Source organism: Pseudomonas sp. T1.Ur, assembly GCF_023516725.1.
Taxonomy (GTDB): domain Bacteria; phylum Pseudomonadota; class Gammaproteobacteria; order Pseudomonadales; family Pseudomonadaceae; genus Aquipseudomonas; species Aquipseudomonas alvandae.
In genome coordinates this window covers 5,767,333-5,881,476 of record NZ_JAMGSN010000001.1, presented here as the reverse complement: position 1 = coordinate 5,881,476, position 114,144 = coordinate 5,767,333, and the positions used below count along the sequence as shown (strand labels likewise).

The window sequence follows — 114,144 nt, the reverse complement described above, 5'->3', positions numbered from 1 at the left end:
CCTGGAACACACCTGGATGACCAGGGACACGCCAGGCACAACATGATCGAGTGGCACAATTCCAATGATACGTGCGGGCCAGATTATGCCCGCACGACAACCGCTTCAAGGTACGCAGGAGATAAAGTTCATACAAGTGTTTAATCCAGCACCCTGACCAACTGCGACGTCTGGTCGCTGAAAGGGCGGACCAGGGCATCCCAGGCCAGGCGCAACAGTTGGTAGGCCATCGAAATGGCCAGGGCAAGAAAAAACAGCAGGCTCCACTCGGGCAGGCTCAGATCGAATAACGTCCAAGTGACACTTGTGCAGTCGATAGCGCCCTCGAGCACATGGCTCATCGCATGCCACCACGAATCCGCTCCCTTCAAGCGGGCAACGCAGTCAGGCAAATACTCAACCGAAGCGCCCTGCACCAAGACCTGACGCCACGCCAGCATCAAGCCTGCGGACGCGAATACCACCCCTGCGGTGGCGTAGACAACGCTGCCCTTTCGGCCCGGTCCGTGCACGCAGGCCCCAAGGCAATTCACCAGGAAGATCATCAGGCATAACCGCTGCAAAATGCACAAGCTGCACGGTGTCAGGCCGACCGCGTATTCGAGGTAACTGGCGATGCCCAGAGCCAAGGCTGCGGCAATGGAAGCCATGAGAAACAAGAAGCGTGAGCTGGCCAAAGACATGGCGGTTCCGTAGCAGAAGAGACAAGCTGTTACGGTAGAGGAAAGCCGTCGGGCCTTTCAAGGCAGGCCCGTGCGGACACTTCACCAAAGGTGTAGGGAATTCCCGACAGACACAACGAGACTTGGCGCAGTTAGCTGTAGGACTTTACCGAAGGCATCACAATACCGTCGCTACAGCGGCTAGATTGCTGCTTAAACGACCTGCGCCGGAACTGGCAGGGGTGCTGCAAGCAAACGCTCGTCCAACAACCCCAACCCCTCCTGGAAGAGCTGGTTGCTACGCTCCGCATCCCCCAGCTGCGCCAGCAACCGCGCAAGCTCGGCGCAAGCCTCGGGGTTGCGCTGGGCCCGCAAGCTGCTTTCCAGGTAATCCCGTGCCTTGCCCCATAAACTGTTTTGCAGACACAGGCGCCCCAACGTCAACAGCAGGCTTGGGTCCGTCGGATGCTCCTTGAGCCAGCCCTCTGCCGCCTGCAATTGACGGGTTGGATCCGCACCGCGAACCAAGCCGTACAAGCGTGCCAGGTGACTGTCGTACTGGCGCTTGAGGGCGGTGCGCAACACGTCTTCCGCTTCTACTTGGGCGCCCAGCTGCCGGAGCTGTTCGGCATAAGCCAACACCAGTGCCGGCTCCTGCCGTTGTGCGGAACTCAATTGTTGCCAGGCGCGGTTGAGGGACTGCAAGCCGACGCTGCCATCGGCTTCGCGGTGTGCCGCCAGGGTGAGGTTTTCGCCCCAGGCACGACGCTCCAGCTCGGCCAGTTCGGCGGCGGGCAGGACCTTGTCCTTGCGCAACCCAGGCAATAGCCTGATCACCGCCGACCAGTCACCCCGCTGTTGGTGCAAGCGCTGCAACTGGCGCAAGACCTGCACGTTATGCGGATGGCGTTCATGCATGGCTTGCAGCGTATCCAAGGCACCGTCGGTGTCGCCCCGGTCCGTCTGCAACTGAGCGTGCGTCAGCGCGATGGCCAGTTCCGCCTGGGGCTGACGCTCCAGGGCTCGCTCCAGCAAACTGTCGCTTTGCTCATAAAGACCTTGTTCGTTGGCCGCACGGGCGGCACCGAGGTAATACAACAAGGGTTGGCGCTCGGCTTCGGCCGCACGATGCAGGTGCCGCTGGGCACTGGCCCAGCGACCTTCAGCCAGGTCCAACTGGCCGTGTTCGATGGCGACTTGCACGCGACGACTGCGGTTGCGGCGCGACCACGGATTGACCACGCCAGTGGACGTGGTGACCAGCCCGATCAAGGCGCTCACACCTCGCCATGCCAGCCAGAGCACAGCCAGCAATGCGAGGGTGACCCAGAGACCGGCTTCGTAACGAAAGTTCTTGTACGCCACGAGCACGTAACCCGAATGCTCGGCAATCGCCACGCCCAGCACGGCGGCGACAGCGATGACCACGAACAGAATCACGTAGAGGCGTTTCATGGCGTGGTCTCCTCCCCGCCCGCCTTGGGCATCGGCTTGACGGAATCTTCGGCATTCACGTTGCGACGTTCGAGGTAGGCCTGGACCGCACTCAACGTCCCGGTCAGGTCCGGCGTGACCACGGTCACCGGCGACTTGCTCAGCTCGACGACGCGCTCGAGCATGATCCTGCTTTGCGGGTTGTCCTGGTTGAAGTTGTTCTTGAGCACATCCCGCGCCTCGGCCAACGCCTGGGTGTAGACCGGCGCCTGGCCGTTGAGCGCGGCCCATTGCGCCTGCTCCAGCGCCAGGCTCAAGGCCAGGCGCACCTGCATCAGGCTCTGCCCGGCCAGGAGTGGGCGAACGTTTTCATCGGCGTTGAAATCGATGCGGATGTAGCGGGAGATCTGATCCCACCACTGCGCCCAACGGCTGGCACCATCGCCATCGGCGGTCAGGCCCAACAGGGATTCACCGCGATCCTTGTACTCGGGCGCCACTTCTGAGAGCTGCAGTACCTGGTCACGCAAGGCACCCAACTGGAGAAACAGGCCGGTGCGATCCGGCTGTTCGGTGCTGCGCAGCGCGGCGAGAGTCTTGGCCAGTTGCTCGCGTGCGGCGAACGATCCCGGATCGTTTTGCTCGCGCAGGATTTCATCCGCGCCCTGCACCAATGCCTGGGCGCTGCTGATGTCTTGCAGAGCGGACAGGCGCAGGCTGGCCAGGCGCAACAGGTGTTCGGCTTCGGCCAGGCGCCAATCCTTGCGGCTGGCACCGAGCACGGTTTCCAGGCGCTGGTTCAAGCGCTGCTGATCGCCCTGCAACTGCGCGACCTGGCGGCGCCGCTCTTCCAGTTCTTCCGCCGGGGGCAACTGCTCCAAGCGCTCACTCAGGCGTTGCTCATTGAGCTTGAGGCTCTGGGCCTGGTCATTGAGCGTCTGGACCTGGGCGGACTGCTGCTGGGTGTTGGCTTGCAAGTGGCGCACTTGCCACACGCCCCAGCCACCCACCGCCACGCCGGCGGCCCCCAACAACAGCGCGACAATCGCCAGTCCGTTTCCGCGACGCGGCGCTATCGGCGCCTTGGCGTCGAGCGGAGCATCGAGCGCTGGCTGATCTTGATCTTTTGGCAAGGCTGTTTCGCTCACGTGTCCATCCTTTGCATTAGAAAACGGCACGGATTGTTCCCGTAACGCCGCCAGCAAAGCCGCGGCACTGGCGCCACGGCAATCCACAACTGTCCGAGCCCCGGCGGCACGCGCCATCTCGGCGACCCTGGGGCTTGGCACGAACAACGGTAGCCGCGCCAGGGCGGGCCACGCTTCACCGGCCAAGCGGTGCAGATGCTCGAAGCTCTGCCCACTGCTGACCACCAGGGCGTTCAAGCGTTCCGCTTCGACCTTCGCCGGCAAAGCGTCCTGGCCATATTGCGGCAGGCCGCGCCGGTACAGCTCCAGGTAATCGACACTAGCACCTTGCTCGCGCAAACGCTCTGCCAGCAAACCGCGCCCGCCTTCACCGCGCACGATCAAGACGCGTGGGTCAGGTCGGTCGATAGCCTGGCGCAACGCCGCAAGCTCAAGCAAGGCCTCGCTGTCGTCGCCATTATCGGGATAAGACACGCCAAGGCCGGCGTCGGCAAGAATCTGGCCGGTCGCGGCCCCCACGCTGAACCATGGTTGGTCCGGGGGTTGCGGCCAATATTGGCGCAGCAGTTCCACGCACAACCGTGCAGCGGGTTTGCTGACCACGATCACGGCACAATATTGATCCAAGGCCTGGAGGGTCGCCTGCCCGGCCACTGAAAGGGGGATCGGCTCGATATCCAGCAACGGCAGGCTGCTGCTGTAGACACCGGCATCCGCCAGGACAGCCGCCAGCGCGCGCGACTCGTCCGAGGGACGGGTAAGCAGCAGGCGCCAACCTGTCACGCGGGGCCTGCCTCGCCGTAGACTTTTTTGAGGATGTCGTCAGCGCCTTGGCTCAGCAGGTCTTCGGCGACCCGCACACCCAGCGCCTCGGCATCGCGCCGCGGCGCCCGGGCTTCAGCGCTGAGCAGCGTGCCGCCGTTCGGATCGCCGACCAGGCCACGCAACCAGACTTGCTCGCCTTCGAGCACGGCATAGCAGGCAATCGGCACCTGGCACCCGCCATTCAGATGTTTGTTGAGGGCACGTTCGGCGAACACCCGGATGGCGGTGTCTTCGTGGTGCAGTGGCGCCAGCAGGGCATGGATTGCGTCGTCGGCGCTGCGGCACTCGATCCCTACCGCCCCCTGCCCGCCAGCCGGCAAGCTGTCATCGACACTGATGGCCGAGGCGATGCGGTCTTCGAACCCCAAGCGGATCAAACCAGCGGCGGCGAGGATGATCGCGTCGTACTCGCCGGCATCGAGCTTCGCCAGGCGGGTGTTGACGTTGCCGCGCAGGAAACGGATCTGAAGATCGGGACGACGGGTCAGCAGCTGTGCCTGGCGACGCAGGCTGGAAGTGCCGACCACACTCCCGGCGGGCAGCGCATCAAGGCTGACATAGGAATTGGAGACGAACGCATCGCGCGGGTCTTCCCGTTCGCAGATACAGAAAAGACCCAGGCCCAGGGGGAAATCCATGGGTACGTCCTTCATCGAATGCACGGCGATATCGGCTTCGTTGTCCAGCAAGGCCGTTTCCAGCTCCTTGACGAACAAGCCCTTGCCCCCGATCTTCGACAGTGGCGAATCCAGCAGCTTGTCCCCGCGGCTGACCATCGGCACCAGCGTCACGATCAAACCGGGATGGGCCGCTTCGAGGCGGGCTTTGACGTATTCGGCCTGCCAGAGGGCCAAGGCGCTTTTACGGGTGGCGATGCGGATCTCGCGAGGGGACATGGATCAATCCGTACTTAAAAGATACGGCAGATAATAACAGCTCAGCCAAATCCGCTTTGATTTGAATCACGACGCCGGGGCCTCCCTGGCCGCCAATCCTGGAAACAGAACCCATCGAGGCGTCGTGCTAAAGCTGCTGCATCATCTTGCGCACACCCGCGACATGCCGGCGGCTGACAATCAGCGCATCGCCGTTAAGCCCCTTGAGGTACAACTGGAAATGCCCATGGGGTGTGCGCTGCAACCGCTCGATGCGTTCGCGCGCCACCAACGCGTTGCGGTGAATGCGCACGAACCGTTCGCCGAACTCGTCCTCGAGGGCCTTGAGTGGCTCGTCCAGCAGCACTTCGCCGCTTTCGTGGCGCAACGTCACGTATTTATGATCCGCAATGAAATAGACCACTTGGTTCAACGGGATGAGTTCGATCCCCTTGCGCGTCCGCGCACTGATATGGCTGCGAGGACCGCTGCCACTTTCGGCGGCCGGACGGGTAAGCGCCGCCAGTTGCGTGCGGTTCGGCCGCTCTGCCTTGCGCAGTGCCTCCTCCAGAGCCTCGACGGAAACAGGCTTGATCAGGTAGCCCACGGCACCAGCCTGCAACACTTCGGGGGGAAAGTCGTCCCGAGTGGTGCAGAACACCACCGCGGGCGGGGACTCGCGCTCGCACAGCTTCGCCGCGACCTGCAAGCCGTCCAGGCCAGGCATGCGAATGTCGAGCAGCACGATATCCGGCTTGTGGCTGTCAATAAGGGCCAATGCCTCTTCGCCATTGGTGGCGCTCGGCTCCAGGACACTGTAACCCTCGAGTTCACCGAGCAATCGGCTCAGGCGCTCGCGGGCCAGTGGTTCGTCGTCAACGATCAGGACATTCATATTGCGCTGGATTCCTGCGTGAGTCTCGCACAAGGATAGCGTAGACAGGGGAAGTGACATCCGTCACCGCGATCCACGCTAAGACTCGTCCGAGGGCCAAAAAGTGCCGCGAGGCGGTTGCCTATCTTTACCAGCGCTTGCCGACCGATGCTCGAGGCCTGTTGTCGCACAGCGTCGCCACAGGGTTTGTTAACACTCGATTTGACCAATATGCACACCCCCTTACTTGGTGCATCCGATGCGTCCAGGTGAAAAAGCAAAGCCTTACCGTCCACTGTAGACGGTTGCCGCGACGATATTGCTCAATCGAAAAATATCGTTGTGCGAAAAACCCTTTGGATCCGTTGGCGTTCGCTGCGAAAAACCTCGCGACCACTGCCAGCGCCAGCCCCGGCAACCCTGCTATCATCCGCCACAGCCTTCAACCGCTACTTTTTTCCAGCCGATCACGAGCGAATTCATGAGCACTGACAAGACCAATCAGTCCTGGGGCGGCCGCTTCAGTGAACCCGTCGACGCCTTCGTCGCCCGCTTCACCGCCTCCGTCAACTTCGACCAGCGCCTGTATCGCCACGACATCATGGGCTCCATCGCCCACGCCACCATGCTGGCCAAGGTCGGCGTGCTGACCGATGCCGAGCGCGACAGCATCATTGATGGCCTGAAGACCATCCAGGGCGAGATCGAGGCCGGCCAGTTCGACTGGCGTGTCGATCTGGAAGACGTGCACATGAACATCGAGGCGCGCCTGACCGACCGCATTGGCGTGACCGGCAAGAAGCTGCACACCGGCCGCAGCCGCAACGACCAGGTCGCCACCGACATCCGCCTGTGGCTGCGCGATGAAATCGACCTGATCCTGGCCGAGATCACCCGCCTGCAAAAAGGCCTGCTGGAACAAGCCGAGCGCGAGGCCGAGAGCATCATGCCCGGCTTCACGCACCTGCAAACCGCGCAACCTGTAACGTTTGGGCATCACATGCTGGCCTGGTTCGAGATGCTCAGCCGCGACTACGAGCGCCTGGTCGATTGCCGCAAGCGCACCAACCGCATGCCCCTGGGCAGCGCCGCGCTGGCCGGCACCACCTACCCGATCGACCGTGAGTACACCGCGCAACTGCTGGGCTTCGATGCCGTGGGCGGGAACTCGCTGGATAACGTCTCGGACCGCGATTTCGCCATCGAATTCTGCGCTGCCGCGAGCATTGCCATGATGCACCTGTCGCGCTTCTCCGAAGAGCTGGTGCTGTGGACCAGTGCGCAATTCCAATTCATCGATTTGCCGGATCGCTTCTGCACCGGCAGCTCGATCATGCCGCAAAAGAAAAACCCTGACGTACCGGAATTGGTACGAGGCAAGAGCGGCCGGGTATTCGGCGCGCTGATGGGCCTGTTGACCCTGATGAAAGGCCAGCCGCTGGCCTACAACAAGGACAACCAGGAAGACAAGGAACCGCTGTTCGACGCGGCCGACACCTTGCGCGATTCGCTGCGGGCTTTCGCCGACATGATCCCGGCCATCAGGCCCAAGCATGCGGTCATGCGCGAAGCGGCCCTGCGCGGTTTCTCCACCGCCACCGACCTGGCGGACTACCTGGTGCGCCGTGGCCTGCCATTTCGCGACTGCCATGAAATCGTTGGCCATGCCGTGAAGTACGGCGTCGACACCGGCAAGGACCTGGCGGAAATGAGCCTGGACGAACTGCGCCAGTTCAGCGACCAGATCGAGCAGGACGTGTTTGCCGTGCTGACCCTCGAAGGCTCGGTCAATGCCCGCGACCACATCGGCGGCACCGCGCCGGCGCAGGTCAAGGCAGCCGTGGTGCGTGGCCAGGCGCTGCTTGCCAGCCGCTAACAGCTCAAAGCCAAAAGCATCGCGAGCAAGCTCGCTCCCACAGTAGATCTTCGGTAGACGCATAATTGCGAACATTGGAGATCCAACTGTGGGAGCGAGCTTGCTCGCGATAGCGCCCTTCAGAGCAGCAAACGTATCACTTCTTGGCAGCGATCCTAGCCAGGAACGCCGGCATCTCTGCCTCCCTGTCCGCCGCTATCCGCTGCACGTGCGGGTTCTGTCCCATCAGCTCCATCAAGGCCTTCGCCTTTGGCATATCGGCCAGCAGGTCGATATCGAAGACTTTCTTGCCCACCTGCAAGACCAGCGACAGGCTGTAGTAGAAGTACAAGTCGGCAACGCTCAGGGTTTCCCCCGCCACGTACGGCGAGAATTTTCCGTGCCGGCCGAGGGAAGCGAACCCCAGCAGCAATTCACCCTTGGCCTTCTCCTTGACCGCATCCGGCACCGGCATGCCGAAAAAAGCCTCGGCGTAGCAGGCACGTCCAGGCAGCTCGATGTACAGCTCGATCTCACGGCACAAGGCCAATACCTGGGCGCGCTCGAACGGATCGGCGGGCAACAAGGCCTTGCCTGGCTGGGTTTGCTCGAGGTATTCGAGGATCACGCTGGTTTCGTTGATAAATCCCTGCTCGGTCTTCAGCACCGGCACTTTGCCGCGAGGGCTGATGGCCAGCGCTTCGGGAGTCTGGGCCCCCACGAACGGGACCTCTTCAAAGTGCAGCCCCTTCTCCAGCAGCGCCAGCTTGACCATGTTGTAATAATTGCTGACACAAAAACCATAAAGCTTAAGCATTCCATAGCCTCCAGGCCGTACGGGGTTGGCAGCCTTGGGTTATAGCCCGCCGACGCATTTCGCGCCAGGCGCATCACACCGGTGAATGCAGGTAAACTGGCGCCCTTTCCCCAAGGAGCCTGCCATGAGCGAGCCGACTGACATCGACAATGACGAAGAAGAATTCGTCGAGAACACGCTGATCCAGGCCATCGAGAACCAGATCGAAAGCGACAACCCGCCAGCGGCCAAGGCCACGTTCAACAAGCTGACCCTGGTGGGTTATGAACGCGAAGAAATCCTTAACCTGATGGCCCACGTGCTGGCGGTGGAAATCGACGCGATCCTGGAAGAAGACCGCCCGTTCGATACCGAGTGGTACGAAGCCGCGTTGCGCGCGCTCCCCGAGTTGCCGCCGGAAAAGAACTGAACCGACAGGCGCGGCGGCCCTGTGGCGAGGGAGCTTGCTCCCGCTGGACTCTGTAGGAGCTGGCGAAGGCTCGGGCCGCGTTCGGACGATCTTTTTGCTTTTGATCTTTCGCGTGGAACTCAAGTGTCTTGGGAAAGATCGCAGCCTCGCTTCGCTCGGCAGCTCCTACGGCCGAGCGGGAGCAAGCTCCCTCGCCACGCAGAAGCGCTCCAAACGAAAAAGCATGACACTGACACTGGACAGCTCGGCCAAGTGCGCTCACCTTAGTGACGCTGTCGTCCAAATTCCTAGAAAGTCTGGAGTCCTTATGTCGCTTACCCCTGAGCTGGTTGCCGAACTGGAAATCCTTGCACTCTTCAACCTGGACAGTTCCCAGGAAGGCCTGAAAATTCATCAGACCGCTGCCCCCAAAGCTATCGCCGCTGCCCAACGGCTGTTTGAAAAAGACTTGATAGACCAACCCGATGGCGGCTACCTGACCAGCCTGGGGCGTGATGCCGCGCAAAATGTGCAAACTGTCCTGACAATACTCCGCGCCGAAGAAACCGCCTGATCTCTCCCCGCCCACGGAAATCCCCTTCATCGGGATTTCCGCAGGCGTACAGGCTTCTTGCGTAAAAATCCTGATTTCCAAATCATTTCCAGCTCAAGAATTCCAAGAGACGGGCGCTAACCTGCCATCACCTGTGTTGTTCCCCACGTTCGACGCCGCGAGCCGGTTTGAGCTGACATGACCCGCAATCACGAAATACGCCCCGATCTGGACGAGGGAATCGACCGCAAGGTCCTGAGCCAGTTGCGCGCGCGTTTTCTCAAGCTCAACTCCGTACGCATGGAGCGTGCCCTGGAAGGTCTGTCGACCCGCCAGCAAGGCGTGTTGACGCTGCTTCCACTGTTTTTTCATGTCAATCATCCGCTGCTGCCCGGCTACGTCTCGGGGAGCACGCCCGCCGGATTATCGAATTACGAACCCGACGCCAACGTCCTCGCCGAAGCCCAACGCCTGACCCGGTCGTTTTCCTACAAGCCGCGCCATGGCAGCAACCCACCACGGCCGATCCTTGGCCTGTTCCTGATGGGCAGCCTTGGCACCCTGGCCCAGGCCGACCAGAGCGATATGGACGTGTGGGTGTGCCACGGGCCGGACCTGAGCGACGATGAGCTGGCCGAGCTGCGCAAGAAATGCCAGTTGCTGGAAATCTGGGCTGCGACCCAGGGCGCCGAAGCGCACTTTTTCCTCATCGACCCGGCGCGATTCGTCCGGGGCGAACGGGACAATCAGCTCAGTTCCGATGACTGCGGCACCACACAACACTATCTGCTGCTGGACGAGTTCTACCGCACCGCGATCTGGCTGGCCGGGCGTACGCCGATCTGGTGGCTGGTGCCGGTCTACGAAGAAGAAAACTATGAGCAATACACCCATACGCTGATATCCAAGCGTTTCATTCGTGCAGACGAAACCCTGGACTTGGGACACCTGGCCTACATCCCGCCGGGAGAATTCATCGGCGCCGGGCTCTGGCAGTTGTTCAAGGGCATCGAGTCGCCCTACAAGTCCGTGCTCAAGCTCCTGCTCACCGAGGTCTATGCCAGCGAACACCCAACGGTGCGCTGCCTGAGCCTGCGCTTCAAGCAGGCCGTATTTGCCAACCGCCTGGACCTGGACGAACTGGACCCGTACATGGTGGTTTATCGCCGGATCGAGGAATACCTCAACGTCCGTGGCGAACCCGAGCGCCTTGAGCTGATCCGGCGTGCGCTGTACCTCAAGGTCAATCGCAAGCTCACTGGCCCGGTTCGCAGCAGCGGCTGGCAGCGCAACCTGCTGGAACGCCTGGCCCGTGAGTGGGGCTGGGATCAACGCCAACTCGCCCTGCTGGACAGCCGCAGCCAATGGAAGGTGCGCCAGGTCAGCAATGAGCGACGCGCATTGGTCGGCGAGCTGACCTACAGCTATCGCTTCCTGACCCAGTTCGCCCGCACCGAAAAAACCGTCAGCCTGATCAACAAGCGCGACCTGAATGTCCTGGGCCGGCGACTCTACGCCGCGTTCGAGCGCAAGGCCGACAAGGTCGAATTCATCAATCCAGGCATCGCCCCGGACCTGGCCGAAGATACCCTGACACTGGTCCAGTCACCGAACAAGAAAGAACCGGGACAGAACCAGTGGGGCTTGTACAACGGCAGCCTGAACGCTCTGGAATGGGAAAACTTCGCCCCCATCAAGCGCAGCCGCGAATTGCTTGAATTGCTCACCTGGTGCCATCGCAACGGCGTGATCGACAGCAGCACGCGCCTGGCGCTGCACCCCGGCGAAAGCGACCTGAGCGAGTTTGAACTGTTCAACCTGCTGGGCAGCCTGCAACAGGCCATCGCCCTGCCCCTGGCCACAGTCGACGAAGAGCAGTTGCTGCATGCCAGCGTCCCCAGTGAAGTGCTGATCCTGGTGAACGTCGGCGTCGACCCGCTCAAGCACCATCGCGACCTGAACATCCTGATGACCACCGAGCGCACCGATTCCCTGAGCTATGCCGGGGTGCGGGAGAACCTGGTGCTGACCCTCGACCAGGTCACGCTCAATAGCTGGAATGAAGTGCTGGTCACCCGCTTCGACGGCGAGCATGCGTTGCTCGACTGTTTGCGCGATTACCTCAACGATCTGCCGGCGACACGGCACCAGCCACGCTTGCAGGTCCGCTGTTTCTGCCACAACCGCGCGCAGTTCATCGCGCGACGGGTCGAGGAAGTTATCGAGACGGCCCAAACGTTGCTGCTGAGCAGACTCAACTATCGCTACCTGCTTCAGGTCCAGCAGCACTACCACGTGCTGGAATTGGTGCCGGGCCAGGTCAACCACGTGGCGCTCGGCAGCCTGTCGGCGCTGATGGATTATCTGGGCGAAGAATTGACGGCCTATAGCCCGCTGCACTTGGACGCGATGGCGCTGGAAGATCACGACGTAGCGCTGATCCTGCCCATGGGCCAGCCCGAGTGCATCCAGGTGTTCTACCGGGTTTATGAAGAAGAAGCCGAGCTGTACGTGCTCGACGAGTTCAATGCGTTGTGGCAGCAACGTTTGCCATTCCACGATGAACAAAGCCTGCTGGTGCCGCTGCAGCGATTCCTGCAATCGGTGCTTTACCGCCGCGATGCCTTGTTGCCGATGGACGGGGCGCAGCCCCTGCCCTTGGAAATCCTCTATTACCAACTCTTGCCTTCTGGCAGCGGACGGGCCCGGCGTGTCGAATCACGGCAATCGCCGCAAACGCCGGTCAACAAGTCGTTCTATGACGTACAGGCGATCATCGGCAAAGCCGCGCACGGCCAGGTGCACGTCACCCTCTATTGCGATCAGCGCGAATTTTCGGAGCTGGAACATGGCGACCAATTGTTCCGCGTGGTCGCCAGGGAAATTGTCGGCCAGCGCCGCGAGGCCGAGCGCTATCGCTGCTACATCACCGACCTGGACCTCTCGGGCCTGGTGGGTGACAGCGCTTGCTCAAGCAATTTGTTCCTGCGCTACAAGGCGGACCTGGAACGCGCGCTGAACGAGGCGCTGAACCAGGTCTGAGACGGGGTCAGAACGCGCAGTCGCCGCCATTGACCGGCTGCGACTCGACTTCCAGCAAGGTCAGTTTCAGCGTCTTGCCGCCTGGGGCCGGCCAGTCGATGTGCTGCCCGACCTTCAAGCCCAGCAAGGCGCTGCCCACCGGCGCGAGGATCGAAATCCTGCCCTCATCCGCATTGGCGTCCTGTGGATACACCAACGTCAGGTGATAATCCTTGCCGCTGCTTTCCTCGCGGCAGTGCACCCGCGAATTCATGGTCACGACATCGGCAGGCACTTCATCGTGTCCCACCAGGGTTTCGGCGCGATCCAGTTCGGTTTGCAAGGCGACCACGCCTGGCAGCGTTTCATCCAGGCTGTCGATCAAGCGCTCCAGACGCTGTACGTCCAGGCGAGTCAGGGTGATGGAAGGTGCGGTCATGGTCCAGGCAGACTCCTTTCTTCTGCGCGAAAAAAGCAAAACCCCGCCACATAAAGACGGGGTTTTCACGCGCCTCGATGAGATGAGGCGTTGCTGGACACTACCAGTAGGAGCTGACGAGTGCAACGAGGCCGCGATCTTGCCCGTAGGAGCTGACGAGCGCAGCGAGGCTGCGATCTTGCCCGTAGGAGCTGACGAGTGCAACGAGGCTGCGATCTTGCCCGTAGGAGCTGACGAGCGCAGCGAGGCTGCGATCTTTATCCGGGCAGCTGAATCTAAAACGAAAGCCCAAGATCAAAAGATCGCAGCCTGCGGCAGCTCCTACGGGGATCGGCGCTTGAGCGCCTCGGCACAAATCACCCGCCGACGCTCATCGTCGGCCGAGCGCCACTCGCGAATATCCTCCACATGCCGGAAACAGCCGAGGCAGACCTTGTGCTCATCGAGCTTGCACACGCTGGTGCACGGCGACGGCACGGCCGGGCTGACGTTGCTGTAGAGCGGCTTGGGCGGCCGCGCCGGGACGGTCTGGCTCACGCGGTCACAGCCCTTCGAAATCGAATTCCACACCGGCTTGCTGCTTGACGATGCGTTCAAGCATCTCGCCCAATTGCTCTTCACTCTTGTCGCACATCCAGCGCTCGCTTTCCTCGTCGTAGTCGAAGTGGAAGCCGCCGGACACCGCCGCCAGCCACAACTGTCGCAACGGCTCCTGGCGGCTGAAAATCAGCTGGGTACCGTTTTCGAACTTGACGGTCAGCACGCCGGCGGACATTTCAAGGTCGATGTCCAGGTCGCTTTCTTCGAAGATATCCTCCAGCGTTTGCTGGGTCGCATCGACCAGATCGTGGAAACGGGCTTCGGACAAACTCATTGCGGCAACCTCAAAAATGTCTGATCGGGCTCAAGCGCCGCAAGATACGGACGCGCCCGGCTGAATGCAAAGGATAACGACCAAGGGCCCGTGGGTGCTGAACATTGTTCACCAAATGGGCGCCGCTGGAGCCCAAGGCCCGCCGGACGGGCGCCCCGTTGCATAGGCAAGCTGTCGGGTGGCCGGTATACTCCGGCGCAATTAACGCATTTTCAAGGATTTCGCCATGAAGCGCCTGATCTCTTCCCTTGCTGCGCTCGTCGCGGTTGCCTGCCTTGTGACAGCCTGTGGTCAAAAAGGTCCGCTGTACCTGCCTGATGACAGCAAGTCCCCTGAAGAGCAGGCCAAGTCGTCGCAATCCAAATCCCACACGCACGACACCCAGACCACCTACTAAGGGAACGCCATGGACGCTTTTAACTACCGTGGCGGGGAGCTGTTCGCGGAAGGGGTCGCCCTGTCTGCGATCGCCGAACGTTTCGGCACGCCGACCTACGTCTATTCCCGTGCCCACATCGAAGCCCAGTACCGGACGTTCGCCGATGCCCTCGACGGCATGCCGCACCTGGTGTGCTTCGCTGTAAAAGCCAACTCGAACCTGGGCGTGCTCAACGTCCTGGCACGCCTGGGCGCCGGCTTCGACATCGTGTCCGGTGGCGAGCTGGAGCGTGTGCTGGCCGCTGGCGGCAGCGCTGACAAGATCGTGTTCTCCGGCGTCGGCAAGACCCGCGAAGACATGCGTCGCGCCCTGGAAGTCGGCGTGCACTGCTTCAACATCGAATCCACCGATGAGCTGGAACGCCTGCAAGTCGTCGCCGCCGAGCTGGGCGTTCGCGCGCCGGTTTCCCTGCGCGTGAACCCGGACGTCGACGCCGGCACCCATCCGTACATTTCCACCGGCCTGAAGGAAAACAAGTTCGGCATCGCCATTGCCGACGCCGAGGACGTGTACGTGCGCGCCGCCCAACTGCCAAACCTGGAAGTGCTGGGCGTCGATTGCCACATCGGCTCGCAACTGACCACCCTCGAACCCTTCATCGATGCCCTCGACCGCCTGCTGGCACTGGTCGATCGCCTCGGCGACTGCGGCATCTACCTGCGTCATATCGACCTGGGGGGTGGTGTCGGCGTGCGCTATCGCGATGAAGAGCCGCCGTTGGTGGCCGACTACATCAAGACCGTGCGCGAACGCCTCGACGGCCGCGACCTGGCGTTGATGTTCGAGCCGGGCCGCTACATCGTCGCCAACGCCGGCGTGCTGCTGACCCAGGTCGAGTACCTCAAGCACACCGAACACAAGGATTTCGCCATCGTCGATGCGGCCATGAACGACCTGATCCGTCCGGCGCTGTACCAGGCCTGGATGGACGTCACCGCCGTGCGCCCACGTGACAGCGAAGCCCGCAGCTACGACATCGTCGGACCGATCTGCGAAACCGGCGACTTTCTCGCCAAGGGTCGTGAGCTGGCGCTGGAAGAAGGCGATCTGCTGGCCGTGCATTCGGCGGGCGCCTACGGGTTTGTCATGAGCTCCAACTACAACACCCGTGGCCGCTGCGCCGAGGTGCTGGTGGACGGTGATCAGGCATTCGAAGTACGCCGCCGCGAGACGGTAGCCGAGCTGTTTGCCGGCGAAAGCCTGCTGCCGGAGTAATACCATGCTGCTGCGTTTTACCAAGATGCACGGCCTGGGCAATGACTTCATGGTCCTCGACCTGGTCAGCCAGCACGCGCACATTCTGCCCAAGCACGCCAAGCAATGGGGTGATCGGCACACCGGTATCGGTTTCGACCAGTTGCTGATCGTCGAGGCGCCCAACAACCCGGACGTGGATTTCCGCTACCGGATCTTCAACGCCGACGGTTCTGAAGTGGAACAGTGCGGCAACGGCGCGCGCTGCTTTGCCCGGTTCGTGCTGGACAAGCGCCTGACCGCCAAGCGGCAGATTCGCGTCGAGACCAAGAGCGGCATCATCGAACTCGATGTGCGCAGCGACGGCCAGATCGGCGTCAACATGGGTGCTCCACGCCTGGTACCGGCGGACATTCCGTTCCAGGCGCCGGCCCAGGCCCTGAACTACACCGTTGATGTCGACGGCACGCCAGTGGAACTGGCAGCGGTGTCCATGGGCAATCCCCATGCGGTGCTGCGCGTGGACGACATCAACAGCGCCCCCGTGCATGCGCTGGGGCCGAAGATCGAAAACCATCCGCGCTTTCCGGCACGGGTAAACGTGGGTTTCCTGCAGGTCATCGACCGCCACCGCGCCCAACTGCGCGTCTGGGAACGCGGCGCCGGGGAAACCCAGGCCTGCGGCACCGGCGCCTGTGCCGCGGCCGTCGCTGCGATCAGCCAGGGGTGGATGGATTCGCCCCTGTTGATCGACCTGCCCGGCGGGCGCCTGTCCATCGAGTGGGCAGGCCCTGGCGAACCGGTCATGATGACCGGCCCGGCAGTACGCGTATACGAAGGACAAGTTCGTCTTTGAGTGAGCCAAACCCATGACCGACAAGCCAAAGGTTCCAGCCCAACAGCCCGACGAAACCCCGAGTCCTTCAGACGCTGCGGCCGTGGCCGCGTACCTGGAGGCGCATCCGGACTTCTTCGTCGAGCATGAAGACCTGCTTGCCACGATGCGGATCCCCCACCGGCGCGGCGATACCGTGTCGCTGGTCGAGCACCAGATGAAGATCCTGCGTGAGCGCAACATCGAAATGCGCCATCGCCTCTCCCACCTGATGGACGTCGCCCGGGACAACGATCGGCTCTTCGACAAGACCCGGCGGCTGATTCTTGCACTGATGGATGCCAGCACCCTGGAAGACGTGGTGATGAGCGTCGAGGACAGCCTGCGCCAGGATTTCCAGGTGCCCTTCGTCAGCCTGATCCTGTTTGGCGACAACGCCATGCCGGTGGGCCGCTGGGTCACCCACGCCGACGCGCAGACAGCCATCGGCGGCCTGCTCACGGAGAACAAAAGCGTCAGCGGCAGCCTGCGCGAGCACGAGCTGGACTTCCTGTTCGGTGAGGAGCAACGCAAGCAGATCGGTTCCACCGCTGTCGTGGCCATCGCTCACCAGGGCGTCCACGGCGTCTTGGCCATCGCCAGCCGCGATCCGCAGCACTACAAGAGTTCGGTGGGCACGCTGTTCCTGAGCTACATCGCCGAAGTCACCGGTCGGGTGCTGCCACGGGTCGCCGGTTCGCTGCGCTCGGTACGCTGATGATGGAACGGCAGCTGGACGCTTACTGCGAACACCTGCGCAGTGAGCGCCAGGTGTCGCCTCACACCTTGTCGGCCTACCGCCGTGACCTGGAAAAAGTGCTCGGCTGGTGCCAGAAGCAGGACATCGACACCTGGTCGAGCCTCGACATCCAGCGCCTGCGCAGCCTCGTCGCCCGCCTGCACCAGCAGGGGCAATCCTCCCGCAGCCTGGCGCGACTGTTGTCGGCGGTGCGGGGCCTGTACCACTACCTGAACCGCGAAGGCCTGTGCGATCACGACCCGGCCACTGGCCTGGCACCGCCCAAAGGCGAACGCCGCCTGCCAAAGACCCTCGACACCGACCGCGCCCTGCAATTGCTGGACGGCGCCGTCGAGGATGACTTCATGGCGCGACGGGACCAGGCAATCCTCGAACTCTTCTATTCCTCCGGCTTGCGGCTTTCCGAGCTGACGGGGCTGAACCTGGACCAACTGGACTTGGCCGACGGCATGGTCCAGGTGCTCGGCAAGGGCAGCAAGACCCGCCTGCTACCCATCGGCCGCAAAGCCCGCGAAGCCTTGGAATTGTGGTTGCCGCTGCGAGCACTGGCCAATCCGGTCGATGACGCGGTGTTCATCAGCCAGCAGGGCCGACGCCTGGGCCCGCGGACCATCCAGCTGCGGGTCAAGGCCGCCGGCGAACGTGAGCTGGGGCAGAACCTGCACCCGCACATGCTCAGGCATTCCTTCGCCAGCCATCTGCTGGAATCCTCCCAGGACCTGCGCGCCGTCCAGGAGCTGCTCGGCCACTCGGACATCAAGACCACCCAGATCTACACCCACCTGGATTTCCAGCACCTGGCGACGGTCTATGACAGTGCCCACCCCAGGGCCAAACGCATCAAGGGCGACGAATCATGACCATCGAGCTCATCACTTTCGACCTGGACGACACGCTGTGGGACACCGCGCCGGTGATCGCCAGCGCCGAAGCCGTCCTACGCCAATGGCTGACCGACAACGCGCCCGACCTGGGCGATTTCCCGGTGGAGCGCCTGTGGGCGATCCGCGCGCAAGTGCTCAGCGAAGAACCCAACCTCAAGCACCGCATCAGTGCACTGCGCCGGCGCGTGCTGTTCCGGGCGCTGCAAGACGCCGGTTATGACCAGTGGCGAGCCTCGGAGTTGGCAGACCAGGGATTCGAGGCATTCCTGCATGCCCGGCATCAACTGGAAGTCTTTCCCGACGTCGAGCCGACCCTGGAAATCCTTGCCAATCAGTTCGCCCTTGGCGTCGTCACCAACGGCAATGCCGATGTGCGTCGCCTCGGGCTGGCCGACTACTTCAAGTTTGCCTTGTGCGCCGAAGACATCGGCATCGCCAAGCCTGACGCCCGGCTGTTCCACGAAGCCTTGCAGCGCGGTGGTGCAACGGCGCAGACCGCCGTGCATATCGGCGATCACCCGGGCGACGACATCGCCGGCGCCCAACAGGCCGGCCTGCGCGCGGTGTGGTTCAACCCGACGGGCAAGACCTGGGACGCCGATCACGCCCCCGACGCAGAGATCCGCAGCCTGACCGAACTGCCGGGGTTGTTGGCCGCGTGGCATAGCCAGCACTGAGCCCACTCCATCCCCAGGCCAATCCATGGCGAGGAGCTTGCTCCCGCTCGGCCGGTCCGACGCTTCGGGCGCAGCAGCCGCTAACCGGACCACACGATCCGCCTGCAGAAACGCCAGGGGCCCGCTTCGCAGGCCAGCGGGAGCAAGCTCCCTCGCCACGGGTTTCCGGGTTATGCCCTGGGCTTTTATCCGACCCATGAAAAAGCCCGCAGCGACGGCGGGCTTTTTCAGCAAGCAAGGGCAGATACTCAGATAGGGCGGCTGCCGTACTTGTTGTCAGGCTTCTTGGGCGGATCAGCGACCACGTTGGCCTCCACTTCCTGCACCTTTCCGCCCCGGGCCAGGAATTCCTCCATGGCCTTGGCGAGCGCATCACGCTCCTTGTTCTTGGCCTCTACGCTCGGCAACTCGTCGACCGATACCGCTGCCTTGGCCTTGCCTTTGGCAGTCGGGACCGGAACATCGGCACCGTCGTCGTCAGCGACGTCTTCAGCCGCCGCTTCCAGGCCTTCTTCGGCCTCGTCTTCATCACCTACTTCGAGGTCGTCGTTTTCCAGATCATCGTCGCTCATGTTCTACCTCATGACTTGCGAAAAGCAGATTAGTTATAGCCCAGCTTCGCCATCTGTCGAAGGCTGCCAGAAAAAATTCAACATCCGCCGGCAATCAGCGGTCATGCCCCTTCACCGTGCAAGGTGGCGAGGACTTTACGAGCACCGCCATGATCACGGTGTTCGCCCAAATAGACACCTTGCCAGGTACCCAATGCCAACCGCCCCGCCGTTACCGGAAGGCTGAGCTGACACCCCAGCACACTGGCCTTGAAGTGCGCCGGGAGGTCGTCCAGGCCTTCGTCGTTGTGCTCATAGTCGGCGGTTCCTTGTGGGATCAGCCGATTGAAAAATCGTTCGAAGTCTCGACGTACCGCCGGATCGGCGTTCTCGTTGATGGTCAACGAGGCCGAGGTGTGCTGCAGCCACAGATGCAACAGACCGACACGACACGCCTTGAGTTCAGGCAGGCCGGCAAGCAACTCGTCTGTCACCAGATGAAAGCCCCGGGGCCTTGCCCGCAGGGTTATCAACGTCTGTTGCCACATACAGATCTCCGCACGTTCGGCGCGCATTCTAGCGCGCTCTGGGAAAAAACAAAGGGCCTAATATTCTTGCCCCCATGTAAGCCTTTGGCGGTAGAAAAACCCATGTCGCATACACAACAAAAGGCGTCGGAAAAACCAGCACGCCCTGTGAGCAATGACAAATTCCAGACAAAAAAATGCCCGGCGAACCGGGCATTTTTTTTATGCGCTGCTTACAGGTTGTAACCGCGCTCGTTGTGCTGGGCCAGGTCCAGGCCCACGGCTTCTTCTTCCTCGGAGACACGCAGGCCCATGACGGCGTCCAGTACCTTGAGGATGATGAAGGTGACGATCGCGGTGTAGACCACGGTGAACGCCACGCCCTTGAATTGAACCCACACTTGCGCGCCGATATCGGTCACGGTGCCGAAGCCACCCAGGGCCGGTGCGGCGAACACGCCGGTCAGGATCGCGCCGAGGATACCGCCGATGCCATGCACGCCGAAGGCGTCCAGGGAGTCGTCATAGCCGAGTTTGCGCTTGAGGGTGGTGGCGCAGAAGAAGCACACCACGCCGGCCGCCAGGCCGATAACCAGGGCACCCATCGGGCCCACGGTGCCAGCAGCGGGAGTGATGGCGACCAGGCCGGCCACGACACCCGAGGCGATGCCCAGTGCGCTTGGCTTGCCGTGGGTGATCCACTCGGCAAACATCCAGCCCAGCGCCGCCGCGGCGGTAGCGATCTGGGTGACCAGCATCGCCATGCCGGCGGTGCCGTTGGCGGCAACGGCGGAACCGGCGTTAAAGCCGAACCAGCCGACCCACAGCATGGCCGCGCCCATCAGGGTATAACCCAGGTTATGCGGCGCCATTGGCGTGGTCGGGAAGCCCTTGCGCTTGCCCAACACCAGGCACGCCACCAGGCCGGCGATACCGGCGTTGATGTGCACCACGGTGCCGCCAGCGAAGTCCAGCACGCCCCAGTCCCACAGCAGGCCGCCGTTACCGGACCAGACCATGTGCGCAATCGGCGCATACACCAGGGTGAACCACACGCCCATGAAGATCAGCATGGCGGAGAACTTCATCCGCTCGGCAAACGCGCCGACGATCAGGGCCGGGGTGATGATGGCGAAGGTCATCTGGAAGGTGATGAACACCGCTTCAGGGAACAGCGCCGCCGGGCCGGTCAGGCTGGCTGGCGTGACCCCCGCCAGGAACGCCTTGCCGAAACCACCAATGAAGGAATTGAAGTTGACGACGCCCTGCTCCATGCCGGTGGTGTCGAACGCGATGCTGTAGCCATAGATGACCCACAGGACGCTGATCAGACCGGTAATGGCAAAGCACTGCATCATCACGGAAAGAAGGTTTTTCGACCGGACCATGCCACCGTAGAACAGGGCGAGGCCGGGAATGGTCATGAACAGTACAAGAATCGTGGCCGTCAGCATCCAGGCGGTGTCGCCGGAGTTCAGGACGGGGGCTGCCGCTTCTTCTGCCATGGCCAGGCCAGGCATTGCGAAGGACAACAGGGCTCCTAGCCCTGCGAATTTACGCAGAGTCATATTGTTTTCTCCTGGGGCGTTGGGTTTGGCGGCTTAGATGGCGTCGGTATCGGTTTCGCCGGTACGGATGCGGATAGCCTGTTCCAGATTGACCACAAAGATCTTCCCGTCACCGATCTTGCCGGTGTTGGCGGCCTTGGTGATTGCCTCGATCACCCGGTCAAGATCCTTGTCGTCAATGGCGACATCGATCTTCACCTTGGGCAGGAAATCGACCACGTATTCCGCGCCGCGATACAGCTCGGTGTGACCTTTCTGCCGACCGAAGCCTTTGACCTCAGTAACGGTAATGCCCTGCACGCCGATCTCGGACAACGACTCGCGCACGTCGTCCAACTTGAACGGCTTGATGATGGCAGTGACTAGCTTCATGAAACTTTCTCCCGAATTGGTGGACTTGCCCCAGGAAAACAAACCCGACTCAAGTCTAAGCGCAGTGCCTGGCTTTGTAACGCGTCGTCGGCCCAAGTTGCCCGACAGGTGCCAGTTAACCGATCCTGACGAAACTCCCCGTTTCGCCTGCTGCACTGCATTCGTCACAGCGACTGCATCAGTGCATGGGTCATCAGCCTCTAAGCAGAAACCTTGCCATCTGTGCCCAACCCTCCTGATTTCAATCCCTTACCCGCTGCATGAGCCGGTGTCACGCCACCCAGCGCAACGATACGCACAACAACGGTGCGACAGCGCCCGGCCCCGTGCGCGAAAAGCGTGCATCCCTGCCTGGCGAATTGACTATAGACACTGCGTGATACACTGCCCGCCATTGTTTTCCAGGACACCCTGCCATGCTTGCGCCCAAAGACCTCCTCGACGCCCTGAGCGGCCATGCCTCCCGTTTGTTGAGTGGCGACACGCCGCTGCCCAAAAGCGAAATCGAAAGCCAGTTCAAGGCCCTGCTGCAAAGCGGCTTCAGCAAGCTGGACCTGGTCAGCCGGGAGGAATTCGACAGCCAGATGGTCGTGCTGGCGCGTACACGGGCCAGGTTGGAAAGCCTCGAGGCAAAAGTGGCCGAGCTGGAAGAGCGACTGGCTTCGACGTCGCCGTAAGCGACCTCAGCCTTGGGCAACCTTTCGCGATTGCCCGGGGACCGGCGTGATCGGCAACTCCAGGATGAAAAGCGCCCCCTTGCCCTCCCCCGCGCTGCGCACCGTCAGGTCGCCGCCCATCTCATGGGCGGCCAGGATGCAGCTGTGCAGGCCAAAACCATGACCGTCGGCACGCGTGGTGAAGCCATGCTCGAACACCCGGGCAAGGTTGCCCTCGGTAATGCCTTCGCCGTTGTCCTCCACCTCGATTCGCACACGGGCGTCGTCAACCGCCTTCAGGCGTAACGTGATGTGCGGCGACCGATCCGTGACCGGGACAAGCGCCTGCTTGGCGTTGTTTATCAGGTTGACCAGGATCTGCAGGACCTTGTGCTTGTCCAGCGGCATCATCGGCACATCGTCAAGTTCCTGGACCAGCGTCACCTTGTGCCGCACCAGGGACACCCCGCTGATGCGCACCACATCCTCCACCAACTCACGCAGCATGCCCGGTTCCAGGACACTGGAATTACCGGCGTAGGACTGCTGGGTCGCGACGATTTCCTTGATGTGGTCGATTCTGCGGGTCAACTGCGCCAACTCGGCGATCATGGCCTGCTGTTCGATGGCCAGTGCCTCGGCCAACTTGCCGAGATAGTCCGGCAGCGCGCGGCCTTTCGGGTCACTGCTGATGAAATCGCCCAAGTCATCGGGATGCTCCTTCATCAACTGGACGACCTTGGCGACGCCCGGCCCCTTGGAAGAATGGACCTTGTCATACAGGACCTGGGCGGAGACATTGACACTGTTGAGCACGTTACCGACGTTGTGCAGCACGTTGGTCGCGATTTCCGCCATGCCCGCGCGGCGCGCCGTCGTGACCAGTTCGGCCTGCGCCTCGCGCAGCTCGTCGTTGACCCTGGCCAATTGCTGCGGGCTGGGAATCTTCAAGGCAGCGGGCACCAGCCTGATCAACAGGATCGCGGTAATCACCGAGGCGATGGCGGTGATCACCTTCACCAGCGCCGACAACCAGTAGTAAGGCTGCCAAATGGTCAGGATTTCCATGACATGGCTGGTTCCGCAGGCCAGGATGAACACACCGAAAGCCGCCAGCATCCAATCGAAAGGGACGTCCTTGCGCTTGTTGATGAAGTAGATGAGCGTAAAGGGAATGGAGATATAGCTCAGGGTGATCAAGCCATCGGCGATCACGTTGGTCCACAACAGATCCGGCCGCCACATGTAGCAATGCCCGTGGGGCATGAAGCGCTTGTCGGTCAACAACGCCAACAGGTCGTCCATGGGTCACATCCTCTCTGTGCGTTGATCCCGCCCGGTGCCGATCAGACAAAATCCAGCTTAGCAGAGGCCTCGCCCGGGCCACGCTCATCCTGGGATGGCGCCGGCGCCTCGGTAATATCCTGCGAAGATTTCCCCTTCGAATGGCCGCTCATGTGCTGGTTTCCCCGACTAGTCTTCAGGAGCCGCAGGACGCGGCACCCTATTCGTCTCAAGGACCGCTTCATGTCGCTCGCCATTGTCCACAGCCGCGCCCAGGTGGGGGTGGAGGCTCCCGCCGTTACCGTTGAAGTTCATCTGGCCAATGGCTTGCCGTCGCTGACGATGGTCGGTCTGCCGGAGGCAGCAGTGAAGGAAAGCAAGGACCGGGTGCGCAGCGCGATCATCAATTCGGGGCTCAATTTTCCGGCACGACGCATCACCCTTAACCTGGCACCGGCGGACCTGCCCAAGGACGGCGGGCGGTTCGACCTGGCGATTGCCCTCGGCATCCTGTCCGCCAGCGTGCAGGTGCCAACGCTGATGCTGGACGACGTGGAATGCCTCGGCGAGCTGGCTTTATCCGGCGCCGTGCGGCCGGTACGCGGCGTTTTGCCGGCGGCATTGGCGGCACGCGCGGCCGGGCGGATGCTGGTGGTGCCGCGAGCGAATGCCGAGGAAGCCTGCCTGGCATCGGGGCTCAAAGTGATCGCCGTGGATCATCTGCTCGAAGCGGTGGCGCATTTCAACGGCCACACGCCTGTCGAGCCCTTTGCCTCCAACGGGCTGCTCTCGGCCAGCAGGCCGTACCCCGATCTCAGCGAAGTCCAAGGGCAGGCAGGTGCCAAGCGTGCGCTACTGATCGCGGCAGCGGGCGCTCATAACCTGTTGTTCAGCGGCCCACCGGGCACCGGCAAGACCCTGCTGGCGAGCCGTTTGCCAGGGCTGTTGCCGCCACTGGCCGAAAGCGAGGCCCTGGAGGTCGCAGCCATCCAGTCGGTGGCCAGTTGCGTGCCGCTGAGCCATTGGCCGCAACGTCCGTTTCGCCAGCCACACCACTCGGCCTCAGGCCCGGCGCTGGTGGGAGGCGGATCCAAGCCTCAACCGGGGGAAATCACCCTCGCCCACCATGGTGTCCTGTTCCTGGATGAGCTGCCGGAGTTCGACCGCAAGGTGCTGGAAGTGCTGAGGGAACCGCTGGAGTCCGGTCACATCGTGATCTCCCGGGCCCGGGACCGCGTGCGCTTTCCGGCGCGCTTCCAGTTGGTGGCGGCGATGAATCCCTGCCCCTGTGGATACCTCGGCGAGCCCAGCGGCCGTTGCGCCTGCACGCCCGACATGGTGCAGCGCTACCGCAATAAACTGTCCGGCCCCTTGCTTGATCGCATCGACCTGCACCTGACCGTTGCACGGGAGGCCACGGCGCTGAATCCGAAAGGCGAACCCGGTGGCGACACGGCCACCGCGGCCGAGCGGGTGGCCGAAGCCCGGGAGCGCCAGCAAATACGCCAGGGTTGTGCCAACGCGTTCCTGGACCTGCCAGGCTTGCGCCAGCATTGCAAACTGTCCACCGCCGACGAAGCCTGGCTGGAGACTGCCTGCGAACGACTGACCCTGTCGCTGCGGGCCGCCCACCGTCTGCTCAAGGTCGCCCGGACCCTGGCCGACCTGGAGCATGTGCAGCGGATCAGCCGGGAACACCTGGCCGAAGCGCTGCAGTATCGACCGACCACGGCCTGAAACAGCTTAGGGTTTGCTCAGGTCCACCAACGGCGTATCCCGCACTTCGGTTTTGCGATCGCCTTGGATGTCGTCGATACGCTTGAGGGCCTTGTCCACCGCCGCCTTGTCCGCCAGGAGGCTGTAGTGGATCTGGAACTGCTTGCGCTCTTTCGGCGCGATGGTCGGCACCAGGCCCAGCGGGCGCTGGTAGTGGCGGTTGTAGGAAAAGCTGGTGCCCGGCTCAAGCCCGGTCACGTAGCCCTGGCCTTGGGTATCGGTGTTTTTCCACAGGGAAAATACCGGGAGCGTGGCCGTGTTGAAGCCCACCGAGACGCCAAGGCTGCCGGCCTTGTTGTGCAGCACCGTCAACGTGTCGCCCTTGGCATCGCCGTAAGGCACGACGTTGTAGACGGTTTCGTCGTAATCCTTGGTTGGGGCTCGATAGGTCGTCCAATCCTTCAGGTCGCCCTTGGCCTTGTCATTGAATGGCGAGACTTGCTTGACCGGCGCTGCGAAACGCGCGCCCTGTTCCAGGAAGGGGGTGCTGAAATTGCTGTGGTAGAGCGCCTGGTATTCCTTCGGGTAGTCGCCGTTGTTGGTCAGCGTGTCGTTGAGGGCGAAAGTCACGCTGCCAGGCTCGGTGACCAATTCGGTCTGGACCGAGAAATCGACTTTCTTGAACGCCTGCTCCTTCAACTCGCCTCGCAGGGTGATGGCGTAGGGCGGTTTTTCATCGATGTGCAGGGTGACCTTGTTGGCTGGGATATTGGCAGCGCGACCATGCAGGGTCAGCAGCTCGCCGTTGTCCATGCCCGGGTGGCCAACCCATTCGTAGCCACAGCGCGTGACGAGTTCATTGAAACCTTCCAGCCAGCCCAGGCCGCCGCGGCCGTTGAGTTCGATGAAAGCTGGATTGACCACTTCCTTGACCGGCGAATCCCAACCCATGCGCACATTGCCGACAGAAGCCTGCAGCACGTTCATGCCTCGGGTCGGAACGACCGAGAGCTTCAGGGAGCCGTTGTCGATGTCGACGATGCTGACGCCTTCCTGCCGACCGCCGTGCAGGGTGCGCATCGTCACGGAGAACGGCTTGCCGGTTTTCACGCCTAGCTGTTCGCTGGTGATTTTCCAGGGTTGGGCCGCCTTATCGGTATCCAATAGGACGTAATCCCAAGCCAGGGCATGGGAGGCAGCGCCCAGGGCGCCAAGGGTAACGAGGAGTTTGAGCGGAGTCATGGACGTGACCTTTTATTGGAGTTGTGCGGTTTTTATAGACTTGAAGAAACGTTTCAGCAAGCTTAAAAACAGCAATTCTCTGTAAAAGAACAAGCATGAGGTTCAAGTAGGGGTGAGCCAGAACATGTGGCGAGGGCGCTTGCTCCCGCTGGCCTGCACTGTAGGAGCTGCCGAGCGAAGCGAGGCTGCGATCTTTCCAGGGCCCGTAGTCAAGATCAAAGATCGTCCGAACGCGGCCCGAGCCTTCGGCAGCGCCTACCACCAGCCAGCGGAGCAAGCTTCCTCGCCACGGGGCTCGGGTCAGCTCGCCCGTGACGGGACGCTTCAGCGGAACCGATCAACCTCTTTGCGCAGGTCCTGCGCCAGTTTTTCCAGTTCCTTGGCAGTGATCGCCAGGTTCGAGACCACTTCCCTTTGTTCGGTGTTGGCCATGGCAATGCTTTGCAGGTTGCTGCTGAGCAGGGTCGCGGTGCTGCTCTGTTCTTGGGTGGCGGTGGTGATTGCCGCGAATTGCTGGCCGGCGGAGCGGCTTTGCTCATCGATACGCGCCAGGGCCGAGGCGACATTGGCGTTGCGCGACAGACCTTCCTGCATCAACAGGTTGCCTTGTTCCATGGTGCTGATGGCGTTGCCGGTTTCCTGCTGGATGCTCTGGATCATCCCGGAAATTTCATCGGTCGCCTGCCGAGTACGGGAGGCCAGGCTGCGCACTTCATCGGCCACCACGGCGAAACCACGGCCCTGCTCACCCGCGCGGGCGGCTTCGATGGCGGCGTTCAGGGCCAACAGGTTGGTCTGCTCGGCGATGGAGGTGATGACGCCAACGATGCCGCCGATTTCCTGGGAACGCTGGCCCAGGGTGTTGATGACCGTGGCCGTGCTGTTCAGCGCGCCGGCGATCTGTTCCAGGGACGATGAGGCCTCGTCCATCGACGTGCGGCCGATCTTGGTTTGCTGGGCGTTTTCCTGGGCCAGGCGCTGGGTATTGCCCATGTTGTCGGCAATGTTCAGGGACGTGGCGCTGAACTCTTCAACGGCGCCTGCCATGCTGGTGATTTCACCGGACTGCTGCTCCATTCCCTCATAAGCGCCGCTGGACAAGCCCGACAACGCTTGGGCACGGCTGTTGACCTCCTGCGACGCTTTGCGGATGTGCTCGACCATGGTCGACAAGGCCTGGCTCATCTGGTTGAAGGCACGGGCCAGTTGGCCGATTTCATCATGGCTCGACACGTTCAGGCGCACGCTCAAGTCGCCGGCTCCCAGCGCTTCGGCCTGGCGCACCAGATCCCCGAGCGGCGCCAGTTTGCTGCGCAACAACCACATCGCCGAGCCGACCGCCAACAACATCGCCAGCAAGCTGCCAATTGCCAGTTGCGTACCGACGCTCCAGGTCACGGCGCGAATCTCGGCTTTCGGCATGCTCGCCACGACCGCCCACGGCCCACCTTCAAACGGCACGGCAACGCTGTAGAAATCTTCTGCGGTGTCTTCCCAGAACGCGCCTTTGCCTGGTTTCTTGACCAAATGGGTGATGGTCGCGGTGGCCTTGTCCAGCGCCTGCACGCCCGCTGGCGGCACCAGCCATTTGCTTTGCTCGTCCAGCAACGCCAGGGAACCGGTCTGGCCGATACGGAAGCGCTTGAGGTTTTCGAACTGGGCGTTTTGCGCGTCGGTGTAGTCGAAGCCTACGTACAACACGGCAATGATCTTGCCGCTGCTGTCGCGCACGGGCGTGTATTGCGACATGTAGTAGCGTCCGAACAGCAAGGCACGGCCGATGTAGCTCTGGCCCGCCATGACCGGGCCATAAGCCGGGCCGGCGCGGTCAAGCACGGTGCCGATCGCGCGCGTGCCGTCCTGCTTGGTCAACGACGTGCTGACGCGGATGAAGTCGTCGCCGCTGCGCACGAACACCGTGGCCACCCCGGCGGTCATCGTCTTGAAGTCGTCCACTTCCTTGAAGTTGTTGTTCAACACTTCGCCGCCCAGGCTCAAGCCCGGCGTCTGCACGCCCGCCACCGTCACGGGTTGGTCCGCATGTACGCTCAAGCCCGCGCTGAAGCGCTTTTCGAACAGACCGGCCAACCGCTGCGTGCTCTCGCGCAAGGTGCCGTGGAATGTATTGAGCTGGTCGGCCATCAGGCGCGCTTCGCTGGCCAGATGCTCTTCACGGGTCGAAAGGTTGGCGGCGTCCAGCGAACGCAAGGCGAAGACGGTACTGCCGGAAATCACGACCGCCAATATCACGGCTAGGGCAAGGCCAAGCTGTGAGGCGATCCGGGCACGGGGTTGAGACATGACGGCTCCTGGCCGAGAGACCGGATCGTCCTGATCACGTCGCACGCTCGGCATCTTATTCGTTAAGGTATGAATTGGCCCTTTCTGAACGAAGGTTCTATGTCCACGGATTCGGCAGCAAACCCTAATACTTGAGCGATCCGGAAGGATAAATGCCAAACAACCGGCGCCAAGGCTTCAACGATTCAGCCCAGGCGCTCCACGTCGGGTAGCTGCATGGCCTTGACCTCGCCCTGGAGAAAATCGCTGAGCCGACGCAAGCGTTCACCGCCCGACCGGGTTTTCGGCCAGACCAGATAGTAGTGCTCGCCGCTGGCGACCGCCGTCGGCCATGGCAGGCTCAAGCGCCCCTGGGCGACGTCTTCGGCCACCATCAACAGGTCGCCCATGGACACGCCATAACCACGGGCCGCCGCGATCATGCCCAGTTCCAACGTGTCGAAGACCTGGCCGCCCTTGAGCGAGACCTTGTCGGCCAGGCCCATGCGCTGCAACCAATTGCGCCAGTCCCGGCGATCTGGCGTGGGGTGCAGCAGTTCCGCGCTGGCCAGGCGCGCCACGTCCCAAGGCTGATCGTTCAAGAGGTTCGGTGCGCCCACCGGGATCAATTCCTCGGGGAACAACAAACTGGCCTCCCAATCCCCAGGGAAGTGCCCGTTACCCAGCAGTACCGCGCAATCGAAGGGTTCGGTGTTGAAATCCACCGAGTCGATGTCCATCCAGGCACTGGTCAATTGCACCTCGTTGCCAGGCTGCAGATGCCGGAAACGACTCAACCGTGCCAGCAGCCAGCGCATGGTCAGGGTCGATGGCGCCTTCATGCGCAAGATGCCGTCATCACCGTGCAACGTATGACAAGCCCGCTCAAGGGCCATGAAGCCTTCCCGCACGCCCGGCAGCAGCAGGCGCGCCGCTTCGGTCAACTGCAGGTTGCGGCCGCTGCGCTGGAACAGCCGGCAGGCAAAATGATCTTCGAGCGTGCGGATGTGTCGGCTCACCGCACTCTGGGTAATCGACAGCTCTTCGGCGGCCCGGGTAAACGAGCTGTATCGCGCCGCCGCTTCGAATGCCCGCAATGCATAAAGAGGAGGAAGACGACGAGACATCGGGAAAGCTCCTATAGCGATGTACGAAACCCTATCAGAAGATCGCTCCAGCATGAGTTTTAATCATGCCAGCAATCGTATTTATCCTTTTGTGCAAACCACGGCGAGCGCCGAGAATCAACGCTTTACTGCCTTGTTGAACATGGAGCGTGATGATCATGCAGCATCCAGCGCGTACCGAACTCTGGGCCATCCTGCGGCTGGCGGGGCCGTTGATAGCTTCGCAGTTGGCGCACATGCTGATGGTCCTCACCGACACCGTGATGATGGCACGCCTGAGCCCTGAAGCCCTCGCCGGCGGGGGACTCGGGGCCGCGACTTATTCATTCGTCTCGATTTTCTGCATCGGCGTGATCGCGGCGGTGGGCACCCTGGTCGCGATCCGCCAGGGCGCGGGCGACATCGAAGGCGCCACCCGGCTGACCCAGGCCGGTTTGTGGTTGGCCTGGCTGATGGCACTGATGGCGGGCCTGCTGCTATGGAACCTCAAGCCGGTGCTGCTGATGTTCGGCCAGACCGAAACCAATGTGTTGTCCGCCGGACAGTTCCTGCTGGCGCTGCCGTTCGCCCTGCCCGGCTACCTCAGTTTCATGGCCCTGCGCGGTTTCACCAGCGCAATCGGCCGGGCCACGCCGGTCATGGTGATCAGCCTCGGTGGCACGGTGGCCAACTTCCTGCTCAACTACGCGCTCATTACTGGCATGTTCGGCTTGCCGAAACTCGGCTTGATGGGGATCGGCCTGGTGACGGCAATCGTTGCCAACAGCATGGCCCTGGCGCTGGCGTGGCACATCCATCGGCACCCGGCCTACCGGGCGTATCCGTTGCTCGCTGGCCTGTCACGGCCTAATCGCCAGTACCTCAAGGAATTGTGGCGCCTCGGCCTGCCCATTGGCGGTACCTACGCGGTGGAAGTCGGGCTGTTCGCGTTCGCCGCCCTCTGCATGGGCACCATGGGCAGCACGCCACTGGCGGCCCATCAGATCGCACTGCAAATCGTCTCGGTGGCATTCATGGTGCCGGCGGGCATGTCGTACGCCATCACCATGCGCATCGGCCAGCACTACGGCGCCGGCCAGCTGCCAATGGCGCGACTGGCCGGGCGAGTCGGGATTGGCTTCGGCGCGGCGGCGATGCTGGCGTTCGCCATGGTGTTCTGGTTGCTGCCTCACCAACTGATCGGTTTGTTCCTGGACCACAACGACCCGGCGTTCCGCGAAGTGATCGACCTGGCGGTGAGCCTGCTGGCCGTGGCCGCCTGGTTCGAACTGTTCGACGGCACGCAAACCATTGCCATGGGTTGCATCCGCGGACTGAAAGACGCCAAGACTACGTTCCTGGTGGGCCTGGGTTGCTATTGGCTGATTGGCGCGCCAGCCGCGTGGTGGATGGCGTTCCATTTGCACTGGGGGCCGACTGGCGTCTGGTGGGGCCTGGCCTTGGGGCTGGCCTGCGCGGCGGTGAGCCTGACGCTGGCGTTCGAATGGAAGATGAAGCGGATGATTCGCCGGGAACCGGGGCAGCCCGGTTTCGAAGCCATCCCGGCCAAATGAAACTCATCCCCCTGTGGGAGCGAGCTTGCTCGCGATGGCGGTGATTCAGTCACATCGATTTTGACTGACACACCGCTATCGCGAGCAAGCTCGCTCCCACAAGGGAAAGGAGTCAGACCACGATTTCGTGCGTGGACTGCTGATCACCCTCGAACATCAGATACTCAACCAACTCCACCAGCGGCAACGGCTTGCTGATCAGGAACCCCTGCACCTGATCGCAACCGAAGCCACGCAGCAGGTCCAGTTGTTCAGCGGTTTCCACACCTTCGGCGACCACTTCCAGGTTGAGGTTATGGGCCAGGTTGATCATCGCATGCACCAGCTTGCGGTTCTCTTCGCGCTGCTCCATGCCGCCGACGAAGCTCTTGTCGATCTTGAGCAAGGCGATCGGCAGGCTGTTGAGGTGCACGAACGATGAGAACCCGGTGCCGAAGTCGTCGAGGGAAAACCGTACCCCCAGGCGCCCCAGCGCATCCATGGTCTGCTTGACCAGTTCGCTGCGGCGCATGACGGCGGTTTCGGTGAGTTCGAACTCCAGCCACTGGGCCTCGACGCCCCGCTCGGCAATCAATCGACTCAGGGTCGGCAGCAGCTGGCTGTCCTGGAACTGCCGGAATGACAGGTTGATCGCCATGTGCAGCGGCGCCAGCCCGCGTTCGCGCAGATCCTGCATGTCCCGCAGGGCCCTGGAGATCACCCAGTAGCCCAACGGCACGATGAGGCCGCTTTGCTCGGCCAGCGGCACGAACTCACTCGGTGGCAGCAGGCCACGCTCGCCGTGACGCCAGCGCACCAGCGCTTCGAGGCCGACGATATGGCCGCCATCGAGATTCAGCCGGGGCTGATAGTGCAACTCCAGTTCATCGCGGCGCAGCGCCCGGCGCAGTTCGCTTTCCAGGTCGGCGAGGCTGCGGGCATTGCGATTGATGCGTTCATTGAAGATATGAAACGTGCAGCCTTGTGTGCTCTTGGCTTGCTGCATGGCGATGTGGGCGTGCCACATCAAGGGATCGGCACCGGCCTGGGCTCGAGCATGGGCGATACCCAGGCTGCACCCGATCAATAGGCTTTCGCCATCCACCCAGTAGGGTTCGGCCATGGCCTCGGTGATGCGTTCGGCCATCCATTCCGCGCGCTGGGGTGCACGGCGGGTATCGATCAGCAGGGCGAACTCGTCGCTGCCCAGCCGCGCCAGTTGATCACCGGCCTCAAGCGAGCCCTTGAGCCGCGAGACCACTTGCAGGATCAGCCGGTCGCCGGCCTGGTGGCCGAGGGCATCGTTGGCGTGACGAAAATTATCGAGGTCCAGGTGACCGAGCGCCAGGCCACGTCCTTCGTTTTCAGCCAGGCGCGCCGCCAGCAGGGTCTGGAAACCCTGACGGTTGGCGATGCCGGTCAACGGGTCCTGTTCGGCGAGTCGTTGCAGGGTATTTTCCAGCACCCCCCGCTCGCGCACATGGCGCAGGCAACGGCGCAACGTCGCCTCGTCAAGGACATCACGCACCAACCAGTCGCTGACACCATCCGGGGAAGTCGAAGGCTCATGCTCCAGCAAAAGGACCGTCGGCAGACGACAGCGACCGGGCGCCGGCTGCAGGGACGCAACAGTCAGCAGGACCGCGTTGCGGTTGTCTTCGAACAGGCTGCTGACCGATTCCCAGCTTGGAGCGCTGATCAACACGACCGAGGCGCCCATGGGCGCCAGGCACTCGCGCAATATCGCAGACCACTCAGGCGTTTCGGCCAACAACAGCAAACGCAAGGGTTCGACAGGCGTAGACAAGCTGACTCCCTAGACTCTGCAAGGTGGTAGGCGCGGGGCATTATGACTCGCCGAAGGGCAATCACCAATGCCAACGGTTCTCAAACACCCGCTTTTGAGCGTTTATTCATCCAAAAACGAACGTTAGACCTAAATTCTGTCCGCATCCTGAGGGAAAGTGACAAAAGCGGCAAATGGAGATGATGGGCAGCGTCACAAGTCGGACAGGGCAGCACAATTCTCAGAGCCTGTTAAAATGCCGGCCCATTTCGCAAACGACTCCCTGACTCTGTCATGTCCCGACTCAATCCCCGGCAGCAAGAAGCCGTGAACTATGTCGGCGGCCCTCTTTTGGTGCTCGCCGGTGCAGGCTCCGGCAAGACCAGCGTGATCACCCGCAAGATCGCGCATTTGATCCAGAACTGCGGCATCCGCGCCCAGTACATCGTCGCCATGACCTTCACCAACAAGGCCGCCCGGGAAATGAAGGAGCGGGTCGGTGGCCTGTTGCGCGCCGGCGAAGGCCGCGGCCTGACCGTCTGCACCTTCCACAACCTGGGCCTGAACATCATCCGCAAGGAACATGCGCGGCTGGGCTACAAGCCGGGCTTCTCGATTTTCGACGAGACCGACGTCAAGGCGCTGATGACGGACATCATGCAGAAGGAGTACTCGGGCGACGACGGCGTCGACGAGATCAAGAACATGATCGGCGCCTGGAAAAACGACCTGGTCCTGCCGCCCGAAGCCCTGGAAAACGCCCGCAACCCCAAGGAGCAGACTGCCGCCATCGTCTACGCCCATTACCAGCGCACGCTCAAGGCGTTCAACGCGGTGGACTTCGACGACCTGATCCTGCTGCCGGTCAAGCTGTTCCAGGACCACGCCGACATTCTCGAAAAATGGCAGAACAAGGTCCGCTACCTGCTGGTGGACGAATACCAGGACACCAACGCCAGCCAGTATCTGCTGGTGAAGTTGCTGATCGGCAAACGCAACCAGTTCACCGTGGTGGGCGACGACGACCAGTCGATCTATGCCTGGCGCGGCGCGCGGCCGGAAAACCTGATGTTGCTCAAGGAAGACTACCCGTCGCTCAAAGTGGTGATGCTGGAGCAGAACTACCGCTCCACCAGCCGCATCCTGCGCTGCGCCAACGTGCTGATTTCCAACAACCCCCACGAGTTCGAAAAGCAACTGTGGAGCGAGATGGGCCACGGCGACGAAATCCGCGTGATCCGTTGCCGCAACGAAGACGCCGAAGCCGAGCGCGTGGCCATGGAAATCCTCAGCCTGCACCTGCGCACCGACCGGCCGTACAGCGATTTTGCGATCCTGTACCGCGGCAACTACCAGGCCAAGCTGATCGAACTGAAACTGCAGCATCACCAGGTTCCCTATCGCCTGTCGGGGGGCAACAGCTTTTTCGGCCGCCAGGAAGTGAAGGACCTGATGGCCTACTTCCGCCTGATCGTGAACCCGGACGACGACAACGCCTTCCTGCGGGTGATCAACGTGCCGCGCCGGGAAATCGGCTCGACCACCCTGGAGAAACTCGGCAACTACGCCACCGAGCGCAAGATCTCGATGTACGCCGCCACGGACGAAATCGGCCTGGGCGAGCACTTGGACAGCCGCTTCACCGACCGCCTGGCACGTTTCAAGCGTTTCATGGACAAGGTCCGCGAACAGTGCGCCGGGGAAGATCCGATTGCGGCGCTGCGCAGCATGGTCATGGACATCGACTACGAGAATTGGCTGCGCACCAACAGCTCCAGCGACAAGGCCGCCGACTACCGCATGAGCAACGTCTGGTTCCTGATCGAGGCGTTGAAGAACACCTTGGAAAAAGACGAAGACGGTGACATGACCGTCGAGGACGCCATCGGCAAGCTCGTGCTGCGGGACATGCTTGAACGCCAGCAGGAAGAGGAAGAAGGCGCCGAAGGGGTGCAGATGATGACGCTGCACGCCTCCAAGGGCCTGGAGTTTCCCTATGTGTTCATCATGGGGATGGAAGAAGAAATCCTGCCCCACCGCTCCAGCATCGAGGCCGACACCATTGAAGAAGAACGGCGACTGGCCTACGTTGGCATCACCCGGGCGCGCCAGACGCTAGCCTTCACCTTCGCCGCCAAGCGCAAGCAGTACGGCGAAGTGATCGACTGCGCCCCGAGCCGCTTTCTCGATGAGCTGCCGCCGGACGACCTGGCCTGGGAAGGCAACGACGACACGCCGACGGAAGTCAAAGCCGTTCGCGGCAACAATGCCCTGGCGGATATACGCGCGATGTTGAAGCGCTAGACTATTTTTTCTCAACGACTTCAGGCGCTGAACGCGTCATCAGAGGAGGCTTCATGGAAGCCCTGCACCAGAAAATCCGCGAGCTAGGCATCGTGCTGTCCGACCAGGTCCTGAAGGTCGATGCGTTTCTCAACCACCAGATCGACCCGCAGTTGATGAAGCTGATCGGCGACGAATTCGCCGCGCTGTTCATGGATTCGGGCATCACCAAAATCGTCACCATCGAAGCCTCGGGCATTGCCCCGGCGATCATGACCGGGCTGAACCTTGGCGTGCCGGTGATCTTCGCCCGCAAGCAACAGTCCCTGACCCTGACGGAAAACCTGCTGTCGGCCACCGTGTATTCGTTCACCAAGAAGACCGAAAACACCGTCGCCATCAGCCCGCGCCACCTGACCAGCAGCGACCGCGTGCTGATCATCGATGACTTCCTGGCCAACGGCAAAGCCTCCCAGGCGCTGATTTCCATCATCAAGCAGGCGGGTGCCACTGTTGCCGGGCTGGGGATCGTGATCGAGAAATCATTTCAGGGCGGCCGCGCGGAATTGGATGCCCAGGGCTATCGCGTCGAATCGTTGGCTCGGGTGAAGTCGCTGGCGGGCGGGGTTGTGACCTTTATCGATTGATCCCTGTGTCCCCTGTGGGAGCGAGCTTGCTCGCGATAGCAGTCTGTCAGACACCTTTAGGTAACAGATACACCGCCATCGCGAGCAAGCTCGCTCCCACAGGGGTTTCAGGTTGGTTGTTGTTGCGCAGTCGCCTTGAGCCCCGCCAGCAACAGCCGCTGATACAACTCTTCCTTCAGCCCCTCGGGATCCGTCAACTGCATTCGCTCCAGATGCCCGGCATATTCCCAGGGCTCCGGCGCATCCAGGGCGGCCTTGCCCAGGTCGAGAATCTCGGTGAGCTTGAATTTGCTCTTCAGCCAGTTCAGCGCCCGCAACAAGTCCCGCTCGATCCCGTCGAAATCACAGCCCAGCGGGTATTCCGGAAAAAGGTTGGGATGCCGCGCCTGGATCGCCTGCAAACGTTCCGAGGTGTTGTCGGCGAACCGTGGATCAAGTCGAAAATCCTTCGGCAACTTGCCGGCATTCTGCGCCTGCTCGATCAGCCCGGGCTGGAAGCGTGAATCGCTGATGTTCAGCAACGCCTCGATCACCGCGGCGTCGGTCTTGCCCCGCAGGTCGGCGATGCCGTACTCGGTCACCACGATGTCTCGCAGGTGCCGGGGAATCGTGCAATGGCCGTATTCCCAGACGATATTCGAACTGACCACCCCGCCCGATTCCCGCCAGCTGCGCAACAGCAGGATCGAGCGCGCCCCTTCCAGCGCATGCCCCTGGGCGACGAAGTTGTACTGCCCACCCACACCGCTGAGCACCCGCCCATCTTCCAACTGGTCCGCCACTCCGGCGCCCATCAGGGTCATGGTGAAGACCGTGTTGATGAAGCGTGCATCGAGGCGCTGCAAGCGCTTGAGCTGCTCCTGACCGTACAGCTCGTTGATGTAGCTGATGCGGGTCATGTTGAATTCGAGTAGACGGCTCTGCGGCAACTCCCTCAGGCGTTCGTAAAAACTGCGCGGACCGAGGAAAAACCCACCATGGATGCAAATGCCGTCGGGCTGCGCCGCCTCGTCGAGGGTTCCGGCAATGGCCCGTTCCTGGGTCGGTTCGTCGGGATAGACCTTGCGCCGGATAATCCCGGCCTCCGCCAACACCAGCAAACCGTTGACGAACATTTCACTGCAACCGTACAGCCCTTTGGCAAACGGCTCGACGCCGCCCTCGCGCTCGATCAACTGCGCCCACTGGCTGAGGTTCACGTCCGCCAGCAGGGCCTGGTAACCGGCGTTATCGGCCTGGCGCGCCAACAGCGCCGCCGTCAACGCATCGCCCATGGAGCCGATGCCGATCTGCAGCGTCCCGCCATCGCGTACCAGGGTGCTGGCGTGCAGGCCGATCAGGTGGTCCTGGAAACCCACCGGCATGTTCGGCGTGGAAAACAACGTGTGGCTGTCCTTCTCGTCGATCAGCAGGTCGAAGCCATCGATGCCGATTTCCGCATCCCCGGGCATGTAGGGCAAGTCGCTATGGACCTGGCCCACCATGAGGATGGTTTCCCCCGCCTCCCGCCGCTTGGCGATCATCGGCAACAGGTCCAGGGTGATGTCCGGGTTGCAGCTCAGGCTCAAGCGATCCGGATGTTCCGGGTCGCTCGCCACCAGTTGCGCGATCAGGTTCAACCCTGCCCCGTTGATGTCCCGGGCCGCGTGGCTGTAGTTGCTGCTGACATAGTCCTGCTGGGCCGACGCGCTGTGCAGAAGGCTGCCAGGCTGCATGAAGAATTGCTGGACGCGGATATTGGCCGGCAGGCTGTCGCGCTGCAGATCGGCGAGGTAATCGAGTTCTGGATAATCACCGAAGACCCGTTCGACAAAGGGCTCGAGAAAGCGCTTCTGCAACCCGTCGCCCAGGTTCGGCCGACCCAGGCTCAGTGCTGTGTAAAGGGTCAGCTGGCGCTCGGGCATTTGCGCAATGCGCTGGTAAAGCGCGTTGGCGAACAGGTTGGGCTTGCCCAGCCCCAGGGGCATGCCGAGGTGGATATGCGCGGGCAGACGCTCGAGTACGTCATCCACCGCCTGTTCGATTGAACACAACTGCACCATCCGAACCTCCGGGACATTCCATGAATGTGGGTTGGACCGAGCTTGCCGGGTCTTGGTTGCGATGACCAGTCCGGAAAAAATCCCAGGCACAAAAAAGCCGCTCGTAAGCGGCTTTTTTTCGGAAGATGAACGCGTATTACAGGCCGGACATCTCTTTGATGGCGCCTTTGAGTTCATCATCGGTGCAATCGGCGCAGGTGCCTTTAGGCGGCATGGAATTGATCCCGGTAATGGCCTTCGCCAGGATGCCGTCAAGGCCGCCCTGGTGGTCGGCGCGTTCTTTCCAGGCAGCCTTGTCGCCGATTTTCGGAGCGCCCAGCAGGCCGGTACCGTGGCAAGCATTGCAATGTTTGGCGATAACGTCTTTTGGCGCCTTGGCACCGCCAGCGCCACCCGCCGCGGCAGCCACTTCCATGCCCTTGCATTCCTTGCCCTGGACGCAAACCTGGCCGACGGGTTCAAGGCGCTTGGCGATATCATCGGTCGGCGCCGCTTGAGCGCTCGCAGCCCACAGGGCCAATACGGTTGCTGGTGCAGCCAGCATTTTCATAATTAGGTTCACGCGTACACCCTCAATGGTGGCTAGTCACGCCTGCGGCCACGGTTTGCAGGCGGGCGCAAGTATAGCGGTAAGCCTGTCACTCCGAAACAACCCCAAAGTCGCAAGGGTCTTGTTTGTCATGACAGCCCGACCTTCGAGCGCCTTTGCCCTGCGGGTTCGGCGCCTCTTCGTCTAGAAATTGGCCGGTGTGGCTGCGCTGATCAGTCGCGCCGGCACGTCGAACGGATTACGGAAACGATGGGGCTTGGTACTTTCGAAATAGTAGCTGTCGCCCGCCTCCAGCACGAAGGTTTCGGCGCCGACCACCAATTCCAGCCGCCCTTCCACCAGGATTCCGGTCTCTTCGCCTTCGTGGGTAAGCATCTCGTCACCGGTATCGGCGCCGGGCGGATAGATTTCGTTCAGAAAGGCAATCGCCCGGCTCGGATGCGCCCTGCCCACCAGCTTCATGGTCACGGCGCCATCGGAGATGTCGATCAGTTCGTTGGCTTTGTAGACGATCTGGGTCGGTTTCTCCTGGAGGATTTCTTCGGAGAAAAACTCGACCATGGACATGGGAATCCCGCCAAGGACCTTGCGCAGCGAGCTGATCGAGGGGCTCACACTGTTCTTCTCGATCATCGAAATGGTGCTGTTGGTGACGCCCGCGCGCTTGGCGAGTTCACGCTGGGAAAGGCCTTTGAGTTTACGAATGGATTGCAGTCGTTCACCGACGTCCAATGCTGGAGCCTCCAGGGAATCAGGTTATGTGTAAAGTGAGCGTTATCATGGCGACAGCGTTCAGTATTTACAACACCTTGGCCCGAATCCTGTGCGGTGAAGCGACTTTCGGTAGGTCACGCTGGGTGTCAGCCCTCGGAATAGAGCCTTGGCACCCGTCGCAGATTGCAGAAAATCTGGTAGGGAATCATGTCGGCAGCCTTCGCAACGTCACTGGCGAAGACATTCTTGCCCCACAGCTCCACGGTTGAGCCAAGCCCGGCTTGGGGAATATGGGTCAAGTCCACGGCCAGCATGTCCATCGATACCCGCCCGACCAGTTGGCTACGCTGCCCATCCACCAGCACCGGCGTGCCGTTGGGCGCCTGGCGCGGGTAGCCGTCGGCGTACCCCATGGCGACCACGCCGACCCGGGTCGGTTGCGCCGTGACAAAGCGCGCGCCATAGCCCACGGGCTCGCCGGCGGGAAGCTCACGCACGCTGATGATTTTCGATTCCAGCGTCATGACCGGTTGCAGGCGCGAGGCAACGGCATTGGCTTCTTCGAAAGGGGTCGCGCCGTACAGCATGATGCCGGGCCGCACCCAGTCGCTGGGAATCTGCGGCCAGCCCAGCACCGCTGGCGAGTTGCGCAGGCTGACCTCTGCCATCAGGCCCTGGCGGGTCTGCTCGAACACCGCTAATTGTTGCAGGCTGCTGGGGTCATGCAATTCATCGGCGCGGGCGAAGTGGCTCATCAACACGATCTTCGCCACGTTGCCGCTGGCCAGCAGGCGACGATACGCCGGCTGGAAATCGTCCGGGTGCAGTCCGACCCGATGCATGCCCGAATCGAGCTTGAGCCAGACCGTGATCGGCTTGCCCAGCGTCGCGCGCTCGATCGCTTCGAGCTGCCACAACGCATGCACCACGCACCAGAAGTCGTGCTCGACGATCAGCGCAAGCTCATCCACCTCGAAGAAACCTTCCAGCAGCAGGATCGGCCCGCGAATCCCACCGGCCCGCAGCTCCAGGGCCTCTTCGATGCACGCCACCGCGAAGCCGTCCGCCGTTTCCTGCAAGGCCTCGGCGCAGCGCACCGCGCCATGCCCATAAGCATCGGCCTTGATCACCGCCAGGGCCTTGGCCCCCGTGACTTCACGGGCTAGCTGGTAGTTGTGACGCAGGGCTTGGAGGTCGATCAAGGCACGGGCAGGACGCATGGCGGCAGGCTTCTAGGCGGTCATGGTTAAAAAAACCGGCGCGGGTTGACGGCATCAGCCGACAACAGCGCCGGGGGAGGGAGAGTCTTGACAGTGATCAGGGCAGCGCCGCGACGACGGACAGCTCCACCAGGATCTGCGGTTCGCACAATTTGGCCTCCACCGTGGCGCGGGCCGGGGCGACGCCCTTGGGCAGCCATTTGTCCCACACCGCGTTCATGCCGGCGAAGTGCGCGTCGATGTCCTTCAGGTAAATCGTCACCGACAGCAGGCGGCTCTTGTCGGTCCCGGCCAGGTCAAGCAGACGCTCGATATTGGCCAGTGTCTCGCGAGTCTGCTGTTCGATACCGGCATTCATGTCGTCGCCGACCTGCCCTGCCAGGTAAACGGTGCCGTTGTGCACGACAACCTGACTCATGCGGTCATTGGTGAGCTGGCGCTGGATTGCCATGTTTCGCGGACTCCTGGGGTTTGCTGCCATAACGGGAAATATCGAGGCCTTCGGCGCTGATCTGTGGCTTTTTCTTCGCCATCAGGTCCGCGAGAAGGCGACCGGAACCACAGGCCATGGTCCAACCGAGGGTGCCGTGGCCGGTGTTCAGGAACAGGTTCTTGAACGGTGTCGCCCCAACGATCGGCGTGCCGTCCGGAGTGGTCGGGCGCAGGCCGGTCCAGAAACTGGCCTGGGCCAAATCGCCGCCCTGAGGATAAAGGTCGTTGACGATCATCTCCAGGGTTTCGCGCCGGCGCGGGTTGAGCGAGAGGTCAAAACCGGCGATTTCCGCCATGCCGCCAACGCGGATACGGTTGTCGAACCGGGTGATGGCGACCTTGTAGGTTTCGTCCAGGATGGTCGAAGTCGGTGCCATCGCCGGATTGGTGATCGGCACGGTCAGCGAGTAACCCTTGAGCGGATACACCGGCGCGCGGATTCCCAGCGGCTTGAGCAGTTGCGGCGAGTAACTGCCAAGCGCCAGGACATAACGGTCGGCGGTTTCCAGCTTGCCATCGATCCACACGCCGTTGATGCGATCGCCGGCGAAATCCAGGCGCTCGATGTTCTGGTCGAAGCGAAATTGCACGCCGAGCTTCACGGCCATTTCCGCCAGCCGGGTGGTGAACATCTGGCAATCGCCGGTCTGGTCATTTGGCAGGCGCAGCGCACCGGCAAGGATGTCGGTGACATTGGCCAGGGCCGGTTCAACGCGGGCGATGCCTTCGCGATCGAGGACTTCGAACGGTACGCCGGATTCCTTCAGAACAGCGATGTCCTTGGCCGCGCCATCGAGCTGGGCCTGGGTGCGGAACAGTTGGGTAGTGCCGAGGCTGCGGCCTTCGTAGGCGATGCCGGTTTCGGCGCGCAACTCGTCGAGGCAATCACGGCTGTACTCGGACAGGCGGACCATGCGCTCCTTGTTGATGGCATAGCGGCTGGCGGTGCAATTGCGCAGCATCTGCGCCATCCACAAGTATTGGTCGATGTCGGCGGTGGCCTTGATCGCCAGCGGTGCGTGACGTTGCAGCAGCCATTTGATCGCCTTGAGCGGCACACCCGGCGCGGCCCACGGCGAGGCGTAACCCGGCGATACCTGGCCGGCGTTGGCGAAACTGGTTTCCATGGCAGGCGCCGGCTGGCGATCGACCACCACCACTTCAAACCCGGCACGCGCCAGATAATAAGCACTGACGGTACCGATGACGCCGCTACCCAAGACCAGAACGCGCATGTTGAAACCCTCATCGCGGATAACCGCTGACGTTTGTTGTACAAACCTTAGATGCGCGCAGTGTAAAAAAGATCAGCCAGTGCTTTTCACTATATAAATGCCTATATTTGGCGAGAATTCTCGGCAAAAACCCTTTTCACGGAGGCGCATCACCTGTGCGGACCAACACTCAGACCAAACGCGAGCTGGACAAGATCGACCGCAACATCCTGCGCATCCTTCAGGCCGACGGGCGAATCTCCTTCACCGAACTGGGCGAAAAGGTCGGTCTCTCCACCACGCCGTGCACGGAGCGGGTGCGACGGCTGGAGCGCGAAGGCATCATCATGGGCTACAACGCCCGGCTCAATCCGCAACACTTGAAGGGTAGCCTGCTGGTGTTCGTCGAGATCAGCCTGGACTACAAATCCGGCGACACCTTCGAAGAGTTCCGACGCGCGGTGCTGAAACTGCCTCATGTGCTCGAATGTCACCTCGTGTCGGGGGACTTCGACTATCTGGTGAAGGCACGGATCTCCGAGATGGCCTCATACCGCAAACTGCTGGGCGACATCCTGCTCAAGCTGCCCCACGTGCGTGAGTCCAAGAGCTACATCGTGATGGAAGAAGTGAAGGAAAGCCTGAACCTGCCGATTCCGGATTGAGTCTGGCTCCAGGCCGCTATCGCGAGCAAGCTCGCTCCCACACAGGTAGGTGGCGAACGCTTTCTTGCGAACAACGGAGATCCCTTGCTCGCGAAGGCGGCGACCCGGTATCCCTGGCAGTTAAACCAACACCTGCCGAGTGCTGGCCATGTACTCATGGATCTGCTTCTCGACGCGCGGATGGATCAACTCCACCGGTCGCCGGCCATTGGGGCACGGTAAGGTCGCCGTGGTGCCGAACAGCCGGCAGATCAGCGGTCGCTCGTCATACACGGTGCAACCGTTCGGCCCCAGGTGCACGCAATCGAGTGCTTCCATCGCCGCGTCCTGCTCGGCGCGGGTCTTGCGCGGCAGGCGAGCCATTTCCTCGGGCGAGGTGGTCACCGGACCGCAGCAGTCGTGGCAGCCCGGAACGCACTCAAACGTCGGAATCTGCTGACGCAACGTGCGGATTTTTTGACTGTTGCAGCTCATCGAGGCGATTACCGGATCGGGACAGGCCCGGATTCTGCCTTAAAAGCCGCAGGTCAGACAGCACCAGCCGACCAGTGTTGCCGACAGAGGAAAGCACGGCTTATGCTCCGTAAAATTTCTCAAACACAAAAATCAGGATTACGCACATGAACGCCCGTGTTCAGCAACCTGTCCCCAGCCACGCGCACGCCGCCTCTTATTACGCCGCCAGCAGCCTGCCGCAGCCGGACCATCCGGCGCTGCAAGGCGAGTTGGTCGCGGACGTCTGCGTGGTGGGCGGCGGGTTCTCCGGGTTGAACACAGCCATCGAACTGGCCGAGCGCGGCATGAGCGTGGTCCTGCTCGAAGCACACAAAATCGGCTGGGGCGCCAGCGGACGCAACGGCGGCCAGCTGATTCGCGGCGTTGGCCACGGTCTCGATCAGTTCGCTCCTGTCGTCGGCACCGAGGGCGTCCGTCAGATGAAACTGATGGGGCTCGAGGCGGTGGAAATCGTCCGACAGCGGGTCGAGCGTTTTCAGATTGCTTGCGACCTGACCTGGGGTTATTGCGACCTCGCCAACAAACCCGGCGACCTCGAGGGCTTTGCCGAAGACGCCGAAGAGCTCCGCAGCCTGGGCTATCGCTACGAGACCCGGTTGCTGCAGGCCGATGAGATGCATAGCGTGGTGGGCTCGGACCGCTACGTTGGCGGCCTGATCGACATGGGGTCGGGACATCTGCATCCGCTCAACCTGGCGCTGGGAGAAGCGGCAGCGGCGCAGCAACGGGGGGTCCGACTGTTCGAGGGATCGGCTGTTACCCGCATTGACTATGGGCCGCAGGTGAAAATCCACACCTCTCAAGGTTCGGTCCGCGCCAAGACCCTGGTGCTGGGTTGCAATGCCTACCTCAACGGCCTCAACCAGGAGCTGAGTGGAAAGGTATTGCCCGCCGGCAGCTACATCATCGCCACCGAGCCACTGAGCGAAGCCCAGGCTCAAGCCCTGTTGCCACAGAACATGGCCGTCTGTGACCAGCGAGTGGCACTGGATTACTACCGACTTTCGGCAGATCGGCGCTTGTTGTTCGGCGGGGCTTGTCATTATTCAGGACGTGATCCGCAGGACATCGGCGCTTACATGCGTCCGAAAATGCTCAAGGTGTTCCCGCAACTGGCGGACGTGAAGATCGATTATCAGTGGGGCGGGATGATTGGCATCGGCGCCAATCGCTTACCGCAGATTGGCAGGCTGAAAGACCAGCCGAACGTGTATTACGCCCAGGCCTATTCCGGTCATGGCGTGAACGCCACGCACCTGGCGGGCAAACTGTTGGCCGAGGCGATCAGTGGGCAGCAGGGCGGCGGTTTCGACCTGTTTGCCCGGGTACCGCACATGACCTTCCCGGGCGGCAAGCATTTGCGCTCGCCATTGCTGGCGCTGGGGATGTTGTGGCATCGGTTGAAAGAACTGGTTTGATCCTTTGTAGGCGCTGCCGGAGGCTGCGATCTTTTGATTTTGAGCTTTCGCTTGCGACTCAATTGTCTGGGACAAGATCGCAGCCTCGTTGCACTCGGCAGCTCCTACATGGCTCCTACATAGCTCTTACATGGCTTCTACATGGCTCTTACATAGCTCCTACACAACGCCTACAGCCCAGCGGGAGCAAGCGCCCTTGCCACAGTTATTATCGATTCAAAGCCGCCAGAACGGCTTCAGGCCTTCCGCCCGTGCCTGCTCCCGGCTCAGTCCGATGTCCCGCAACTGTTCGGTCGACAAATCCAGCAAGGCTTTGCGTGTATGCAAACGACGCCAGAACAGGCCCCAGCGACTCAGGTCGGCTGGAGCGTTGCGCAAATCCCCGCTACGCAGCCCCTTCTCCTGCCCCGCCGCCAATTCCTGACTGTGTAACGTCAGCCGCACATCGCTCAAGCCGTTCATTTTGATCGCTCCTGTTTACTTGGGTAGCCAGAGGTTTCATGATGCGCGGACGGCAAAAAGCGATACAGATCCAACCAATATCTTTTACATGCATACAGATAGGCTATTTTCCCGGCTGAATTGAAGTTTTGCAGCTCATCTGTATCGGTCGCTGCTTTCACCTGATCAGGACTACGCCATGACGCTCTACGTGAACCTCGCCGAGTTGCTCGGGACCCGCATCGAACAAGGCTTCTACCGCCCCGGCGACCGGCTGCCCTCGGTGCGAGCCCTGAGTACGGAACATGGCGTCAGCCTGAGCACCGTCCAGCAGGCTTACCGCGTGTTGGAAGACAACGGGCTGGCCACGCCGAAACCCAAGTCAGGTTATTTCGTCCCGGTCAGCCGTGAGCTGCCGGACCTGCCGGCAATCGGCCGTCCAGCCCAGCGCCCGGTGGACATTTCCCAGTGGGACCAAGTGCTGGAGCTGATACGCGCAATACCTCGCAAGGATGTGGTACAGCTGGGCCGTGGCATGCCGGATATCCATTCACCCACCATGAAACCGTTACTGCGCAGCCTGGCGCAGATCAGCCGGCGACAAGACATGCCCGGCCTGTATTACGACAACATCTACGGCAACCTCCAGTTGCGCGAACAGATCGCCCGGTTATCCCTGGATTCCGGCTGCCAACTGACAGCCAACGACCTGATCGTCACCACTGGCTGCCACGAAGCACTGTCGGTCAGTATTCGCGCAACCTGCGAACAGGGCGATATTGTCGCGGTGGATTCACCCAGCTTTCACGGCGCCATGCAAACGCTGAAGGGCCTGGGCATGAAAGCCCTCGAGATTCCCACCGACCCGCTCACGGGGATCAGCCTGGAGGCATTGGAGCTGGCATTGGAACAATGGCCAATCAAGGCCATACAGTTGACGCCCAGCTGCAACAACCCGCTGGGCTACATCATGCCGGAGGCCAACAAGCGCGCCTTGCTGACCTTGGCCCAGCGTTTCGATGTGGCCATTATCGAGGACGATGTGTACGGGGAATTGGCCTACACCTACCCGCGACCACGTACGATCAAATCCTTCGATGAAGACGGCCGCGTCCTGCTCTGCAGTTCTTTTTCCAAGACGCTGGCCCCGGGCCTGCGGGTCGGCTGGATTGCGCCCGGTCGGTACCTTGAGCGCGCGCTGCACATGAAGTACATCAGCACCGGATCTACCGCGCCGCAGCCCCAGATCGCCATCGCGGAATTCCTCAAGAACGGGCACTTCGAACCCCATCTGCGGCGCATGCGCACGCAATACCAGCGCAATCGCGACGTGATGATGGATTGGGTAAGCCGGTACTTTCCCCAAGGCACCCGCGCCAGTCGCCCCCGTGGCAGCTTCATGCTCTGGGTCGAGTTACCCGAGGGCTTCGACACGCTGAAGCTCAACCGCGTGCTGCATGACCAAGGCGTACAGATCGCCGTCGGCAGCATCTTTTCGGCGTCAGGCAAATATCGCAACTGCCTGCGCATGAACTACGCGGCCAAGCCCACTGCACAGATCGAAGACGCCGTGCGCAAGGTTGGTGCCGCAGCATTCACGTTGTTGAACGAAACCCGGCGCGACGCCGTCTGAACATCTAAGCCGGGAAGCAGCATCCGACAGCCGATCCACGCAAACAATCGGAATAAGCCTACGTGAGATCCAGACCGATCCTGCATGCGCTACTGTTATTCGCCTCGCTGTTGAGCGGCTGCGCCAGTCTTGACGTTACCCGCGAACCTTCCCAGGCATTACCGGCCTCCAACTCATCGTTCGGCCGCTCAGTGGCACAACAGGCCGCGCCTCATGAGGGCCGCTCGGGTTTTCGCCTGCTGTCGGACAGCACCGAGGCCTTCACTGCCCGGGCCGAATTGATCCGCAACGCCCAAGGCAGCCTGGATTTGCAGTACTACATCGTCCACGACGGCATCAGCACGCGAATGCTCGTGGATGAATTGCTCAAGGCTGCCGACCGGGGCGTGCGCGTGCGCATCCTGCTGGATGACACCACCAGTGACGGCCAGGACCAGATCATCGCGACGCTCGCCGCGCACCCAAACATCCAGATCCGCCTGTTCAACCCTTTGCATCTTGGCCGAGCGACCGGCGTGACCCGCACCCTTGGACGCCTGTTCGACCTGTCATTGCAGCATCGCAGGATGCACAACAAGTTGTGGCTGGCGGACAACAGCATGGCGATTGTCGGAGGTCGCAACCTGGGGGATGAGTACTTCGATGCCGAACCCAACCTTAACTTCACCGACATCGACCTGCTCGGCGTCGGTCCGGTGGCTGAACAATTGGGGCACAGCTTCGATCAGTACTGGAACAGCGCGTTGAGCAAGCCCATCGAGCAATTCATGTCCCATCGGCCTACCGCCAAGGACTTGGCCAACAGCCGATTACGCCTGCAGGAGTCCCTGGAGCAGACGCACAAGGAAAACCACGCGCTGTACCAACAGTTGACCGCCTACAAGACCCAACCGCGCCTGGACACCTGGCGCAGCCAACTGACCTGGGCCTGGAACCAGGCATTGTGGGACGCGCCGAGCAAGGTCCTGGCGAAAGATGAGCCGGACCCGCAATTGTTACTGACCACCCAACTGGGCCCGGAGCTGGCCGGGGTCAGCAAAGAACTGATCATGATCTCCGCCTATTTCGTGCCAGGCCAGCCGGGCCTGGTGTACCTGACCAGCCGCGCCGATGCCGGCGTGGCGGTGAGCCTGCTGACCAACTCCCTGGAAGCCACCGACGTGCCCGCCGTACATGGCGGCTATGCGCCGTATCGCAACGCCCTGTTGCAGCACGGCGTGCGCCTGTTCGAGCTGCGTCGACAACCGGGCGACAACGGCAGCAGCCCGCATCTGTTCTACAGTAAATCCTACGGCGAATCGGACTCCAGCCTGCACAGCAAGGCGATCATTTTTGACCAGCGGAAATCATTCATCGGCTCGTTCAATTTCGACCCGCGCTCAGTGCTGTGGAATACCGAAGTCGGCGTCCTGGTGGACAGCCCGGAACTCGCCGGCCAGGTCCGCGAGCTGGCGTTGCAGGGCATGGCGCCAACCCTGAGCTATCAGGCCCGCCTCGATGAGACCGGGAAGCTGATATGGACCACCGAAGACAATGGCAAGCTGCACGACCTGGACCGTGAACCGGGCAGTTGGTGGCGCCGGTTCAATGCCTGGTTCGCCACGACGATCGGATTGGAGAGGATGCTGTAGGGAGCGACTGCTTTTCTGGTAGCCCGCCCTTGTGGCGAGGGAGCTTGCTCCTGCTGGACCGGTCCGACGCCTCGGGCGAAGCGGTCCCGGCTTTTGAGGTTGCTGCGCAACCGAACGGGAGCAAGCGCCCTCGCCACAGGTCGCTTCTATCTTTCAGGCAGTCTGCGTCGCCCCGAACGCGCCTTGGCGCAACAATAGAATCACCAATCCGAACGCCCCCGCCGCCATGAACAATGGCAACGCATGCCCGCTGACCCACTGGCTGCCAGCGCCCGCGATCAGCGGACCGACCAGGCAACCAATCCCCCACAGCTGGGCGATATGGGCATTGGCCCGTACCAGCGCATCGTCGCGATAACGCTCGCCGATCAGGATCAGCGACAACGTGAACAGCCCTCCGGCGCTGGCACCAAACAGCACCCACAGCGGCCAAATGAGGGGTGTATCGATCAACAGCGGCACCGCCAGGCTGGAGAACATCAAGGCGACCGCGCAGCCGGTAAACAACGACCGGCGCGACAGGCGATCGGCCAAGGCGCCAATGGGCAGTTGCAGCAGGGCATCGCCGACCACCACCGTGCTGACCATCGCCAGCGCAACATCGGCACTGAATCCCTGGCGCAAGCAATAGACCGGCAGCAACGTCAGGATCATCGCTTCGAAGGCGGCAAACAAGGACACGGCCCAGCCGATCGCCGGCAGGCCCCGGCAAAAGCCCCACAAATCCTTGAGCGTGACACTGTTGGCTTCGCTGCTGGGCGCGCCACTGCGACCGAGCAGCAACAACGGCGCGACCAGCAGCAGGCCGACGCCCACCCAGAAGCCGTAGTCATGATCGGTTCCCAGCGCCCCCAGCAGCAACGGCCCGGACAACTGGCTCAAGGCATAGCTGCTGCCATACAGCGCCACCAACCGCCCGCGCCATCGCTCGATGACCAACTGATTGATCCAGCTCTCGCCCAGAATGAATACCAGGGTCAGGACCACACCAATCACCAGCCGCAGCACCAACCAGACCGGATAGCTCGGCATCAAGGCCAACAACCCGATGGACAGCGCTCCGCCCCACAGGCACAAGCGCATCAGCGCCGCCGTGCCGAAGCGCGCCGCCAGCCGGCTCGACACCTTGGCCCCTACCAGCACACCAACCGCCGGCATGGCCGCCATCACGCCAATAGCAAACGAGCCATAACCCCAGCCTTCCAGGCGCAGCGACACCAGGGGCATGGTTACGCCCAGGGCCAGGCCGACACTCAGGACAGAAGCCAACACGGCGAAATAAGTCGCCCAACGCATTTCCACGCTCCTGTGGATAACGATCGATTCCAGAGGCCACCACAAAACAAATGTGGGAGCGAACCTGCTCGCGAAAGCGGAGCAACATTCAACAGAGTCGTCGACTGTCATACCGCAATCGCGAGCAGGCTCGCTCCCACAGGGATTACCGCTGTATCAGGCCTCGAATAAATCCACGGCCTTCATGATTACAGCTTGATCCAGGTCGCCTTCAGCTCGGTGTACTTGTCGAACGCATGCAGCGACTTGTCGCGACCGTTACCCGACTGCTTGAAGCCACCGAACGGCGCGGTCATGTCGCCACCGTCATATTGATTGACCCACACGCTGCCGGCGCGCAGTGCCTTGGCGGTCAGGTGAGCCTTGGAGATGTCCTTGGTCCACACCGCCGCCGCCAGGCCATAAGGCGTATCGTTGGCGATCTGGATGGCCTCTTCGGCGCTGTCGAAGGCAATGACCGACAACACTGGGCCGAAAATCTCTTCCTGGGCGATTTTCATCGCGTTGCTCACGCCGTCGAAAATCGTCGGCTCGACATAGGTGCCACCGGTTTCCTCGAGGATCCGCTTACCGCCCGCCACCAGCTTGGCGCCATCGCTGTGACCGGCCTCGATGTAGGACAGCACGGTATTCATCTGCTGGGTATCGACCAGGGCCCCGACGTTGGTGGCCGGGTCCAGCGGATTGCCGGGTTTCCAGCCCTTGAGCGCCTCGACCACCAGTGGCAGGAACGTGTCCTTGATGGAGCGCTCCACCAGCAGCCGCGAACCGGCGGTGCAGACTTCGCCCTGGTTGAAGGCAATGGCGCTGGCGGCGGATTCGGCGGCGGCCTGCAGGTCCGGCGCATCGGCGAAGACGATGTTCGGGCTCTTGCCGCCGGCCTCCAGCCAGACGCGCTTCATGTTGGATTCGCCGGAGTAGACCATCAATTGCTTGGCGATCTTGGTGGAGCCGGTGAACACCAGCGTATCGACATCCATGTGCAAGGCCAGGGCCTTGCCAACGGTGTGACCGTAACCCGGAAGGACGTTCAGCACGCCTTTCGGAATACCGGCCTCAATGGCCAGGGCAGCGATGCGGATCGCAGTCAGTGGGGATTTCTCGGAGGGCTTGAGCACCACCGAGTTACCGGTGGAAAGCGCCGGGCCGAGCTTCCAGCAAGCCATCATCAACGGGAAATTCCACGGCACGATCGCGCCCACGACACCGACCGGTTCGCGGGTCACCAGGCCCAACTGATCGTGGGGCGTAGCAGCCACTTCGTCGTAGATCTTGTCGATGGCTTCACCGCTCCAGCTCAGCGCCTGGGCCGCGCCAGGAACGTCGATGTTCAGCGAGTCGCTGATCGGCTTGCCCATGTCCAGGGTTTCCAGCAGGGCCAGCTCTTCGGCGTTCTGCTTGAGCAGGCCAGCGAAACGAATCATGGTGGCCTTGCGCTTGCTCGGTGCCAGGCGCGACCAGACGCCGGAATTGAAAGTCGCACGGGCGTTTTCGACGGCACGCTGGGCATCAGCCACGTCGCAGCTGGCTATCTTGCCCAGCAGGCGGCCATCGACCGGGCTCACGCAATCAAAGGTTTCGCCGGACACCGCATCGGTGTATTCACCGTTGATGAAGGCGCGGCCTTCAATCTTCAGGTCGCGGGCGCGCTGTTCCCAGTCGGCACGAGTCAGGGTGGTCATGCGAGTGTCCTCCTCTTATTGGGTAGGAACGCCGCGTCCTGCGCAGCGTTCAAGAATTCCTGCCGTGCCAGCCGGTTTACGGTGCTGTTTTCGGCACGGGGCATCCGCCACCCTAAACCAGCCGCTGGTAATGTTTCAATATATTTGACACAACCCAGGCAAACGGCCTTGCGATGTTCATTTTAATAAACATAGACTCGAGGCCTTCCAAGCCATCACCGGAGATCACCCGCATGAGCATCCAGGACATCGTCGATTTCGGCCAGGCCAACACCGTCGCCGATCGTTATCGCCCGGACCCGGCCAAAGTGCTGAAGGGCGATCCCGAACAAGCGGTGTTCAACCACTACAGCAGCCCGTGCGGGCAGATGAACGCCGGCGTCTGGGAAGGTGCTGTCGGCCAGTGGACGGTCAACTATACCGAGCACGAATACTGCGAAATCGTCCAAGGCGTCTCCGTACTGCGGGACAACGAGGGCAATGCCAAGACGCTTCGGGCAGGGGATCGCTTCGTGATCCCGGCCGGGTTCAAGGGCACCTGGGAAGTGCTGGAACCGTGCCGCAAGATCTATGTGGTGTTTGAGCAGAAGGCTTGAGGATTTTGTGTTGCCTGGACTGGCCCCATCGCGAGCAAGCTCGCTCCCACACTGGACTGTGTGACGCCTGAGACTCCTGTGGGAGCGAGCTTGCTCGCGATGAGGTCCTGACAGACAGAAAAAAGGCAACAAAAAAGGCCCGTATCTCGCGATACGGGCCTTTTTTGTAAAGAGGGAAAAATCAATTACTTGATTTTGCCTTCCTTGTAGATCACGTGCTTGCGAACAACCGGATCATATTTCTTGATCTCGATTTTGTCCGGGGTAGTACGCTTGTTCTTGTCGGTAGTGTAGAAGTGACCAGTACCGGCGCTCGAGATCAAACGAATCAATTCACGCATGATTAGCTCCCTTAAACCTTGCCATCGCGACGAAGTTCGGCCAGCACGACACTGATGCCACGCTTGTCGATGATGCGCATGCCCTTGGCAGATACGCGCAGACGTACGAAACGTTTCTCTTCTTCAACCCAGAAGCGGTGATGCTGCAGGTTCGGCAGGAAACGACGACGGGTTTTGTTGTTTGCGTGGGAAATGTTATTCCCAGTCACCGGACCCTTACCGGTAACTTGACAGACTCTAGACATGCCTCAGCCCTCTAAAACCACATGCCCAACCCGGCATGGGTTGGCCGCTTAATCTCTCAGTCATTTGGCGCCAGGCGCCGCGTTTCTTTAAGGGTCTTACCGGCTACACCTACAGTGAAGGAACCGGGCCCCTAGAAAAGAGCGCTGCTTTATACCAGAAAGACCCAGGCACAACAACAGCCGTTGTGATTTGTCTTCCTGGGGAATCTTCGACCCACCGCCCCGGACGGCGGGGGCAGAGGCTGGCGCGACCCCTTACCGCTCGTCGCTGCACGCAGGTAATTTTCCACTGGCGCCCGATGGAAGCCCGAATTCGTCGGCGCAGAGTGCCGGAAAATGCAAAAAGGGGATAGTCATTTACCGGCGAGCCCACTAGGGTAGGCCTTTTCCAGACTGCACTCGCAGATGGGCCTCCGACCTGCACAGGAAATCAATCATGCGCCTCGCTGCCCTACCCTTGTTGCTCGCCCCTCTGCTGATCAGCCCGCTGGCCCAGGCCGCCGCCCTGAGCGTGTGTACCGAGGCCAGCCCGGAGGGGTTCGATGTCGTTCAATACAACTCGCTGACCACCACCAATGCTTCCGCCGACGTGCTGATGAACCGCCTGGTGGATTTCGACACGGCCAGCGGCAAAGTGGTGCCGAGCCTGGCCAGCAGTTGGGACGTCTCGCCCGACGGCCTGACCTATGTCTTCAAGCTGCGGCCACAGGTCAAGTTCCACCACACCGACTATTTCACGCCGCGCCGCGACCTGACGGCCGAAGACGTCAAGTTCAGCTTCGATCGGATGCTCGATCCGGCCAACCCTTGGCATAAGGTTGCGCAAAGCGGCTTCCCTCACGCCCAGTCCATGCAGTTGCCCGCACTGATTACCAAGATCGACGCACTGGACCCGTTGACGGTGCGATTCACGCTGGACCACGCCGACTCGACCTTCCTGGCCACGCTGAGCATGGGTTTTGCCTCGATCTATTCAGCCGAATATGCCGACCAGTTGATGAACGCCGGCAAGCCGGAACAACTGAACAGCCAACCCATCGGCACCGGCCCGTTCATTTTCAACCGCTTTCAGAAAGACGCCTCGATTCGCTATAAGGCCAACAACGAATATTTCGGCGGCAAGCCTCAGGTAGACCCCCTTATTTTCGCCATCACCCCGGACGCCAACGTCCGATTGCAGAAATTGCGGCGCAATGAATGCCAGATCGCACTGTCGCCCAAGCCCCTGGACGTACAGGCCGCCAAGCAAGAGCCCACGCTGAAAGTGGAACAGACTGACGCCTTCATGACCGCCTTCCTGGCGATCAACAGCCAGCATCCGCCCTTGGACAAGCCTGAAGTCCGCCAGGCAATCAATCTCGCCTTTGACAAGCCCAGCTACCTCAAGACCGTTTTCGAAGGCACCGCCGAAGCGGCCAACGGCCCATACCCACCAAACACCTGGAGCTACGCTAAAAACCTGCCCGGCTATGCCCATGATCCGGCCAAGGCTCGGGACTTGCTGGCCAAGGCCGGTTTGAAGGAAGGCTTCAAGACCACTATCTGGACTCGCCCATCCGGTAGCCTGCTCAACCCCAATCCGAGCCTGGGGGCACAGTTGCTGCAATCGGACCTGGCAGAGATCGGCATCCAGGCGGAAATCCGCGTGATCGAATGGGGCGAGCTCATCCGCCGCGCCAAGGCCGGCGAACATGACTTGCTGTTCATGGGCTGGGCCGGTGACAACGGCGATCCGGACAATTTCCTCACCCCGCAATTTTCCTGCGCGGCGGTCAAGTCCGGGACCAACTTTGCCCGTTATTGCAACCCGGACCTGGACAAGCTGATCAGCGCCGGCAAGACCACCGGCGAGCAAGGTGTACGCACCAAGCTCTACGAACAGGCCCAGGCGCAGATCCAACAGCAGGCCCTTTGGCTGCCCCTGGCGCACCCCACCGCCTTCGCACTGACCCGCAAGGATGTGCAGGGGTATGCGGTGAGCCCGTTTGGGCGCCAGGATTATTCGAACGTCAGCTTCAAGCCGTAAGCTTCAAGCTTCAAGCGCAAGTCAAGAGCAGACCGCATACAGCCCTGGCTTGCCGCTTGGAGCTGATAGCTTGCCGCTGCTTCACATCCACCCATACTCCGCCATGGACAGTGGCTCCCCATCGCCGATGATGAAATGATCGAGCACCCGCACATCGATCAGCTCAAGCGCTTCCTGAAGCCGCTCGGTGAGCGCTCGATCGGCTTGGCTGGGCTCGGTGTTGCCGGAGGGATGGTTGTGGCACAGGATCACGGCAGCGGCGTTGTGGGCCAATGCCCTCTTGACCACTTGCCGGGGATGGACACTGGCGCTATTGATCGAGCCGCGAAACAGCGCCTCGAAGGTCAGCACCTGGTGCTTGGAATTGAGAAACAGGCAACCAAACACCTCGTGGGGTTCGTGGCGCAGCATTGATTTCAGATAGTCACGAACCGCGAACGGGCTTTCCAGCGTGGTCTTCTCCCGTGCCCGTTCAGCCAGATGCCGACGACTCATTTCCTGAGCAGCCTGAAGCTGGGCAAACTTTGCCGGTCCGAGCCCCATATGGTTACTGAAGGTGATCTGATCCGCTTCAAGCAGCGCGCGCAGGCTGCCAAATTGGATCAAGAGTTGTCGCGCCAGGTCCACCGCGCTTCTGCCCGCCACACCCGTGCGTAAAAATATTGCCAGCAACTCGGCGTCCGAAAGGCTCCCCGCTCCCGACGCCAATAACCTTTCCCGCGGCCGCTCGGCCACGGGCCAATCCCGAATACTCATGGCATCTCCCTGATAGTGGGCGCCGCTGTTCCGTAGCGGACGCTGTGATATCTTAGCCCATCTTTTTTGCAGGCGATTTGCACCCAGGCAGGCTCATGCCGAGGGTTTCGCCCTGCACTGACCACTGAAATCGAAAGGCAGGCCTATGCAGCGGCTGTATCGGAAACGCATCGTTCTGGGCGTCGGCGGCGGCATTGCTGCCTACAAGAGCGCCGAGCTGGTTCGCAGGCTTATCGACCAGGGCGCGGAAGTGCGGGTCGTCATGACCCGTGGCGGCAGCGAGTTCATCACGCCGCTGACCATGCAGGCCCTGTCCGGTCACCCGGTCCACCTGGATCTGCTCGACCCGGCGGCCGAAGCCGCCATGGGTCATATCGAACTGGCCAAGTGGGCCGACCTGGTGCTGATCGCCCCGGCGACGGCCGACCTGATCGCTCGCCTCGCCCAAGGCATTGCCAATGACCTGTTGACCACCCTGGTGCTCGCCACCGACGCCGTGGTCGCCGTGGCACCGGCCATGAACCAGGCCATGTGGCGAGACCCGGCCACCCAGGCCAACCTGCAACTGCTTGAAAGCCGCGACCTGAAAGTCTTCGGCCCGGCTTCCGGCAGCCAGGCCTGCGGCGATGTCGGCATGGGCCGCATGCTGGAGGCCACCGACCTGGCCCAGTGCGCCGCCGACTGCTTCAAACGCGAGGCCCTGACGGGCAAGCACGTGCTGATCACCGCGGGGCCGACCCAGGAAAACATCGACCCGGTGCGCTATATAACCAACCACAGCTCCGGAAAGATGGGCTTCGCCCTGGCCGAAGCCGCCGTGGAGGCCGGCGCCCGGGTGACGCTGATCACCGGTCCCGTGCACCTGCCAACGCCGGACCGCGTGACCCGTATCGACGTGGTCAGCGCCCGGGACATGCTTGCAGCCTGCGAAGCCGCCATCCCGTGCGACCTGTTCATCGCCTCGGCGGCAGTGGCGGACTACCGGCCTGAAGTCGTCGCCCCGCAAAAATTGAAGAAAGACCCTACAAGTGGCGACGGCCTGCTCCTGCAAATGGTGCGCAACCCTGACATCCTGGCCACCATCGCCACCCGCCCCGACCGTCCATTTAGCGTGGGCTTCGCCGCCGAAACCGAACACCTGCTCGATTACGCCGCGCGCAAGCTCAAGGACAAGAATCTGGACCTGATCGTCGCCAATGACGTCGCCAACCCGAGCATCGGCTTCAACAGCGAAGAAAACGCCTGCAGCGTGATCGACCGCCAGTTGCACGCCACGCTTTTCGCCCAGACCAGCAAGGGCAAGATCGCCCGCCAACTGATCACTTTCATCGCCGAACGGCTGAACCAGGTTTAATTTCAATGCACGCTCTACAAGCCAAGATCCTCGACCCTCGCATTGGCAACGAATTCCCGCTGCCGCAGTACGCTACCCCCGGCTCCGCGGGCCTCGACCTGCGGGCCATGCTCAAGCAGGACACGGTGCTGGAACCAGGCCAGACCCTGCTGATTCCGACCGGCCTGTCGGTTTACATCGGTGACCCGGGCCTTGCCGCACTGATCCTGCCACGTTCGGGCCTGGGCCATAAACATGGCATCGTACTGGGCAACCTCGTGGGCCTGATCGACTCCGATTACCAAGGCGAGCTGATGGTGTCGTGCTGGAACCGCGGCCAGACCGCGTTCAACATCGCCGTGGGCGAGCGCATTGCCCAATTGGTGCTGGTGCCGGTGGTCCAGGCTCACTTCGAACTGGTCCAGGAGTTCGACGAAAGCCAGCGTGGCGCAGGTGGTTTCGGCCATTCCGGCAGTCATTGATCCACGTTTCCAGCCGGGCGCCCTGCCCGGCTGCTTTATTAAGCTTCTGTTTCAGGACGAAAAATGCGCAACGGCTGGCGACGAGGTTTCCCATCCGGAATCAACGTTTTAGACGGTTCGGACCGGGGTAACGCTGTCTCATGGCACTTTCCCACCGCGAACTCTCTGCCAAAAACGTCGTCATACCCTTCAGCTTGAGCCTGCCGACACCCAATGTCGGCCTGTCCAGTCACCTTCCTGATAGAGCGCCCCGCCCATGAACACCCCAGCCGCAATCGCCCCGATCTTTCCTGACAGCATCTTCCGCGCCTACGACATCCGTGGCGTCGTGCCGGAAACCCTGACGGCTGAAACCGCCTACTGGATAGGCCGCGCCATCGGCTCCCAGAGCCTGGCCCAGGGCGAACCGAACGTGAACGTCGGCCGCGACGGCCGTTTGTCCGGCCCGGAGCTGGTCGAGCAATTGATCAAGGGCATTGCCGACAGTGGCTGCCACGTCAGTGATGTCGGCCTGGTGCCAACACCGGCGCTGTACTACGCCGCAAACGTGCTGGCCGGCAAATCCGGCGTGATGCTCACCGGCAGCCACAACCCGTCGAACTACAACGGCTTCAAGATCGTCATCGCCGGCGACACCCTCGCCAACGAGCAGATCCAGGCACTGCACACCCGCCTCAAGACCAATGACTTGAGCAGCGGCCAAGGCAGCGTGACCAAGGTCGACATCCTGCCGCGCTACAACGACGAGATCGTCAAGGACGTGAAACTCGCCCGCCGCCTGAAAGTGGTAGTCGATTGCGGCAACGGCGCGGCTGGCGTGATCGCCCCGCAACTGATCGAAGCCCTGAACTGCGAAGTGATCCCGCTGTTCTGCGACGTTGACGGCAACTTCCCGAACCACCACCCGGACCCGGGCAAGCTGGAAAACCTGCAAGACCTGATCGCCAAGGTCAAGGAAACCAAGGCAGACCTGGGCCTGGCCTTCGACGGCGATGGCGACCGCGTGGGCGTGGTGACCGAGACCGGCAGCGTCGTGTTCCCGGACCGCCTGCTGATGCTGTTCGCCAAAGACGTGGTGGCACGCAACCCCGACGCCGAAATCATCTTCGACGTGAAGTGCACCCGTCGCCTGGTGCCCCTGATCAAGGAATACGGCGGTCGTCCGCTCATGTGGAAAACCGGTCATTCCCTGATCAAAAAGAAAATGAAACAAAGCGGTGCCCTGCTGGCCGGCGAAATGAGCGGCCACATCTTCTTCAAGGAACGCTGGTTCGGTTTTGATGACGGCATCTACAGCGCAGCGCGCCTGCTGGAGATCCTCAGCAAGGAGAAATCCACCGCGGAAGAGCTGTTCGCGACCTTCCCGAACGATATTTCTACGCCAGAAATCAATATCCATGTGACCGAAGAGAGCAAATTCAGCATCATTGATGCACTGCACGACGCCCAGTGGGGCGAAGGCGCCGAATTGACCACCATCGATGGTGTTCGGGTCGACTATCCACACGGCTGGGGCCTGGTTCGCGCGTCCAACACCACACCGGTGCTGGTACTGCGTTTCGAGGCCGACAACGAAGCCGAACTGCAGCGCATCAAGGACGTGTTCCACGCCCAACTCAAACGTGTTGCACCTGATCTCCAACTACCGTTTTGATTTTTTGAAGCACTACCGGAGCCCTGAATGACCCTCGAACGCGAAGCCGCCGCCAACACCGCCAAGGTCCTGTCCGAAGCGTTGCCTTATATCCGACGCTACGTCGGCAAGACCCTGGTGATCAAATACGGCGGCAACGCGATGGAAAGCGAGGAGCTCAAGACCGGCTTCGCCCGCGATATCGTGCTGATGAAGGCCGTGGGCATCAACCCGGTGGTTGTGCATGGTGGTGGCCCGCAGATCGGTGACCTGCTCAAGCGCCTGTCGATCGAGAGCCACTTTATCGATGGCATGCGCGTCACCGACGCGCAGACCATGGACGTGGTGGAAATGGTCCTCGGCGGCCAGGTCAACAAGGACATCGTCAACCTGATCAACCGCCACGGCGGCAGCGCCATCGGCCTGACCGGCAAGGACGCCGAGCTGATTCGGGCGAAGAAGCTCACCGTTACCCGCCAGACCCCGGAAATGACCCAGCCGGAAATCATCGACATTGGCCAGGTGGGCGAAGTGGTCGGCATCAACACCGACCTGCTGAACCTGCTGGTCAAGGGCGACTTCATCCCGGTCATCGCGCCAATCGGCGTGGGTGCCAACGGTGAGTCATACAACATCAACGCCGATTTGGTGGCGGGCAAGGTTGCCGAGGCACTGAAAGCTGAAAAGCTGATGCTGCTGACCAACATCGCCGGCCTGATGGACAAGTCGGGCAAGGTCCTGACCGGACTGTCGACCCAGCAGGTCGATGACCTGATCGCCGACGGCACCATCTACGGCGGCATGCTGCCGAAGATTCGTTGCGCGCTGGAAGCGGTCCAGGGCGGCGTCGGCAGCTCGCTGATCATCGATGGTCGTGTGCCGAATGCGATTCTGCTGGAGATCTTCACCGACACCGGCGTGGGAACGTTGATCAGCAATCGCAAGCGTCCTTAAGCGATACCGATAAAAAAAGACCCCGCTCAGCCAGACTGAGCGGGGTCTTTTTTTGCCTTCCTCCCTGTGGGAGCGAGCTTGCTCGCGATGGCAATTTATCATTCAACATCAATGCTGGCTGACACACCGCTATCGCGAGCAAGCTCGTTCCCACAGGGGGATTGCGCAGGTCTCTCAGACGCCGAACTGCGCCCGATAGGCCTCAACCGCCGGCAAATGCTGCTTGAGCTGCGGATCGTCGGCCAAGAACTCCAGCACCTGGTTCAGCGAGACAATGCTGATCACCGGGATGCCAAAGTCGCGCTCCACTTCCTGGATGGCCGACAGCTCACCGTTGCCGCGCTCCTGGCGGTTCAGGGCAATCAGCACGCCGGCGGCCTTGGCGCCTTCTTGCGAAGCGATGATCTGCATCACTTCGCGGATGGCGGTGCCGGCGGTGATGACGTCATCGATGATCAGCACGTCGCCGGTCAGCGGCGCGCCGACCAGGCTGCCGCCCTCGCCGTGGGCCTTGGCTTCCTTGCGGTTGAAGCACCAAGGCAGGTCGCGGCCATGATGCTCGGCCAGGGCGACGGCGGTGGTGGCGGCCAGGGGGATGCCTTTGTAGGCGGGGCCGAACAAGACGTCGAACGGAATGCCGCTCTCGACGATGGCCGCGGCATAGAACCGGCCCAACTGCGCCAGCGCGGTACCGCTGTTGAACAGGCCGGCATTGAAGAAGTACGGGCTGGTGCGCCCGGACTTGAGGGTGAACTCACCGAAGCGCAAAACGCCGCGATCGATGGCAAAGCGAATGAAATCGCGCTGATACGCCTGCATGAAAAAAAGCCTCAAATACCGCGGATTTAGCTAAATAGGTACACGGCGTGTATCATACACGCACGTGATTTTTGGGGCCATTTATGCGGATCATCAGTGTGAACGTCAATGGTATTCAGGCTGCAGTCGAGCGTGGTTTGCTCAGTTGGCTGCAAGCACAGAATGCCGACGTCATCTGCCTGCAGGACACCCGCGCCTCCGCCTTTGAACTGGACGATGCAGCCTTCCAACTGGATGGTTACTTCCTTTATGCCTGCGATGCCGAAGTCCCCGCCCAGGGTGGCGTGGCTTTGTACTCGCGGCTGCAACCGAAGGCTGTCATCAACGGTCTCGGTTTCGAGACGGCGGACCGCTACGGGCGCTACCTGCAAGCCGATTTCGACAAGGTCAGCATCGCGACCTTACTGCTCCCATCGGGGCAGAACGGCGATGAAGATTTGAATCAGAAATTCAAGTTGATGGACGACTTCGCCCGTTACCTGGATAAACAGCGGCGCAAACGTCGCGAGTACATTTATTGTGGCTCGCTGTACGTGGCGCAGCAGAAGCTGGATATCAAGAACTGGCGCGACAGCCAACAGTCTCCTGGTTTCCTGGCGCCGGAACGTGCCTGGATGGACGAGATCATTGGCAACATGGGTTATGTCGACGCCCTGCGTGAAGTCAGCCGTGAAGGCGACCAGTACAGCTGGTGGCCGGACAACGAGCAAGCCGAGATGCTCAACCTCGGTTGGCGTTTCGATTACCAGTTGTTGACGCCTGGGCTGCGCCGTTTCGTACGCAGCGCTCGCCTGCCGCGCCAGCCACGGTTCTCGCAGCATGCGCCGCTGATCGTGGATTACGATTGGACGCTGACCATATAAGCGTATCGACGACGGCCTCAAGCCGGTCGACCCAAAAATGCCCGTATCGCAAGATACGGGCATTTTTCATGGAGCACGCTACCGCCCGGAACATCACGTCACGGCGAAAAACGGCAGGGCCAGGTACAACTTGATGACGATGACGTTAATGATATCGATGAAGAACGCGCCCACCATCGGCACCACCAGGAACGCTATCTGCGAAGGTCCGTAGCGCTGCGTCACAGCTTGCATGTTGGCGATGGCCGTCGGCGTGGCGCCAAGCCCAAAACCGCAATGTCCCGCCGCCAATACCGCGGCATCGTAGTGACTGCCCATGATCCTGAAGGTCACGAAAATCGCAAACAGTGCCATGACCAATGTCTGCGCCGCCAGGATGATGAAGATCGGCAAGGCCAATGAGGCCAGGTCCCACAATTTGAGTGACATCAAGGCGATCGCCAGGAACAACGACAAGCTGACGTTGCCAAGCACGGATACTTCTCGCTCGAATACTTGATACAAGCCAAGTGCCGAAAGTCCGTTGCGCAGGATCACTCCCACGAACAAGACGCAAACGAACGTCGGCAATTCGAACACAGTGCCGTGGAGCTGCCCATTCAAGAGCGTGCCGGCCAACAGGCTGACCGCGATCAAAGCAAGTGTCTCGATAAACGAAAACGGTGTGATCGAGCGCTCTTTGTTCGGCTGTTCAAAGCCCTTGGGCACCCGGGGCTTTTCCGGTTCAAGGCTGCCGGGTGACTGAACACGCTTGATGAGCAGGCGCGCAACCGGACCGCCAATCAAACCACCCAACACCAGGCCAAACGTCGCAGAAGCCATCGCAAGCTCAGAGGCGGAAGCCAGACCGTATTTCTCACTGAACACCGCCCCCCACGCCGCGCCCGTGCCGTGCCCCCCTGCCAAGGTGATCGAGCCGGTCAGCAACCCCATCAACGGATCGAGCCCCAGGGCCTTTGCAAGCCCGATGCCCATGGCATTCTGGACCACCAGCAGGCCGACCACCGCAAACAGGAAAACTCCCACCACGCGCCCACCTTTTTTCAGGCTGGCGAAATCCGCACTCAGGCCAATCGTGGCAAAAAAGGCCAGCATCAACGGTGTTTGCAGCGACGTATCAAATCGGACTTCAACTTCAAGCCCCCGCAAAGCCAGGAGCGCCAGAGCAACTACCAGTCCGCCCGCTACCGGTTCAGGGATATTGTAGGCGCGCAGAAAACCAACGCGCGTAACAAGTCCGCGTCCCAGCAAAAGTACTAGAGAGGCAGCGACAAGCGTTCCATAGAAATCGAGCTGAAACATAATTACTTATTCTTTTTTCAAGTATTTTCAAGGACGAGCTTTTTACCTGGACACGCCGCTTGAACAGGTTGAATCCTCAACACTGATTGTCTTTTAATTCAATGACCTTCAATGGTCTGAATATATCGAAATATTTCTGAAGGAATATAACTTGGGCCAACTCTATCAATCGTAGAGTCTTATTGCCAAGCACAGAGACCGCGCTGAAACTGTGCAGTTGTGACTAAAAATGTAAGACCAATAAACAAGCGCAACAACTTTGCGCACAAAGGGCATCGTACATAAAGAGAATCACTTAAGACGTCAAAAAAAATGCCCCGATAAGGCGGGGCATTTTTGAGCAGCGTGGAAGGTTATTTAACCAACCGCCAAGTAAACGGATACCGATACGGCTGCCCTTCATTGGCCTTCACGCCAGCGATGATGGTCAGCACCAACGCACCGATGGCCACCAGGCCAAACAGGAAGAAACCGATCACCACGATCATCAGCAGCAAGCTGATAGCCGCGGCGATCGCCACAGTGATTTGGAAGTTCAGCGCTTCCTTGCCCTGGGCATCGATGAACGGGTCGGATTCACGCTTGATCTGCCAGATGATCAGCGGGCCGATCAGCGAACCGAACGGAATGAAAATCCCCACCAGTGCAGACAGGTGACAAAACATCGCCCATTGCCGGACTTCTTTGCTCGGCTGGGGCAACAGGACTTGCTCATCACTCATGACATTCTCCTTGTCTGAAGCGCACAACGATCAGTCGGCCAGGGCGGCCTTTTGCAATTCGAAGATTTCGTTCATGCCTTTCTTCGCCAGCTCCAGCATAGCGTTCAACTCTTCCGGCTGGAACGGTGCACCTTCGGCAGTACCCTGGACTTCGATGAAGCCGCCAGCGCTGGTCATCACCACGTTCAGATCGGTCTCGGCGGCGGAATCTTCCAGGTAGTCCAGGTCCAGCACGGGCTCGCCCTGGTACATGCCCACCGACACGGCGGCGATCATTTGCTTGAGCGGGTCGCCGCCCTTCAGGCCGCCGCGCTTCTTGATCACTTTCAAGGCATCGACCAGCGCAACCATTGCACCGGTGATGGACGCGGTGCGAGTGCCGCCGTCAGCCTGGATCACATCGCAGTCGACATACAGCGTGACGTCGCCCAGCTTGGACATGTCCAGCGCGGCGCGCAGCGAACGGCCGATCAGGCGCTGGATTTCCAGGGTCCGGCCGCCCTGCTTGCCACGGCTGGCCTCACGCTGGTTCCGTTCGCCCGTGGCGCGCGGCAGCATGCCGTACTCGGCGGTCAACCAGCCTTGGCCCTGCCCCTTGAGGAAACGAGGCACGCCGTTTTCGACGCTGACGGTGCAAATGACCTTGGTATCACCGAATTCGACCAGTACAGATCCCTCGGCGTGTTTGGTGTAGTTGCGGGTAATGCGGATCGAGCGAAGCTGATCGGCAGCGCGACCACTTGGACGTTTCATAGGGAACACCTGTACAGAGGACGGAAAACTGCTGGGCATTATAGAGCCGTGGACCGCCATAGGGCAGATCTAAAAAGCCGACGCGACGGGTGAACACGCTGGAGGCCCCGGCCGACGGGCTGCAGCGCTTTGTAACCGGAGCTGTTTGGGCGCTTGCGTCCCACTGCGCTACAATCCTGCGCCTTTGCTGCCCTGCGGCATTTATCCACAAGTCCCAGGCACCACGATCACCGTTGTGGCTGCCTGCATTGCGAGGAACCTCCATGGTGCACAGCATGACCGCCTTCGCCCGCGTCGAGAAGGCCGGCGTCCAAGGCACGCTGAGCTGGGAACTGCGTTCGGTCAATAGCCGCTACCTGGAGCCGCACCTGCGCCTGCCCGAGTCCTTCCGCGACCTCGAAGGCGGCGTGCGCGAAGCGCTGCGCCAGGGCCTGTCCCGGGGCAAGCTGGAATGCACCCTGCGCTTTACCGAAGAAAGCAGCGGCAAGACGCTGCAGATCGACCGTGAGCGCGCGGCGCAACTGGTCGCCGCCGCGGAAACCGTCGCCAGCCTGATCAAGAATCCCGCCGCCCTGAATCCATTGGAGGTCCTGGCGTGGCCTGGCGTACTGGTAGGCGACGCAAGCGATCCCCAGGCACTGAACGCCGAGGCGCTGGCGCTGTTCAATCAAGGCCTCAAAGAACTCAAGGCCGGTCGCGAGCGCGAAGGCGCAGAGCTGGCCCGGCTGATCAACGAGCGCCTGAGCTCCATTGAAGAGGACGTCGTCACACTGCGCGAGCTGGTCCCGCAGATGCTCGCCACCCAGCGCCAGAAAGTCCTTGATCGCTTCGCCGACATGAAGGCAGAGCTGGACCCGCAGCGCCTCGAACAGGAAATGGTCATGCTCGCGCAAAAGAGCGACGTGGCCGAAGAACTGGATCGCCTGAGCACCCACATCATCGAAGTCCGCCGGGTGCTCAAGTCCGGCGGTGCGGCCGGTCGCCGCCTCGACTTCCTGATGCAAGAGCTCAACCGCGAAGCCAATACACTGGGCTCCAAGGCCTTCGACCCGCGCAGCACCCAAGCGGCGGTCAACCTCAAGGTGTTGATCGAACAAATGCGCGAACAAGTGCAGAACATTGAGTAAGGCTAACCCGACATGACCCACAGCACCGGCACCCTCTACATCATTTCCGCGCCCTCGGGCGCCGGCAAGACCAGCCTGGTCAAGGCCTTGATCGACGCCGAGCCGCAGATCCGCGTCTCGGTCTCCCACACCACCCGCGCGATGCGTCCGGGCGAAGTCAACGGGGTGAACTACCACTTCGTCGATCGTGAGGAGTTCGTGAAGATGGCCGAGCACGGCGACTTCCTCGAGCGCGCCGAAGTCTTCGGCAACCTCTACGGCACATCGCAAAGCTATTTGCAGCAGACCCTCGACGAAGGTCACGACCTGATCCTGGAAATCGACTGGCAGGGCGCCGAGCAAGTTCGCAAGCTGATGCCCCATGCCCGTTCGATCTTCATCCTGCCGCCGAGCCAGCAGGCCTTGCGCCAGCGCCTGACCAACCGCGGCCAGGACAGCGATGAGATCATCGAAGGCCGGATGCGCGAAGCGGTCAGCGAAATGAGCCACTACGTCGACTACGATTACCTGATCATCAACGACGATTTCGCCCATGCACTGGACGACTTGAAGGCGATTTTCCGCGCCAGCCAGCTCCAGCAAAAACGCCAACAGCAACGTTTCGGTAAATTATTGGCCGAACTGCTGGGCTGATCAGCCCTTCCCAAAACCGCTGCGACGGCTTTACATTGGTACTCGCAGCGCGCCGAGGGGTTTGATCAAAAAATCAGCGCTTCCCTAAACGCTGGTGTTTTTTTAAACTGTCGAGTCCGCTCGCCCAACCGGGCAGCGCGCATATTGCATTCGCTCCGAGGAATACCATGGCCCGCGTAACCGTTGAAGACTGCCTAGAACACGTGGAAAACCGCTTTGAGCTGGTCATGCTCTCTACCAAGCGTGCCCGTCAACTGGCCACCGGCGGCAAAGAGCCATTGGTCCAGTGGGAAAACGACAAGCCTACCGTGGTAGCGCTGCGTGAAATCGCCGAAGGCCTGATGAGCTACGAGTTCATCGCCAACGCTGAAATCGTTGAAGACGAACCGCTGTTCGCGGCGTTCGAGGACGAGTCCAACGAGGCGGTCTAAGCCTATGCCTGGTCGACGTAGCACGGCGCGGGGTCACAGCAGACGGCAGGAGTCACTATCATGCCGAGCATAGACGCCCTCGCCGATCGCTTATCGGCCTACCTCGGCACGGACCAGGTCAACCTGGTCCGCCGAGCCTATTTCTACGCCGAACAAGCCCACGACGGCCAGCGCCGCCGCAGTGGCGAGGCGTACGTCACGCATCCGCTTGCGGTGGCGAATATTCTTGCCGACATGCACATGGACCATCAGAGCCTGATGGCGGCCATGCTGCACGACGTGATCGAAGACACCGGCATTGCCAAGGAAGCGCTGCAAGCGCAGTTCGGCGAAACCGTGGCCGAACTGGTCGACGGGGTCAGCAAGCTGACCCAGATGAACTTCGAGACCAAGGCCGAGGCCCAGGCCGAGAACTTCCAGAAAATGGCCATGGCCATGGCCCGCGACATCCGCGTGATCCTGGTCAAGCTCGCCGACCGCCTGCACAACATGCGTACCCTGGAGGTCCTGTCCGGCGAGAAACGCCGGCGCATTGCCAAGGAAACCCTGGAAATCTACGCGCCCATCGCCAATCGCCTGGGCATGCACGCGATTCGTATCGAGTTCGAGGACCTGGGCTTCAAGGCGATGCACCCGATGCGTTCGGCGCGGATCAACCAGGCCGTCAAGCGCGCCCGGGGCAACCGCAAGGAAATCGTCAACAAGATCGAAGAGTCCCTGAGCCACTGCCTGGCAATCGACGGCATCGAAGGCGAAGTCAGCGGGCGGCAGAAACACCTCTACGGCATCTACAAGAAAATGCGCGGCAAGCGTCGGGCCTTCAACGAGATCATGGACGTCTACGCGTTCCGGATCATCGTCGACAAGGTCGATACCTGCTACCGCGTGCTGGGTGCCGTGCATAATTTGTACAAACCGTTGCCGGGGCGCTTCAAGGATTACATCGCGATTCCCAAGGCCAACGGCTACCAATCGCTGCACACCACGCTGTTCGGCATGCACGGCGTACCGATCGAGATCCAGATCCGCACCCGCGAAATGGAAGAGATGGCCAACAACGGCATCGCGGCCCATTGGCTGTACAAATCCAGCGGCGACGAACAACCCAAGAGCACTCACGCCCGCGCGCGGCAGTGGGTCAAGGGTGTGCTGGAAATGCAGCAGCGCGCCGGCAACTCCCTGGAATTCATCGAGAGCGTGAAGATCGACCTGTTCCCGGACGAGGTCTACGTCTTCACGCCCAAGGGCCGGATCATGGAGCTGCCCAAAGGCTCCACGGCCGTGGACTTTGCCTATGCGGTGCACACCGACGTCGGCAATAGCTGCATCGCCTGCCGCATCAACCGCCGCCTGGCACCGTTGTCCGAACCGCTGCAAAGCGGCTCCACGGTAGAAATCGTCAGCGCTCCCGGCGCGCGCCCCAACCCCGCGTGGCTCAACTTCGTGGTCACCGGCAAGGCCCGTACGCACATCCGCCACGCGTTGAAGCTGCAACGTCGCTCCGAATCCATCAGCCTCGGCGAACGCCTGCTGAACAAGGTCCTGAACGGTTTCGACAGCTCGCTCGACAAGATCCCGGCCGAGCGCGTGCAGGTCATGCTCCACGAATACCGTCTCGAATTGATCGAAGACCTGCTCGAGGACATCGGCCTGGGCAATCGCATGGCCTATGTCGTCGCCCGTCGCCTGCTCGGCGAAGGCGAACAATTGCCGAGCCCTGAAGGTCCGCTGGCGATTCGCGGCACCGAAGGCCTGGTGCTCAGTTATGCCAAGTGCTGCACGCCAATCCCGGGTGACCCGATTGTCGGGCACCTGTCCGCCGGAAAGGGGATGGTGGTGCACCTGGACAACTGCCGCAACATCAGCGAAATCCGCCACAACCCGGAAAAATGCATCCAGCTTTCGTGGGCCAAGGATGTCACCGGCGAATTCAACGTCGAACTGCGCGTCGAGCTGGAGCACCAGCGCGGCCTGATCGCCCTGCTGGCCAGCAGCGTCAACGCCGCCGACGGCAACATCGAAAAAATCAGCATGGATGAGCGCGATGGCCGCATCAGCGTCGTCCAGCTGGTGGTCAGCGTGCACGACCGCGTACACCTGGCCCGCGTGATCAAGAAACTGCGCGCCCTGACAGGGGTCATCCGCATCACGCGCATGCGTGCATAGCTCTGCAATAGCGCCCTCATTACAAGGAGTCATCAATGACCAAGACCGTTATCTCCAGCGACAAGGCCCCGGCCGCCATCGGTACTTATTCCCAGGCGATCAAGGCGGGTAATACCGTGTACATGTCGGGCCAGATTCCGCTGGACCCGAAAACCATGGAACTGGTCGAGGGCTTCGAAGCCCAGACCGTGCAGGTCTTCGAGAACCTGAAAGCCGTGGCCGAGGCCGCTGGCGGTTCGTTCAAGGACATCGTCAAGCTCAACATCTTCCTCACCGACCTGAGCCACTTCGCCAAGGTCAACGAGATCATGGGCAAGTATTTCGACCAGCCTTACCCTGCCCGTGCTGCCATTGGCGTGGCTGCCTTGCCGAAGGGCGCCCAAGTCGAGATGGACGCCATCCTGGTCATCGAGTAAAAAGCCCGGCGCAGCGTTCCCCCGCTGCGCCGTTTTCGTTTTGAAAGGATTCCTTCATGCGCAAAGCGCTTGCCTTCTCGCTGTTTGCCCTCCTTCTGAGCGGCTGCGCCAGCGACCCTGCCGACCGAGACATCAGCGGCACCTGGATCAACCAGGCCGCCATCGACGCTGCCGCCAAGGGCGGCCCGCTTCGCGAAGCACTGCAGGCCTATGGCCCTAACCTGGAATGGGACGTCAACACCCGCGCCGGCCAGGCGCGCTACACCAACGGTTTTGAAAATGTCGAAGGCAAGCTGCTCGGCGAACAGGACGGCGCGTGGAAAGTCGACTTCTACGGCAGCTCCGCCAGCGAACTCAAGCGCGACGGCGACCAGTTGAGCCAGGCCGCCACCGAAAACGAGCCGCAGCAGCTGTTCGACCGCGCACAGGTGCAGATACCGGAAGGCGCACCGATTGGCGCCAGCTTCGAGCGAGCGTTGTACACCGCCTACCTGGGCGGCAACTGGAACATTGTCGAGGGCCCAGGCCAGGGCGCTACGGTGCAGTTCCAACCCGACGGGCAAGTCAGCGGCCTGCCGGGCGCCGATCGCTACGCCTTGTGCCTGGCCGGCGACTGCGCCTCAATGAGCGGTGGCAACGACAACATCTGGCTGCAACAGAGCGGCCAGGGCAATACCTGGATCTTTGCCCGCGATGGCAAGAAACTGGAAATCTTCCAGACCGTGAATGCGGCGCTGGCGGATGAAATGCCGTCGTTTACGCCGGGTGCCCGCAAGTGGGTGCTTGAAAAACAATAATAGTAGCCCCGACGGGGTTCCCCTGTGGGAGCGAGCTTGCTCGCGATGAGGCCATAACGCTCAACATCGAGTTGACTGTTATACCGCTATCGCGAACAAGCTCGCTCCCACAGTTGTTTTTTCGGCTGGCAGAAAAAATCAGCAGCGCCCTTCAAGAATCGCCGCATACCCCTCGCGATAACTCGGATAGCGGGGCACCCAACCCAACGCTTTCGCCCGCGCATTGCTGCAACGCTTGCTACCCGTGCGGCGCACGCTGGCGTCATCAGCCCACTCGGTCACGCCCAGATATTCGCGTAGCCAACCCACCACTTCGGCCAACGGCGCGGGTGCATCGTCGACACCGATGTAGAAATCCTCCAGCTGCACGCCCTGCCGATCCTTTTCCAACAGAAACGCCAGCAATCCAGCAGCATCGTCCGCATGAATCCGGTTGCCGTAAAGCGGCGGCTTCATCGCCACGCGATAACCGCGACGCACTTGGGTCAGCAGCCATTCGCGGCCCGGGCCATAGATGCCAGTCAGGCGAAGGACACTTGCGCGAATACCGCTCTTGAGTGCCACCTGCTCGGCTTCAAGCATCAAGCGTCCGGAGTAGCCGGCAGCGACAGTCTCGGAGGTCTCATCGACCCACGCACCGTCCTGCTGGCCATACACACTGCTGCTGGATACAAAAATCAGTCGATCGGGCACCTGCCCATAGTCACCCAACCAACTCAGCACGTTCTGCAGCCCCTGGACGTAAGCCTTCCGATAACCATCCTCATCGTGGTCGGTGGCGGCGGCGCAATAAACCACGTAATCGATAGCGCCTACCGGCCAAGTCATTGGGCAGTCTTCATTGAACAGGTCGCCGGCAACGCCAGTCACACCGTCCGGCAACCGCGAGACATCACGGCGCAGGCCGTAGACATGCCAGCCAGCCGCCAGCAATTGCGGGGCCAGGCGACCGCCGACATCACCACAACCGGCAATCAAAACAGAAGGCGCGGGCATCAGGATCTCCTTTTGGAAAAGCCGCAGACTAGCTGCCAGAGGGACCAGCGGCTAGCCATGCGACAAAAAAAGCAAGCGTATTGCTTCTGTTAACAAGAATTACTTGCAATAATGCTCGCCACTTTTGTTCTCGGCCTCACGAGGCCTGGAAGAACATCAACCCTCTTTTTCCTCTCAGGTCCGGCCAGCATGACACGCTCTCTCTCCTCCGCTTCGCCAACCAACCGACCTCGCGCCTGGAGCGCAGTGGCAGCTTTGCTGCTCAGCCTGATGCTGGCGCCAAGTGCCGCCTTCGCTGATGCCCAGACGCCCGCCACGACACCGGCCACCGCGCCTGCTGCCGCCCAGGCACCCGCCGACCCGGCCGCACCCGTTGCGACGCCCGTGGCCACCGATCCGACCCTGGCCGTCGACGCCGACGCGCCTCAAGTGCTCGAAGCCGACAACACCCTGGGCATGGCCCACGACCTGTCGCCCTGGGGCATGTACAAGAACGCCGACGTGGTCGTCAAAGCCGTGATGATCGGCCTGGCCATCGCCTCGATCATCACCTGGACCATCTGGATCGCCAAAGGCTTCGAACTGCTGGGCGCCAAGCGTCGCCTGCGGGGTGAAATCGCCGCGCTGAAGAAAGCCGCCACCCTCAAGGAAGCCAGCGCCACCGCCGGCAAGGAAGGCACCCTCGCCAACCTGCTGGTGCATGACGCCCTCGAAGAGATGCGCCTGTCGGCCAACAGCCGCGAGAAGGAAGGCATCAAGGAACGCGTCAGCTTCCGCCTCGAGCGCCTGGTTGCCGCCTGCGGTCGCAACATGAGCAGCGGCACCGGCGTGCTCGCCACCATCGGTTCCACCGCGCCGTTCGTCGGCCTGTTCGGTACCGTGTGGGGGATCATGAACAGCTTCATCGGCATCGCCAAGACCCAGACCACCAACCTCGCCGTCGTCGCCCCCGGCATTGCCGAAGCCCTGCTGGCGACCGCATTGGGCCTGGTCGCGGCCATCCCGGCGGTGGTGATCTACAACGTCTTCGCTCGCTCCATCGCCGGCTACAAGGCCCAGGTTTCCGATGCTTCGGCCGAAGTCCTGCTGCTGGTCAGCCGCGACCTCGATCATCTGCCGCCCGAGCGTGGCTCGCAACCGCACATGGTGAAAGTGGGGTAATCGGCCATGGGCCTGCATTTGAAAGAAGGCGCAGACGACGATCTGGCCGAGAACCACGAAATCAACGTCACGCCGTTCATCGACGTGATGCTGGTGCTGTTGATCATCTTCATGGTGGCCGCCCCGCTCGCCACCGTGGACATCAAGGTTGACCTTCCCGCATCGACGGCCAAGCCATCGCCACGCCCGGAAAAACCGGTGTTCCTGAGCGTCAAGGCTGACCAGCGCCTGTTCCTGGGCGAAGAGGAAATCAAGGTCGAGAGCCTCGGCCCGACCCTAGACGCCAAGACCCAGGGCAAGAAAGACACGACGATCTTCTTCCAGGCCGACAAAGGCGTGGATTACGGCGACCTGATGAGCGTGATGGACGCCCTGCGCGGCGCCGGTTACTTGAAGGTCGGCCTGGTCGGTCTCGAGACGGCGCCGAAAAAATGATCACGACGCGCCAAAAGCTGACGCGTTACAGCGGTAGCCTGGCCGTGGTGCTGGGCGTGCACGCGCTCGCCATCGCACTGACGCTGAACTGGACGTCACGTCCGCCCATCGAATTGCCGCCCCAGGCAATGATGGTCGAACTGGCCCCGGTCCCAGCGCCGCCACCGCCTGCCCCGCCAAAAGTCGTCACACCGCCGCAACCGCCCGAGCCGGTGGAAGAGCTGCCGCTGCCGAAACTGGCCGAAGCACCGAAGGCGGAAATCGCCGTGCCCAAGCCGGTCAAGCCCAAGCCGAAGCCTCAACCGCCCAAGCCCAAGCCGGTGGAGAAGAAGCCGGAGCCGCCGAAGGAAACGCCGTCGGAGCAGAAGCCCGCCGACACTCAGCCCACCCAGGCACCGGCCGAGAAGTCCGCGCAACCGGCCCCAGGCCCTTCGCCCGCGCAAATGGCAGCCAAGGCCAGCTGGCAAGGCACGCTGCTGGCGCACCTGGGCAAATACAAGAAGTACCCGGCCAGCGCCCAGGCACGCGGCAAGGAAGGCATGAACCGCTTGCGGTTCGTGGTGGATGCCGAAGGCAACGTGGTGTCCTTCGAACTGGTGGGCAAGTCAGGCAACGCCGATCTGGACCGGGCCACCCTGGAAATGATCCGCCGCGCCCAACCGCTGCCCAAGCCACCGGCCGACCTGCTGACCAATGGCACGGTCGAACTGACGGCGCCGTTCCTGTATTCCATCGACAAGCGTCGGCGCTGACTTCAAGACACGAGCGGCGTGCTCCCACTGGACCTGTAGGAGCTGCCGAGCAAAGCGAGGCTGCGATCTTTTGATCTTTCGCTTGCGACTCAATGGCACCGGAAAGATCGCAGCCTCGCTTCGCTCGGCAGCTCCTACGCACAGGCCAGCGGGAGCAAGCTCCCTCGCCACAATCAAACAAAGGCATCGAAAGATGCCTTTTTCATATCCGGCAACGACCACACAGACATTCGCCAGTGTCGCACCGCGCCTCCAGTCTGATAACGTGCGTCTATCGATTGCAGCCGGTATGCTTGGCTCGCAACTTCACGGACGTTTCGCCATGACCCTCACAGAATTACGCTACATCGTGACCCTCGCCCAAGAGCAGCATTTCGGCCACGCGGCCGAGCGTTGCCACGTCAGCCAGCCGACGCTGTCGGTGGGTGTGAAAAAGCTTGAAGACGAACTCGGTGTGCTGATTTTCGAGCGCAGCAAAAGTGCGGTGCGCCTGACCCCGGTCGGAGAAGGCATCGTCGCCCAGGCGCAAAAGGTCCTGGAACAGGCCCAGGGCATCCGCGAGCTGGCCCAGGCCGGCAAGAACCAGCTGACCGCCCCGCTGAAAGTCGGCGCGATCTATACCGTCGGGCCGTACCTGTTCCCGCACCTGATTCCGCAACTGCACCGGGTCGCCCCGCAGATGCCGTTGTACATCGAAGAAAACTTCACCCATGTGCTGCGCGACAAGCTGCGCAACGGCGAACTGGATGCGATCATCATCGCCCTGCCGTTCAACGAAGCCGACGTCCTGACCCTGCCGCTCTACGACGAGCCGTTCTACGTCCTGATGCCGGCCCAGCACCCCTGGACCCAGAAAAAAACCATCGATGCCGCCCTGCTCAACGACAAGAGCCTGTTGTTACTCGGCGAAGGCCACTGCTTCCGCGACCAGGTGCTCGAAGCCTGCCCGACCCTGACCAAGGGCAGCGAAGGCGCCAAGCACACCACGGTGGAATCCAGCTCCCTGGAAACCATTCGCCACATGGTCGCCTCCGGCTTGGGCATTTCGATCCTGCCGCTGTCGGCGGTGGACAGCCATCATTACTCACCCGGCGTGATCGAAGTCCGCCCGCTGACGGCCCCCGTGCCGTTCCGCACCGTTGCCATCGCCTGGCGCGCCAGCTTCCCGCGACCCAAGGCCATCGAGATCCTCGCCGACTCGATCCGCCTGTGCTCCGTGGCCAAGCCGCCTGTCGCCAAGTAAGCCGTTGCCATGACTGAGCTGTCGAAAGTGCCGGTGACGACACTCAAGGGTGTCGGTGAAGCCATGGCCGAGAAACTGGCCAAGGTCGGCCTGGAAAACCTCCAGGACGTGCTGTTTCACCTGCCATTGCGCTATCAGGATCGCACCCGCGTGGTGCCCATCGGTCATTTGCGGCCCGGGCAGGATGCGGTGGTGGAAGGCACCGTCAGCGGCGCCGACGTGGTCATGGGCCGGCGGCGCAGCCTGGTGGTGCGCCTGCAGGACGGCACCGGCGGGCTCAGCCTGCGCTTCTATCATTTCAGCAACGCGCAAAAGGAAGGCCTCAAGCGTGGCACCCGCGTGCGCTGCTACGGTGAGGCGCGGCCCGGCGCTTCGGGGCTGGAAATCTATCACCCGGAATACCGCGCCATCACCGGCGACGAACCGCCGCCCGTGGCGGAAACCCTGACGCCGGTCTACCCCCTCACCGAAGGCCTGACCCAGCAACGCCTGCGCCAGCTCTGCCAGCAGACCCTGACCCTGCTGGGCCCCACCAGCCTGCCGGACTGGCTGCCCAAGGAGCTGGCCCGGGACTACCAGCTTGCGCCGCTGGCCGACGCGATTCGCTACCTGCATCACCCGCCCGCCGACGCGGACGTGGAAGAGCTCGCCCTCGGACACCACTGGGCCCAGCATCGCCTCGCCTTCGAAGAACTGCTGACCCATCAACTGTCCCAGCAGCGCCTGCGCGAAAGCCTGCGCTCGCTGCGCGCCCCGGCCATGCCCAAGGCGACGAAACTGCCGGCCCGCTACTTGGCCAATCTCGGTTTCACGCCCACCGGCGCGCAGCAGCGGGTCGGCAATGAAATCGCCTACGACCTGAGCCAGCCCGAGCCAATGCTGCGGCTGATCCAGGGCGACGTGGGCGCGGGCAAGACCGTGGTCGCCGCCCTCGCCGCGCTGCAAGCGCTGGAAGCCGGGTATCAGGTGGCGTTGATGGCGCCCACCGAGATCCTGGCCGAACAACACTTCATCACCTTCCAGCGCTGGCTCGAACCCCTGGGCATCGAAGTCGCCTGGCTGGCCGGCAAGCTCAAGGGCAAGAACCGCACCGCCGCTCTCGCGCAGATTGCCGAGGGCGCGCCGATGGTGGTCGGCACCCACGCGTTGTTCCAGGACGAAGTGCAGTTCAAGAACCTGGCCCTGGTGATCATTGACGAACAGCACCGCTTCGGCGTCCAGCAGCGCCTGGCCCTGCGGCAGAAAGGCGTCGGCGGGCGGATGTGCCCGCACCAACTGATCATGACCGCGACGCCGATCCCGCGGACCCTGGCGATGAGCGCCTACGCCGACCTCGACACCTCGATCCTCGACGAACTGCCGCCCGGTCGAACGCCGGTCAATACCGTGCTGGTCACCGATACCCGACGAGTGGAAGTGATCGAGCGCGTGCGCAGCGCCTGCGCCGAGGGGCGGCAGGCCTACTGGGTGTGTACGTTGATCGAGGAGTCGGAAGAGTTGACCTGCCAGGCCGCCGAAACCACCTTCGAGGACCTCACCGCCGCCCTTGGCGAATTGAAGGTCGGGCTGATCCATGGCCGCATGAAGCCCGCAGAAAAAGCCGCGGTGATGGCCGAATTCAAGGCCGGCGCCCTGCAACTGCTGGTCGCCACCACCGTGATCGAGGTCGGCGTCGACGTGCCCAACGCCAGCCTGATGATCATCGAGAACCCCGAGCGCCTGGGCCTGGCGCAGTTGCACCAGTTGCGTGGCCGCGTCGGCCGGGGCAGCGCCGCCAGCCATTGCGTGCTGCTGTATCACCCGCCGCTGTCACAGATCGGCCGCCAGCGCCTGGGCATCATGCGCGAAACCAACGACGGTTTTGTCATCGCCGAAAAAGACCTCGAGTTGCGCGGCCCGGGTGAAATGCTCGGCACGCGCCAGACGGGTCTGCTTCAATTCAAGGTGGCCGACCTGATGCGCGACGCCGACCTGCTGCCGGCAGTACGCGACGCCGCCCAGGCATTGCTGGAGCGCTGGCCGGATCATGTCAGTCCACTGCTGGACCGCTGGCTGCGCCATGGGCAGCAATACGGCCAAGTGTGAGCACGCGCTCAGTTTTCTGGACGCGCCTTCTAGACAAGCTGGTTATACTGACCCACTTGTAGGAAAACGGATACAGACCATGACTGAAGCTGCCCTCGTCCCCGAAACCCCGCACGCTCCGTCTGTTATTCGGCAGTTGCTCGAGAAATTGGGCATCGCCTTTGACGAAGTCGTCGAGCGCCCGGGCCTCAACCCCGCTCGCAAAGTGCAGGCCGTGCTGTTGCACGACGCCGTCGGCGCGCTCATGGTCCTGTTTCCGCAAAGCCAATTGCTGGACCTCAACCGCCTCGCCGAACTCACGGGCCGCAAGCTCACGGCGGTGCCGACCGAGCGCCTGGAACGCATGCTTGGCAAACACAGCCTGAGCCTGTTGCCAGGCCTGCCCGCGCTGACCAGTTCGCCGTGCCTGTACGAAGAAGGCCTGCTGCGCGAGCCCAAACTGCTGATCAACTCGGGCGAGCCGGGGTTGCTGCTGGAGGTCTCCAGCGAAGCGTTCAAGACCATGCTTACCAAGGCCAGCGCCGCGACCTTCGGCGAACCGGTGAGCAACATCACTCCCAACCTGGACCGCCCGCATGACGACCGCCAGGAAATCACCCTGGCCGTGCAGGCGTTCACCGCGCGGCGCATCCAGCAACGCCTGGAAGAGACCATCGAGATCCCGCCGCTGGCCGAAACCGCGCAAAAAATCATCAAGCTGCGGGTCGACCCCGACGCCACCATTGACGACATCACCGGCGTGGTCGAAACCGACCCGGCCCTGGCCGCGCAAGTGGTGAGCTGGGCCGCATCGCCGTACTACGCGTCGCCGGGCAAGATTCGCTCGGTGGAAGACGCCATCGTCCGGGTGCTGGGCTTCGACCTGGTAATCAATCTCGCATTGGGCCTGGCCCTGGGCAAGACCTTGAGCCTGCCCAAGGACCACCCGCAACACACCACGCCGTACTGGCAGCAATCGATCTACACCGCCGCCGTCATCGAAGGCCTGACCCGCGCCATGCCGCGGGCCCAGCGCCCGGAAGGCGGCCTGACCTACCTGTCGGGCCTGCTGCACAACTTCGGTTATCTGCTGCTGGCCCACGTGTTCCCGCCGCACTTCTCACTGATCTGCCGGCACCTGGAGGTCAATCCGCACCTGTGCCACAGCTATGTGGAACAGCACCTGCTGGGCATCAGCCGCGAGCAGATCGGCGCCTGGCTGATGCGCTACTGGGACATGCCCGACGAACTGGCCACCGCCCTGCGCTTCCAGCACGACCCCCACTACGACGGCGAATACGCCGCCTACCCGAACCTGGTGTGCCTGGCCGTACGCCTGCTGCGCTCGCGCAGCATCGGCTCAGGCCCGGATGAAGACATCCCCGACGCGCTGCTCGATCGCGTGGGGCTGACTCGGGAAAAGGCCAATGACGTGGTGAGCAAGGTGCTTGAAGCTGAGGTGTTGCTGCGGGAATTGGCTTCGCAGTTCAGCCATTGACCGCCGACGCAGACAGCTGAGCTTTTGTGGTGAGGGAGCTTGCTCCCGCTCGGCCTGTAGGAGCTGCCGAGCGAAGCGAGGCTGCGATTTTTTTCCTCCGTCAGTTGATTCTCAAGCGAAAAATCAAAAGATCGTCCGAACGCGGCCCGAGCCTTCGCCACAGGGTTCTCGGTTAGCCCTTCTTGGCCTTCCTCGGCTTTAGGTACTTCATCAACCCCTGAAACCAAATCACCAACGCCGGATTACCCTTGATCTGGATCGATTTGTCCTGGATCCCCGTCATGAATGCCAACTGCTTGTTCTTCGCCTGCATCGTGGCGAAGCCATAGGCAGCGTCCTTGAACGCAATAGCGAAGGCAGGCGTCGGATAAACACCCGACTGGCTGGTGATGCGCTGGTTCTTCACGGTGAAATGCCGGGCAACCTTGCCGTCCAGGGTTTGCAGCTGGAACACCAGCTCCTTGTCGCCCAGTTGCTGTTGGAAAGCCGGGTTGGTGCGGCTGGCCTTGCCCATCAACCACCCCAGCATCCACAACAAGAAACGAAATTTCATCGGCACAGCCTCGTGAGAAAAATGAACGGCGGGCGCAGTTTAGCGATTCCCCAGCGGAACGCCATCATCGAATCGCTTTAGCGGAAGATCAGTCTTTTTTCGTGAAAGATGACTGCCAAGTCACAGAATCAAACATCAAAAAGATCGCAGCCTTCGGCAGCTCCTACATCGATATCTGTAGGAGCTGCCGAAGGCTGCGATCTTTTGATCCGTTTCCCTGCCAAACCCTCGGACATTTCCTTCAAAACGCAGGGCTGTTCATGAACTAGGCAGCAGTCCCGAGGGCGGCTAACCTCTGTTCGTCATCGCTAAAAACGGTGACACGGACGTGCAAGTCCGGATTGGTACGCAATTGCTTATGGCTATTGATCGAGCATTTTTTTATGCTCGCGTCCGTTATGGCGATTGTGCGTGGGAGACCCTCGGGTCTGCCGGCGGTACCGGACCGGTCTTGCACACCTACGCACAGTTGCCACCTCTTCGAATGCAAGCGAAAGGATGTCGACCCCAACTCTGGTACATAGATATGGTCAAGCATTCACCGAATCCACCGAAAAACGAACACAAATCCCGCGCCGAAAAACTCGAAGAAAAACGCCTCGAAGACGCCACCAACCGCGCCCTCGACTACTACCTCAAGCCCCACCCCGCCTCACCGCCGGAACCCGATAAAGACCAGCTCTTCATCGTCTCCCCGCACATCGACACCGAAACCCTGCTCGCCAACGCATCCGAAGACCTGCTCTCCATCAGCACCATCGCCGCCGACCTGGCCGACGACATCGACGAATCACGCCGTTGCGTCGCCCTGGCAATCAGCCGCATGGCCGATGGGGTTCAGTTGTTGGTTGAACGGGCGTTGGATCATTTGGAAACGAAGGGGGTCGCGGCGTCTGCAGCCAAGGGATAGACCCGGCATCAAGGCAGGCTGAGCCGACGCCTTCGTCGGATCGCCGCCCGGAGCAAGCTCGCTCCCACAAGGTTCCGTGTCGAACCGAATCTCCAGTTCAACGCCAATCCAGTGTGGGGGCGAGCCTGCTCGCGAAAGCGGTGCATCAGTCGACATCAATACCGCCTGAAAGGACGCCATCGCGAGCAAGCTCGCTCCCACGGGGTTCTGTGTCGAACCGAATCTCAAGTTCGACGCCAATCCATTGTGGGAGCGAGCTTGCTCGCGAAAGCGGAGTATCAGTCGACATGGACGCCAGCTGAAAGGACGCCTTCGCGAGCAAGCTCGCTCCCACAGGGAAACGCGGTCTCACCAAGAACCAGCTCGGCTCTAAGGCCGCCTCGCTTTTGCTTTTGATCTGCGGGCCCCGTTAACCACGATGGCCGAACGCAGGCATTGTGGAGTGGGCATCCCGGCATGGATGCCGGGATAGCCGCGCAGGGCCATGGATGGCCCATCGCGGCGGGCCCACGGAGCAATGCCGGAGTGAGGGCATGCCGAGCCCAGGCGAGGCACCGAGTGGTGGGGCCAAGCCTTTTTGGTTACTTTTTTGGCGTCTGAAAAAAGTGACCCGCCGTAAGGGCGGAACCCTAAGCCGCCGTTACCGCAGCAACGGAGATGTACCCGATCAAAATCCTGGCCGGCTGTAAGGCCGCCATCGCGAGCAAGCTCGCTCCCACGGGGTTCTGTGTCGAACCGAATCTCAAGTTCGACGCCAATCCATTGTGGGAGCGAGCTTGCTCGCGAAAGCGGAGTATCCGTCGACATGGACGCCAGCTGAAAGGACGCCTTCGCGAGCAAGCTCGCTCCCACAGGGGAAACGCGATCACCCGGAACCGAGGTCGGCCCTAAGGCCGCCTCGGCTTGGCTTTTGATCTGGAGGCCCCGTTAACCACGATGGCCGAACGCAGGCATTGTGGAGTGGGCATCCCGGCATGGATGCCGGGATAGCCGCGCAGGGCCATGGATGGCCCATCGCGGCGGGCCCACGGAGCAATGCCGGAGTGAGGGCATGCCGAGCCCAGGCGAGGCACCGAGTGGTGGGGCCAAGCCTTTTTGGTTACTTTTTTGGCGTCTGAAAAAAGTGACCCGCCGTAAGGGCGGAACCCTAAGCCGCCGTGACCGCAGCAACGGATATGTACCCGATCAAAATCCTGGCCGGCCGTAAGGACGCCATCGCGAGCAAGCTCGCTCCCACAGGGAAACGCGGTCTCACCAAGAACCAGCTCGGCTCTAAGGCCGCCTCGCTTTTGCTTTTGATCTGCGGGCCCCGTTAACCACGATGGCCGAACGCAGGCATTGTGGAGTGGGCATCCCGGCATGGATGCCGGGATAGCCGCGCAGGGCCATGGATGGCCCATCGCGGCGGGCCCACGGAGCAATGCCGGAGTGAGGGCATGCCGAGCCTAGGCGAGGCACCGAGTGGTGGGGCCAAGCCTTTTTGGTTACTTTTTTGGCGTCTGAAAAAAGTGACCCGCCGTAAGGGCGGAACCCTAAGCCGCCGTTACCGCAGCAACGGATATGTACCCGATCAAAATCCTGGCCGGCTGTAGGGCCGCCATCGCGAGCAAGCTCGCTCCCACAGGGGATTGGGGTGCCGCGGATATTTCAGTCACCACAAAACAACTGTGGGAGCGAGCCTGCTCGCGAAAACGGTGTATCAGTCAACAAGGATGCCGACTGAAAGGACGCCTTCGCGAGCAAGCTCGCTCCCACAGGGGATTGGGGGGCTGCGGATATTTCAGTCACCACAAAACAACTGTGGGAGCGAGCTTGCTCGCGAAAGCGGTGCATCAGTCGACAGGGATGCCGGCTGAAAAGACGCCTTCGCGAGCAAGCCCGCTCCCACAGGTTCTGGCTGCCGATCAACGACCAGCAGCCATGACTCAATCAATCAAACATTCGGGCAAGGCACCGGCGCCCAGTCACCCAGGTCCGGGTTTTTGCACATGCTGTTCACCTGAGTAGTCCCCGCACTGGCAACCTGCTTGCTCTGATCCTGCTTGGCCTTGGCGTCCTGCAAAGTCTTCTCGGTAGCGACCGCTTCTTTCGGCACCACTGGAAGCTCTTTCTTCTTCGCCGGCGTCACTTTCTTCTTGGTCTTGGTGCTGGTCTGCGCCGCCACAACCTGCGTGGTGTCAGCCGTGGCCACGGTCACCACGTCAGTGCGCTGCACACCCACTTGTTGCAGGTCTTTCTCGTAGGCCTGGGTGTAGTTGTTCAGGTCTTCGGACGCCTTGCCGTTTACCGCGACGATCAGGTCGTTGGACTCTTTCAGGCCGGCAACGATTTCCGCCAGGCGCTTGCGGCCTTCAGTGTCGTTGACGGTCTTGGCCTTGCGGTCGGCAACCAGTTTGCTGAACGCGTTCTGGTAGCACTGTTGCGATGCCTTGGCGTACGCGGTGCTGCGGTCGATGTCCGAAGCGCTCTTGCTGACGTCGGCAGCGTAGGAAGCGATGCGCATGTTGTCATCGGCGATCTGCTTCTGGCGCTCGGTGTAGTAACCGGCTGCACCACCGGCCAGGGCGCCGCCCGCGGCACCGATGGCGGCGTTGCGACCACGGTCTTCCTTGTCGGCGGTCAGGGCGCCCAGCAGCGCACCACCCACGGCACCGACGGCTGCGCCGGTGACCACGGACTTGGTCATGTTGCCTTCGGTGGAGCGCAGGTGCTGCACCGGCTCGTAGCAGTTCGGGTAGTACTCGACCTTGGTGCTCGAAGCGACCTTGGAGGTCGGCGACGAAGCGCAGCCGGTCAGTACGGTGCTGAAACCAACAGCAACCAGCAGCAAATGACGCTTGGAAACCGAAGCAAAAGGTTTACGGGAGAAAAGCATAGTTGTGTTCTCGTTTAAGTTTTGACCAGCTCAGCGCAGCCCTATCGCCGCCTGAGTCCCTTCCAAGCTCGCTGACAACGAACACTCAAGACCGCTGAGCATTCGATGCGAGCAATTCCTTCAATATCGCCGCCGGGTCGGCTCGTTTCTGCTGACGATAGTCCCCGACATGACGAACGAATAACGTTGCACGCGCCACCAGGCTCTTGCCCAGTACCGGTTTGCGCTCAAGCTCTTCCTTGATGCGCTGGAACTGCGCCTGGATCACCGCATCGGTGTAGCGCGTGCCGGTTGCCAGGTTGTCGATGTAGATCGCCACCGCGCCGTCCAGGGCACTGCGGCCGTTGTCGATGGCCGTGGCGAACAGCGTGGCGCTGGCCTCGTCCTTGGCGTCCAGGGCCGCCTGCCGACTGTTCTGCAGATTGGTCAGGCGGATGTTGTAGTTGTTGATGGTCTCGGCCACCAGGGCCGAAGACTGGATCAGGTTGCCCGCCGCTTCCTCGCGTTGCTGGGCGATGAGCGAGACGTTGCGCTTGAGCTCTTCGTTGACCAGGCCCAACTCGGCTTGCAGGCGCGGATCGGTGCTCGCGGCGATGATGCTGTCAAGGCGCTTGGTCGGGTCGTCGGCGTCGTCGATGGCATCGGTCAAGGACGCGAGTCGGCCCTCCTTCTGCCACTGGGCGAACAATTCCTTGTAGCGCGAACGCGGCGCCGACAACGCGCCGACAGCCACGCGAAAACCGGTGGTTTCGTTGCTTTGCTCGGTGCCATCGGCGGCAAACAATGGATACTCGCGGCGCATGCCGGTGAACAGCGTGCCCTCGCCTTCCAGGTAATTACCGCCCTTGACCACGAAGCCGCCATAAGCGCCCTGGCGGCGACCGGCGTGCACCAACTGGAACGATTCCTGGACCATCTCGGCGGCGTTGCCCACCACGTCGAACAACCCGATGGGGTTCGGCAACTTGGTGCCGATGGGCATCAGCCGCGCGGCCTGGCCGGTGCCGCCGGCGACCTGGTTGAACACCGCCCAATCGGCCAGCGGCCCGTCGCTTTCGCTGCCTTCCAGGCGTCGTGGAAAGAGTCGGCCTTCCAGATCCTGGCGGCTGACGGCTTGCCCACCCCGGGCGGCGAACTCCCATTCCACCTCGGTGGGCAGGCGCACGAAGCCCAGGCCGCCGTCTTCGGCGGAGGTACCGCGACCGCTCACCGGCAGCAGGTCCTTGTGGTATTTCATCAGCCAGGCGCTGTACACCGCCGAGAAGCGCTCGGCCTCGAATTTCGACAGTTTCACCTTGGGCAGGCGCCCGGCCATGCCTTGGGGCAATTCAGCCAAGAGCGCCTCGCAGGCCGGTGCCGTTTCGCCGCTGGCCAGGGATTGCGCCTGCGCCATGACCTGGGCGTATTGCCGAGCCGTGACTTCGTACTTGCCGATGAAATACAGCATCGGCTTGAGTGGCGTCTTGGCGTCGGTCTTGGGCATCAACGGCGTGATGGTCTTGTTCCAATCCTTGGGCAGGTCCTTGAGGGTGAATTGGCCGTTGATGAAATCGCGCCGGTAGCCGGAAATGAACGACTGTTGATAGCCCGCCTCGCCTTCGCTGAACGGGTAGCCGAGGCTGATCTCGCGGTCGTCCAGGGTGCCCTGGGCGAGGATATAGACGTAGCGGAACACCATCTGCCCTTCACACGGCAGCGGCAGGCTGACGTCGTCGGGCAACGGCTTGGGGTTGTCCAGCTTGTCGGCTCCCTCATCCGCCCAGACCAGACTGGCCAGGCTCAGCGCCACGGCGGCGCCCAGTAACTTATACATCGCGAATTCCTTCAGACGCCTGGATGCGCGCCACCCGCCAACCACCGCAAGCCGCCGCGACGGCGCTGACGCCGAGCACGGCCAGCAGGGCCAAGGTGTAATGACGCACCAGCAGATGGCTGGCGTACTCACCGGGCATCTGCGCAAATAAAAGATTCAGGCCCGACTGCGCCAGGCCATACAGGCCAGCGCTCAGCAGGGCCGCAAACGTGGCGCTGTAGAGCGCCTGCAACACCACGAACAACAACAGTGCCGCGGTGGAAACCCCCAACAGGCGCAGCACCGACAGCTCACGGCGCTTGCGTTCGACCGCCGCCAGGGCACCGGCAAAAATGGCGGCGAAGGCGCCGGCCAACGCCAACCCGGCGATGATCCAGAACACGATCGACAGGTTGCGGCTCAACGATTGCACTTGTGCGATGGTCTGGGCCTGGGTCGACACCAACAGGTTCTGCCCGGCGAAGTACTGGCGCAGCGGCTCGACATCGCCCAAGTTGCGCGCATACAGGCGAAACGCCGGATACACCCGCTGCCCGGCCTCGCCCACCGCATCGCCCGGCCAGCCGAAGGCGGGCACGGCACGACCGTCGCGGTAATCTTCCGCGGCTTCGAGCAAGGCCAACGGTGCGAACAAACCGTCCCTCGCAAAGGCTTCCAGCGGCAGCACGTTCAACACCTGAACCCGCGTGCGCTGCGCCTCGCTGCGCCCGGCCACCTGCCGACCGATACTGGCCTGCAACCAATCGCCCGCCTTGGCGCCGAGTTTTTCAGCGGCGGTCTGGCTGAGCACCACTTGATCCAAGCCTTGTGGCACCGGCAGGTGATCAAACAAAGGATCGCCAGCGGCAGTGGGAATCATCTCGACCGTGACGGCGGCAGCCTCGCGGCTCAAATCCGCCGTCGCCGCGATCTGCCGCGTACGCGGCAAGGCAAACGCCACATCACTGCGTTGCGCCAGCTGTTCAACGAATCCGGCACTGAAGCGACCGCCACCCAAGGGAATGATTTCCCGGGTCGCCGGGTCGCTCTGCAGACGCTCGGTCAGGCTGCTGACCAGGCCGAACTTCAGGCCGAACAGCACCAGCAACGGCGCCACCACGGCCACCAACGCCAGCACCGAGCAGGCCGACAGCCAAGCATCGTTGCGGTAATCCTGCCAGGCCAGGGAAGCCACCAGCGCGCCGCGCATCAGCAAGCCTCCCCGAGCGTGGCGGTGACGCCGCCGTCGGCATCGCGGCGGCAGCTGATGCGGCGCACCTGCAAGCCGCTGGCCCGGGCCAGCGCTTCGTCATGGGTCGCAACTACGCAGCACACGCCGTGCTCGCGGGCCTGGGTGACCAGCAGTTGCATGACGCGTTCGGCGTTCAGCGGGTCGAGGGCCGCGGTCGGCTCATCGGCCAGCAGCAGGCGCGGGCCATGGGCCAACGCCCGGGCGCAACTGACCCGCTGGCGCTGGCCGACGGAAAGGTCCGCCGGTTTCTTGTCCAGTTGATCGGCAATGTCCAATTGTCCGGCCAGGCGCTTCACGCTGCCGTCATCCTTCAAGCCCAGCAATTTGCGCGACAACTCGATGTTCCCGCGTACGTCCAGGAAGCCCAGCAGGCCACCGGTTTGCAGAACATAGCCCAGGTGACGGCTGCGCAGTTCGGCCAAGGTGCCTTGTTGCGACGCACGCCACAGTTTGGCGATGTCCAGCGGCGCGTTGGCGGGCGTGAAGTCGAACTGCCCGGCCTGATCCGGCGCCAGCACCAGCGCCAGCAAGTCCAGCAAGGTGCTCTTGCCGCAGCCGCTGGGGCCGACCACCGCCAGTTGTTCACCGGCGCGCAGTTGCAGCCGGGGTATCACCAGGCTGTAGCGTTGGCCGCCGGCGCCCCGGCTTTTGTGCACCGCGCTCAGGTTCAGCATCACGGCAGCGTCGACAACGGAACGCGGTACAACGCATCGCCCGGCTCGGCATCGCCGAAGCGCACCCAGTTGGCGAGGTCATTGTGGAAGGTTTCGTAGAGGCGGATCTTCGATTCGAGTTCGTCGATGAAGTCCTCCTGCTCGGCCACGCTCAACGACAGCCACAAATCCTGGGTCATGTTCAGCGATTTGCTGCGGTACGGCAGCCCTTCCAGGTACTCGCCGAGAATCCCGCCGGTGGCGAGGTTGCCGCCCTTGCGCAGGGCCGACGGGTCGCGGCTCATGTAGGCGCTGGCGCTGGCGATTTCCTGGAAGAAGTCCTTGGGCGAACTCTGGGTCTTGCGCGCCGCGTCGACGATCAGTTTCAGCGACTGTTGCAGATCGTTGAGTTGCAGCTTGGTCAGCATCACGCAGACCTGGAACGCCGGCAGCGCCGGGTTGGTCAGGTCACGGTCGGCGGTCCAGGCGCTGACCAGTTGCGGCGCCTGGCTGGCGGATTTGCGCCCCAGGAAGTCCATGTGCATCGCGTAGCCGACCGCTGCCGATTTGTCGGCCAGGCTTGGCGCGGCGCTGAGCAGCGGCACGCTTTGCGGCTTGTTGCTGCGCACTTGATGGACGAGGTCAGCAAACACCGAGCCGATTTCGTCGACGCGCTCGCCGAACTTGCGCACATCGGCGCCCGGCACCGGGATGTACAGGTCGCCGATCTGTGGGTTGGCGTCGGCGGTCAAGGTCCGGTACTGGGTCTGGGCGCCGGCGTGGGTCTTCTTGCCGGCGTCGCTGAGCAGGTGCAGCGCGTAGATCTTGATCTGCTTGCCCAGCGCCGCCTGGCGCACTTCGGCCTCGTTCATTTGCGTGGCGGCGAACGGGTCGTTCTTGCGCAGCGCACCGGCATCGGTCACCAACAGGATCAGGCGACCGCCGTAACCGGACCAGTCCATCCCCTCCACCGCTTCCATCACACCGGCAAATGCATCTTCGTTGAACGAGTGGCTCGACACCGTGGAGGCCTTGACCTGCCGCGCCATCTCCAGGAAGCGTTGCGGGTCGCGGCCCTGTTCCAGGGTGATCAAGGTCTTGGCGGTGTATTCCAGGCCCGGGGTTTTCTTGGTGCTGCTGCGGAAACCGACCATGCCGAAACTGACGCTGTCGAGTTCGCCGCGTTCGCCGATGCGGGTCTGCAACTGGTGCACCACGTCACGGACTTGATCGATGTAGGGCTGCATGGACACGGTGGTGTCCACCACCAACACCACGGCGGTGCGGAACGCGTCGGCATTGGCGGTGGTGATCGGCGTGTTGGCCGCGGCCTTGGGGCTGTTGCCGGGGTCGATGGAGGCCACGTTCAACAACTGCACCGGCTGGCCGTTGTCGTCGAAGCTCTCGCGGGAATCGAAGATCGGCAAGAGGTAGAACTGGTTCTGCGGCACGGCGCTGGCAGCCGGTTCCAGGGCCAGCACTTGCTGGTCGTCCTGGGGACTCTGCTGGGCCTTGAGCAACACGTTCTTGGCCGCCGACGGATTAGCCAGCAGCTTCTCCACCTCGCCGGGCTGGCGCAGGAACATCACCGGCGCACGGCCGGAGCGTTCGGTGAACTTGAGCACCAGGCTCTGCTTCCAGTCGCTGACCTGGGCGGCGGGCAACCAGCCGTCGCTGCGTCCGTCGGTGGCCGCGCCGACGCGCACCCATCCACTGCCATCCACCTCCTTGCGCTGGTAGACGTACAGCACGGAAAACGCCGGCAATGCCTTGCCCGGCGCGGCACCCGGTGCGTCAGCGAGTTTCGCCCCCGGTTTGCTGAGCACGCGTTGGAACAGGGTTTTCTTGCCGGCCATCAACAGCGGACGCTGGCCGCCGTCGGCCTCGGTCGCCACGGGCGGCTGGGCTGGAGGGGCGACGGGAGGCTTGACCGCAGGTACGTCGGGGGCTTTCGGTGGGGCGACCTCCGGAGGCTTGACCGATGTCGTCTTGGCCACCGGCGTCTTCACCTCCTTGCCGTCGCCGCCGGCCAACCACCAATAACCCGCGCCGCCCAACGCCAGCGCCACGGCGACCGCAACGGCAGCCAGAGCGAATACCGGGCCCTTGCGTTGCTCCGAGACCGTGGATTGTGGTGTCGGCTTGATCGACGGCGGCACAGGTTTGGGTTGTGGCTGCGAGTAAGCCGGCCCGCTGGGAATGTCGATGGACATGGGCGTCAGGCCCGCCAAGTCATCCACCGGAGGCGGCGCGACAGGCAGCTCAAACGACAACGGCCGGATCAGCGTCGCTTCCGCCGAGTCTTCAGGCAGGTTATCCAGCGCCCGCAGCAACGCCGCCGCATCCGGGAAACGCTCCGCCGGATCCTTCGCCAGCAGCTTGCGCAACACGTCCTGGTAACGGCCATGATGCACCGGCAGTTCCGGCAACGGTTCAGTCAGGTGCGCCAGCGCCGTGGACAGCGCGTCGTTGCCGGTGTACGGCAGCTTGCCGACGAGGATTTCGTAGAGCACCACGCCCAAGGCGTACAGGTCGGCGCGGCCATCGATGTCCTGGCCTCGGGCCTGTTCCGGGCTCATGTAGCTCGGCGTGCCGACAGCGAATCCGGCCTGGGTGAACTGGGTGCGATCGTCCAGGGATTTGGCGATGCCGAAGTCCGACAGCACCGCCGTGCCGTCGGCACGAAACAGAATGTTGGCCGGCTTCACGTCACGGTGGACCAGGCCCAGCCCGTGGGCGTAACCCAGGGCCGAGGCGATCTGGCGGATGTAGGTCAGGCCCTGCTCCGGCGTCAGGCCTGCGGCGATGCGTTCCTTGAGCGTGCCGTTGGGCAGGTATTCCATCGCCATGTAATACAGTTCACCGACATTGCCGATGTCATGGATGGTGACGGTGTGCGGGTGCGACAGGCGCGCCAGGGTCTTGCCTTCGCGCAGGAAACGCTCGCAGAACGTCGGGTCGGCGGCCAGGGCGGCAGCCATGACTTTCAGCGCCACCTTGCGTTCCAGCGAACGCTGGGTCGCCAGGTACACGCTGGCCATCGCACCTTCGCCGATCTCCCCGTCAATGTCGTAGCCGGGGATGACAATGTTCAAGGTCAAGCTCATGACGGCACCTTCACGACGACCACGGTGATGTTGTCCGGCGCGCCGCGCATCAGGCCCAGGGACACCAGGCTGCTGGCGATCTCGCCGGGCTCGTCGTGGCTCAAGACTTCACGGATTTCCTCGTCCTCGACGGTCTTGGTCAGGCCGTCGCTGCACAACAGGTAGCTGTCGCCGGGCACCAGCAACAGCTCAGTCATTGCCAGGTTCAGTTGCGCCTCGACGCCGATGGCGCGGGTGACGATGTTGGCGCGCGGATGCACGCGGGCTTCGGCTTCGCTGAGCAGGCCGCTGTCCTGCAGGTCCTGGACGTAGCTGTGGTCGCGGGAGATGCTTTCGAGCACGCCGTCGCGCAGGCGATACAAGCGGCTGTCACCGGCCCACAGGCACATGCCGCGCAGGTCGCGGGCAGCCAGCACCACCACGGTGCTGCCCATCATGGTCACGCCCCGGTTGGCGGTTTCTTCGCGCACGGCGGCGTTGACGCGCAACAGGTCGCTTTGCAGCGCCGCGATGTATTCATCCAGGGAACGGCCTACGGCGATGCCGCGCAGGCTATCGACGATCAGGCTGCTGACGTAGTCGCCCGCCGCGTGCCCGCCCATGCCATCGGCGACGACCCAGAGGCCATTTTCCGGCAGGTCCAGGCAGGCGTCTTCGTTGACCTGGCGGACCATGCCGACGTGGCTCTTGCTTGCAGACTTGATTGCTTTTCCGGCACTTGGACGCATCTACACAACACCTTCTTGGCCGAGCAAAAATTGCGCAAAATCAGCCGCCGCCGGCAATCCCTGGCAGCGCATCAAACCGGGCGCGATGCGCTCCGAACCCAGGCCCCACCACAGGCTCGCGCCTTCGCAGGCCGACTCGGCCAGGGCGCTCATGCGTCGCTGCGGGTCGGTGGCATCGAAGCGATGCAGGCTGGCGAAGCGACCGCTCGGGGTGCGTGGCAGATACATCGGGCTGCCCAGGGTTTCCAATTGCTCGTTGAACGCTTCAAAACTGGCCTCGACGCTCAACGTGCTCAGCAACAGGTTCTCGACCCGCTCGAACCAATCGTCCGCGCCGCCGACCACCGAGGCCGGGTCCGCCTCCGGGTCCAGCAACACCGCGACGGTCAAGGGGAAATAGCGCCCGACCCGGTCGATGCTCGGCATCACCACACCCACCGCAGCGTCCGGCCCGCACACGCCGGGCGCGACCATGAAGCGCCACAGCGGGCTGACCAGGTAGGCGTCCAGCCAACGCTCGCCGAGGCTGGTCTGGCTGGCGAGCAAACCCGCCGCCAGCCAGGAATCCCACGGTCCGATAAAGCTCTGGGGCAAGCCGCGACTGACGAAGTCCCCGCGGCTGGCCAACTTTCCATAGAAGCCCGGCGTACTCATAGACGCTCCGGCAGGCTGAAACCGCTGAGCACGCGGCTCTTGAACGGGTTGAAGGCACTGTTGGCCCGCAACTCGTAAGAGGCGCTGGCGCCATCGACCCGCAGCCGCAGGTTGAAGCGATCCGGCGAGTTGCCGGCGGTCAGGTCCGATTGCTCCAGCAGGCGGAACCAGGCCCACGGTCCGTCCAGGGTGATACCGGAACGACCGCTGGACGACGGCGGCATGATCGAGATCCGCACCACGCCGATACTGCCCGGATTCGGCCACTGCATGGCGGTCGGGCGGCTCGGGCCGTGGTCGTAGCTCAACTGCTGGCCGTCGAGGTCGAGGAGGAATTGGGTGATGGTCGAGTCCATCGCCACCGGCTTGAGCTCGAAGCGCACCATCGGCTGCGTGCCGCCGGAACGGAAGAACGCATCGCGGATAGTCGCCGCACGCTGGAAGGTTTGCAGCACCCCCGGGGAGATCCCGAGCTTCTGCGCCGCGCCCGGCTGCCAGCGCCAAGTCTGTGTCGAGGTGTCCACGTACGGTTGCAGGTACTTGCGGAAGTAGTTGTCCATCACCCCGCCGACGCCGAAGAACTGGCCGAAGTCATCGAGGGTCGCGTCCCGCGCGCTGCCCGGCGACATCGGATAACGCCCGGCCAGGGACTGGCGATAGATGTTCACCACTTCGCTGGTCCAGGCGGCGTTCAGTTGGTTGCGCACCCCGCCCATCATGGTGTTGGTGGTGGAGTTGACCACCGACTTGACCAGCCCTTGCACCAGCGGCGGCTGGCGTTCGGCATTGAGGCTGACGCGGGTCGCGGCGGCCGACGCCTGGTTCTTGGCTTCGCCGAGCAAGGCATCGCCGCTGGCACCGACCATGGCGCTGACCTGCACGTACAGCGCGTTCATGTCGGACAGCAAGCCGTCGATCGCAGCGGGTTCGCCTTCGTTCTTGTTGACGATGCTGTTGAGCTCGGCGAAATGCGCGGTGATCGGATCATCGCTGGTCGCCGGCGCGTTTGACGTCGCCTGTTCCTGGCCGAGCAGGCTGCCCAGGCGCTCCTTGAGCTTGTCCACGCCACCTTCCGCCGGCACGCCTTGGGCGGCCAGCAGGCGTTCGTCCTGTTGCAGGTCGGTTTCCTTTGCCACCGCCACCAGCAGTTTTTTCAGCGGCGAGGTCGGGCCGGAAATCACCCGCAGCACGTCGGCGGCCTGGGCCACGCTGGTGATCGGCACGAAGTCGATGTCGGCCAGCAAGGCGTCCCATTGGCGCATGTAGTCCTGGAAGTACAGGCGACGCACATCGGCGGCCAGGCTGGCGACGTTCTGCTGGTCGGCCTCTTCGTGGCCCAGCACCCATTGCTCTTCGGCCAGGGTGCCGGTCTGGCTCAGGCTGCTGAGCAAGAAGCCCTGGCGGTAGCCCTTGACGGTGAAGAACCCGCTCAGCGGTTCGCCCAATGGCTTGCCACTCTTGCGGCTGAACACCAACGCGGCGTCACGCCCGGCGGCTTCGTTGATGCGGAAGTCCGGGATGCCTTCGGGCAGCTTCTGGCGCTTGATGCGGTCGTAGACGCGCTGGGCCACCGGCAGTTGTTGCAACTGGCGGCGCAGGTCTTCGATCAGGCGCGGGTCGAGGCGCGCGGTCGGCGGACGCCGCTCGAACAGCGCCTGCAAATGCCCGGTCAGGGCCTGGCGCTGCTCGGCCGGCAAATCCCGTGGCAGGCTGCGATCCCAGTCCAGGGCGATCCAGGCCTTGATGAAGTCGGCGTCGTAATGCTCGTTGTCGGCGAGCATCAGGTAGGCCTTCAAGCCTTCGTAGAGGAAATCCGAATTGCCGCCGCTGTGCAGTTGCTCTTCGATGCGCGTCAGCAGGCGTGGCGCGAACACCGCGATCAACAGCTTGCGATAGACGCTGCCGGACTCCGCTTCGAGCATGTCGCCCTGATACAAGCCCAGGCCTTCGGCCCAGTCGGGCGCGTCGCCGGCCAAATGCTTGACGGAATTAAGCAGCGGCAACACCGCGAGTACGTCGCGCTGGGCCGGGCTGAGGTTCTGCACGGTCTGGCCCAGCGGCGCGACTTTCTGATCGACCTGGGCGATGTAGGCCTGGTTGGCGCGGTAGCTGACCCACCACAACGTGCTGACCACCAACACCAACACGACGGTGGACGCGAGCACGCCACGGGCGATCCATTTGCGTCGACGCTCGACCTTCGGATCGACACCCACCAGTCCGCGCTCGGCGAACGCCACGGCGCTGAAGAGTTTTTCGATGAAGTAGCTGCGCCCGGTGCCGGTCTGGCGCGCCAGGTGCTGGCGGTCCAGGTTCATGCTCTGGGCCATGGAGCCGATCAGGCGATCGATCGGGCTGCCTTCCTGGGTGCCGCTGGTGAAATACACACCGCGCAGCAACACCCGCTCTTCGAAGGCGTTGGGTTTGAATACGCCGTCGAGGAAGCTTTGCAGGCAGTCCTTCAACGCGCCGAACTGCTGCGGGAAGCCGTAGATCAGGTCGCGCCGCGCCGGGTCGCGTTCTTGTTGCAGGCGTTCGACCAGGCGATCGTTGAGGCGCTGCTCCAGCAAGGTGAATTCGCTTTGCAGGTGCGCCAACGGGCTGTCGTTGCTCTTGCCATCGTCCAGGGCGAAGGTCATGCCCCAGACCTGGGCGCGCTCTTCCTTGCTCAGGCTGTCGAAGTACTCCATGAAGCCGGGCACGAGGTCGAGCTTGGTCAACATCAGGTACACCGGGAAACGCACGCCCAGCTGAGTGTAAAGCTCCTGGATCCGCAGGCGAATCGCCGCGGCATGGGCAGCGCGTTCAGCGTCGCTGCCCAGCAACAGGTCCGACAGGCTGATGGCGATGAACGCACCATCGATCGGCCGACGCGCCCGTTGCTTCTTCAGCAGGCCAAGGAAGCCCAGCCACGCCGCCTTGTCGACGGTCGCGTCGCTGTCCTGGGTGGTGTAGCGGCCAGCGGTGTCGAGCAGCACGGCCTGGTCGGTGAACCACCAGTCGCAGTTGCGCGTGCCGCCAACACCGCGCACGGCACCGGCGCCGAGCTGCGCGGCCAATGGGAAATGCAGCCCGGAGTTGACCAGCGCGGTGGTCTTGCCGGAACCGGGCGGGCCGATGATCACGTACCACGGCAGTTCGTAGAGGTTGCGACGCTCGTCGCCGCCGAGCTTGGCTTTCTTGAGCAAGGCCAAGGCTTCGTCCATGCGCTGGCGCAGGGTTTCGAGTTCCTCTGCGGTGGCGATGCTGGTCGGGTCGGGCGGGGTCTGCGCGGCCAGGCTGCGCATCACTTCGGCGGCCTGGCGACGGGCCTGGATAATGCGCAGCACCCGGTAGGCGATCCACACCGCGAACACCAGGATGATCAACGCCCAGCGCCGGCCTTCCGGCACCAGCCAATCGAGCAGCGGGCCAACGAACCAGATGATCAGGCTAAGGGCGATCAGCCCCAGCAATGGAATGACCCAGCGGATCATGAAACTGAAAAACGCCTTCACTCGACCCCCTCCGCCAATACTGTGATTTCAACCCGACGATTGCGCGCACGTCCCTCGGTCGTGGCGTTGGACGCCAACGGTTCGGTGTCGCTGCGGCCCTCGGCGCTGAAGCGCTCGGGTTGGCCGGTCTTGGCCGAAAGAATGTCCAGCACCGACCGTGCCCGTGCCTCGGACAAGGCCCAATTGGACGGGAACCTCAACGTGGCGATCGGACGATTGTCGCTGTGGCCGGTCACCAGCACCTGGCCCTTGACCTTGCGCACGGCGTCGGCGATGCGCAGCATCAGCGGTTGGAAATCGTCCTTGATGCTGGCGCTGCCGGAGGCGAACAGCTCGTCGCCACGGATGGTCACCACCGAGCGATCGACGGCGTCTTCCACGGCCACCTTGCCGGAGCGGATTTCATCGGCGAGGAAACCGGCCAGGCGGGGACGCTCGATCACTTTCGGCTGCACCACGGGGCGGTCGATGGTCTGCACCGGGATCTCACCGAGGAAGTGGATGTTCTTGAACACCGGTTCGGCGTCGGAAGCCAGCTTCATGCGCAGGCCGAATAGCAGCGCCAGCAGCAAAGCCACGCCGATGGCCACGGCGATCCACGGCGGCATGAATTGCGCCAGTCGATCACGGGCCACAGTGACGCCGCGCCAGTGCGGCGACAGCTCGCGCTCGTAGTCGCCACGGGCGCTGCGGATCACCGCGCTGGTGCGCTCGCGCAAGGCTTCCAGTTGGCTGCGACCGTCGTTCATCACCCGATAGCGGCCTTCAAAACCGAGGCACATGCACAGGTACAGCAGCTCCAGCAGGTACAGGCGCTCGCGTGGGCTTTGCAGGCAATGCTCCAGCAGCTGGAACACCTTCTCGCCGCCCCAGGCCTCGTTGTGCACGGTGATCAACAGGCTCTGCTTGCCCCAATCGCTGGTGCCGCCCCACGGCGTGCTCAATACCGCCTCATCGAGCGCGGTGCACAAGGCGTAGCGAGCCAGCAACACGTCGTTGCGCACCACGCCGGCGGCCTCGGCGCGCTCTTCGAACTGGCGCAGGTACGCCAACAGTTGCGCGCGCAAACTGGCCGGCGCCGGGTGGGCGATGGTGTTGCGCAGGCGCGTCAGCAAGGCCAGCAACGGGCCGGCGGCGCTTTCCAGCGGGTTGAGGCCTTGGGCCTTGCCGGTCAGGACTGGCGCGGCCGGCATCGACAACGGCGCCGGCGCGGGTGCCGGCTGCTGGCGTGCCGGGTCCGGACGAAACGGATCCGCGCCACGGCCACCGGGCGTCGGCATGAACTGGGTACGATCGTCGTTGCTCATCGCGGTTTATCCTCGGATCGCCCAGAACGCCAGGTTCAACCCTGGGAACTGGCCGGCGATATGGAACGCAAAGCCACCGGAGTTGCTGAGTTGCTGCCAGTGGTCGCTGCCCCGGTCCAATTCGTAATAGGTGGAACCGGCGTGGTACGGCAGTTGCCGTGGCGCCACCGGCAACGGCAGCAGGCCGATGCCCGGCAGTTGCAGGTTGACCAAGTCGCGGATGTGCTCCACCGAACCGACCTTGCTCTGCTGGCCGAAGCGGCCACGCAGGGTTTCGGCCGGCACATCGGCGCGCACCACGAGGATGAAGCTGGCGCTGTCGAGCAACGTCTTGTCGGCGAGCATCGCCACGTGGATGCCGTAGGCTTTCTCGACAATCGGGATCGGCGTCGCCTTGCTGTCGATCAGCATCGACAGCGCTTCACGCAGGGCCTGCATCACTGGCGCGTAGCTGAGCGCCAGGTCATCGTGCTGGTAAGGCGGGTATTGCTGCGGTCGTCGCCCGGAGGCGGTGAACGTCGAGAACTCGCCGGCCAGGCTGACCAGTTCGCTGTAGAAACGCTCGGGGTGCAGCGGGCTCAGCTGGCTCAGGTGCTGGATCAGCGGCTGGGCGCGGTTGACCAGTTGCAGCAGCATGAAATCGGCGATCTCCGAGGCGCCACCGGCCCCCGAGGCCACCACTCGCCCGGCCAGGGCTTCGCCGCGTTGATGGAGCAGGCCCAGCAGTTCGCTGCGGAACGCCGCCAGCGGCTTGGAGGCGATGACATCCAGCAGCGGCGGGATGTAGGCATCGTCGAGCACCAACGCACGGTCGGCACGTTTTTCCTTGATGCGCACCACGCCAATCGCGGCGTAGTCGCCAATGCCATCCTGTTCGGTCAACAAGCGCAACGCCCGGGAACCGAGGGCCACCGGCGCGCGGTTCTCGAACGGCGCGTTGTCGTCGCGCACTTCGCACACCTGGCTCACATAACGTGCGGCGCCGAGGTCCTCGCCTTCGTCCACCGTGTCGCGGGCACCGGCGCGCTTGAGCGGCAAGGCCAGGTAGACCAGGCCATCGCGCAGGTTGTCGTCGACGTTCAGCGGCGTTGGCGCCAGGTCGTCCTGGGGAATGTTGAACGGCGTGCCGTCCGGCAGCAGGCCGCGTGCCGAAATGATCGCCAGCTTGCCCTGGGCCAGCAGGCCCTGGTCGATCAGCAATTCGGAAAAACCCCAGGCGCCGGCCGACAGGGGGCGGCTGCGTGCGTCGATGAGGTTTTCCAGGTAACGGTCATGCTGCTGGAAGTGCTGCGTTCCAATGAACATGCCTTCCGACCAGACCACACGATTGTTCCAGGACATGGGGGCTCCGATTGCTTATTGGGCAGGGCTGGATGGGGTAACGACGACGGCGCTGCGCACGGCGCGCACGTCGAGGCTGATCTGGTATTCGGTGTATTCGCGCGCCGGGACATTCATCACCGTGCGCCACAGCGACTGGTCCAGCTCGCGATAGCCCACCAGGATTCCAATGTGTCGCGTGGAAGGGTCAAGGTCGCGTTGCAGGCTCAATTGCTGGCCGGGCTGGATCAGCACTTCGTCCTGGTCGATCAGGTCGGCGCCGAGGGTGGCCTGGGCTCGCTCGGCCAGGGCGAAATAATCCGAACGGCCAAAGGTCGCGGCATTTTTCAGTTCGAAAATGCGCACCCGGACCGGGGCCGGCTGGCCGGTGGCGCCGGGGTTGAGGCCGGCAATGGCATGGAAATGCAACTCGATGGCGGCGGTGTCGGCCTCAGCTTCTTCGGGCTGGGGTTGGGCCGCATCCTTGGCACACGCCGTCAGCAGAAGCGCTGCGGCGACTGCGAGTAAAAACCTGGGAATCATCCTGCGTCCTCAATGACGTTTGAGCTATCCGTTGTTGACTTGATCAGTGTTGTTATAAGACGGCGGCGCTCAACGGCGTCGCTGTCGTGTGCTGTGCTCTTCGTAGGCGCGGCTGAATTCGCGACCGAACAGGTCCTGGAAATCCTCTTGGGCTTCCCGGGAAATGTTGCTGTAGAGCTCGGTGAATTGCTGCCAGTACTGGGCCTGTCGCGAGCCGCTGAAAATACCCGACAGCCCACCGGGCTTGCCCATGCGCTCTTCCAGTTGCGCCGGTTCGAAACGCGCCAGCAAATGCTTGATCGCCGCTTCCACGCCGGCCATCACCGCCAGTTGGTGGGCACGCAAATCATCGAAGCTGTCGCGCACCGCCGCGTCCGGCGCCATGAACGCCTGGTTGCCATGGCGCAGCAGCAACAGCAGCGCTTCGTCGACATTGGGGGCGAATTTCAGCGGGTTGTTTTCCACCGGCTGGATCATCGTCTGCTGGATGCGGAATTCACCCTTGAGGCTGCTGCGGGCGCGCAGTACATCGATCAGGCCTTCGACCATCAACCGATAACTGCGGCCGATGCTTTCCATCTGGGCTTCGGCGTTGGCCTTGTCCAGGCGCAACTGGTCCAGCCCGGCGCCGCGCAGGAAGGCTTGGAGCAGGTCGGGTGGCGAGGTTTGCGCCGGGGTGGCTGTCGGCTCGACACGGCTGACCGGCGCTTCTTGCTGTGGCGCGGATTCAATCGGCGCAACAACTTCAACCACGGGGATCGGCGGAGGGGGTACCGGCTCAAGCACCGGCAACGGCGGCACGGAAACCGGCTCAGGCAGCGGCGCGACAGGCATCGGCGCCACCGCCACGGGCTTGTCGCTGAACGGGTCCCAGTCATCCGGGATGACCGGTGCGGACGTCACGGCCACCGGCTCGAACACTGGCTCAGCCACCGGCGGTGGGCTCGGGCGCGGGATCGGCGTAGGTGGACGGAAATCGTGTTGCTCGGCCGGCACGTGGTCCGGCTGGGTGGCCGGCGGGACGCTGGTCGGCGCGAGAAAGTCGAACAGGTCCGGCAACGTGTCCATCGACGACACGCCCTGGAAATGCGCCGGCGTGCTCACGGGCATTGGCGAAGGCGTTTGCACCGGGGCACTCTGGCGCCCCATCAAGGCTTCGAAACTGCTGGGGGCTTCGGCGAACGGGTTGCTGTCGGTCATCGGCAGGTCGAAGTCCACCCGCGCCTGGATCTCGTAGTCACCGATGCGGATCACTTCGCCGTCCTGCAACGGCTCGCTATTACCTTTGCGCAGGCGAATGCCGGCCTTGACCAATTCCACACCGTTAGTGCTGTTATCGGTCAAGTAATAGCGCCCATCCTTATATTGGATAACGCAATGTTTGCCCGAGACCAGGCGCTCCGGATCCGGTAATACCCAGTCATTATCGGAATTGCGGCCAATTGCCATCACTCCCTGGCCCAAGGTCTTTTCAGAGCACTGTCCGGGGGTAATCTTGTGATAACTAGTGATAGTCAAACACAGCGGCATCTCGCCTCCTTGCTGAATACTTCTTGTCGCCGACGATACATTGGGACCGACGCCGGCTATGCGCCACACGCCTTGCAAACAACCCGAAACGGCTTTTTGCCAGCATGATTGCTGATCTTAACCGGCCCGCATGACAAAAACCCTGCATCGGTGCGCGCTTCGACCCGTGGGTCGCGCGGGTTGTTAAGCACCTCACAACTGTCACATCGGCGAAATAGCTTACCTTGACAACGGATAAGTACTACACCAAAAATGCACAACTTCTTGAATATACATGATGGCACTTTAAGATCATCTCGCACTTATAGCGCCATTATCGTCAAGGAACATGTGGAGTTTCATCCGAAACTTGCGTGTGCACTGCCCGACTTCTTCAGCGGGTGATAGGGAGATCGATCCAAGTGGATGTGCCTTTGTTGCTCGCCGCCGTTTCCGCGAATTCGCCTTGCGGTGAAGACCTGGAATATGACGCGGATTTCTTGCGCCTGGAACGCGACTCTCGGGGCCAACCCGAGCGCAGCATGGGCGACTCGATCCTGCCTGCCGAACCTCCCGAGTGGCGCAGCATCCAGCAGCAGAGCCTGGACCTGCTGCAACGCAGCAAAGACCTGCGCATCACCCATTTCCTGTTGCAAAGCTCCCTGGCCCTGGAAGGCATTCCCGGCCTGGCCCGCGTACTGACGCTGATCAGCGAACTGCTCAAGCAGTATTGGGCTGATCTGCATCCGCGCCTGGACGCCGATGACGACAACGACCCCACCGTGCGCATCAATGCCCTCGCCGGCCTGACCTCGGACGTCACCATTCGCTTGCTGCGCGAAAGCATCCTGGCCCGCTCACGGACATTCGGTGCCGTCAGCCTGCGCGCCGCCGCCAATGCCAGCGGCTTGCAGAGTTTTGCCGATGAAAGCCTCGGCGCCGAACAGCTTGCCGGGGCCCTGCTCGACAGCGATCCCGAGCAGTTGGAAACCATCCGCGCCGCCCTGCTCGAAGCCCGCGGCGCCGCCGAAGCCATCGAACAGCAAGTCAGCGACCAGGTCGGTTCCGCCCAGGGCGTGGACCTCGGCCCGTTGAAACAGCCGCTGAAGATGGCCCTGCAGATTCTCGGTCAGTTCGCCCCGCAGAGCGGCGACAGCGACCTTGCCGATCCCGTCGAACCCGACCACACCGCGCCGGCTGAACACACCAGCGCACCGAGCGCGCCGCGCAGCAATACCGTCCCGGGGGAAATCAACAACCGTGACGACGTGCTGCGCAGCCTGGACCGGATCCTGGCGTATTACACCCGCCACGAGCCCTCCAGCCCGCTGCCGGTGCTGTTGAACCGGGCGAAGAATCTGGTGCACGCCGACTTCGCGGCGATCGTGCGCAATCTGATTCCCGACGGCATGAGTCAATTTGAAAACCTGCGCGGCCCGGAAAGCGAATAAAAAGCGAGCGGATCACGCAGTCACGTCATAGGTACCCCCGATGACGCCAACACCGTCGCTCAAGCGACCAGGAGCAGCAACGTGGCGAAGCAAAGTTCTCAGAAATTCATCGCGCGCAACCGCGCGCCTCGAGTGCAGATCGAGTACGACGTCGAGCTCTACGGCGCCGAGAAAAAGGTCCAGTTGCCCTTCGTCATGGGCGTCATGGCCGACCTCGCCGGCAAGCCCGCCGAGCCTCTGGCACCGGTGGCCGATCGCAAGTTCCTCGAGATCGACGTCGACAATTTCGACTCGCGCCTCAAGGCCATGCAGCCGCGCGTGGCGTTCCACGTGCCTAACGAACTGACCGGCGAAGGCAACCTGAGCCTGGACCTGACCTTCGAAAGCATGGACGACTTCAGCCCGGCAGCCGTGGCGCGCAAAGTCGATTCGCTGAACAAGCTGCTCGAAGCGCGCACTCAGTTGGCCAACCTGCTGACCTACATGGACGGCAAGACCGGCGCCGAGGAAATCATCATGAAGGCGATCAAGGACCCAGCGCTGCTGCAGGCCCTGGCGAGCGCGCCGAAGCCCGCCGACGCAGAGCCCAAGGCTTAAGGACTAACGATCATGAACGATTTGGTACGCGACAATCAGCCCCAGAACCTGGGCGCCACCGAAGAAACCAGCGAGTTCGCCTCGCTGTTGCTGCAAGAATTCAAACCCAAGACCGAACGTGCCCGCGAAGCCGTCGAGACCGCCGTGCGCACCCTGGCCGAACAGGCCCTGGCGCAGACCGACCTGGTGTCCAACGACGCCATCAAGTCGATCGAGTCGATCATCGCCGCCATCGACGCCAAGCTCACCGCCCAGGTCAACCAGGTCATCCACCACCCGGATTTCCAACAACTGGAAAGCGCCTGGCGTGGCCTGCACTACCTGGTCAACAACACCGAGACCGATGAGCAGCTCAAGATCCGCGTGCTCAACATCTCCAAGCCTGACCTGCACAAGACCCTGAAGAAATTCAAGGGGACCGCGTGGGACCAGAGCCCGATCTTCAAGAAGATGTACGAAGAAGAATACGGCCAGTTCGGCGGCGAGCCTTACGGCTGCCTGGTGGGCGACTACTACTTCGACCAGTCGCCACCGGACGTGGAACTGCTGGGCGAGCTGTCGAAAGTCTGCGCCGCGATGCACGCACCGTTCATTGCCGCTGCTTCGCCAACCGTGATGGGCATGGGCTCCTGGCAGGAACTGTCGAACCCTCGCGACCTGACCAAGATCTTCACCACCCCGGAATACGCCGGCTGGCGTTCGCTGCGTGAATCGGAAGACTCGCGCTACATCGGCCTGACCATGCCACGTTTCCTGGCGCGCCTGCCGTATGGCGCCAAGACCGACCCGGTGGAAGCCTTCGCCTTCGAAGAAAACACCGACGGCGCCGACAGCTCCAAGTACACCTGGGCCAACGCTGCCTACGCGATGGCGGTGAACATCAACCGTTCCTTCAAACACTTCGGCTGGTGCTCGCGCATCCGTGGCGTGGAGTCGGGCGGTGAAGTGGAAAATCTGCCGGCCCACACGTTCCCGACCGACGACGGTGGCGTGGACATGAAGTGCCCGACCGAGATCGCTATTTCGGACCGCCGTGAAGCGGAACTGGCGAAGAACGGTTTCATGCCGCTGCTGCACAAGAAAAACACCGACTTCGCCGCGTTCATTGGCGCCCAGTCGCTGCAGAAACCGGCCGAATACGACGACCCGGACGCCACCGCCAACGCCAACCTGGCCGCGCGCCTGCCGTACCTGTTCGCCACCTGCCGTTTCGCCCATTACCTGAAGTGCATCGTGCGCGACAAGATCGGTTCCTTCAAAGAGAAGGACGAGATGCAGCGCTGGTTGCAGGACTGGATCCTCAACTACGTCGACGGCGACCCGGCGCACTCCACCGAGACCACCAAGGCCCAGCATCCACTGGCTGCCGCCGAAGTGATCGTCGAAGAAGTCGAAGGCAACCCGGGGTACTACAACTCCAAGTTCTACCTGCGCCCGCACTACCAGCTCGAAGGGCTGACCGTGTCGCTGCGCCTGGTATCGAAACTGCCGTCGGCCAAGGGCGCGTAAAGATTTACTGAACGGCACAAAGCCAATGTGGGAGCGAGCTTGCTCGCGATGGCGGCGGATCAGTTGTCATGTTTGCATCTGACACTCCGCTATCGCGAGCAAGCTCGCTCCCACAAGAGATCACCGTGGCTGTTCTGAACACCTTATTTCGCAAGGTCAGCGTCAACCAAACAATGTGGTAGAGACCACACAGGGAGAAAACATGGCTGTTGATATTTTCATCAAGATTGGCGACATCAAGGGCGAGTCCATGGACAAGGCCCACAAGGACGAGATCGAAGTCCTGAACTGGAGCTGGGGCATGTCCCAGTCCGGCAACATGCACGTCGGCAGCGGCGGTGGCGCGGGCAAGGTGAGCATCCAGGACCTGTCGCTGACCAAGTACGTCGACAAGGCTTCGCCGAACCTGATGATGCACTGCGCCAGCGGCAAGCACGTCGACAAGGTCAAGCTGACCGTGCGCAAGGCCGGTGGCGAAAGCCAGGTCGAGTACATGATCATCAACCTGGAAGAAGTGCTGATCACGTCCCTGAGCACTGGCGGCTCGGGCAGCGATGATCGCCTGACCGAAAACGTCACCCTGAACTTCGCCAAGGTGCTGGTGGACTACCAGCCACAGAAAGCCGACGGCACCAAGGAAGGCGGCCCGGTCAAGTTCGGCTGGAACATCCGTCAGAACGTCAAGGTGTAATCGAACACGCCCCCGGCGCCACGCGCCGGGGGTGTTTGGTGCTTGCTCGCAACCAATCCTTTCCCCTCCGGTATCTGAGTCATGGCCAAGCCTGCGTTTATCAATTTGTGGAACAGCTATCCCACGACCTCAACACCTTGTGATGGGCCTTGGGACAATCAATGCGCTATCCGGATGAGCATCACGCTCAATGCGGAAAAAACGATCAAGGTCAACAAGTCGACTTACAGCGAACCCAAATGTGCGCATGAACATGCGCGGGGTGCGGAGTCGCTGGCTAACTGGCTTTGGCGTCACCACCTGGGTCGCCCAAAGATTCTGACGGGAAGCGCGGAGGATCGCCGCACCCTCAATCAGAAGACTGGCATTATTTTCTTCAAGGACTGTTTTGCTCGGTTCGGGCAATCCGAGGAAGCGCGCACCGGTGACCATATCGACCTATGGAATCGCGGCAGGGTCACCGGCGAGTTCGCCGATCAGGCTCATCGCTCCAAGCAAGTCTGGTTCTGGGAGCTGACATGATCAGACGAGCGCTGCTATCGGCGTTGTCGGGCGGTCTCCTCCTGAGCCTGAACGCCTGCGCCGAGCAAACCGATTCGCCGGCTGCACAAACCGTTCAGGTCGATCTCGCCGGTGAGGTCCTGACCCTGGAACGCCACGACAACCGCTGCGCCTTGCGCAAGCCGGACCAAAGCCTGCTTACCCTGGACATGCCGTGGCCCTGCCACCTGAGCGTCGACCGCAAAGGCTTGCCACGCGTCGAACGCTTTAACAACGCCTTGATCATCATCGTGCAGCACTTCGAACCAGAACCGGCGCCAAGCACTGAATGCCGCTCTCAATACCAAGCCATCAGACAAATCGAGGGCCGTCTGGAGGCATCGATGGTGGCCGGTGGCGGTCGTTGCATGGCCGGTGCCCTTGATCAGAAAAACTTCGTGGCCCTTTTCACTTGGTAACCGAAATCGCCACCCGCGATCGCCTGCAACCGTCCCTGCTGGACCGGTTGACCGACGACGATCCGACCAATCCCAAGGAAAGCGCCGACAAGCGCGTGCTCTCCCTGACCCAATTGAAAGCCTCGGTGCTGCGTGACCTCGCATGGCTGCTCAACACCACGTCGCTGCTCGACGACGATGCCACGCTGCACACGGCGGCGGGCACGTCGGTGGTGAACTTCGGGCTTCCGGCGCTGGCGGGCAACAGTGCGTCGAACGTTGACGTCCCCGCGTTGGAAACCTTGATTCACCAGGCGATCGCCACGTTCGAGCCGCGCATCTTGCGCCACACCTTGCGCGTGCGGGCCCGGGCGACGGCCGAGATGAACCACAACGCCCTGAGCTTCGAGATCGAAGGCGACCTGTGGGCACAACCGGTGCCGCTGCGCCTGATGCTGCAAACCGACCTGGACCTGGAGACCGGCCACGTGCGCGTGGTCAACGCCGACCAGCGGAGACGCCCATGAACCCGCGCCTGCTGGAGCTGTACAACCAGGAACTGCACCACGTGCGCGAAAGCGCCGCGGAGTTCGCCAAGGAATACCCCAAGATCGCCAGCCGGCTGACCCTGGCCGGCATGGACTGCGCCGACCCGTATGTCGAGCGTTTGCTGGAAGGCTTCGCCTATTTGACGGCGCGGGTGCAACTCAAGCTCGACGCCGAGTACCCGACCTTCACCCACAACCTGCTGGAAATCGCCTACCCGCATTACCTGGCGCCGACGCCGTCGATGACCGTGGTGCAGATGCAGGCCGACCCGGACGAAGGCTCGCTGAGCAGTGGTTTCCCGCTGCCCCGCGATACCATCCTGCGCGCCGCCCTGGGTCGCGAATCCCAGACCTGCTGCGAGTACCGCACCGCCCACGCGGTGACGTTGTGGCCGTTGCAGGTCAGCCAGGCCGAGTATTTCGGCAATCCGTCCGCCGTGCTCGGGCGCCTGGCCGCCAGCGAACCGAAAGCCAAGGCCGGCCTGCGCCTGACCTTGCGCACCGGCGCCGAACTGCCATTCAACAGCCTGGCCCTGGACAACCTGCCGCTGTACCTCAGCGGTGCAGACGAACAACCCTTCCGCCTTTACGAGCAACTGTTGGGTAACGCCTGCGCGGTGTTCGCGCGCCAGCCCGGCGGCAATTGGGTCGAACGGCTGCCGCAGGATGCGTTGCGCTCCCAGGGTTTCGATGACGCCGAGGCCGCGCTGCCGGTGGTGTCGCGAGCGTTCCAGGGCTATCGGCTGTTGCAGGAATACTTCGCCCTGCCCCACCGTTTCCTGTTCGTCGATTTCACCCAGCTCAGCCGTGCGGTCAAGCGTTGCGAAGGCCAGGAGCTGGAACTGATCGTGCTGTTCGACCGCCACGATCCAAGCCTGGAAGGCAGCGTCGGCGCTTCGCAGTTCCTGCCGTTCTGCACCCCGGCCATCAACCTGTTTCCCAAGCGCCTGGACCGCATTCACTTGTCGGACCGGGTCAACGAACACCACGTGATTGCCGACCGCACCCGGCCGATGGATTTCGAAGTGCATTCGCTGACCGGGCTGACCGGCCACGGCACCGGGCCGGAGCAACCGTTCCTGCCGTTTTATGCCGTGCGCGATCCGTCCCGCTATGGTCGCGACAAGGCCTATTACACCGTACGGCGCGAACCCCGCGTGCTGTCCAGCGACCAGCGCCGCAACGGCCCGCGCTCGACCTACGTCGGCAGCGAGACCTTCGTCAGCCTGGTGGACAGCCAGCAAGCGCCCTACCGCCACGACTTGCGCCAACTGGGCGTGACCGCGCTGTGTACCAATCGCGACCTGCCGCTGTTCATGAGCGTGGGCAACGGCAAGACCGACTTCACCCTGGCCGACAGTGCCCCGGTGGGCGCGGTACGCTGCGTCGCCGGGCCGAGTCGGCCGCGGGCCAGCCACGCCCACGACGCCAAGGCCTGGCGGTTGATCAGCCAGTTGTCGCTGAACTACCTGTCGTTGAGCGAACAAGGCCAAGGCGCCGCCGCCCTGCGCGAACTGCTGCGCCTGTACGGCGACAGCAACGACGCGGCGCTGCAATTGCAGATCGAAGGCCTGCGCGAAGTCAGCAGCAAGCCCTGCACCCGGCGCCTGCCGATGCCCGGCCCGATCGTCTTCGGGCGTGGCCTGGAGATCACCCTGGAATTCGACGAAAACGCGTTTCGCGGCACCGGGGTGTTCCTGCTCGGCGCGGTGTTGGAACGCTTCCTGGCACGCTACGTGTCGATCAACAGTTTTACCGAGACGGTGATCCGTACCACCGAACGCGGCGAGATCATGCGATGGAAAGCCAAGCCCGGACGTCGTCCGACCCTGTGAGTACCCTGGAAGCGATGCACCAGGAACCCTGGGAATACGACTTCTTCCAGGCGTTGCGGCGCATCGAATGCGAGACCCCCGAACTGCCGCGCCTGGGCCATTCCCTGCGCCTGGCCGATGACCCGTTGCGCCTGGGGCAACAGGCCGAGTGCACCTTCGCCCCCGCGACCCTGGCCTCGGTGCAACCGGGCGTGGACGGCGCGCCCGCGCGCCTGGAGCAGTTCTTCTTCGGCCTCGGCGGCCCCAACGGCCCGATGCCGCTGCACATCACCGAGTACGTGCGCGAACGCCAGCGCAACAATGGCGACAGCACCAGCAAGCGCTTCCTCGACGTGTTCCACCATCGCCTGCTCAGCCTGTTCTATCGGGCCTGGGCCGAAGCGCGGCCAACGGTCAGCCATGATCGCCCGGACGATGACTATTGGTCGGCGCGCCTGGCGGCACTCAGTGGCCGGGGGATGCCGAGCCTGCTCAACCAGGGGCTGATCCCCGACACGGCGAAGCTGCACTACAGCGGCCACCTCTCGGCACAAACCCGCTACCCGGACGGTTTGAAGGCGATCCTCAGCGAGTACTTCGGCCTGCCGGTGGAAATCGAAGAATACGTCGGCCAATGGCTGGAGCTGCCGGAACGCAGCCGCGTCGGTGTCAACGCTCAACTGGGCGTGGACTTCTGCCTGGGCCGGTTCGTCTGGGATCGCCAGCACAAATTCCGCATTCGCCTGGGGCCGCTCAAGCTCGTCGACTACATGGGCATGCTGCCCGGCAGCCAACCGTTCAACGAGCTGGTGGCCTGGGTCGCCGAATACCTGGGCCACGAGCTGGACTGGGACCTGAACCTGGTCCTGGAACAACCCGAAGTGCCCGCACTACAACTCAATGGCCGTTTCCGCCTGGGCTTCAACACCTGGCTGGGACGTCCTGAAAAAGATGCCAACGATCTAATACTGGCCCGGCATTACGCCGAACAGGCCAACACCTCACAGACCTCAAGGAGCCATGAGCATGGGTGAAATCAGTCGCGCCGCGTTGTTCGGCAAACTCAACAGCGTGGCCTACAAAGCCATCGAAGCCGCCACCGTGTTCTGCAAGTTGCGCGGTAACCCTTATGTGGAACTGGCCCACTGGTTTCATCAGTTGCTGCAATTGCAGGACTCGGACCTGCACCGCATCATCCGCCAGTTCAACATCGAGCCGGCGCGCCTGGCCCGCGACCTGACCGAAGCCCTGGACCGTTTGCCACGGGGTTCGACGTCGATCACCGACCTGTCCTCCCATGTCGAAGAAGCCGTGGAACGCGGCTGGGTCTACGGCAGCCTGATGTTCGGCGAAAGCCAGGTGCGCACCGGTTACCTGGTGCTGGGTATCCTCAAGACGCCGAGCCTGCGCCACGCACTGCTGGGCCTGTCGTCGGAGTTCGACAAGGTCAAGGTCGAAGCCCTGAGCGAACGCTTTGACGAATACGTCGGCGACTCGCCGGAAAACGCCCTGACCGCCAGCGACGGTTTCAACGCCGGCGCCGTGCCGGGTGAAGCCAGCGGCGCCATGGCCCCCGCCGCCATGGGCAAGCAGGAAGCGCTCAAGCGCTTTACTGTCGACCTCACCGAGCAGGCCCGCAGCGGCAAGCTCGACCCCATCGTCGGCCGTGACGAAGAGATCCGCCAACTGGTGGACATCCTCATGCGCCGCCGGCAGAACAACCCGATCCTCACCGGTGAAGCCGGCGTGGGCAAGACGGCCGTGGTCGAAGGCTTCGCCCTGCGCATCGTCGCCGGCGACGTGCCGCCGTCCCTCAAGGACGTGGAATTGCGCAGCCTCGACGTTGGCCTGTTGCAGGCCGGCGCGAGCATGAAAGGTGAATTCGAACAGCGCCTGCGCCAAGTCATCGAAGACGTCCAGGCCTCGCCAAAACCGATCATCCTGTTCATCGACGAAGCCCACACCCTGGTGGGTGCGGGTGGTGCCGCCGGCACCGGTGACGCGGCCAACCTGCTCAAGCCGGCCCTGGCTCGCGGCACCTTGCGCACCGTGGCCGCGACGACCTGGGCCGAGTACAAGAAGCACATCGAAAAAGACCCGGCCCTGACCCGTCGCTTCCAAGTGGTGCAAGTGGCCGAGCCGTCGGAAGACAAAGCCCTGCTGATGATGCGCGGCGTGGCCTCGACCATGGAAAAACACCATCAGGTGCAGATCCTTGACGAAGCCCTGGAAGCCTCGGTCAAGCTGTCCCACCGCTACATTCCCGCGCGCCAGTTGCCGGACAAATCCGTGAGCCTGCTGGACACCGCCTGCGCCCGCGTCGCCATCAGCCTGCACGCCGTGCCGGCCGAAGTGGACGACAGTCGCCGGCGCATCGAAGCGCTGGAAACCGAACTGCAGATCATCGCCCGCGAGCATGCGATTGGCGTGGCCATCGGCAGCCGCCAGACCCACAGCGAAAGCCTGCTGAGTGCCGAGCGCGAGCGTTTGGCCGAGCTGGAAAGCCGCTGGGCCGAAGAGAAAACCCTGGTGGACGAATTGCTGGAAACCCGCGCCACCCTGCGCGAACGCGTTGGCGTGGTGGACAGCGAAGACAACAGCGAAGCTTCTGACAACGAAAGTCATGAACTGCGCGAGAAACTGGTGGACCTGCAACAGCGCCTGACGGCCCTGCAAGGTGAAAACCCGCTGATCCTGCCGACCGTGGATTACCAGGCCGTGGCCTCGGTGGTTGCCGACTGGACCGGTATCCCGGTGGGGCGCATGGCCCGCAACGAACTGGAAACCGTGCTCAACCTCGACCAGCACCTGAAGAAACGCATCATCGGCCAGGACCACGCCTTGCAGATGATCGCCAAGCGCATCCAGACCTCCCGCGCCGGCCTCGACAACCCGAGCAAACCGATCGGCGTGTTCATGCTCGCCGGCACCTCCGGCGTGGGCAAGACCGAAACCGCCCTGGCCCTGGCCGAAGCCATGTACGGCGGCGAGCAGAACGTCATCACCATCAACATGAGCGAGTTCCAGGAAGCCCACACCGTGTCCACCCTCAAGGGCGCGCCACCGGGCTACATCGGCTACGGCGAAGGCGGCGTGCTGACCGAAGCCGTGCGGCGCAAACCGTACAGCGTGGTGCTGCTGGACGAAGTGGAAAAAGCCCACCCGGACGTGCACGAGATCTTCTTCCAGGTGTTCGACAAAGGCGTGATGGAGGACGGCGAAGGCCGGGTGATCGACTTCAAGAACACCTTGATCCTGCTGACCACCAACGCCGGCACCGAGTTGATCGCACAGGTCTGCAAGGACCCGCAGAACGTCCCAGAGCCGGAAGAAATCGCCAAGGCCCTGCGCCAGCCGCTGCTGGAGATTTTCCCGCCGGCCTTGCTCGGCCGCCTGGTGACGATTCCCTACTACCCGCTCAGCGACGAGATGCTCAAGGCCATCACCCGCCTGCAACTCAACCGCATCAAGAAGCGCGTGGAGAGCACCCACAAAGTCGCCTTCGACTACGACGACGCGGTGATCGACCTGATCGTCTCGCGTTGCACCGAAACCGAAAGCGGCGGGCGCATGATCGACACCATCCTGACCAACAGCCTGCTGCCGGACATGAGCCGCGAGTTCCTCACCCGCATGCTTGAAGGCAAGGCGATGGCGGGCGTGCGGATCAGCGCGGTGGACAACGAACTGAAGTACGATTTCAGCGACGCGGCCTGACTGTCAGGAACACTGTAAAACCCTGTGGGAGCGAGCCTGCTCGCGATAGCGCAGTCACATTCAACGTCCATGTTGACTGACACGCCGCCATCGCGAGCAAGCTCGCTCCCACAGTTGTTCCGGTGTCGTCAGGCAATCAGCGGGCAACCATTATCACGATGAGATAACCGATGTTATTCAACCAAGCCACCCGCCTGGCCAAGATCACCAGCCCCCTCGGACCTGAGGTACTGCTGCTCAAGGACATGGGCGGCGGCGAAGAGCTGGGGCGGCTGTTCAACTATGAGTTGCAGCTGCACTCGCTGGACAACGCCATCGACCTCAACCAACTGCTCGGCAAGCCGATGTGCGTCAGCCTGCAATTGGATGGCGGCGGCGAACGGCATTTCCACGGCATCGTCGCCCGTTGCAGCCAGAATGTCGACCAGGGTCAGTTCGCCAGTTACCAAGTCACCTTGCGACCATGGCTGTGGCTGCTGACCCGCACTTCCGATTGCCGGATTTTCCAGAACCTGACCATCCCGCAGATCATCAAGCAGGTGTTCCGCGACCTGGGCTTTTCCGATTTCGAAGATGCCTTGAGTCATCCCTATCGCGAGTGGGAATACTGCGTGCAGTACCGCGAGACGAGTTTCGACTTCGTCAGTCGCCTGATGGAACAGGAAGGCATCTACTACTTTTTCCGTCATGAGCAGGGTCGCCATGTGCTGGTGATGGCCGACGCCTATGGCGCCCACACCCGTGCGCCCGGCTATGCATCGGTGCCCTACTTTCCCAAAAACGAGCAGCAGCGCGAGCGCGATCATATTCACGATTGGCACCTGGCCCAGGAAGTCCAGCCGGGTTCGCTGGAGCTCAACGATTACGATTTCCAGCGCCCGAGTGCGCACATTGATGTGCGTGCGGCCATGCCCCGTCCGCATACCGCTGGCGATTATCCGCTCTACGACTATCCCGGCACCTATGTACAAAGTTCGGACGGCGAACACTACGCCCGCACCCGCATCGAAGCCTTGCAGACCTTGCATGAGCAGGTCGAGCTGGCGGGTAATGCCCGGGGCCTGGGCTCGGGGCATCTGTTCAGCCTCACAGGCTTCAGCCGCCAGGACCAGAACCGTGAATACCTGATCGTCGGCGCGCGTTACTACCTGTCCCAGGAAAGCGGCGAGAGCGGCGTCGGCGCGCCTTCGGCACAGTTCGAAAGCAGCCTGACCTGCATCGACGCCCAGCAAAGCTTTCGTCCGATGGCGATCACCCACCGGCCCATCGTCAAGGGCCCGCAGACAGCATTGGTGGTCGGCCCCAAGGGCGAGGAAATCTGGACCGATCAGTTCGGCCGGGTGAAGGTGCATTTCTACTGGGACCGTCACGACCAATCCAACGAAAACAGCTCGTGCTGGATCCGTGTTTCGCAAGCCTGGGCTGGGAAGAATTGGGGCTCGGTGCAGATCCCGCGCATCGGCCAGGAAGTGATTGTCGGCTTCCTCGAAGGTGACCCGGATCGGCCGATCATCACCGGTCGGGTGTATAACGCCGAACAAACCGTTCCTTATGCGTTGCCCGCCAATGCCACGCAGAGCGGCACCAAAAGCCGTTCGAGCAAGGGCGGTACGCCGGCGAACTTCAATGAAATCCGCATGGAAGACAAAAAAGGCGCGGAGCAGTTGTACATCCACGCCGAGCGCAACCAGGACATCGTGGTCGAGGTGGATGAGAGCCATTCGGTGGGCCACGACCGCAACAAAAGCATCGGTCACAACGAAACCGTACGGATTGGCCAAGACCGGCTGCGGGCGGTGCAGCGCAACGATGCCCTGTTTGTCGGCGGCACCAAGAGCGACAGCATCAGCACCCAATACCTCGTGGAAGCGGGCTCGCAGATTCGATTGGTATGTGGCAAAAGCGTGCTGGAGTTCAATGCCAGTGGCGAGATCAATATCTCGGGCACCGCGTTCAACATCTACGCCAGTGGCAATGGCAACATCGACACCGGCGGCCGTCTGGACCTCAACTCCGGTGGCGCCAGCGAAGTGGATGCCAAGGGCAAGGGCATCAAGGGTGTGATTGATGCGGCGGTGAAGGCGCTGTTCCCGGCGAAGGCCAAGCCCTGAGGTTCACCGTGGCGAGGGAGCTTGCTCCCGCTGGGCTCTGTAGGCGCTGGCGAAGGCTCGGGCCGCGTTCGGACGATTTTTTGATCTTTCGCTTGAGACTCAAGTGTCTGGGGAAAGATCGCAGCCTCGTTGCACTCGACAGCTCCTACAGCGCAACCCGACGCAACCCAGCGAGAGCAATATCACTCGTTCGTAAGTCGGTATTGACCGGGCTGCGTCCATGCGACTCGCAAGTACTTGCCGCTCAGCAATTGCTCGTCGCGAAGGTATTCGAACACTTCGGACGGGCACCATTCCTTGCCCGCAGAAAAGGCCACGCCTAATGAACGGAGTTCATCGAACACCTTGGCCTTTTGCTTGTTGTCCGCGACCTGCAGAACGTAGATATCTTTCTCTGCCGCATTCGAAAAACCAATGGTCCGCAAAGGCGAATCCAAGGCGTGATCGATGACTTGAACACGAATCACGTCACCGTCCGCTTTTTCCACGTACGCCTTCAACACATCATTAATCACTGACAAATACCTCGGTTAAAGTGGTAATACCGTCCGCATCCTTGGTTGGAATCGATTCGACAACCATTTCTGGAGCTCCACCTGGCAAGTGTTTGCCTGGTCCCAGGAAATATTGGTTCCCCTCCATCGGACTTCTGGGCATGCGCCCCACGACATCATCGACCTGCCTGATCTTGAATCCGCCTTTAAGCGCATCTTTTTCCAAACCAAAGGCGCGCTCCAGTTCTGCAGCTTTTTTACCACTGATGGTGATCTTGGAACGACCCGAAAAATTCCCGATAACGTCGGTGATGCCTTTTTTGTCAGAAACAAAAGTACCGGCCCGGCCAATCGTAGGGTATGTATCCCATGCCGTCGGGCTAATGTTGAATCCTCGATTGTCCTTGAGCATCTGCTCCTGTCGCTGACGAGCCAGGATCGTTCGCTCGGCCGCCGTCATGGGCTTACGTGCCAGCTTCGGACCAGCACCGAGCAGGGCCATGCCTGCCACGCCTTGGAACAAGTCCCGATAGCCGGGGCCGAGACGGTCGCCCAAATCACCTAGCAGCTCCATGCCGACATACAACGCACCACCGACGGCGAGGGCGCCGAAGAAAGCGGCAGCGCCGGCAAAAGCCGCGAGCAACAAGGCTCCGCCCGCCGCCGCCAACCCCAACACTTCCAACCCGGAATGCATCCACCCTTCAAGATCCAGCACAAACGCCACCGACACCGTCGGCCCGCCGATGAACGTATTCGGGCTGCCACTCTTGATGTGGGCACCGCAGACCATTTTGCTGTGCAGGCGCGCCGCCGGCTTGCCGTTGATGAACACCGTGGCGCTGCCTTCGGCGATCAGCACCGGAAAGGGCCAGATCGGATGGTTCATCGGCAGCCCGGTGCAGGACGACGAAACGTCTTCGCCCGCCCGCATGGCATTGCGGTCGTTGATGTAGACGTTGAAGCTGCCCATGATCAACGCCCCCGTGGTGGGTTCGGGCAGGTTGAAGATGGTGGAGAGGCCCTTGACGATCTGGAACATCGACAAGCCGCCGGCGGCGATCGAGCCGGCCATGATCGCCAGGGCCACGCCGCCGGTGGCGACCGTCGCGGCAACGACCGCCGCGCCGATCAAGGCGCCGGCCACGGCGCCGGCGACCATTGCGGCCAACCCGAACCCGTGGGCGATTTCATCTCCCAGACGTGCTGCTGCCTGTGCATCCATTGCGCGCAACTACCTTACTGATGTGACTGAGTGCTCAGTGGGTCGTATCGATGCTCAAGCAGTCGGAGGTTGTGGCTTGAACGAATGCATCGCCAGCTTCCAGGCCGGCTCGTGATAGGGGAAGTCG

The 114,144-nt window shown here is 62.3% G+C and carries 102 protein-coding genes and 3 pseudogenes (1 of these 105 only partly in view); 50 read left to right on the top strand and 55 right to left on the bottom strand.

Going from position 1 to position 114,144, the window contains the following annotated elements; genetic code table 11:
• Positions 1-140: 140 nt before the first annotated feature.
• The 7 genes and pseudogenes from M8Q45_RS25980 to M8Q45_RS25950 all read right to left on the bottom strand — a co-directional run.
• A complete protein-coding gene (locus M8Q45_RS25980) occupies positions 141-683 on the bottom strand; it encodes a disulfide bond formation protein B (RefSeq protein WP_249876938.1) in 543 nt (180 codons plus the stop codon).
• A gap of 192 nt (positions 684-875) precedes the next feature.
• Complete coding sequence (locus M8Q45_RS25975; protein WP_249876937.1) at positions 876-2,117, bottom strand: heme biosynthesis protein HemY; 1,242 nt, start codon at positions 2,115-2,117, stop codon at positions 876-878.
• Complete coding sequence (locus M8Q45_RS25970; RefSeq protein WP_249877395.1) at positions 2,114-3,244, bottom strand: uroporphyrinogen-III C-methyltransferase; 1,131 nt, start codon at positions 3,242-3,244, stop codon at positions 2,114-2,116. Before M8Q45_RS25970 ends, M8Q45_RS25975 begins: the two co-directional genes overlap by 4 nt.
• Positions 3,245-3,280: 36 nt before the next feature.
• A pseudogene (locus M8Q45_RS25965) lies at positions 3,281-4,027 on the bottom strand (uroporphyrinogen-III synthase); the annotation flags it as partial.
• Positions 4,024-4,965: a hydroxymethylbilane synthase gene (gene hemC / locus M8Q45_RS25960; RefSeq protein WP_249876936.1), complete on the bottom strand. Its 942-nt coding sequence runs from the start codon at positions 4,963-4,965 to the stop codon at positions 4,024-4,026. The gene hemC and the pseudogene M8Q45_RS25965, both read right to left, overlap by 4 nt.
• Before the next feature lie 127 nt (positions 4,966-5,092).
• On the bottom strand, positions 5,093-5,839 hold the full coding sequence (locus M8Q45_RS25955; protein ID WP_030138167.1) for a LytR/AlgR family response regulator transcription factor: 747 nt from the start codon (positions 5,837-5,839) through the stop codon (positions 5,093-5,095).
• Positions 5,836-5,985, bottom strand: a pseudogene (locus tag M8Q45_RS25950) (sensor histidine kinase); the annotation flags it as partial. The pseudogene M8Q45_RS25950 and the gene M8Q45_RS25955, both read right to left, overlap by 4 nt.
• Positions 5,986-6,299: 314 nt before the next feature.
• Between M8Q45_RS25950 and argH the strand changes: the two are divergent.
• On the top strand, positions 6,300-7,694 hold the full coding sequence (argH, locus tag M8Q45_RS25945; protein ID WP_249876935.1) for an argininosuccinate lyase: 1,395 nt from the start codon (positions 6,300-6,302) through the stop codon (positions 7,692-7,694).
• A 136-nt stretch (positions 7,695-7,830) separates the two neighbouring features.
• Here the strand turns inward: argH and M8Q45_RS25940 are convergent, their stop codons facing one another.
• On the bottom strand, positions 7,831-8,490 hold the full coding sequence (locus tag M8Q45_RS25940) for a glutathione S-transferase family protein (protein WP_249876934.1): 660 nt from the start codon (positions 8,488-8,490) through the stop codon (positions 7,831-7,833).
• 124 nt (positions 8,491-8,614) lie between these two features.
• Between M8Q45_RS25940 and M8Q45_RS25935 the strand changes: the two genes are divergently transcribed.
• The 3 genes from M8Q45_RS25935 (at position 8,615) to M8Q45_RS25925 (ending at position 12,473) form a co-directional block, all read left to right on the top strand.
• Positions 8,615-8,899: a hypothetical protein gene (locus M8Q45_RS25935; RefSeq protein ID WP_217860612.1), complete on the top strand. Its 285-nt coding sequence runs from the start codon at positions 8,615-8,617 to the stop codon at positions 8,897-8,899.
• Positions 8,900-9,206: 307 nt separating this feature from the next.
• Positions 9,207-9,452 (top strand): TIGR02647 family protein, encoded by a 246-nt coding sequence (locus M8Q45_RS25930; RefSeq protein WP_030138169.1) that lies wholly within the window; start codon positions 9,207-9,209, stop codon positions 9,450-9,452.
• 177 nt (positions 9,453-9,629) lie between these two features.
• A complete protein-coding gene (locus M8Q45_RS25925) occupies positions 9,630-12,473 on the top strand; it encodes a class I adenylate cyclase (protein ID WP_249876933.1) in 2,844 nt (947 codons plus the stop codon).
• Positions 12,474-12,480: 7 nt separating this feature from the next.
• Here the strand turns inward: M8Q45_RS25925 and rnk are convergent, their stop codons facing one another.
• From rnk to cyaY, 3 genes are all read right to left on the bottom strand, one after another.
• Positions 12,481-12,891 (bottom strand): nucleoside diphosphate kinase regulator, encoded by a 411-nt coding sequence (rnk, locus tag M8Q45_RS25920; protein ID WP_030138171.1) that lies wholly within the window; start codon positions 12,889-12,891, stop codon positions 12,481-12,483.
• A gap of 321 nt (positions 12,892-13,212) precedes the next feature.
• Positions 13,213-13,428, bottom strand: coding sequence for a DUF1289 domain-containing protein (locus tag M8Q45_RS25915; protein WP_249876932.1), 216 nt, complete (start codon positions 13,426-13,428; stop codon positions 13,213-13,215).
• A 4-nt stretch (positions 13,429-13,432) separates the two neighbouring features.
• Entirely contained in the window at positions 13,433-13,765 is a 333-nt protein-coding gene (cyaY, locus tag M8Q45_RS25910) for an iron donor protein CyaY (protein WP_217860615.1), read from the bottom strand.
• 226 nt (positions 13,766-13,991) lie between these two features.
• On the opposite strand from cyaY, the gene lptM reads away from it, so the two are divergent.
• The 6 genes from lptM to M8Q45_RS25880 are packed head-to-tail and all read left to right on the top strand — an operon-like array spanning position 13,992 to position 18,593.
• Positions 13,992-14,162, top strand: a complete 171-nt coding sequence (gene lptM, locus M8Q45_RS25905; protein WP_249876931.1) for an LPS translocon maturation chaperone LptM — start codon at positions 13,992-13,994, stop codon at positions 14,160-14,162.
• 9 nt (positions 14,163-14,171) lie between these two features.
• Complete coding sequence (gene lysA / locus M8Q45_RS25900) at positions 14,172-15,419, top strand: diaminopimelate decarboxylase (RefSeq protein WP_030138175.1); 1,248 nt, start codon at positions 14,172-14,174, stop codon at positions 15,417-15,419.
• 4 nt (positions 15,420-15,423) lie between these two features.
• Entirely contained in the window at positions 15,424-16,254 is an 831-nt protein-coding gene (dapF, locus tag M8Q45_RS25895; RefSeq protein WP_030138176.1) for a diaminopimelate epimerase, read from the top strand.
• 13 nt (positions 16,255-16,267) lie between these two features.
• Positions 16,268-16,990, top strand: a complete 723-nt coding sequence (locus tag M8Q45_RS25890; RefSeq protein WP_249876930.1) for a DUF484 family protein — start codon at positions 16,268-16,270, stop codon at positions 16,988-16,990.
• Positions 16,991-16,992: 2 nt separating this feature from the next.
• On the top strand, positions 16,993-17,892 hold the full coding sequence (gene xerC / locus M8Q45_RS25885) for a tyrosine recombinase XerC (RefSeq protein ID WP_249877394.1): 900 nt from the start codon (positions 16,993-16,995) through the stop codon (positions 17,890-17,892).
• Positions 17,889-18,593 carry an HAD family hydrolase gene (locus M8Q45_RS25880; protein WP_249876929.1) on the top strand — a complete coding sequence of 235 codons (705 nt, stop codon included), beginning with the start codon at positions 17,889-17,891 and terminating at the stop codon, positions 18,591-18,593. The genes xerC and M8Q45_RS25880 overlap by 4 nt, the downstream gene beginning before the upstream one ends.
• A gap of 248 nt (positions 18,594-18,841) precedes the next feature.
• Here the strand turns inward: M8Q45_RS25880 and sutA are convergent, their stop codons facing one another.
• The 4 genes from sutA to glnK form a co-directional block, all read right to left on the bottom strand.
• Positions 18,842-19,165 (bottom strand): dormancy-specific transcriptional regulator SutA, encoded by a 324-nt coding sequence (gene sutA, locus M8Q45_RS25875; RefSeq protein WP_007941277.1) that lies wholly within the window; start codon positions 19,163-19,165, stop codon positions 18,842-18,844.
• Positions 19,166-19,266: 101 nt separating this feature from the next.
• Positions 19,267-19,692 carry a secondary thiamine-phosphate synthase enzyme YjbQ gene (locus M8Q45_RS25870; RefSeq protein ID WP_030138180.1) on the bottom strand — a complete coding sequence of 142 codons (426 nt, stop codon included), beginning with the start codon at positions 19,690-19,692 and terminating at the stop codon, positions 19,267-19,269.
• 212 nt (positions 19,693-19,904) lie between these two features.
• On the bottom strand, positions 19,905-21,239 hold the full coding sequence (locus M8Q45_RS25865) for an ammonium transporter (RefSeq protein WP_249876928.1): 1,335 nt from the start codon (positions 21,237-21,239) through the stop codon (positions 19,905-19,907).
• Positions 21,240-21,272: 33 nt separating this feature from the next.
• Positions 21,273-21,611 (bottom strand): P-II family nitrogen regulator, encoded by a 339-nt coding sequence (glnK, locus tag M8Q45_RS25860; protein WP_002555808.1) that lies wholly within the window; start codon positions 21,609-21,611, stop codon positions 21,273-21,275.
• 416 nt (positions 21,612-22,027) lie between these two features.
• Here glnK and M8Q45_RS25855 point away from each other — a divergent pair, with 416 nt between their 5' ends.
• Entirely contained in the window at positions 22,028-22,288 is a 261-nt protein-coding gene (locus M8Q45_RS25855) for an accessory factor UbiK family protein (RefSeq protein WP_030138193.1), read from the top strand.
• 6 nt (positions 22,289-22,294) lie between these two features.
• Here M8Q45_RS25855 and M8Q45_RS25850 read toward each other — a convergent pair whose 3' ends face one another.
• A complete protein-coding gene (locus tag M8Q45_RS25850) occupies positions 22,295-23,572 on the bottom strand; it encodes a sensor histidine kinase (protein WP_249876927.1) in 1,278 nt (425 codons plus the stop codon).
• A gap of 222 nt (positions 23,573-23,794) precedes the next feature.
• Between M8Q45_RS25850 and M8Q45_RS25845 the strand changes: the two genes are divergently transcribed.
• Positions 23,795-25,288, top strand: coding sequence for a YifB family Mg chelatase-like AAA ATPase (locus tag M8Q45_RS25845; protein WP_249876926.1), 1,494 nt, complete (start codon positions 23,795-23,797; stop codon positions 25,286-25,288).
• A 6-nt stretch (positions 25,289-25,294) separates the two neighbouring features.
• Here M8Q45_RS25845 and M8Q45_RS25840 read toward each other — a convergent pair whose 3' ends face one another.
• The 4 genes from M8Q45_RS25840 to M8Q45_RS28450 all read right to left on the bottom strand — a co-directional run bounded on the left by M8Q45_RS25840 (position 25,295) and on the right by M8Q45_RS28450 (position 30,076).
• Positions 25,295-26,509, bottom strand: a complete 1,215-nt coding sequence (locus tag M8Q45_RS25840) for an aldose 1-epimerase family protein (protein ID WP_249876925.1) — start codon at positions 26,507-26,509, stop codon at positions 25,295-25,297.
• A 324-nt stretch (positions 26,510-26,833) separates the two neighbouring features.
• On the bottom strand, positions 26,834-28,810 hold the full coding sequence (locus tag M8Q45_RS25835; protein ID WP_249876924.1) for a methyl-accepting chemotaxis protein: 1,977 nt from the start codon (positions 28,808-28,810) through the stop codon (positions 26,834-26,836).
• Positions 28,811-28,995: 185 nt separating this feature from the next.
• Positions 28,996-29,916, bottom strand: coding sequence for a LysR substrate-binding domain-containing protein (locus M8Q45_RS25830; protein WP_030138186.1), 921 nt, complete (start codon positions 29,914-29,916; stop codon positions 28,996-28,998).
• A gap of 34 nt (positions 29,917-29,950) precedes the next feature.
• On the bottom strand, positions 29,951-30,076 hold the full coding sequence (locus M8Q45_RS28450; RefSeq protein ID WP_283939082.1) for a hypothetical protein: 126 nt from the start codon (positions 30,074-30,076) through the stop codon (positions 29,951-29,953).
• Between M8Q45_RS28450 and M8Q45_RS25825 the strand changes: the two genes are divergently transcribed.
• A complete protein-coding gene (locus M8Q45_RS25825; RefSeq protein ID WP_249876923.1) occupies positions 30,075-31,469 on the top strand; it encodes a NorM family multidrug efflux MATE transporter in 1,395 nt (464 codons plus the stop codon). The two genes, M8Q45_RS28450 and M8Q45_RS25825, sit on opposite strands and share 2 nt — an antisense overlap.
• A 112-nt stretch (positions 31,470-31,581) precedes the next feature.
• Here the strand turns inward: M8Q45_RS25825 and M8Q45_RS25820 are convergent, their stop codons facing one another.
• On the bottom strand, positions 31,582-33,255 hold the full coding sequence (locus tag M8Q45_RS25820) for a putative bifunctional diguanylate cyclase/phosphodiesterase (protein ID WP_249876922.1): 1,674 nt from the start codon (positions 33,253-33,255) through the stop codon (positions 31,582-31,584).
• Between the two features lie 273 nt (positions 33,256-33,528).
• Here M8Q45_RS25820 and rep point away from each other — a divergent pair, with 273 nt between their 5' ends.
• Positions 33,529-35,538 (top strand): DNA helicase Rep, encoded by a 2,010-nt coding sequence (gene rep / locus M8Q45_RS25815; RefSeq protein ID WP_249876921.1) that lies wholly within the window; start codon positions 33,529-33,531, stop codon positions 35,536-35,538.
• Between the two features lie 53 nt (positions 35,539-35,591).
• On the top strand, positions 35,592-36,164 hold the full coding sequence (locus M8Q45_RS25810) for a xanthine phosphoribosyltransferase (protein WP_249876920.1): 573 nt from the start codon (positions 35,592-35,594) through the stop codon (positions 36,162-36,164).
• Between the two features lie 107 nt (positions 36,165-36,271).
• Here the strand turns inward: M8Q45_RS25810 and M8Q45_RS25805 are convergent, their stop codons facing one another.
• The 6 genes from M8Q45_RS25805 to dadA all read right to left on the bottom strand — a co-directional run bounded on the left by M8Q45_RS25805 (position 36,272) and on the right by dadA (position 42,417).
• Positions 36,272-38,206: an acetyl-CoA hydrolase/transferase C-terminal domain-containing protein gene (locus M8Q45_RS25805; RefSeq protein ID WP_249876919.1), complete on the bottom strand. Its 1,935-nt coding sequence runs from the start codon at positions 38,204-38,206 to the stop codon at positions 36,272-36,274.
• Between the two features lie 136 nt (positions 38,207-38,342).
• The gene (locus tag M8Q45_RS25800; RefSeq protein ID WP_030138195.1) at positions 38,343-38,756 is read right to left on the bottom strand and encodes a c-type cytochrome; all 414 of its coding nucleotides are present in this window, start codon (positions 38,754-38,756) and stop codon (positions 38,343-38,345) included.
• Positions 38,757-38,939: 183 nt separating this feature from the next.
• Positions 38,940-39,488, bottom strand: coding sequence for a cupin domain-containing protein (locus tag M8Q45_RS25795; protein WP_030138196.1), 549 nt, complete (start codon positions 39,486-39,488; stop codon positions 38,940-38,942).
• 128 nt (positions 39,489-39,616) lie between these two features.
• A complete protein-coding gene (alr, locus tag M8Q45_RS25790) occupies positions 39,617-40,690 on the bottom strand; it encodes an alanine racemase (protein ID WP_249876918.1) in 1,074 nt (357 codons plus the stop codon).
• A gap of 97 nt (positions 40,691-40,787) precedes the next feature.
• Positions 40,788-41,141 (bottom strand): RidA family protein, encoded by a 354-nt coding sequence (locus tag M8Q45_RS25785; protein ID WP_249876917.1) that lies wholly within the window; start codon positions 41,139-41,141, stop codon positions 40,788-40,790.
• Complete coding sequence (dadA, locus tag M8Q45_RS25780) at positions 41,113-42,417, bottom strand: D-amino acid dehydrogenase (protein ID WP_030138199.1); 1,305 nt, start codon at positions 42,415-42,417, stop codon at positions 41,113-41,115. Before dadA ends, M8Q45_RS25785 begins: the two co-directional genes overlap by 29 nt.
• A gap of 155 nt (positions 42,418-42,572) precedes the next feature.
• On the opposite strand from dadA, the gene M8Q45_RS25775 reads away from it, so the two are divergent.
• Positions 42,573-43,061 (top strand): Lrp/AsnC ligand binding domain-containing protein, encoded by a 489-nt coding sequence (locus M8Q45_RS25775; protein ID WP_003206849.1) that lies wholly within the window; start codon positions 42,573-42,575, stop codon positions 43,059-43,061.
• A 120-nt stretch (positions 43,062-43,181) separates the two neighbouring features.
• Here M8Q45_RS25775 and M8Q45_RS25770 read toward each other — a convergent pair whose 3' ends face one another.
• The gene (locus M8Q45_RS25770) at positions 43,182-43,535 is read right to left on the bottom strand and encodes a YkgJ family cysteine cluster protein (RefSeq protein ID WP_030138200.1); all 354 of its coding nucleotides are present in this window, start codon (positions 43,533-43,535) and stop codon (positions 43,182-43,184) included.
• A gap of 146 nt (positions 43,536-43,681) precedes the next feature.
• Here M8Q45_RS25770 and M8Q45_RS25765 point away from each other — a divergent pair, with 146 nt between their 5' ends.
• Complete coding sequence (locus M8Q45_RS25765; protein ID WP_249876916.1) at positions 43,682-44,995, top strand: NAD(P)/FAD-dependent oxidoreductase; 1,314 nt, start codon at positions 43,682-43,684, stop codon at positions 44,993-44,995.
• A 216-nt stretch (positions 44,996-45,211) separates the two neighbouring features.
• On the opposite strand, the gene M8Q45_RS25760 is transcribed toward M8Q45_RS25765, so the two are convergent.
• Complete coding sequence (locus M8Q45_RS25760; protein WP_249876915.1) at positions 45,212-45,457, bottom strand: DUF1127 domain-containing protein; 246 nt, start codon at positions 45,455-45,457, stop codon at positions 45,212-45,214.
• Between the two features lie 178 nt (positions 45,458-45,635).
• On the opposite strand from M8Q45_RS25760, the gene M8Q45_RS25755 reads away from it, so the two are divergent.
• Entirely contained in the window at positions 45,636-47,069 is a 1,434-nt protein-coding gene (locus tag M8Q45_RS25755) for an aminotransferase-like domain-containing protein (protein WP_249876914.1), read from the top strand.
• Between the two features lie 62 nt (positions 47,070-47,131).
• On the top strand, positions 47,132-48,700 hold the full coding sequence (locus M8Q45_RS25750) for a phospholipase D family protein (RefSeq protein WP_249876913.1): 1,569 nt from the start codon (positions 47,132-47,134) through the stop codon (positions 48,698-48,700).
• A gap of 153 nt (positions 48,701-48,853) precedes the next feature.
• Here the strand turns inward: M8Q45_RS25750 and M8Q45_RS25745 are convergent, their stop codons facing one another.
• Both M8Q45_RS25745 and M8Q45_RS25740 read right to left on the bottom strand, forming a co-directional pair.
• Complete coding sequence (locus tag M8Q45_RS25745) at positions 48,854-49,996, bottom strand: MFS transporter (protein ID WP_249876912.1); 1,143 nt, start codon at positions 49,994-49,996, stop codon at positions 48,854-48,856.
• Between the two features lie 188 nt (positions 49,997-50,184).
• Positions 50,185-51,678, bottom strand: a complete 1,494-nt coding sequence (locus M8Q45_RS25740; protein WP_249876911.1) for an aldehyde dehydrogenase — start codon at positions 51,676-51,678, stop codon at positions 50,185-50,187.
• 233 nt (positions 51,679-51,911) lie between these two features.
• Here M8Q45_RS25740 and M8Q45_RS25735 point away from each other — a divergent pair, with 233 nt between their 5' ends.
• A complete protein-coding gene (locus M8Q45_RS25735) occupies positions 51,912-52,274 on the top strand; it encodes a cupin domain-containing protein (protein ID WP_249876910.1) in 363 nt (120 codons plus the stop codon).
• 185 nt (positions 52,275-52,459) lie between these two features.
• Here the strand turns inward: M8Q45_RS25735 and rpmG are convergent, their stop codons facing one another.
• On the bottom strand, positions 52,460-52,615 hold the full coding sequence (rpmG, locus tag M8Q45_RS25730) for a 50S ribosomal protein L33 (RefSeq protein WP_003177274.1): 156 nt from the start codon (positions 52,613-52,615) through the stop codon (positions 52,460-52,462).
• 11 nt (positions 52,616-52,626) lie between these two features.
• Complete coding sequence (gene rpmB / locus M8Q45_RS25725) at positions 52,627-52,860, bottom strand: 50S ribosomal protein L28 (RefSeq protein ID WP_003177273.1); 234 nt, start codon at positions 52,858-52,860, stop codon at positions 52,627-52,629.
• A gap of 436 nt (positions 52,861-53,296) precedes the next feature.
• Between rpmB and M8Q45_RS25720 the strand changes: the two genes are divergently transcribed.
• The gene (locus M8Q45_RS25720; RefSeq protein ID WP_249876909.1) at positions 53,297-54,886 is read left to right on the top strand and encodes an ABC transporter substrate-binding protein; all 1,590 of its coding nucleotides are present in this window, start codon (positions 53,297-53,299) and stop codon (positions 54,884-54,886) included.
• Between the two features lie 81 nt (positions 54,887-54,967).
• On the opposite strand, the gene radC is transcribed toward M8Q45_RS25720, so the two are convergent.
• Positions 54,968-55,642 carry a RadC family protein gene (radC, locus tag M8Q45_RS25715; protein ID WP_249876908.1) on the bottom strand — a complete coding sequence of 225 codons (675 nt, stop codon included), beginning with the start codon at positions 55,640-55,642 and terminating at the stop codon, positions 54,968-54,970.
• Positions 55,643-55,787: 145 nt separating this feature from the next.
• On the opposite strand from radC, the gene coaBC reads away from it, so the two are divergent.
• From coaBC to argB, 4 genes and pseudogenes are all read left to right on the top strand, one after another.
• Positions 55,788-56,996, top strand: coding sequence for a bifunctional phosphopantothenoylcysteine decarboxylase/phosphopantothenate--cysteine ligase CoaBC (gene coaBC, locus M8Q45_RS25710; RefSeq protein WP_217860629.1), 1,209 nt, complete (start codon positions 55,788-55,790; stop codon positions 56,994-56,996).
• 5 nt (positions 56,997-57,001) lie between these two features.
• Positions 57,002-57,457: a dUTP diphosphatase gene (dut, locus tag M8Q45_RS25705; protein WP_030138214.1), complete on the top strand. Its 456-nt coding sequence runs from the start codon at positions 57,002-57,004 to the stop codon at positions 57,455-57,457.
• 250 nt (positions 57,458-57,707) lie between these two features.
• Positions 57,708-59,111: pseudogene (locus tag M8Q45_RS25700) on the top strand (phosphomannomutase/phosphoglucomutase); the annotation flags it as partial.
• Between the two features lie 27 nt (positions 59,112-59,138).
• Positions 59,139-60,044: an acetylglutamate kinase gene (gene argB, locus M8Q45_RS25695; protein ID WP_003177267.1), complete on the top strand. Its 906-nt coding sequence runs from the start codon at positions 59,139-59,141 to the stop codon at positions 60,042-60,044.
• A gap of 174 nt (positions 60,045-60,218) precedes the next feature.
• Here argB and pyrE read toward each other — a convergent pair whose 3' ends face one another.
• Complete coding sequence (gene pyrE, locus M8Q45_RS25690; RefSeq protein ID WP_060740059.1) at positions 60,219-60,863, bottom strand: orotate phosphoribosyltransferase; 645 nt, start codon at positions 60,861-60,863, stop codon at positions 60,219-60,221.
• Between the two features lie 83 nt (positions 60,864-60,946).
• Between pyrE and crc the strand changes: the two genes are divergently transcribed.
• Positions 60,947-61,726, top strand: a complete 780-nt coding sequence (crc, locus tag M8Q45_RS25685) for a catabolite repression control protein Crc (RefSeq protein WP_013694557.1) — start codon at positions 60,947-60,949, stop codon at positions 61,724-61,726.
• 93 nt (positions 61,727-61,819) lie between these two features.
• On the opposite strand, the gene gltS is transcribed toward crc, so the two are convergent.
• The 3 genes from gltS to rph form a co-directional block, all read right to left on the bottom strand.
• On the bottom strand, positions 61,820-63,028 hold the full coding sequence (gltS, locus tag M8Q45_RS25680) for a sodium/glutamate symporter (RefSeq protein WP_249876907.1): 1,209 nt from the start codon (positions 63,026-63,028) through the stop codon (positions 61,820-61,822).
• A 353-nt stretch (positions 63,029-63,381) separates the two neighbouring features.
• The gene (locus M8Q45_RS25675; protein WP_249876906.1) at positions 63,382-63,750 is read right to left on the bottom strand and encodes a DUF4870 domain-containing protein; all 369 of its coding nucleotides are present in this window, start codon (positions 63,748-63,750) and stop codon (positions 63,382-63,384) included.
• A 30-nt stretch (positions 63,751-63,780) separates the two neighbouring features.
• Entirely contained in the window at positions 63,781-64,503 is a 723-nt protein-coding gene (rph, locus tag M8Q45_RS25670) for a ribonuclease PH (RefSeq protein ID WP_003177262.1), read from the bottom strand.
• Between the two features lie 263 nt (positions 64,504-64,766).
• On the opposite strand from rph, the gene M8Q45_RS25665 reads away from it, so the two are divergent.
• From M8Q45_RS25665 to M8Q45_RS25640, 6 genes are all read left to right on the top strand, one after another.
• On the top strand, positions 64,767-65,630 hold the full coding sequence (locus M8Q45_RS25665; RefSeq protein ID WP_249876905.1) for a YicC/YloC family endoribonuclease: 864 nt from the start codon (positions 64,767-64,769) through the stop codon (positions 65,628-65,630).
• A gap of 12 nt (positions 65,631-65,642) precedes the next feature.
• A complete protein-coding gene (gene gmk, locus M8Q45_RS25660; protein WP_030142175.1) occupies positions 65,643-66,263 on the top strand; it encodes a guanylate kinase in 621 nt (206 codons plus the stop codon).
• Positions 66,264-66,430: 167 nt separating this feature from the next.
• Positions 66,431-66,694: a DNA-directed RNA polymerase subunit omega gene (rpoZ, locus tag M8Q45_RS25655; RefSeq protein ID WP_003177259.1), complete on the top strand. Its 264-nt coding sequence runs from the start codon at positions 66,431-66,433 to the stop codon at positions 66,692-66,694.
• 60 nt (positions 66,695-66,754) lie between these two features.
• Positions 66,755-68,860 (top strand): bifunctional GTP diphosphokinase/guanosine-3',5'-bis pyrophosphate 3'-pyrophosphohydrolase, encoded by a 2,106-nt coding sequence (gene spoT, locus M8Q45_RS25650; RefSeq protein WP_030142176.1) that lies wholly within the window; start codon positions 66,755-66,757, stop codon positions 68,858-68,860.
• A gap of 35 nt (positions 68,861-68,895) precedes the next feature.
• Positions 68,896-69,276 carry a deaminase RidA gene (gene ridA / locus M8Q45_RS25645; protein ID WP_030142177.1) on the top strand — a complete coding sequence of 127 codons (381 nt, stop codon included), beginning with the start codon at positions 68,896-68,898 and terminating at the stop codon, positions 69,274-69,276.
• Positions 69,277-69,332: 56 nt separating this feature from the next.
• Complete coding sequence (locus tag M8Q45_RS25640) at positions 69,333-70,073, top strand: hypothetical protein (protein ID WP_249876904.1); 741 nt, start codon at positions 69,333-69,335, stop codon at positions 70,071-70,073.
• Positions 70,074-70,211: 138 nt separating this feature from the next.
• Here the strand turns inward: M8Q45_RS25640 and M8Q45_RS25635 are convergent, their stop codons facing one another.
• Entirely contained in the window at positions 70,212-71,069 is an 858-nt protein-coding gene (locus M8Q45_RS25635; RefSeq protein WP_249876903.1) for an SDR family oxidoreductase, read from the bottom strand.
• Positions 71,070-71,258: 189 nt separating this feature from the next.
• Between M8Q45_RS25635 and exbB the strand changes: the two genes are divergently transcribed.
• From exbB to M8Q45_RS25605, 6 genes are all read left to right on the top strand, one after another.
• A complete protein-coding gene (gene exbB, locus M8Q45_RS25630; RefSeq protein WP_249876902.1) occupies positions 71,259-72,230 on the top strand; it encodes a tonB-system energizer ExbB in 972 nt (323 codons plus the stop codon).
• A 6-nt stretch (positions 72,231-72,236) separates the two neighbouring features.
• A complete protein-coding gene (gene exbD, locus M8Q45_RS25625; protein ID WP_030142181.1) occupies positions 72,237-72,665 on the top strand; it encodes a TonB system transport protein ExbD in 429 nt (142 codons plus the stop codon).
• Positions 72,662-73,417: an energy transducer TonB family protein gene (locus M8Q45_RS25620; RefSeq protein WP_249876901.1), complete on the top strand. Its 756-nt coding sequence runs from the start codon at positions 72,662-72,664 to the stop codon at positions 73,415-73,417. Before exbD ends, M8Q45_RS25620 begins: the two co-directional genes overlap by 4 nt.
• 322 nt (positions 73,418-73,739) lie before the next feature.
• Positions 73,740-74,660 (top strand): hydrogen peroxide-inducible genes activator, encoded by a 921-nt coding sequence (locus M8Q45_RS25615; RefSeq protein ID WP_249876900.1) that lies wholly within the window; start codon positions 73,740-73,742, stop codon positions 74,658-74,660.
• A 9-nt stretch (positions 74,661-74,669) separates the two neighbouring features.
• Positions 74,670-76,745, top strand: a complete 2,076-nt coding sequence (recG, locus tag M8Q45_RS25610) for an ATP-dependent DNA helicase RecG (RefSeq protein WP_249876899.1) — start codon at positions 74,670-74,672, stop codon at positions 76,743-76,745.
• Between the two features lie 79 nt (positions 76,746-76,824).
• Complete coding sequence (locus M8Q45_RS25605; protein ID WP_249876898.1) at positions 76,825-78,222, top strand: aminoacyl-tRNA deacylase and HDOD domain-containing protein; 1,398 nt, start codon at positions 76,825-76,827, stop codon at positions 78,220-78,222.
• 172 nt (positions 78,223-78,394) lie between these two features.
• Here M8Q45_RS25605 and M8Q45_RS25600 read toward each other — a convergent pair whose 3' ends face one another.
• Positions 78,395-78,775, bottom strand: coding sequence for a helicase (locus M8Q45_RS25600; protein ID WP_249876897.1), 381 nt, complete (start codon positions 78,773-78,775; stop codon positions 78,395-78,397).
• 526 nt (positions 78,776-79,301) lie between these two features.
• On the opposite strand from M8Q45_RS25600, the gene M8Q45_RS25595 reads away from it, so the two are divergent.
• Entirely contained in the window at positions 79,302-79,685 is a 384-nt protein-coding gene (locus M8Q45_RS25595) for a DUF6124 family protein (protein ID WP_249876896.1), read from the top strand.
• A 1,933-nt stretch (positions 79,686-81,618) separates the two neighbouring features.
• On the opposite strand, the gene tagQ is transcribed toward M8Q45_RS25595, so the two are convergent.
• The 12 genes from tagQ to tagH form a co-directional block, all read right to left on the bottom strand.
• Complete coding sequence (tagQ, locus tag M8Q45_RS25580; RefSeq protein WP_030138253.1) at positions 81,619-82,560, bottom strand: type VI secretion system-associated lipoprotein TagQ; 942 nt, start codon at positions 82,558-82,560, stop codon at positions 81,619-81,621.
• Positions 82,561-82,645: 85 nt separating this feature from the next.
• Positions 82,646-84,373, bottom strand: coding sequence for a formylglycine-generating enzyme family protein (locus M8Q45_RS25575; protein ID WP_502940462.1), 1,728 nt, complete (start codon positions 84,371-84,373; stop codon positions 82,646-82,648).
• Positions 84,366-85,562: an ABC transporter permease gene (locus tag M8Q45_RS25570; RefSeq protein ID WP_249876895.1), complete on the bottom strand. Its 1,197-nt coding sequence runs from the start codon at positions 85,560-85,562 to the stop codon at positions 84,366-84,368. The genes M8Q45_RS25575 and M8Q45_RS25570 overlap by 8 nt, the downstream gene beginning before the upstream one ends.
• Positions 85,562-86,278, bottom strand: coding sequence for an ABC transporter ATP-binding protein (locus M8Q45_RS25565; protein ID WP_249876894.1), 717 nt, complete (start codon positions 86,276-86,278; stop codon positions 85,562-85,564). The genes M8Q45_RS25570 and M8Q45_RS25565 overlap by 1 nt, the downstream gene beginning before the upstream one ends.
• Positions 86,278-89,364 carry a serine/threonine-protein kinase gene (locus tag M8Q45_RS25560; RefSeq protein WP_283939081.1) on the bottom strand — a complete coding sequence of 1,029 codons (3,087 nt, stop codon included), beginning with the start codon at positions 89,362-89,364 and terminating at the stop codon, positions 86,278-86,280. Before M8Q45_RS25560 ends, M8Q45_RS25565 begins: the two co-directional genes overlap by 1 nt.
• Entirely contained in the window at positions 89,361-90,092 is a 732-nt protein-coding gene (locus M8Q45_RS25555; protein WP_249876893.1) for a PP2C family protein-serine/threonine phosphatase, read from the bottom strand. Before M8Q45_RS25555 ends, M8Q45_RS25560 begins: the two co-directional genes overlap by 4 nt.
• On the bottom strand, positions 90,093-90,746 hold the full coding sequence (gene tagF, locus M8Q45_RS25550; protein WP_249876892.1) for a type VI secretion system-associated protein TagF: 654 nt from the start codon (positions 90,744-90,746) through the stop codon (positions 90,093-90,095).
• A complete protein-coding gene (tssM, locus tag M8Q45_RS25545; protein WP_249876891.1) occupies positions 90,743-94,243 on the bottom strand; it encodes a type VI secretion system membrane subunit TssM in 3,501 nt (1,166 codons plus the stop codon). Before tssM ends, tagF begins: the two co-directional genes overlap by 4 nt.
• A complete protein-coding gene (locus tag M8Q45_RS25540) occupies positions 94,240-95,550 on the bottom strand; it encodes a DotU family type VI secretion system protein (RefSeq protein WP_249876890.1) in 1,311 nt (436 codons plus the stop codon). The genes tssM and M8Q45_RS25540 overlap by 4 nt, the downstream gene beginning before the upstream one ends.
• Positions 95,551-95,556: 6 nt before the next feature.
• Positions 95,557-96,891: a type VI secretion system baseplate subunit TssK gene (gene tssK / locus M8Q45_RS25535; RefSeq protein ID WP_003206916.1), complete on the bottom strand. Its 1,335-nt coding sequence runs from the start codon at positions 96,889-96,891 to the stop codon at positions 95,557-95,559.
• 15 nt (positions 96,892-96,906) lie between these two features.
• The gene (gene tssJ, locus M8Q45_RS25530) at positions 96,907-97,413 is read right to left on the bottom strand and encodes a type VI secretion system lipoprotein TssJ (RefSeq protein ID WP_249876889.1); all 507 of its coding nucleotides are present in this window, start codon (positions 97,411-97,413) and stop codon (positions 96,907-96,909) included.
• Positions 97,414-97,482: 69 nt separating this feature from the next.
• On the bottom strand, positions 97,483-98,943 hold the full coding sequence (tagH, locus tag M8Q45_RS25525; protein ID WP_249876888.1) for a type VI secretion system-associated FHA domain protein TagH: 1,461 nt from the start codon (positions 98,941-98,943) through the stop codon (positions 97,483-97,485).
• Between the two features lie 401 nt (positions 98,944-99,344).
• On the opposite strand from tagH, the gene tssA reads away from it, so the two are divergent.
• From tssA to M8Q45_RS25465, 11 genes are all read left to right on the top strand, one after another.
• A complete protein-coding gene (gene tssA, locus M8Q45_RS25520) occupies positions 99,345-100,373 on the top strand; it encodes a type VI secretion system protein TssA (RefSeq protein ID WP_249876887.1) in 1,029 nt (342 codons plus the stop codon).
• Positions 100,374-100,454: 81 nt separating this feature from the next.
• Positions 100,455-100,970, top strand: a complete 516-nt coding sequence (gene tssB, locus M8Q45_RS25515; protein WP_025216163.1) for a type VI secretion system contractile sheath small subunit — start codon at positions 100,455-100,457, stop codon at positions 100,968-100,970.
• Between the two features lie 12 nt (positions 100,971-100,982).
• Complete coding sequence (tssC, locus tag M8Q45_RS25510) at positions 100,983-102,479, top strand: type VI secretion system contractile sheath large subunit (protein WP_030138240.1); 1,497 nt, start codon at positions 100,983-100,985, stop codon at positions 102,477-102,479.
• 202 nt (positions 102,480-102,681) lie between these two features.
• Complete coding sequence (locus tag M8Q45_RS25505) at positions 102,682-103,170, top strand: Hcp family type VI secretion system effector (RefSeq protein ID WP_249876886.1); 489 nt, start codon at positions 102,682-102,684, stop codon at positions 103,168-103,170.
• 81 nt (positions 103,171-103,251) lie between these two features.
• Entirely contained in the window at positions 103,252-103,692 is a 441-nt protein-coding gene (locus tag M8Q45_RS25500; RefSeq protein WP_249876885.1) for a type VI secretion system amidase effector protein Tae4, read from the top strand.
• Positions 103,689-104,129, top strand: coding sequence for a hypothetical protein (locus tag M8Q45_RS25495; protein WP_249876884.1), 441 nt, complete (start codon positions 103,689-103,691; stop codon positions 104,127-104,129). The genes M8Q45_RS25500 and M8Q45_RS25495 overlap by 4 nt, the downstream gene beginning before the upstream one ends.
• Positions 104,123-104,635 carry a type VI secretion system baseplate subunit TssE gene (tssE, locus tag M8Q45_RS25490; protein WP_030138236.1) on the top strand — a complete coding sequence of 171 codons (513 nt, stop codon included), beginning with the start codon at positions 104,123-104,125 and terminating at the stop codon, positions 104,633-104,635. The genes M8Q45_RS25495 and tssE overlap by 7 nt, the downstream gene beginning before the upstream one ends.
• Positions 104,632-106,491, top strand: a complete 1,860-nt coding sequence (gene tssF, locus M8Q45_RS25485; protein ID WP_249876883.1) for a type VI secretion system baseplate subunit TssF — start codon at positions 104,632-104,634, stop codon at positions 106,489-106,491. The genes tssE and tssF overlap by 4 nt, the downstream gene beginning before the upstream one ends.
• Entirely contained in the window at positions 106,455-107,504 is a 1,050-nt protein-coding gene (gene tssG, locus M8Q45_RS25480) for a type VI secretion system baseplate subunit TssG (RefSeq protein WP_249876882.1), read from the top strand. Before tssF ends, tssG begins: the two co-directional genes overlap by 37 nt.
• Positions 107,497-110,187, top strand: coding sequence for a type VI secretion system ATPase TssH (tssH, locus tag M8Q45_RS25475; RefSeq protein ID WP_249876881.1), 2,691 nt, complete (start codon positions 107,497-107,499; stop codon positions 110,185-110,187). The genes tssG and tssH overlap by 8 nt, the downstream gene beginning before the upstream one ends.
• 170 nt (positions 110,188-110,357) lie before the next feature.
• Positions 110,358-112,298, top strand: a complete 1,941-nt coding sequence (locus M8Q45_RS25465; protein ID WP_249876880.1) for a type VI secretion system Vgr family protein — start codon at positions 110,358-110,360, stop codon at positions 112,296-112,298.
• A gap of 182 nt (positions 112,299-112,480) precedes the next feature.
• Here the strand turns inward: M8Q45_RS25465 and M8Q45_RS25460 are convergent, their stop codons facing one another.
• The 3 genes in view from M8Q45_RS25460 to M8Q45_RS25450 are tightly spaced (at most 54 nt apart) and all read right to left on the bottom strand, a layout consistent with a single transcriptional unit that may run on beyond the window.
• A complete protein-coding gene (locus M8Q45_RS25460) occupies positions 112,481-112,813 on the bottom strand; it encodes a hypothetical protein (protein ID WP_249876879.1) in 333 nt (110 codons plus the stop codon).
• On the bottom strand, positions 112,806-114,017 hold the full coding sequence (locus tag M8Q45_RS28445) for a PAAR domain-containing protein (RefSeq protein ID WP_283939079.1): 1,212 nt from the start codon (positions 114,015-114,017) through the stop codon (positions 112,806-112,808). Before M8Q45_RS28445 ends, M8Q45_RS25460 begins: the two co-directional genes overlap by 8 nt.
• 54 nt (positions 114,018-114,071) lie before the next feature.
• On the bottom strand, positions 114,072-114,144 hold the final stretch of the coding sequence (locus tag M8Q45_RS25450; RefSeq protein ID WP_249876878.1) for a DUF1795 domain-containing protein. The gene runs 362 nt beyond the window's last position; 73 of the gene's 435 nt are visible here — the last part of the coding sequence; its start codon lies beyond the right edge, outside the window; the stop codon is at positions 114,072-114,074.

What these genes read in the sequence shown, in the direction of transcription:
- M8Q45_RS25980 (WP_249876938.1), bottom strand. Translation starts at nt 683, where the DNA reads ATGTCTTTGGCCAGCTCACGCTTCTTGTTTCTCATGGCTTCCATTGCC.
- M8Q45_RS25975 (WP_249876937.1), bottom strand. Translation starts at nt 2,117, where the DNA reads ATGAAACGCCTCTACGTGATTCTGTTCGTGGTCATCGCTGTCGCCGCC.
- hemC (WP_249876936.1), bottom strand. Translation starts at nt 4,965, where the DNA reads ATGTCCCCTCGCGAGATCCGCATCGCCACCCGTAAAAGCGCCTTGGCC.
- M8Q45_RS25955 (WP_030138167.1), bottom strand. Translation starts at nt 5,839, where the DNA reads ATGAATGTCCTGATCGTTGACGACGAACCACTGGCCCGCGAGCGCCTG.
- argH (WP_249876935.1), top strand. Translation starts at nt 6,300, where the DNA reads ATGAGCACTGACAAGACCAATCAGTCCTGGGGCGGCCGCTTCAGTGAA.
- M8Q45_RS25940 (WP_249876934.1), bottom strand. Translation starts at nt 8,490, where the DNA reads ATGCTTAAGCTTTATGGTTTTTGTGTCAGCAATTATTACAACATGGTC.
- M8Q45_RS25935 (WP_217860612.1), top strand. Translation starts at nt 8,615, where the DNA reads ATGAGCGAGCCGACTGACATCGACAATGACGAAGAAGAATTCGTCGAG.
- M8Q45_RS25930 (WP_030138169.1), top strand. Translation starts at nt 9,207, where the DNA reads ATGTCGCTTACCCCTGAGCTGGTTGCCGAACTGGAAATCCTTGCACTC.
- M8Q45_RS25925 (WP_249876933.1), top strand. Translation starts at nt 9,630, where the DNA reads ATGACCCGCAATCACGAAATACGCCCCGATCTGGACGAGGGAATCGAC.
- rnk (WP_030138171.1), bottom strand. Translation starts at nt 12,891, where the DNA reads ATGACCGCACCTTCCATCACCCTGACTCGCCTGGACGTACAGCGTCTG.
- cyaY (WP_217860615.1), bottom strand. Translation starts at nt 13,765, where the DNA reads ATGAGTTTGTCCGAAGCCCGTTTCCACGATCTGGTCGATGCGACCCAG.
- lptM (WP_249876931.1), top strand. Translation starts at nt 13,992, where the DNA reads ATGAAGCGCCTGATCTCTTCCCTTGCTGCGCTCGTCGCGGTTGCCTGC.
- lysA (WP_030138175.1), top strand. Translation starts at nt 14,172, where the DNA reads ATGGACGCTTTTAACTACCGTGGCGGGGAGCTGTTCGCGGAAGGGGTC.
- dapF (WP_030138176.1), top strand. Translation starts at nt 15,424, where the DNA reads ATGCTGCTGCGTTTTACCAAGATGCACGGCCTGGGCAATGACTTCATG.
- M8Q45_RS25890 (WP_249876930.1), top strand. Translation starts at nt 16,268, where the DNA reads ATGACCGACAAGCCAAAGGTTCCAGCCCAACAGCCCGACGAAACCCCG.
- xerC (WP_249877394.1), top strand. Translation starts at nt 16,993, where the DNA reads ATGGAACGGCAGCTGGACGCTTACTGCGAACACCTGCGCAGTGAGCGC.
- M8Q45_RS25880 (WP_249876929.1), top strand. Translation starts at nt 17,889, where the DNA reads ATGACCATCGAGCTCATCACTTTCGACCTGGACGACACGCTGTGGGAC.
- sutA (WP_007941277.1), bottom strand. Translation starts at nt 19,165, where the DNA reads ATGAGCGACGATGATCTGGAAAACGACGACCTCGAAGTAGGTGATGAA.
- M8Q45_RS25870 (WP_030138180.1), bottom strand. Translation starts at nt 19,692, where the DNA reads ATGTGGCAACAGACGTTGATAACCCTGCGGGCAAGGCCCCGGGGCTTT.
- M8Q45_RS25865 (WP_249876928.1), bottom strand. Translation starts at nt 21,239, where the DNA reads ATGACTCTGCGTAAATTCGCAGGGCTAGGAGCCCTGTTGTCCTTCGCA.
- glnK (WP_002555808.1), bottom strand. Translation starts at nt 21,611, where the DNA reads ATGAAGCTAGTCACTGCCATCATCAAGCCGTTCAAGTTGGACGACGTG.
- M8Q45_RS25855 (WP_030138193.1), top strand. Translation starts at nt 22,028, where the DNA reads ATGCTTGCGCCCAAAGACCTCCTCGACGCCCTGAGCGGCCATGCCTCC.
- M8Q45_RS25850 (WP_249876927.1), bottom strand. Translation starts at nt 23,572, where the DNA reads ATGGACGACCTGTTGGCGTTGTTGACCGACAAGCGCTTCATGCCCCAC.
- M8Q45_RS25845 (WP_249876926.1), top strand. Translation starts at nt 23,795, where the DNA reads ATGTCGCTCGCCATTGTCCACAGCCGCGCCCAGGTGGGGGTGGAGGCT.
- M8Q45_RS25840 (WP_249876925.1), bottom strand. Translation starts at nt 26,509, where the DNA reads ATGACTCCGCTCAAACTCCTCGTTACCCTTGGCGCCCTGGGCGCTGCC.
- M8Q45_RS25835 (WP_249876924.1), bottom strand. Translation starts at nt 28,810, where the DNA reads ATGTCTCAACCCCGTGCCCGGATCGCCTCACAGCTTGGCCTTGCCCTA.
- M8Q45_RS25830 (WP_030138186.1), bottom strand. Translation starts at nt 29,916, where the DNA reads ATGTCTCGTCGTCTTCCTCCTCTTTATGCATTGCGGGCATTCGAAGCG.
- M8Q45_RS25825 (WP_249876923.1), top strand. Translation starts at nt 30,075, where the DNA reads ATGCAGCATCCAGCGCGTACCGAACTCTGGGCCATCCTGCGGCTGGCG.
- M8Q45_RS28450 (WP_283939082.1), bottom strand. Translation starts at nt 30,076, where the DNA reads ATGATCATCACGCTCCATGTTCAACAAGGCAGTAAAGCGTTGATTCTC.
- rep (WP_249876921.1), top strand. Translation starts at nt 33,529, where the DNA reads ATGTCCCGACTCAATCCCCGGCAGCAAGAAGCCGTGAACTATGTCGGC.
- M8Q45_RS25810 (WP_249876920.1), top strand. Translation starts at nt 35,592, where the DNA reads ATGGAAGCCCTGCACCAGAAAATCCGCGAGCTAGGCATCGTGCTGTCC.
- M8Q45_RS25805 (WP_249876919.1), bottom strand. Translation starts at nt 38,206, where the DNA reads ATGGTGCAGTTGTGTTCAATCGAACAGGCGGTGGATGACGTACTCGAG.
- M8Q45_RS25800 (WP_030138195.1), bottom strand. Translation starts at nt 38,756, where the DNA reads ATGAAAATGCTGGCTGCACCAGCAACCGTATTGGCCCTGTGGGCTGCG.
- alr (WP_249876918.1), bottom strand. Translation starts at nt 40,690, where the DNA reads ATGCGTCCTGCCCGTGCCTTGATCGACCTCCAAGCCCTGCGTCACAAC.
- M8Q45_RS25785 (WP_249876917.1), bottom strand. Translation starts at nt 41,141, where the DNA reads ATGGCAATCCAGCGCCAGCTCACCAATGACCGCATGAGTCAGGTTGTC.
- dadA (WP_030138199.1), bottom strand. Translation starts at nt 42,417, where the DNA reads ATGCGCGTTCTGGTCTTGGGTAGCGGCGTCATCGGTACCGTCAGTGCT.
- M8Q45_RS25770 (WP_030138200.1), bottom strand. Translation starts at nt 43,535, where the DNA reads ATGAGCTGCAACAGTCAAAAAATCCGCACGTTGCGTCAGCAGATTCCG.
- M8Q45_RS25765 (WP_249876916.1), top strand. Translation starts at nt 43,682, where the DNA reads ATGAACGCCCGTGTTCAGCAACCTGTCCCCAGCCACGCGCACGCCGCC.
- M8Q45_RS25760 (WP_249876915.1), bottom strand. Translation starts at nt 45,457, where the DNA reads ATGAACGGCTTGAGCGATGTGCGGCTGACGTTACACAGTCAGGAATTG.
- M8Q45_RS25755 (WP_249876914.1), top strand. Translation starts at nt 45,636, where the DNA reads ATGACGCTCTACGTGAACCTCGCCGAGTTGCTCGGGACCCGCATCGAA.
- M8Q45_RS25745 (WP_249876912.1), bottom strand. Translation starts at nt 49,996, where the DNA reads ATGCGTTGGGCGACTTATTTCGCCGTGTTGGCTTCTGTCCTGAGTGTC.
- M8Q45_RS25740 (WP_249876911.1), bottom strand. Translation starts at nt 51,678, where the DNA reads ATGACCACCCTGACTCGTGCCGACTGGGAACAGCGCGCCCGCGACCTG.
- M8Q45_RS25735 (WP_249876910.1), top strand. Translation starts at nt 51,912, where the DNA reads ATGAGCATCCAGGACATCGTCGATTTCGGCCAGGCCAACACCGTCGCC.
- rpmG (WP_003177274.1), bottom strand. Translation starts at nt 52,615, where the DNA reads ATGCGTGAATTGATTCGTTTGATCTCGAGCGCCGGTACTGGTCACTTC.
- rpmB (WP_003177273.1), bottom strand. Translation starts at nt 52,860, where the DNA reads ATGTCTAGAGTCTGTCAAGTTACCGGTAAGGGTCCGGTGACTGGGAAT.
- M8Q45_RS25720 (WP_249876909.1), top strand. Translation starts at nt 53,297, where the DNA reads ATGCGCCTCGCTGCCCTACCCTTGTTGCTCGCCCCTCTGCTGATCAGC.
- radC (WP_249876908.1), bottom strand. Translation starts at nt 55,642, where the DNA reads ATGAGTATTCGGGATTGGCCCGTGGCCGAGCGGCCGCGGGAAAGGTTA.
- coaBC (WP_217860629.1), top strand. Translation starts at nt 55,788, where the DNA reads ATGCAGCGGCTGTATCGGAAACGCATCGTTCTGGGCGTCGGCGGCGGC.
- dut (WP_030138214.1), top strand. Translation starts at nt 57,002, where the DNA reads ATGCACGCTCTACAAGCCAAGATCCTCGACCCTCGCATTGGCAACGAA.
- argB (WP_003177267.1), top strand. Translation starts at nt 59,139, where the DNA reads ATGACCCTCGAACGCGAAGCCGCCGCCAACACCGCCAAGGTCCTGTCC.
- pyrE (WP_060740059.1), bottom strand. Translation starts at nt 60,863, where the DNA reads ATGCAGGCGTATCAGCGCGATTTCATTCGCTTTGCCATCGATCGCGGC.
- crc (WP_013694557.1), top strand. Translation starts at nt 60,947, where the DNA reads ATGCGGATCATCAGTGTGAACGTCAATGGTATTCAGGCTGCAGTCGAG.
- gltS (WP_249876907.1), bottom strand. Translation starts at nt 63,028, where the DNA reads ATGTTTCAGCTCGATTTCTATGGAACGCTTGTCGCTGCCTCTCTAGTA.
- M8Q45_RS25675 (WP_249876906.1), bottom strand. Translation starts at nt 63,750, where the DNA reads ATGAGTGATGAGCAAGTCCTGTTGCCCCAGCCGAGCAAAGAAGTCCGG.
- rph (WP_003177262.1), bottom strand. Translation starts at nt 64,503, where the DNA reads ATGAAACGTCCAAGTGGTCGCGCTGCCGATCAGCTTCGCTCGATCCGC.
- M8Q45_RS25665 (WP_249876905.1), top strand. Translation starts at nt 64,767, where the DNA reads ATGGTGCACAGCATGACCGCCTTCGCCCGCGTCGAGAAGGCCGGCGTC.
- gmk (WP_030142175.1), top strand. Translation starts at nt 65,643, where the DNA reads ATGACCCACAGCACCGGCACCCTCTACATCATTTCCGCGCCCTCGGGC.
- rpoZ (WP_003177259.1), top strand. Translation starts at nt 66,431, where the DNA reads ATGGCCCGCGTAACCGTTGAAGACTGCCTAGAACACGTGGAAAACCGC.
- spoT (WP_030142176.1), top strand. Translation starts at nt 66,755, where the DNA reads ATGCCGAGCATAGACGCCCTCGCCGATCGCTTATCGGCCTACCTCGGC.
- ridA (WP_030142177.1), top strand. Translation starts at nt 68,896, where the DNA reads ATGACCAAGACCGTTATCTCCAGCGACAAGGCCCCGGCCGCCATCGGT.
- M8Q45_RS25640 (WP_249876904.1), top strand. Translation starts at nt 69,333, where the DNA reads ATGCGCAAAGCGCTTGCCTTCTCGCTGTTTGCCCTCCTTCTGAGCGGC.
- M8Q45_RS25635 (WP_249876903.1), bottom strand. Translation starts at nt 71,069, where the DNA reads ATGCCCGCGCCTTCTGTTTTGATTGCCGGTTGTGGTGATGTCGGCGGT.
- exbB (WP_249876902.1), top strand. Translation starts at nt 71,259, where the DNA reads ATGACACGCTCTCTCTCCTCCGCTTCGCCAACCAACCGACCTCGCGCC.
- exbD (WP_030142181.1), top strand. Translation starts at nt 72,237, where the DNA reads ATGGGCCTGCATTTGAAAGAAGGCGCAGACGACGATCTGGCCGAGAAC.
- M8Q45_RS25620 (WP_249876901.1), top strand. Translation starts at nt 72,662, where the DNA reads ATGATCACGACGCGCCAAAAGCTGACGCGTTACAGCGGTAGCCTGGCC.
- M8Q45_RS25615 (WP_249876900.1), top strand. Translation starts at nt 73,740, where the DNA reads ATGACCCTCACAGAATTACGCTACATCGTGACCCTCGCCCAAGAGCAG.
- recG (WP_249876899.1), top strand. Translation starts at nt 74,670, where the DNA reads ATGACTGAGCTGTCGAAAGTGCCGGTGACGACACTCAAGGGTGTCGGT.
- M8Q45_RS25605 (WP_249876898.1), top strand. Translation starts at nt 76,825, where the DNA reads ATGACTGAAGCTGCCCTCGTCCCCGAAACCCCGCACGCTCCGTCTGTT.
- M8Q45_RS25600 (WP_249876897.1), bottom strand. Translation starts at nt 78,775, where the DNA reads ATGAAATTTCGTTTCTTGTTGTGGATGCTGGGGTGGTTGATGGGCAAG.
- M8Q45_RS25595 (WP_249876896.1), top strand. Translation starts at nt 79,302, where the DNA reads ATGGTCAAGCATTCACCGAATCCACCGAAAAACGAACACAAATCCCGC.
- tagQ (WP_030138253.1), bottom strand. Translation starts at nt 82,560, where the DNA reads ATGCTTTTCTCCCGTAAACCTTTTGCTTCGGTTTCCAAGCGTCATTTG.
- M8Q45_RS25575 (WP_502940462.1), bottom strand. Translation starts at nt 84,373, where the DNA reads ATGTATAAGTTACTGGGCGCCGCCGTGGCGCTGAGCCTGGCCAGTCTG.
- M8Q45_RS25570 (WP_249876895.1), bottom strand. Translation starts at nt 85,562, where the DNA reads ATGCGCGGCGCGCTGGTGGCTTCCCTGGCCTGGCAGGATTACCGCAAC.
- M8Q45_RS25565 (WP_249876894.1), bottom strand. Translation starts at nt 86,278, where the DNA reads ATGCTGAACCTGAGCGCGGTGCACAAAAGCCGGGGCGCCGGCGGCCAA.
- M8Q45_RS25560 (WP_283939081.1), bottom strand. Translation starts at nt 89,364, where the DNA reads ATGAGCTTGACCTTGAACATTGTCATCCCCGGCTACGACATTGACGGG.
- M8Q45_RS25555 (WP_249876893.1), bottom strand. Translation starts at nt 90,092, where the DNA reads ATGCGTCCAAGTGCCGGAAAAGCAATCAAGTCTGCAAGCAAGAGCCAC.
- tagF (WP_249876892.1), bottom strand. Translation starts at nt 90,746, where the DNA reads ATGAGTACGCCGGGCTTCTATGGAAAGTTGGCCAGCCGCGGGGACTTC.
- M8Q45_RS25540 (WP_249876890.1), bottom strand. Translation starts at nt 95,550, where the DNA reads ATGAGCAACGACGATCGTACCCAGTTCATGCCGACGCCCGGTGGCCGT.
- tssK (WP_003206916.1), bottom strand. Translation starts at nt 96,891, where the DNA reads ATGTCCTGGAACAATCGTGTGGTCTGGTCGGAAGGCATGTTCATTGGA.
- tssJ (WP_249876889.1), bottom strand. Translation starts at nt 97,413, where the DNA reads ATGATTCCCAGGTTTTTACTCGCAGTCGCCGCAGCGCTTCTGCTGACG.
- tagH (WP_249876888.1), bottom strand. Translation starts at nt 98,943, where the DNA reads ATGCCGCTGTGTTTGACTATCACTAGTTATCACAAGATTACCCCCGGA.
- tssC (WP_030138240.1), top strand. Translation starts at nt 100,983, where the DNA reads ATGAACGATTTGGTACGCGACAATCAGCCCCAGAACCTGGGCGCCACC.
- M8Q45_RS25505 (WP_249876886.1), top strand. Translation starts at nt 102,682, where the DNA reads ATGGCTGTTGATATTTTCATCAAGATTGGCGACATCAAGGGCGAGTCC.
- M8Q45_RS25500 (WP_249876885.1), top strand. Translation starts at nt 103,252, where the DNA reads ATGGCCAAGCCTGCGTTTATCAATTTGTGGAACAGCTATCCCACGACC.
- M8Q45_RS25495 (WP_249876884.1), top strand. Translation starts at nt 103,689, where the DNA reads ATGATCAGACGAGCGCTGCTATCGGCGTTGTCGGGCGGTCTCCTCCTG.
- tssF (WP_249876883.1), top strand. Translation starts at nt 104,632, where the DNA reads ATGAACCCGCGCCTGCTGGAGCTGTACAACCAGGAACTGCACCACGTG.
- tssG (WP_249876882.1), top strand. Translation starts at nt 106,455, where the DNA reads ATGGAAAGCCAAGCCCGGACGTCGTCCGACCCTGTGAGTACCCTGGAA.
- tssH (WP_249876881.1), top strand. Translation starts at nt 107,497, where the DNA reads ATGGGTGAAATCAGTCGCGCCGCGTTGTTCGGCAAACTCAACAGCGTG.
- M8Q45_RS25465 (WP_249876880.1), top strand. Translation starts at nt 110,358, where the DNA reads ATGTTATTCAACCAAGCCACCCGCCTGGCCAAGATCACCAGCCCCCTC.
- M8Q45_RS28445 (WP_283939079.1), bottom strand. Translation starts at nt 114,017, where the DNA reads ATGGATGCACAGGCAGCAGCACGTCTGGGAGATGAAATCGCCCACGGG.